This is a genomic window from Rathayibacter sp. AY1B7, from assembly GCF_002932735.1.
Taxonomy (GTDB): domain Bacteria; phylum Actinomycetota; class Actinomycetes; order Actinomycetales; family Microbacteriaceae; genus Rathayibacter.
Map to the genome: position 1 here is coordinate 1 of NZ_PSWK01000008.1, position 111614 is coordinate 111614.

Genomic DNA, 111614 nt, shown 5'->3' on the forward strand with positions numbered 1-111614 from the left:
CGCCCTCCTCGACGCCGCCCCCACCATCACCCCCTGCGCCCGCCACCACGCCGCCCGCGACGTCCACGCCGACGACTGCCCCGGCACCGACGTCTGCCGAGGCTGCTACCCCGCCGCCGCCCGCTACGGCCGCCTCTGCGGCCCCTGCTACTCCCGGATCCGGTACTGGCTCCGCTACGGCCACGAGCTCACCCTCCACGCGTTCACCCTCCGCACCCCCGGCCTGGGCTCCTCCCTCGCCCAGTCCGACCGCGTCGACTCGTCCCGCACCTGGAAGCTCCCCTTCAACGAGCAGGCCGTCGAAGCGACCGACACCTTCTTCGGGCAGCTCGCCGACGTCGTCAAGAACCACGCCCGCGAGCTGCACGTCGCCCCGCCCGCGTTCCTCTTCGACCGGTGGCGCCGCGACGAGGACGTCCCCGGGTTCCCCCGCGACACCGACATCGGCAAGGCCGACGTCCTCCTCTCCGAGCTCATCCGCTTCGAGCTCGGCCACGGCCCGAAGATCGCCGCCCTCGACACGATCGTCGTCTGGTACGACGAGCTCGCCGAGATGATCAGGATCATCCGCGGCCGCTTCCCCGTCGACCCGCCGCCCGTCCGGCCCCGCACCGTCGCCTGCCCAGTCTGCGACGAGCGCCGCCTCGTCATCACCCGCACGGTCGACGACGTCGAGACCATCCGCTGCGACTACTGCCAGTGGACCCCCGCCACCGACGTCGAGACCGACGACGTCCTCACCGAAGGAGCCCTCGCATGAAGGCCATCCTGCTCGCCCTCGCCGCGATCGCCGCCGCGGCCGCTGCCGTCATCGGCTTCCACATCGCCGCCGGCGACCCCGGTATCACCTACACCGAAGGAGCCGACCGTGGCTGACACCGAACCCCTGACCCCGGACGCCGTGCGCGCCCTCATCGCGGAACTGCGGACGGAGGCGGAGTACTGGAGCGGGAGGTACAGCACGCGTCCGCTCCTGGAGCGCGCCGCCACCGCTTTCGAGGCGTCTCTCCCGCGAGAGGACGCCGACCTCGACGCGATCGAGCGCCACGCGCGCGAACTGGAGTACGTCAGTCAGGAGACGTTCACGGCCCTCGAGGTGCTCGCCCTGCTCGCCCGGGTGCGCACCGCGGAAGCCGCGCGCGAGCACTGGGAGCGCGAGAACAACAGCTTGTGGTCCTGGATCTTGGCACTGGGCGCCCTTGCGAAGAAGGGCGGCTTCCAGGACGGCGGGCTCGGCTGGCAGACGTACATCAGCCGAGCGGTCCACGCGGCGGTAGAGGACCGCGCGTCGCGCACCGTAGAGACGGCGGAGGAGTGGGAGTACGCCGCGGAGGCGAACGGGATTCTCGTTCCGATGGGCGAGGACCAGCGCACCTTCCGCGGGGAGACTCTGCGCCGCCGCCGCCCTGCTGGCCCGTGGGAGCCCGTCCCGCCCACCCCCGAGGAGGGCGACCGTGCCTAGACCCATCAACCCGGAGTGCGTCGTCGGGAAGCACCCCGTGTGCAACGGCGACGCATGGGACTACGGCGCCGACGAGCCCACCGACTGCACCTGCACCTGCCATCAGCCGCCGGCGGCCGCCGCCGCATGACCGAGGAGGTGTACTCGGTCCGCGGAGCAGCACGCCGAGTGCGCCGCTCCCGCTGGACCATCCAGAGGTGGATGCGACACGGCATGCCCCACCGCCGCATCAGCGACCAGCACGTCGAGATCGACGAAGCCGAGCTCACCGCATGGCTGCGCCGGTCAATCATCAACCAGAAATCGAGCCGATTTGCCTCGAAGATTTGACAGGCACGGTGTGAGGCCCGCCAGAGTAATGATCACGACGAAACCCACCACCGCACAGCGGCCCGGTGGGTTTCGTCGTTCCCGGGGTCGCACCCTTCCGGCCCCGGCCCGGTACTGACCCTCCGGGTTCGGGCAGCACGGGTCACCAGGGCGGGCGCCGACCAGCCGTCGAGACACGGCACGGCGCCCGCCCCACCGCCTAACGTTTCGAGCCAGCGACCTTCCGCGCGGCGTCGACGACCGCCTCAGAGAACGTCGACTCCCCCTCGTTGATCCGGCTCAGGTGCTGCCCGACAGCGAGGATCGCCAGCACGTTCGCATGCGCGATCCGCTGATCGACTGTCTCGAGCTCATACTCCTTCGGCAGCGCGTCGAAGGCCATGTCCCAGAGGTCCACCGCCGCGCCTACTTTTCGGTCACAGTCGGCGACCCCGGCTGCGGTCCCCCCGCGGTGAGCCGATACGCGTAGGCGGCGTCACGCAGCATCGTCGAACGAACGACGCCCCCGAACTCGTCGCTGTCATCGGCGAGCTGCTTCACCGCCCTGAAGATCGCCTCTCGTGCTTCTCTCTGGACGTTCTCGCTGTCAGCCATATCGGGCCCCTTTCTTCGCGCCGCCGGCGAATCCGGCGATCAGCGACTTTCTACACGGAGCCTCCGACAACACTCGCCGCCACATCAACCACCAGGAGCAGCATGGCCCGCACCCACGGCCGCCGCGCTACCGAGTTCCGCGCCGAGCACAAGGCCCGATGGAAGGCACAGAACGCGGCCTGCGCCATCTGCGGCCAGCAGCACATCGACTACGACGCGCCCGCCAACACCCCCGACGCGCTCGAGCTCGACCACCGCCTCCCCGTCATCACCCACCCACACCTCGAGTTCGACCCCGGCAACGTCCAACCCACAGCCCACCGCTGCAACCGCGGCAAGGGCGACGGACCCGCCATCGCGAGCATCGGCGAGACCTCCGAACCCTGGTGACCACCCGCGTCGACGACGACGAAGGGTAGGGGGGTCGCGATCGCCAGCAACGACGGCCCAGGTCACTCCACCGGCAGAGATCTCCCCCATCGGGAGTGAGCATCGTGCGCACACCCGTTCGCGTTCGCAGAATCGAGGCGCCCTGATGGCTCAGACGCCCGACCAGCGCCGCGAGGCGGCCCGCGAGCGGATGCGGGAGAAGCGCCGACGAGAGCGGGAGCAGCGCGACGCAGAGCGTGCCGCTGTGGCGAACGGATCGAACGCGGCCGCGGCCCACGTGATGCGCGACTCGGTCGACTCCGCGATCGCCGCCGCGAAGTGGCTGAAGGAGTCGGACGCCGCGTCGATCGCGCAGGCGCGGCTCCTCGCTGAGGACGTCGATGTGTCCCTCGCGGAGGGCGACCGGCCGGCCGCGCGCGCCGCTCACCGTGCTCTGTCCCGCGTGCTGTCCGATCTCGGCGCGACCCCGTCCGTGCGGTTGCTGCGCGAGCTGCGCTCCCTGCGTTTCGTCCCCGAATCGACTGGAGGCAGCGATGGCGGCAGCCAGCCAGACGCGGCCGAAGGCCCGAGCAACGTCTCGAAGTTCCAGCGGCCCGAGAAGCGGGCGCGGTAGACGGTACGGCTGCGCGATCCCCCGCCTGTACACGCCGCCTCTGCGGCCGCTGACCGCGGACACGTCCCTCGGCTTCGAGGTCATCGAGTTCGCGGACTGGATCCGTGACCGCCTCGAGGAGCTCGACGCGCACCGCGATCCGAGCGACGACACCGACTATCTCGGTCTGTTCCCGCGGCTGCTCGAGTGGCAGCGGTGGCTCCTGATCCACGCCCTCGAGATTCTCCCCGGCCCGGGCGCCGTGTTCCGGTTCCGGACGGTGCTGCTGCTGGTCGCCCGGCAGAACGGGAAGTCGACGCTGCTGACGTCGCTGATCCTGTGGCGCATGTTCCAGGACGGCGCCCGCATGATCCTCGGGACGAGCGTGTCCCTCGACCACTCCGAGAAGGCGTGGAGCGAAGCCGTCGCGGTAGCCGAGGCCGTCCCCGAGCTCGCGAACGAGATCCAGGATCTCAAGGCGGGGAAGGGCTCGCAGCTGCTCCTCCTCGACGGCGGCGAGCGGTACAAGATCGCCGCCGCGAACCGTCGCGGCGGGCGCGGGTTCTCCGGCGACCTCATCATCTTCGACGAGCTCCGCGAGCACCAGGACTGGAAGGCGTGGTCGGCGACGTCGAAGACGTCCATGGCCCGCAAGCGCGCCCAGGTGTGGGGCGTCTCGAACGCCGGCGATGCCGCGTCGGTGGTGCTGCGACACCTGCGCGACGTCGCTATCGGCGCGATCACCGGCGCAGTCCTCGACTCCCTGCCCGACGATATCGCCGAGGACGTCGACGTCGACTCCATCGGTCTCTTCGAGTGGTCAGCGGGCGACGTCGACGGCGTGCAGCGCGGCATCTGGGACCGCGACGGCTGGGCCGAGGCGAACCCGTCGATGGGGCACACCGAGCTCACCGAGCGCACCATCGCCGCGGCCGCGCTGACGGACCCCGAGTGGGAGTTCCGCACGGAGGTCCTCTGCCAGTTCGTGAACTCGGCCGGAGCCGGACCGTTCCCGAACGGTGCCTGGCAGCGCGCGCTCGAGCAGCGCGTGACCCGCGACCAGACCCGCGCCGCGGCCTACTGCGTCGACGTGTCGCACGACCGGACCTGGGCGTCGATCGCGATCGCGTTCTGGGATGACCAGGGGCGGCGCCGCGTCGAGCTCGCCGCGCGCCGCGCGGGCACCGAGTGGGTCATCCCGTGGCTGCTTCACGCAGACCGGCAGGTCGCCCCCGACCTCGTGACGCTGCAGACTCGCGGCGCGCCCGTGTCCTCGCTCGTCGCGGACTTCGAGCGGGCCGGCATCACGCTCGAGCCCTGGCAGGACGCCGAGCTGTCGCGCGCGTGCGGCCAGTTCTACGACGCGCTGCGTCACACCCTCGACGACGGCGACGACGTCGTCACGCTCACGCACGGCGCGCAGGCGCCGCTCGACATCGCCGCCGCAACCGCCCAGATCAAGGCTCTCGGCGACGGCTGGGCGATCGACCGCAAGAGATCTCCGGAGGACGCCGCGCCGCTCATGGCCGCGATCGGCGCGCTCTGGCTGCTGATGACCAACCCGGCGCCCGTCCGGTCCGCCTACGAGGACTTCGACGTCCTCGTGCTCTGAACCCGAAGGAGGCGACGTGGGACTCCTCGACATTCTCCGCGGCACGCGATCCGACTACCGCGCCGGCGTGCCCGTCGAGTACATCTCGACGACGACCAGCAGCGTGCTCGGCCTGTCGACGGAGGAGCTCTGGGAGACGCAGCCCGCGCTCCGCTCCGTCGTCTCCTTCCGAGCCCGGAACATCGCGCAGCTCGGAATCCACACCTTCCAGCGCCTTGACGACGACGACCGCCGCCGCACCCGCGAGGACCCCGTCGCGCAGCTGCTCAAGCGGCCGAACGCCTCGATGACGAGCTACGAGCTCATCTACGACCTCGTCTCCACCATCGACCTCTACGACACCGCCTACTGGCTGCTGGCCGAGAGCGACACCGCGTCCGGGTGGGAGATCCGCCCGATCCCCGCGGCGTGGGTGGTCGGCAACGAGGGCGGCGACTTCTGGGCGCCCGAGAAGTGGATCGTCGCGCCTCCCGGCAAGGAGGCCTTCAGGATCGACGCCGAGAACGTCCTCCCGTTCGTCGGCTGGAACCCGATCGCGAAGAAGCAAGGGAAGTCGCCCATCGAGGCGCTCAAGTCCACCCTCGCCGAGCAGATCCAGGCGTCCGAGTACCGCCAGCAGGTGTGGGCCCGCGGTGGCCGCGTCGGCACCGTCATCGAACGACCCGCCGGAGAGTGGGGCGAAGCGGCCCGCAAGCGGTTCACCGAGTCCTTCAAGAACGCCTTCTCCGGACGAGGCAGCAAGGCCGGCGGCACGCTGCTCCTCGAGGACGGCATGAAGATGAGCCGCGTCGGCTTTTCCGCCCACGAGGAGGAGTACATCGACGCGGCCAAGCTCGCGATCTCCACCGTCGCGTCGGTCTACCACGTCAACCCGACCATGATCGGGCAGCTCGACAACGCCAACTTCTCGAACGTGCGCGAGTTCCGGCGCATGCTCTACAGCGAAACCCTCGGCCCCCTCATGGCCCAGATCGAGGACCGGCTCAACGCCTTCCTCGTCCCCCGCGTGGCGGCGGCCACCGGTATCTACGTCGAGTTCAACATCGCCGAGAAGCTGCAGGGCTCGTTCGAGGAGCAGGCCGCCGTGCTCTCCGCCTCCGTCGGCCGCCCGTGGATGACCGCCGACGAGGCGCGCTCGCGCAACAACATGCCCGCCCTCGGCGGAGACGCCGCGCAGCTCGTCACCCCGCTCAACGTCCTCGTCGGCGGGCAAGCCTCACCCCGCGACTCGGCACCCAAGTCGGGCCGGAAGGCCCCGCGATCGCGCGTGTCGCTCAAGTCCGACGACCTCGACACCACCAGCTACGTCGAGAAGGCCGCCGAGGTCCTCTCCACGTTCTTCGCTCGGCAGCGCCGCGCCGTCCTCTCCGCCCTCGGCGCGAAGGCGGCCGGCGCCTACTGGGACGGCGCCCGCTGGGACCGCGAGCTCTCCGACGACCTCTACGCCCTCGCGATGACCACGGCCACCGAGCTCGGGCAGGAGCAGTCGAAGCGCCTCGGCTTCACCGAAGGCGACTACGACGAGGACCGCACCCGCGCGTTCCTCCGCGCAGTCGCAGACTCGCGCGCCGGCGCGATCAACTCCACCACCAAGGAGCGGCTCGACGACGCCATCGACGACGACGAAGCGGACCCCGCCGACGTCTTCGCCGAGGCCGAGTCCGCGCGCACCGGATCCGCTGCGACCGCGCTCGTCGCCGGTCTCGCCGGGTTCGCACTCGTCGAAGCCGCGCAGCAGACCACCGGCAGCGCAGCCCAGAAGACGTGGGAGACCGGCGACAACCCTCGCCCCGATCACGCCGCGATGGACGGCGAGACGGTCGGCATCGACGAGCAGTTCTCCAACGGCGCCGACTGGCCCGGCGACCCCGTCCTCGGCGCCGACGGCGTCTCCGGCTGCAACTGCGGCGTCTCGATCATCTACTAGGAGGCTCCCCATGGAGACCAAGACCGTCCCCGTCAACGTCAAGGCGGGCCCCGACGATGGCCTCGCCGAGGGCGAGTTCATCGTCTACCCGTCCACGTTCACCAGGACGCCCGACAGCTACGGCGACATTGTCGCGAAGGGCGCGTTCCTGGACACCATCGCCGAGTGGGAGGCGTCCGGCAACGCCCTCCCCGGCCTCTTCGGTCACCGCCTCGACGACCCCGACTTCTACGTCGCCGAGGCGCTCGAGATGAGCGAGGACGACCACGGCTGGCGCGTCCGCGGGAAGTTCGACCTCGACTCCCCGAAGGGCCCGCAGGTGTACCGCCTCGTCAAGGGCCGCCGTCTCTCGCAGCTGTCCTTCGCGTACGACGTCCTCGACGAGGGGACTGTCGAGCTCGAGGACGGCGCCAAGGCCAACGAGCTCCGGAAGCTCAAGGTCTACGAGTTCTCGTTCGTGCCGATCGGCGCGAACCAGGACACCTCAGTCGTCGCCGTGAAGGCGAACGCGGAAGCGCTCGTCGACGCGGCGAAGGCCGGCAGGACCCTGTCGGCGAAGAACGAGGGCGACATCCGCTCGGCAGTCGATCTGCTGAGCAACGTCCTCGCCACCCTCCCCACCGAAGACACGGAGAAGGCCAGCGGTCAAGCACCGGCCAAGTCCGCCGACGACGAGGAGCCCCACGGGGCCAAGTCGCCGGCCGACGAGGAGCCCAGCGTCAACCCGTCCGCCAAGTCGCGCTCCCGCGCGGCGACCGTGGCACTGCGTGAATCCACCATCCTCCTCAGCGAAAGGAGCGCCTGATGGCGACTCTCATGGAACAGCACGCGGCCGCGCAGAAGGCGGCCCGCGACTTCATCACCGGACTCAAGGCCAAGGGTGACGACGTCACCGACGAGGACCTCGCCGAGGCCGACACCCTCGCGAAGACCGCGGCCGACCTCGCCAAGAAGCTCGACGGCAAGCGCGCCCTCGACGACCTCTCCGCCGGCCTCACCGGCGCCGACGAGGCGCCCGCCCAGAAGCAGGCGAAGTCCCTCGGCGAGCACTTCATCAAGACCGTCGGCGACCAGCTCGCGGGGAAGAAGGGAAGCAAGTTCACCCTCTCCGCCCCCGAGTTCAAGGCCGCCGGAGACGTGCAGACCGTCGGCTCCGTGTTCGGCCCCGCCGTCACCGACGTCGACCGCAACATCGTCACCGGCGTCCGCCGCCGCCTGACCGTCGCGGACCTCCTCGGCAGCGAGACCATCTCCGGCTCGGCGATCACCTACTTCGTCGAGGGCGCGCTCGAGGGCGACTTCACCACCGTCGCCGAGAACGGCCAGAAGCCGCAGCTCCACTTCGCCGACCCGACCGCGGTGACCGAGGCGCTCAAGAAGATCGCCGCGTTCATCAAGGAGTCCGACGAGATCATCGAGGACCTCCCCTGGTACAAGAGCGCGGTCGACGGCCGCCTGCTCTACCACCTGGGGCTCTTCGAGGAGAACCAGCTGCTTTCCGGCAGCGGTGCGGGCACCAACATCCGGGGCCTGCTCAACCGCGTCGGCATCCAGACCGAGGCCGCCGCGAACCGCACCGACAACGCGGACGCCCTGTTCCGCGCTATCACGAAGGTCGTCACTGGCTCCGGGTTCGACGCCGACGGCATCGTCATCAACCCGGCCGACTACCAGACGCTGCGTCTCTCCAAGGACGGCAACGGCCAGTACTTCGGCGGAGGGTTCTTCTCCGGCCAGTACGGCAACGGCGGCATTCAGGAGCAGCCGCCGCTCTGGGGCCTGCGCACCGTCGTCACCCCGGCGATCACCGCGGGCACCGCCCTCGTCGGCGCGTACGCCCAGTCGGCGTCCGTCATCCGCAAGGGCGGCGTGCGCGTCGAGTCGACCAACACCGACGAGGACGACTTCACCAACAACCGCGTCACCATCCGCGCGGAGGAGCGCCTCGCGCTCGCCGCCCGGCAGCCGGCCGGATTCGTGAAGGTCACCTTCTCGAGCGCCGCTCCGGCGTGATCCATCTGACGGGGCCGGGCCTCACCGCCCGGCCCCGTCAGCCACCCCCTCCGAAGGGATGCGCCATGGCGCTCAGAGAGTACGACTACCGCGGCAGCACCTACCAGTTCGACGATGAGGACGTGCCCGCGGGCGCCGTGCTCCGCACCGGCACGAAGGCAGCCGCCCAGCCGCGCAACACCGCCGCGCGCAAGCCGCGCGACAAGCAGGCGCCCGCGCCCAAGACCAAGTAGGAGGCGCCGTGGCCGAGGCATTCGCCGACAAGGAGCAGATGGCCGCCCGGTCGCTGGGCGCCATCACCGCCGACACCCACCCCTACCTCGACGCCGCCCTCGACGCCGCGTCCAGACTGATCCGCGACCACTGCGGCTGGCACATCGCGACGGTCGAGGAGCTGCAAGTCCGCCTCGACGGACCCGGCGGAGACCTCCTCGTCCTCCCCACCCTCCGACTCGTCGACCTCGTCAGCATCGTCGAGCGCGGCACCACCGTCGACATCGCGACCCTCGACGTCTCCGGCCTCGGCCTCATCCGCGGCCGCCGCTGGACCGACCGCTTCGGCGGCATCGTCGCCACCTTCACCCACGGCTACGACGAGGTCCCCGCCACCGTCGCCGACCTCACGCTGCAGATCGCGTCCCGCGCCCTCGGCTCGCCTCTCGGCATCGTCCGCGAGCAGACCCTCTCCGCGTCCGTCACCTGGTCTACGACCGCCGCAGGCGTCGCCGGCGGCATCGTCCTCCTCCCTCACGAGCAGGAGCAGCTCGCGACCTACCGGATCGGCTGGACCCCCTGATGCTTTCCACCTTCGCCCGCATGACGATCACCCGGAAGCGCTACCCGCAGATCGACGACCAGGGCACCAGCGTCCGCGACTACGACGCCACACCCGAGACGATCACGATCGCCGGCTGCTGGCTTGAACCGATCACCTCGACCGAGGTCACCGACGACCGCCTCGCGGTCGCGACCGGCTACCAGGTCGCCGCGCCCGCGGGCGTCGACGTGACCGCCGAAGACCGCATCGAGTATGCCGGCGTCGACTACGAAGTCGAAGGCGAACCCAGCCGCGTCCCCTCGCCCACCGGCGCGCTCGCCCACACCCTGTTCGTGCTGCGGAGGTGGACCCATGGCCAATAGGAACGTTTCCCGCCTCGAGTTCAACTCGAAGGGCATGGCGAAGATCCTGCAGTCCCGCGAGGTCGCCGACTGGGTCGACGCTGCCGGACAGCGCGCCGCCGACGAGCTCGGCGAGGGCTTCGAGCCCAAGCGCCTGTACGGCTTCGACCGCGTCTCGACCATCGTCCGGCCCGTGTCTGCCGAAGCGTTCGACGCCGTCCGCGCCGACTCCACGATCTTCGCGGCCGCGCTCGGGGCGGTGCGTCGTGGCTGAGCTGCTCGCTGAGCCCGAGCTCGCCGCCGCTCTCATCGGCTGGTTGCCCGAGGGCCTCGCGGGCAACGGGCTCGCCGCGACCGTCTCCGGGCGTGTTGAGGACGGGCTGCACGTGCGCGTCGTCGACACCGGCGGCACCGACACCCGCGACCAGGTCCTCATCGGCCAGCAGATCACCCTCGAATGCTTCGGCCCGACGCTCACCGCGACCGCGCGTCTCATGCGCGCCACAACGGCCCTCGTCCGGTCCCTCGTCGGCGAGGACCACCTCCCCGGGATCCTCGTCTACCGCGTCGGCTCGCTCGGCGGAGGCGCGAACAGCGCCGACCCCGTCACCAAGCGCAACCGCTACACGCGCACCCTCGTCGTCGACAGCCGCCTCACCGAGCTCTGACGACCCCCTCGCTCCGTCCCCGCCGGGGGCGGCCCTCGTCGCGCGCGCCGCGGCCATCCCACCACGCCTGAAAGGGGCAGCCATGCCTGTCAGCAACAAGAGCGTCTTCGTCGGTGCGCCCGACCAGAAGGCCACCGGTGCCATCCTCACCGGCCCCGAGATCGAGGAGATGTTCGACTCGATTGACGACTTCTCCGACGCGGAGCTCGAGGACTCCGGCTACGTGAACGAGGACGGCGTCACCATCACGCCCTCCGACTCGACAGAGTCGATCAAGGACTGGTCGCAGGCGGAGATCCGCCGCATCCTCACCGAGTTCACCGGCGAGATCTCCTGGACCCACCTCGAGCTGAACGCCCAGTCCGCGCGGAACTACTTCGGCGACGACAACGTCGAAGTGACGGCCGCGACCACCACAAAGGGCACGCAGATGCGCGCTTCGCTCGGGCGCAACGAGCTCCCGATCAAGGCTCGGTACTTCAAGGTCAAGGACGGCGACCGTCGCGTCCTCGTCGTCGCTCCGCGGTCGCAGATCGTCTCCCGCGGTGAGATCCCGCTCACGGCCACCGGCGCGATCACGCTGCCCGTCACCCTCGCCACCTACCCCGATGCGGCCGGCCAGAACATCTACATCTTCACCGACGACGGCGTCGTCTCCGCCGCCGCGTGACCGAACACCGGGCGGGACGACCAGGGACCCGTCCCGCCCGGTGCCACGCAGGTCCCTTCCGCCACCACGAAAGGCCCCTGATGCTCGAAAAGTTCCACCACACCCTGCCCGACGGCTACGAGATCGTCGCGCCCCGCTTCGAGAACATCCCGATGGGGGCGCTCCGCAAGTCGCGGAAGCTCGCCGCCGTCGACCAGACGTTCACCCTCCTCGAGGGGATCCTCACCGAGGAGCAGCTCGAGCACCTCGACAAGCTCGACCGCCACGAGTTCAACGACTTCATGCGCGCCTGGAAGGGCGATTCGGAGATCGAGCTGGGGGAATCTACGGCCTCTTCGACCTCCTGACCGGAGAGCACGCAGAGGCCATCCGCACCGACCTCGTCCTCGCCGGCTTCCACCTCCACGACATCGGCACCGAGCGGCTCAGCTGGTTCGAGCTGCGCCTACTCATCCGCCGGTGGGAGCAGGTCGCGACGACGTCGACGTCGGAATCCGTGCACGGCGCGCGCTGGAACATCGGCGAGCAGCTGCTCGCGATGATCGCGGACACCCTCGCGCAGGGCAACTGGCAGCGCGCCGGCAAGAAGTCCGCCCCGCGACCCAAGCCGATCCCGCGCCCGTGGGAGAAGAAGCGCACCCAGCAGCTCGGCCGCGACGCGATCCCCGTCGCCGAGTTCGATAGCTGGTGGGACGCGCAGGCGAAGACCCCGCCCGCGCCGCCCGGCCGGGCGCGCGACGCCTACGGCCGCTTCACCAGCCGACCGCCGGCACCGCACCGCGCGCACGACGAGAGGTAGGTCGCCATGCCCGAAGGCAACGAGGTCGTCACCGGCTACATGCGCCTCGTCCCGACGCTTGAGGGCATCCAGGACGAGATCGCGAAGCAGTTCGGGGGAGCCGCCGACGCGGCCTCCCGCGAGGGCGACAAGGCCGGCGGCCTCTTCGGCGGAGGCATGGTCAAAGCGCTCGCCGGCGCCGGCATCGTCGCGGGCGTCGTCGGCGCGTTCAAGGGCCTGTACGAGATCGGGTCGACCTTCGACGAGATCACCGACACCATCCGCGTCGGAACGGGCGCGCAGGGCGAGGCGCTCGAGGGGCTCTCCGAGGTCGCGAAGAACATCGGGACCTCGATCCCGACCGACTTCGAGGCGGCCGGTCAGACCGTCGCCGACCTGAACACCCGACTCGGGCTGTCCGGGGACACCCTTGAGACCGTCGGCAAGCAGTACCTCGAGGCGGGCCGGATCCTCGGCCAGGCCGTGGACGTGCAGGCCACGTCAGCCGCGTTCACCGCGTTCGGCGTCGAGGGTGAGGCCGTCGAGGGCGCGATGGACAGCCTCTTCCAGGTGTCGCAGGCGACCGGCGTCGGCATGAACGAGCTCGCGTCCGGTGTGCAGACCGTCGCGCCCGCGCTGCAGAACCTCGGCTTCGGCTTCGACGAGTCCGTGTCGCTGATGGGCACGCTCGACAAGGCCGGCCTCAACTCGACCGCGATCCTCGGGTCGATGTCGAAGGGCATGATCAACCTCGCGAAGGACGGCGAGGAGCCGCAGGCCGCGTTCCAGCGCGTGACCGGCGAGATCCAGTCCTTCGTCGACGCCGGCGACACGGCCTCCGCGCTGAACCTCGCGTCCGAGGTCTTCGGCACGAAGGGCGCCTCACAGTTCGTGGGGGCGCTGCAGGACGGCGTCCTGAACATGGACGACCTGATGTCGGCCACCGGCGCCACCGGCGACACGATCCTCGGCGTCGGTGAAGAGACGATGGACTTCGCCGAGCGCTGGCAGATCACGCTCAACAAGGCGATGGAGGCGTTCGAGCCGATCGCCACCGCGGTCTTCACCGCTCTCGGCGACGGCCTCACCGCCGCGATGCCGCTGCTCAACGACCTCGGCACCTGGGTCGGCGAGAACACCCAGTCCGTCGGCATCATCGCCGGCGTCATCGGCGGCGCCCTCGTCCTCGCGTTCATCGCGTGGACGGCGTCGATCTGGGCGTCGACGATCGCGCTGCTCGCGAACCCGATCACCTGGATCATCATCGGCATCGTCGCGCTCATCGCCGCGGTCGTGCTGCTCGTCCTCAACTGGGACACCGTCGTCGCCACGATCACCGACATCTGGGGCGGCTTCATCGGCTGGATCACCGACGGCCTCAACGCCTTCGGCGCCTGGTGGTCGGAGATGTGGGGCGGCCTCGGGAACTGGATCGTCGAGATCTGGACCGGCTTCACCACCTGGGTCTCCGAGGTCTTCACCAACTTCCTGACCGGCCTGCAGATCATCGGCGCGATCATCTCCGCCTGGTGGAACGGCCTCTGGACCGGCATCGGCGACTTCGTCGGCGGCGTCTGGAACTGGATCGTCGGCGCGGTCACCGGCTACATCAACCTCGTCCTCACCGTCTTCACCACCGTCGGCGAGCTCATCGGCTCCGTCTGGTCGGGCCTGTGGAACGGGATCATCTCGTTCTTCACCGGAGCGTGGGACACGATCGCCGGAATCCTCGGCACCATCGGCGACACCTTCGGGACCGTCTTCACCACCATCGGCGACGTCATCCGGGGCGCGTTCGAGGGCGTCGTGTCCTTCGTCACCGACCTCATCAACAACATCATCCGCCCGATCAACGACCTCATCGACGGCGTCAACGGCATCACCGGCGTCGTCGGCGACGCGATCGGCATCTCCCTCTCGATCCCGAACATCCCGATGCTCGCGAAGGGCGGCTCGATCACCGGCGCCGGCTCGGTCATCGTCGGCGAGCGAGGTCCCGAGCTGCTCACCCTGCCGCGGGGGGCGACGGTCGACCCGGACATCGGGAACGCGAACCGAGGCGGGCCGCAGGTGACGCAGAACATCTACGGCGGCGACGGAACCTCGGCCGGCGAGATCGCGCGCGTCGCGAACGACCAGCTGAACTACGAACTGCGAGGAGCTCGCTGATGCTCGTGACCGTCAACGGGCTCGCCATCCACCACAGCGGCCGCGGCCTCACCAAGGGCTTCTTCCTCGAGCCAGGAGGATTCACCGGCTGGGACGGAGGCGTCGACATCCGATTCACATCCGTCGAGCGGGACGGGCAGCACGGCGAGTACGACCTCCCCTCCTACCTCGGCGCCCGGGTCACGTCCTTCTCCGGCTACGCGGTCTCGTCCACCCCCGGCGAGACCGCGCAGCTGGGCGAGTACCTCACCGGCATCGTCTCCTCGGGCGCGTCCAAGATCGTCTCCGTCGAACGCGACCAAGTCACGCAGTGGGCGCGCGGCAAGCTCGCGACTGCGCTGCCCCGGTTCGACATCGACGGGAGCGACCCGCGACTCGCGCGCTGGCAGATCCAGCTCCGCTACCCCGACCCCCGCAAATACGGCGAGGAGCGCCCCTTCGAGCAGGAGGCCGCGTTCCACTTCGGCAACTTCCCGGCGATCCCTCGCTTCGAGGTCGAGGGTGACGCGCCCAACGGCTACACGATCAACGGCCCGGAGGGTCGCACCATCACCGTGACGCGCCCGTGCGTGGTCGGCGAGGTGCATTCGATCGACCTGCGCGACACGACCCTCCGGGTGAACGGCGAGGTCGTGTACGGCGGCATCTCCCGCCCCGGCCAGTGGACCATCTCGAACGGCGATCAGGTGCAGCACACGCTCTCCGGCGCCGGCGGCGCGACCCTGCGGACCTACCTCACCGACACCTACGTCTAGGGGGCGCCCATGGTCTGGACTCACAGCATCCACGAGGGCCACAACGGGAACCTCCTGCAGGCGAACGTCCGACCGATCGCCTCGTCCGGCGACCGCGTGCTGAACGGCGTCGGCCAGGGCACCCACACCTTCCAGCTGCAGCGCGACGACGGGCTCAACTGGACGGGCCTGCTCGGTCCGCTCTGGAACCGCATCATCGTCGCCGCGTGGGACGGCGTCGCGAAGTACGCCGGGTACATCCACTCCCTGGAACCGTGGGACCGAGCCAAGCAGCAGGCGACCGTCCGCAGCGTCTGCGTGCGCGACTTCCTCTCCAACCGTTTCCTCTACCCCGTGAACCCCCAGGACTATCCCAACGGGACCCGCTCCGTCACGGCCCGAAGCCACGCGGCGACCCTGCGGAAGATCCTCCTCGAGGCGACGCAGGGGCGCGGCGGGGAGTGGAACCTGCCCATCGTGCTGCCCGACGACGGCCCGGGCACGATCGACCGCACCTGGTGGTTCTACGAGCTCTGGACCGCCGAGCGCGCCTTCACCGAGATCCAGAACCTCAACGATGGCCCCGACGTCGACTTCGAGCCCCGCTACCGCGCCGACGGCGGCATCGAATGGGTCGTCCGCACCGGCAGTCCGCGCCTCGAGTCCGGCGACTTCGAGTTCAACCTCGACGCGCCCGAGCAGCCCCTCAGCGGCGTCCGCTATCGGCTCAACGGCCAGGACCTCCGCACCGGCAGCATCGGCCTCGGCAAGGGGTCCGAGGCGAGCATGCGAGTCGGCTTCGCGTACGGCTACTCGGGCTCGGCCGCGATGATCCGCGACCGCGCCGACTCCTACAAGGACATCGACGACCAGGCCGACCTCGACAACCACGCGATCTCCGACCTCGTCACCAACCGTGAACCGATCGAGCAGTGGGCCTACACGATGCGCGCCGAGGCGACCACGCCCGGCGGCCGGAGCCTCGCCCAGCTGCGCCTCGGCGACCGTATCTCCCTGCACGTCCAGGACGACCTGTACATCCCCGACAGCCCTCCAGGCGGCCACCAGCACCAGGTCATCGCCTACCGCTGGGACCTCTCCGGGAACGTCCCCCTGACCGTCCAGCGGAGGTAGCCGTGAAGCTCAACGACATCGACCGCGGCGAGCTCGCACGCCTCTGGGACGCGATCCACGCCCTGCAATCGCAGGCGCCGATCGGCTTCTCCTCCGTCTCCCGGGGCGCGCTCGAGATCACCTCGCCCGAGGGCCTCATCGTCGGCAAGGCTGACGGTGAAGACGCCGGCCAGGGCTCGCAGAAGGTCTACGGCATGCTCGACGTCGTCGGCCGCGTGCACGTCAAGGGCGGCGGCCGCTTCGTCGCATCGCAGTCCGGGGACAAGGCCCAATCGATGCAGCTGTTCTACGAGAACGGCATCGGATACGTCACCAGCTTCGGCGTCCCGCTCGAGATCCGCGCCTGGTCGAACACCATCCGGCTCAACGAGAACGGCCTCGCCATCGAGGGCGGCGGCGCGACGATCACCATGAGCGGCGACGGCGTCCAGATCACCGGCCCCGACGGCGCCGACGGGGCGTGGATCGAGCTCAAGGACGGCGCGATCTTCCTCCGCAATTTGCCGAACAGCTGATGCCCTACAACCCTTGGGCCAGCTACCGGGTCACCGGCACCTGGGCCGACCACGGCTCCTACTCCGCGGGCGGCATCGACTACCCCCTCGGCTACGGCACGCCGCTGCGCGCGCCCGCGGCCGGCACCCTGCGCACCTCCGGCGGCAGCGGCGAGTACGCCGCCGGGTCCGTCGGCTCCGCCGGCCGCCGCTCGATCCTCATCCTCGACCAGCCCCTCAACCGCATCCTCCCCGCCGCCGGCTATCCGCCCGAGGCCGCCGGCCCGATGGTCGCGATCGTCGTGCAGCACCAGTCGAGGTTCGCGGCCGCGCAGCACTACGACGAGGGCGCCGTCATCGGCTGGTCCGGCGCCTCCGCCAACGGCGCGGACTACGGCGGCGACGTCCACCTTCACGTCCACGGCCTCGACGGCGCCGGCCGCCGCGTCGACTTCACCAAGTTCATCACCGCCGGCGGCGCCGACCCCACGGACCCCGGCGACCCCGGCTCCGGCGACCCGGGCGACCCCGGGACCGGCAGCGGCAACCTTACTGTCGGCGCCGACGGCCGCCTCACCCGCGTCGCGTCCGGCGGCGGCAACCTCACCGTCGCACCCGACGGCCGCCTCTTCCGCGCGAGCTCGCCGACCGGCAACCTCACCGTCGCCTCCGACGGCCGCCTCTTCATCGCCAACGACCACTAGGAGCACGCCGTGACCTTCATGCTCACCGCCCGGCCCTCGCCGGGCTCGATCAACACCGGCTTCGGGCCGCGCAAGGGCGACCTTCCGACGAAGACGTCGCCCGCCATCCACTACGGCCAGGACTACGGCTGGGGCAACGGCGACACGATCTACGCCGCGGCCGACGGCGTCGTCGTCGAGGTCGCGATGGCCGGCGCCTACGGCCGCCGCACCCGCATCCGCCACGAGGACGGCTACGAGACCTGGTACTGCCACCAGTCGCAGGCGCTCGTGAAGGTCGGCGACGTCGTCAAGGCGGGCCAGGCGATCGGCGTGCAGGGCGCGACCGGCAACGTCACCGCGAAGCACCTGCACTTCGAGACCCGCGACCCGCAGGGCGTCGCCCGCGACCCGGAGATCTTCTTCAAGCGCTACACCGACACCCTCCAGGAGGAGAACATGACCGACCTCGGCAAGATCCAGGAAGCCCTCAACGTCCTCGGCGCCACCGGCGAGGACCTGCAGCACGTCGACGCGAACGGCGTGCAGCTCACCACCGACGACCTGCTCTCGCGGGTCTACATCATGCAGGTCGCCGGCGTGCGCCTGCTGGCGGACATCAACACCCGCCTCACCAACGTCGACAACCGCCAGAACGCGATCGCCGCCGTCACCGACGGCTACACCGCCCCGGCAGAGGCGCCGGTGACGCCCTCCCCGGAGCGCTGATCCCCGCGATGGACCGCTACCCCATCCCAGACGAGAAGCGCCGCCGCCTCGAGGCGCTGATCAGGGTCATCGACATGGTCATCTACCTCGCGATCGTCGCCGGCGGCGTCTACGCGCTGTTCTTCACCCCGACGACCGTGCAGGTCGAGCTCGCGGGCTGGGACTGGCTGATCGGCGTCTGGTCGCTGCTGCTGCTCGTCGGCGGGCTCCTCGGTTTCGTGGGCCGCCTGTCCCGCTACTGGGTCCTCGAGGTGCCCGCGACGCCGGCGGCCGTCTTCGGGATCCTGATCTACCTCGTGATCCTCGGCCGCACCGCGTTCGACTCGATCACGGCCGCCGTCGCGACGACCCTCGTCTTCGTCGCGATGGCCGTGCTCATCCGGCGGTACGTCGAGCTGCAGATCTTCGCGTCCGATCCGTCGCATAAGGACTTCCAGTCGCGCGTCGCCGAGGCAATGCGGAGGCGAACCCAGGACGTCGCGCCGCGTACCGAGTAGAGGGGGAGCGCAGCAGTGCCCGCAATCGAGAACGTGAACATCGTGGCCCTGATCGTCGCCGTCCTCGGCGCCGGCGGCATCGGGGTCTTCTTCCGCGAGCTCGTGTCCATCATCACCCTCATCAAGACCGGCGTCTCCGCGAAGGAGTCGAAGCGGAAGAACGACCTCGTCGCGCAGCGCGACCGCGAGTATCAGCGCGCCGAAGCCGAGGCACGCAACCGCCGCCGCATGGAAGAGCACGCGACCGTCATGCGCCGCGAGCTCATCCTCCGCGGCGTCGAACCCGACGACATCGAGCGCTGGCCGCGCCTCGAGACCGTCCTCCCCGGCAGTGGGATCTCCGCGCCGGCTCCGACCACCCCGACCAAGGAGTAACACCGTGCTCGACCGCTACCTCGCCGCCCTCCTCCCCGCCGCGATCCTCCTCTTCGGAGGCCTGCAGACGGCCCTCTCCGACGAGCGGATCGACGGCACCGAGGCCGGGCAGCTGCTCGCCCTCTTCGCCGGCCTCGCGATCACCTACGCCGTCCCCCTCGCGAAGGGCGCCTGGGCCGGCCTCTTCAAGACCGGCTTCGCGATCCTCGCCGCGATCGCGACCCTGATCGTCCCCCTGATCACCGGCTTCACCTGGCAGTCGCTCGTCATCGTCGTCCTCGCCGCGCTCTCCGCACTCGCGACCGAGATCGGCGTCAACGCCCGCCAGGACTCCACCCGGCAGGGACGCCACGAAGCGACCACCGCCCCCGTCGTGATCACCACCACCGACGCCGGCCTCGAGTCCGCCCTCGCCGCCGTCGACAAGCGCGCCCGCAAGGAGCGCGACACCCTCGGCGCTCGCCGCTGAGGCAGCGACACCCCACCACCACCTCAGCCCCAGCCCAAACAGGCGGGGGCTTCTGCATGTCTCCACACCCATCCCGGCGGCTGACCCTGACGCGCGCCGACACCTGACAGGAGCCCGCCGTGGTCACCACCATCCCCGCCATGCCCGCGAAGGGCTCCACCGACAGCACCGCGATCTACCAGTACACGAGCGCCGTCGACAGCGCGGTGCGCGAGCTGGCGGCCGCGGGTGTCCCGTCGGCTCTCGTCGGCTACCTGCGCGCCGATGACCCGCAGTGGAACCTCACCCCGTACAGCTCGTCGAACCCGGTCACGAACGACTTCACGGCGCTGATCAACGCGGCGCACACGCAGCGCAAGCGGATCGTCATCGACCACCGCTACCTCGTGGGCGACTCGAGCCTGAAGTCGAACTGGAACGACAAGCACCTCAACCTCGCCGGGTGCGGGGAGCTCATCGGTCAGGGGTCGACGATCGTCCGGCAGGAGGTCTCCCCGTCGCCGGAGGTGTCGCTGACGTCGTTCAAGCGCATGGTCGTGGGCGCGTCCGACGAGAAGCACACCGTCTCCTTCGCGGCCGTCGCGATGAACCAGCTCGCGAAGTTCAAGGCCGACATGGTGTGGCAGATCGTCGCCAAGCCGGCCCGCTCGTCCACCTCCGACTACACGTCCGGCTTCTACACGTGGAGTCTCCCGGGCACCGTCGTCAACAACCTGCTTTCGACAAAGAACGATGCCTACCCGACCGGCGACCCCGCCACCGGGAAGGTCGTCATGGCCGATGCGCTCGAGGTGCTCGGCGTGTCCTTCTTGGTCAGCGGCGCAGCGTCGGACCTCGCAGAGGACAACAGCCTCAAGGGCGCCACGTCGGGTGCGACGATGAAGATCGAGTCCTGTCAGCCGGACTACAACGGGTCCGCGAACAAGCGCATCATCACCCGCCAGGTGTTCGGCACGTTCCAGAAGGACGAGAACCTCCTCCGCGGGTCGACGGTCGTCGGGAAGGTCGCTGCGGACGGCGTCGTCGTCTTCAAGACCGCGACCCGCTACGACTGGGACAAGGTCACCGCCACGCGTGTCCTCCGTAAGCTCGGCGGGTCCATCAACGGCTACACCGCCTCCACCGGGTACCCCGTCGGCGACTACTTCTCCAACCTCGACTCCCGCATCGACGGGATCTCGTTCACGACCGTCAACGACCCCGACTCCACGGGGCAGGTCCGCGCCGCCGCAGTGTCGGTGTCCGGTGCGGTCCACCACCGGTACAGCAACATCGTCTTCAAGCGCGGCTACCGCAACGGCTTCCGGCTCGCGTCGCCCTACGGCGGCATGATCTCCGGCTGCCAGGTGCAGTCGCTCCCCAACGATGCGATCCAGTCCGAGGGCGCCTACGGATACGGCGTCGAGTACGAGGGCACCGCGAAGAACTGCCTGCTCATCGGATGCCAGTTCGCGAACCTCCGGCACGGGATCACGACCAACCCGTCCGCGAACTCGCAGTTCCTCAGCGACGTCTCCGACACCCTGCGCCACGGCATCCAGGAGTTCCTCTTTATCAAGGACTGCCAGTCGTTCGACACCTACGCGCAGGGATTCGACACTCACCACGGCGCGAGCGACGTGTTCTTCATCGGGTGCGTCGTCAACGGTGTCGTCGCGGGCGGGCAGAAGGACTCCGGCAAGACGGGCATGGGAACCCGATCCGAGAGCACCACCTACATCGACTGCCACGTCTTCGGCGCGACCAACGGCTTCAACGACCCCACCGCGGGCACCACTGCCGCCTCCGGGAACCCGAAGCCGAGCGGCACGACCTGGCCCCTCACGCCCACGCATTCGCGGACCCTCTACGTGAACTGCAGCGCCAACGGCTACGAGCAGTCCGGCTTCCGTCAGGGGCTCGCCGCCGAGTCGATCCACCACTCGGTCATGTACGTCGGCTGCTCCGCGGACGACGGCGGGCAGACCGCCTACGACACCATCGGCTGGGAGCTGACCGGCGTGGACACGTACATCATCGACCCGCGCCCGGGCCGCAACAAGCTCGCGATGTTCAGCATCGAGCCGGGCGGCTACTACGGCCCCACCCCGTCCAGCCCCGTGAAGCACACGATCGCTTTCGTGGGCGACATCTTCGCGGACTTCTCCCGGAACACCTCGACGACCACGGACCTGATCCGCGTCAAGGGTCACACCACGGCCGGCGTCACGCGTCTGGCGATCGCAGTTGATGCGGCCGTCATGCAGAAGGCGGGCGCGGGAACGATGCCCGCGGCGATGGTCAACGTCGTCGGCGGGCACGTGACCATCGCGTCCGCTGCGGGCGCGCAGGTCGTGAACCTCAACGGCACGGACCAGATCCCCACCGTCAAGAAGACGTCGGGGACGGTCGTGGCGGCCAGCCTCCCGACGTCGAAGTGGAGCTGATCCGATGGGCTTCGGTGACGGGCCGTTCGGGGATGGCCCCTTCGGCGGGGCTGTAGTCCCACCGCCCACCCCGCCGCTTGCGCCCGGCTCGGTCGCAGTGGCCGAGTTCTGGTCGACGGGTGCCCTCCTCACATGGGGCGGCCCGACTTCGCTCGGCTACCGGGTGCGGCTGAACGGCGACGTCATCGCGGCGGCCGTGGAGGAGCCGGGCGCGGAGCTGCTCGAGCTCACCCCGGCGACCGCGTACACGGTGGCCGTGTCCTCCAACCGGTTCGACGGCGCCGAGACGTTCTCGGCCCCCGTCTCCTTCACGACTCCCGCAGCGGGCGAGACGCCTCCTGTCGAGGAACCGGAAGAGCCGGAAGAACCGGAAGAGCCGGAAGAGCCGGAGGTGCCCGGTGAGCCGGAGACTCCCGTCGACCCGGCCCTTCCCACGAAGCCGGTCATCGGTACGCCCACCGTCGACGGCAGCACGGTCCTCTTCACGTGGACGGCGACGGCCGGCGCCTCACCGATCGCCTCCTACGACGTGTACGTGGACGGCGCGACCGAACCGGTCACGTCGCTCACCCCGTCGTACTCCGCGCTCAACGTGCCCCCGTCGTCTTCGATCAGCGTCCAGGTCGTCGCGGTCGACACGGACGATCGGCGCTCCCCGAAGTCCGCCCTCGTCGTCGCTTCCACCGATGCCGCACCCGAACCGGAGACACCGCCCGGAGCGCCCGGCCGCCCCGTCATCGGCACACCCACCGTGCGCGGCGAGTCGATCACGTTCACGTGGACCGCAAGCGCCGCCGACAACCCGATCAGCTACTACGAGGTCTACCAGACCGGCAGGGCGACGATCGCTGTCACCGCCCCGAAGTGGACAGCGACCGGGCTCGGCGACGACACCACTGTCACGATTCGAGTCGCCGCGTTCGACACGCTGGGTCTGCGATCGCCGGTGTCCGCCTCGAAGTCTGCAACCACCCCACCGGAGGACGTCATGGCACTCGCGCCCGTATACGGCACCATCACCGACTGCGGACTCCGATCCCTCGCGGGTCGACGGTTGCGGCTGCGGTTCACGCTCTCCGGGCCTGCCGCCGAAGACGAGCGCATCCTCGTCACCGAACCCGTCGAGGTGACGCCCGACCAGTACGGCCAGTTCCGCGTCGACCTGTGGGAGACGACGTTCCTCGCCCCCGCGTCTTGGTACGAGGTCACCGCCATCTGGCTGGTCGCAGGACAAGCGCCCGCCTACCAGCGGCTCCGCGCGAAGCTGCGTGTCCCTCGAGGTGGCGGACCGATCGGGGAGCTGCTCGTCCAGCCCGCACCTCCCGGCGTCGTCTCCTGGGGATTCGGGCCGCCCGACCGCGACTACGTCGCCTACTTCGACATCTCCGGCGACCTGCCTCGTCTCTGGCTTCTCGGGAAGGAAACCGCATGACCGCCATGACCCCCCTCGGTGATATGCAAGCCGTCAGCGACGGAACCGCTGCGGCGCTGATCCGCAAGGACGGCACCGAGACGCAGCAGGCGGTCGACGAACGCATCGCACCCGTCGCGGCCGCCGCGATCGCGTCCGACGAGACCGTCCGTGCGGCGGCGACGACGGCTGTGGGCGTGGAAGTCGAGGCGCGGAACCTGCTGTCCGCCGACGACGAGCGGCTGCCGGAGGCGGTGATCTCCGATTGGGTGTACGTCGAGACCGACGAGGCCGGGTACATCTCCCGCGGAGTCGACCAGTCCGGCGCGACCTGGATCAAGCTGCACCCGGAGGTGAAGTTCCCGGCCTTCGCGACGATGAAGCCCGGCTCGGACTTCGCGCACGCGCTCATCGACCCCGAGAACCGCGTGTCCGAGCTCGCGGTCGGCTTCGACGGCCGCTTCATCCCGCAGTCGAAGGCGCGCTTCGGGACGGCCGCGCAGGTCGACGTCCGCGACGTGCTGCCCGTCGGTGTGCCGTTCCCGAACGACGGCGTCGCCGACGCGACCGCAGTGATGAAGACGGCGCTGCTCAAGGCCCGCGACCTCGCAGCGTTCGTCGGCCCCGTGCAGGTGAACGTCCCGCCCGGCCGCTACCGGATCACGGGCCGGCTGCCGCTCTACTCGAAGGTCGGCATCCGCGGATACTCGCGCGGTGAGACCGTCTTCCTCCCCGAGGGCGGCCAGGCGTTCATCTACCAGGCGTACACGGGCAGCACCACCAGCCCGGACCAGTTCCTCGACGACGTCCGCTTCAACGACTTCACCGTCGACGGCGCCGCGCAGACGCAGGAGATCGACGCGGCCACCGGCCTCGGCATGGGGTACACGACCCGGGTGAAGGGCTTCTACGCGACGTTCCTGCGCCGCGCCGTGTGGGAGAACGTGACCGTGCGGAACACGTGGTCCACGGGCTTCGGAGTGGACCACCTGCAGGACTCGTACTTCGTCAACTGTCGAGCGTTCAATTGCGGCCGTGGCGTCGCCGCGTCCGGGATCACCGACAAGCACACCGTCTCGGGCGCGTCCGGTTTCGGCTACGGCACGGGCGGCTTCGCGTGGGAGTCCGTCACCTACCTCAACTGCACGGCGAACGACAACGCCCTCTTCGGCTTCTTCCTCGAGAAGCAGACCAGCGCCGTCATCCCGTCGCCGAACTGGCCGATCGGCCTGCGCATCATCGGCTGCTGGGCGTCCGGGAACTGGGGCGGCTTTCGCGACTGCGGCACCGGCGGCGCGATCATCGCCAACAGCCACTTCGTCGGCAACGAGGTCGGCATGTGGTGGGAGAAGACGGTCCTCATCACCGCCGCCGGCCGCAACGGCACCGTATCCGGCTGCCAGGTCCTCAACAACACCGCCGAGGGCATCCGCGTGGACACCGCCTCCAACGGCCCGTACCGCATCACCGGGAACCGCATCGCGGGGAACAAGGGCGCCGGGGTGCGCTTCTCGCCCGACTGCGGCGTCATCGACGCGTGGACCGTCGACGCGAACGTGATCGAGGACAACGGCTCGTCCGGAGTGCTCGTGCAGTCCGTGGACCAGGCGCGCCGCCTGCTCATCGCCCGGAACGTGATCCGCGACAACGGTCGCGAGGTGACCGCCGAGCACCGCGACGGCATCACGTTCGCCTCCACCGCGGCCGCGTCCCTGCTGACCGTGCGCGACAACGAGGTGTACGGCCTCCACGCCGCCATGCAGCAGAACGGCGTCCGCCTCTCCGGCACGAACACCGACGCGGGAACCGTCATCAAGGGCAACGACCTCCGCGGCAACGCGGTCGCCGCGCTCGCCAACACGAGGACCGCGACCGCGGGCTTCATCACCGACAACCTGGGAGTTACAGCCTGATGCCCACCGGATACCGGCAGACCCTGCCCGTCGCGTTCACCGACCTCACCCTCCCGAAGTTCGTCCCCAAGGTCGAAGTCGTCGACAGCTTCAACCGTCCCGACTCGACCACCACGCTCGGAGCGACCGAGCAGGGCGAGAAGACGTGGGAGACCATGATCGCCACCGGCACCGGACCGGTCACGTGGGGGATCAGCTCGAGTTCGGCGCTGTCCCGGTCGAGCAGCACCGGGAACGCGATGATCGACGCCGGCACCGCCTACGGTGTCGCCTCTGTCACGATCGCCGCGATCGCCGCGACCGGTGACGCGTACGGCGGACTCGTGGCACTGGCCTCACCCACCACGCAGACCCAGTACGTGCTCCTCCTGGACAAGACCACGACCGGCTCCACCCCTGCGAACGTCTACAAGGTGAACCGGCGCGTCGATGGGGCGTACGTCAACCTGTGGACCTCAACCACGGCACCGACCGCGGGAGATGTCCTCTCGGTCGACAGCTCAGCGACCGCGCTCGTGTTCAAGATCAACGGCGTCACCGTGCACTCCGTCCCCAACCCGTCGGGCAGCACCAACACCCGCTTCGGATTCATCGGCCGCAGCGACCGCATCGTCCGCTTCGACAACTTCCGCTTCCTGCCCTACTGAGCCTCGCGGCTTCCGGTCTGCCCCCCCTCGCCCTCCTCTCGGAGCGGCGAGGGGGGCTTTCGTCGTGCAGCAGCGGGGGCCGTCGCGGGCGGCCGCGGGTGACGCGTCCGGCGACGGCGCTCGGTAGGCTCGCCGCACCGAACCGACACAGGGGGATCTCATGGCAGACATCAGCTTCAAGGGCAGCAACGGCGCGATGACGTTCGACGGCCGCAGCATCAGCATCACGCGGAAGGGCCTCGGCGCGGCCGTCTTCTCCGGCGCCCGCGGCACCGAGAAGCAGCTGCCGATCGCCGTCGTCTCCTCGATCCAGTACAAGAAGGGCGGACTCACCGTCGGCTACATCCAGCTCACGGTGCCGGGTGACGCGCAGAAGAAGTTCGCAGGGAAGACGCAGACCATCCAGCAGGACGAGAACGCGGTGACTTTCTACTCGAAGCAGAACGACGAGGCGAAGCAGTTCGCCGAGGCCGTGAACGAGGCCATCCACGCCGCCCACCAGGGGACCGCGGCGCCCGCTGCTCCGGACCTCGCCGATCAGCTGCAGAAGCTCGCGGGCCTGCGCGACGCCGGCGTCCTCACCGAGGACGAGTTCGCGGCGAAGAAGGCCGAGCTGCTTGCGCGCATGTAGCAGCGTCGGCAGTCGCTCGCGCCGTCTGAGCTGCGTGCCACCCCGACCGCGGATCGCGCCTCGTCCTCCGACAGCCATGACCGGGGGCCATCCTCGAGGGATGAGCGAAGCAGAGCACCATCTCGTCCTGGTCACTCGGCTGTGGGCCGAGGGCCCGTCCGTGGTCGGGATCTACAGCACGCGCGAGGACGCGGAGTCGTCGGTCACGGAGGCAGCCTCAGAAGGAGCCTCCCCCGATCGATACCACTGCGAGACGTGGCGAGGCGGGCGACGGATCACCTGACGGTGCCGCGCAGAGTGTCGGTGGTCGACCGCAGGCTAGATCGGTGACCCGCTTCGATCCGAACCACCCCGAACGCCCTGACGAGGACGGCGACCCGTTCGTCCGGGCCTGGCGGAACGCGGGCGAGGAGGCGCCGTGGCTGCTCGCCTGGCGCGACGGCCAGGTCATGGTGAACCCGGACACCGGCCGTTACCTCTACAGCCACGAGGTGCCCGGCCAGCACGGCGACCTGAAGCGGGGCCGCGGCGGACGTCGCCCGTGACTGACGCCGAGCTCCTCGACTTCGTCCGCGCCCAGCCCGGCGGCGCCGCCGGCGACGTCGCGATCCGCTCCCGCTTCGGCAGCCCCGCGCGCTTCTACCAGCGCCTCGGCCGGCTCCTCGACGACGAGGCCGCGCTGCGCCACGACCCCGAGCTCGTCTACCGCCTGCGCCGATCCGCGACGAGCGGGCCCGCGCCCGCGCGCAGAGGCGTTTGCGATGAGTAAACGATGGTTCGCCGCCCTCTACCTCTGCTGATGGTCGCCCGATCCCCGGGAACAGTGCCCCCGGCAGGAATCGAACCTGCGACCAAGAGATTAGAAGGCTCCTGCTCTATCCGCTGAGCTACGGGGGCGGACTGCGACCACGATACCGAAGCGCAGAGGCCGCGCCCGCCGGGGCCTAGGCGCCCCGGACGAGTCCCAGCACTCCCACGACCAGGGAGACCACGGCGAGGGCGAGCGACACGCCGATGAGCACCGTGTGCACGCGGAGGAAGGTCGTCGCGCGGCCGTCCGCGTCGCGCGCCCGCGGGTCCTTGCGGACGCGGCGGAGGAAGGGCGGCCAGACGATCGCGTTCCACACGGCGTTGACGATCAGGAGGCAGCAGGCGAGCGTGATCACGAGGGTCCAGTGTAGGAGGAGCGGGACGGCCGGACCGGGTGTCGGCGGCCGCCGATAGACTGCCCCGCATGAGTAGCGCCCCCGACCGTCTTGTCTGGATCGACTGCGAGATGACGGGGCTCGACCTCTCCGTCGACGAGCTCGTCGAGATCGCCGTCGTCGTCACCGACTTCGAGCTGAACCCGCTCGACGAGGGGCTCTCCCTCGTCATCCGGCCCGACGCGACCGCGCTCGAGAACATGGGCGACTTCGTCCGGTCGATGCACGAGACCTCCGGGCTGCTGGTCGAGATCCCCTCCGGCGTCAGCGTCGCGGAGGCCGAGTACGAGGTGCTGGAGTACGTGCTGAAGCACGTCCCGGCGGAGCAGCAGGCCCCCCTCGCCGGCAACTCGATCGGCACCGACCGCGCCTTCCTCGCGAAGTTCATGCCGCGCCTCGACGGCCACCTGCACTACCGCAACGTCGATGTCAGCACGATCAAGGAGCTGGCACGGCGCTGGTTCCCGCGCATCTACTTCAACGCGCCCAAGAAGCACGGCGGACACCGCGCTCTCGCCGACATCCTCGAGAGCATCCGAGAGCTGCAGTACTACCGCCGTGCCGTGTTCGTGGAGCAGCCGGGGCCGAGCACCGCCGAGGTGCAGGCCGTGTCGGCCGCCGTCGTGGACGAGTTCGCCTCGCGGATGTAGTACTCTCGTACAGTTGCTTCGGCGGGTCACCCCGCCGGAACACGCTCCTGGTGGGTATAGCTCAGTTGGCAGAGCGCCTGGTTGTGGTCTAGGAGGTCGCGGGTTCGAGCCCCGTTACTCACCCCAGTGGCTGTGCATGCAGCGGAAGAGGCCCGGAGTTCCGACTCCGGGCCTCTTCGCACATCCGGCGACCGGCAGCGATCGCCGACGCAGAGAGGTCCCGGATGCTCGAGCTGGACGAGGACGCCTTCGAAGCCCTGGTGATCTCCGAGCTCGACGCGCTCCCGGACGACATGGTCGACGGGCTCGACAACGTCGTCTTCGTCGTGGAGGACCGGCCCGAGGACGGGACCCTGGATCTGCTCGGCTACTACGACGGCGTCGCCCTGACCGAGCGCGAGCGCTACGGCTTCGGCGAGATGCCCGACCGCATCGTGCTGTTCCGCGAGCCGCACCTCGCCGCGTGCGACGATCTGGACGCGCTGCGCGACGAGATCCACGTCACCCTCGTCCACGAGATCGCGCACTTCTACGGCATCGACGACGACCGGCTGCACGAGCTCGGCTGGGCCTGATCGCCGCCGAGGGAGAGCCCCCCACCGGCATCCGCGCGTCGCCGCGCTCGGAGGGGACCCCTCAGCCGCGCTCCGCTCCCCCGCCGCCCGTGTCCAGCACGAGGTCGGCGTTCTCCCGGGGCCGCTCCCGAGCGCAGTAGGAGCGGAAGTCGCGGTCCCAGGCGTCCCAGTGCGGAGCGAAGAGCTCGCCGTCGCGCTCGAGCGCGCGCACGCGCCGCACCTCGTCGTCGGCCTCGAGCCAGACCACCAGATCGGCGTGGCGGCGCGCGGCGGCGCCGGCCGATCCGCAGCCCTCGAGCACGAGAAGCGTCTCGCGGACGACGCGGCGCCCGGCCGTCGTCCCCGCGGCCCAGTTCCAGGGCCGCCAGTGCGCCGCGAGGCCGAGGCCGTGGGGGCGGACGAGCGTCCCGGCCGTCTCCCGCGACGCCCGGTCCAGGCCCGTCCAGCCGGGGTAGAGGTCGTCCATCCGCACGAGCGCGACCGACGATGCCGCCGGCGCGAGACGGAGCTGCTCGACCAGCGCGCGCGCGAACGTCGACTTGCCGGAGCCGCTCGGTCCGTCCAGCAGCACCGTCCGACGACGCCGCGCGATCACGGAGCGGGCGAGGTCGCCCGCCGTGTGATCCGTCAGCGGCAGGATCCGCTCAGCCATGCAGGACGAAGCTCCAGGAGCCGGTGACGACGGCGGCGGTCACGGCGACGGCAGCGATCAGCACTCCGCCCGCGAGCAGCAGGAGGTCGCCGGCTCCGAGGCGCGACTGCCGCGCCCAGGTGCGCGGGACGCCGGAGCCGAAGCCCTTCGCCTCCATCGCCGTCGCGAGCCTGCTCCCCCGCCGGATGGCCAGCACGAGCAGCGAGAACGTGCGGGCCGCGAGGCTGCGGAGCGCCTCGACGGGCCCGCGGCCGTCGGCGACCCCACGGGCCCGGCGGGCCATCGACAGGGTGCGCCAGTCGTCGACGAGCAGACCGACGAGCCGCATGCCGGCGAGAGCGCCGAGCACGAAGCGCGAGGGCAGGCGCAGGATCTGCGCGAGGCCGTCCGCCAGGTCCGTCGGGTCGGTGGTGGCGATGAGGACCACGCTCGGCAGTCCGATCGCCAGGACGCGCAGCGCGATGGCCAGCCCGAGGGCGACGGATCCCTCCGTGACCGAGACGATGAGGAACTCCGCGAAGACGGCGCCGCTGTCGCGACCGTAGAGAACAGTCGAGAGGCCGGCGAGCGGAGCCGCGATCCAGACGGGAGCCGTCCGCCGCACGAGCTCGCCCGCCCGGAGCCCCGCGAAGGGCAGAACCAGCAGCTCGAGCGCCAGCGCCGTCGCCGCGGAGACCGCATCGACCGTGAGGAGGAGCGCGAACGCGATGACCAGGCTGGCGAGGAGCTTGGCCACCGGGTTGGCCCGGGCGATCCGGCTGCGCGCGGGAACGGAGTCGAGGAGCGTCATCCCGACACCACCTCGCGGGCGCCGAGGGTGACGACCGAGTCGGCGAGGGCGGCGACCAGCGCCTCGTCGTGGGTGACGGCGAGCACCGCCGTGCCCGCGTCGCGCTGCTCGGCGAGGAGGTCGACGAGCACCTCCCAGGTCAGGCGGTCCTGCCCGAACGTCGGCTCGTCGAGGACGAGCACGGACGGCGACCGGGTGAGGGCGGACGCGACGGCCAGGCGCCGCTTCTCGCCTCCGGAGAGGGTGAACGGATTGGCGTCGGCGAGGTGCGCGAGGCCGAGGCGCTCCAGGAGCTCCTCCGCCCGATGCCGCTCCGTCTCGTCGCGGGCGCCCAGCGCGAGCTCGGCGCGCACGCGAGCGGTGAGGAACTGGTGCTCCGGCTCCTGGAACACCATCGCGATCCGTCCGGCGAGCTGAGCCGAGGTCCAGCGGATCGGCTCCGGGCCCGCACCGGCGCGGAGCGACTCGGAGGCGGTCACCCGCCCCGCGACCGGCGGCAGGAGACCGGCCAGCGTGAGCGCGAGGGTCGACTTCCCCGCGCCGTTGGGTCCCAGCACGGCCGTGGCCCGCGCGGAGTCGACGGCGAGCTCGAGCCCCGAGGCCACGATGGTCGAGCGGCGGCGCCCGAGGACGGGCCGGCCGATGGCGAGGTCGTGCGCGCTCAGGGCGGCGGGCGAGGGCAGCACGCTCGCCCCGCGCCGGGCGGGGGTGTCACCGGGCAGCCAGACGCCGGAGGCGCGGAGCACGTCGTGCGTTCGATCGAGGACCTCGACTGGAGCGCCGTCGGCGACGACCGCGCCGTCCCGCCCGAGCACCACGACCCGGTCGACGAGGCCGACCCACACGTCGACCCGGTGCTCGACGACGATCAGCGTCGCCCCCGTGCGGGCGGCCGTGCGCTCCACCGCCGCCCGCACCTCGCGTACACCGTCCGGATCGAGGTTGGCGGTGGGCTCGTCGAGGAGCAGGAGCCGCGGACGCATGGCGAGCACACCCGCCAGGGCGAGCCTCTGCTTCTGCCCGCCCGAGAGCGCCGAGGTGGAGTGGTCCAACGGCACGTCGAGCCCGACGTCGCCGAGTGCCTCCCGCACCCGCGCGGGGATCTCCTCGCGCGGCACGCCGAGGTTCTCGCAGGCGAACGCGACGTCGTCGCCGACCCGCGCCAGGACCGCCTGAGTGTCCGGATCCTGCAGCACGAGCCCAGCGACACCGCGCCGGGTGAGCGGCGCGGCTCCGTCGATCTCGAGCTCGCCCGCCGCGGAGCCGTCCTCCTCCCCGCCGAGGACGCCGGCCAGGGCGTGCAGCAGCGTGCTCTTTCCCGCGCCGGAGGGGCCGAGGAGCAGCACGCGCTCCCCCGGCTCCAGCGCGAGATCGAGGCCGGAGAGGGCGTCGCGGGAGCGTCCCGCGTGCCGCCAGCTCCAGCCCCGCGCCCGGACGTAAGCGCCGCTCATCGAGCGCCCGCGCCGGCTCCCTCGACCGTCCGGCCCTCGCGCCCGGAGGCGAAGCGGTCCAGCGCTCCCGAGGCCGCGAGCCCCCGCACCGCGAACCAGGACAGCAGCCCGGCCAGGAGCGCGCCCGAGACGATCGAGGAGGCGACGTAGACGGTCTTGAAGAGCGCGTCGTTGACGGCGTAGTACGACAGCAGGTCGTTGATCGCGAGGGCCAGCCCGGCACCGGCACCGGCCAGCATCGCGACGAGCGGACGGCCGCTGCGGTAGAGGAAGAGCGCCAGGACGATCTCCGCGCCGAGTCCCTGCACGAGTCCGGAGATCAGCACGGTGAAGCCCCACTGGGTGCCGATCAGAGCCGACACGGCCGCGGCGACCAGCTCGGTGTAGAGCGCGGCTCCGGGCTTGCGGATGATCAGGCCGCCGAGGACGCCGGCGAAGAGCCAGCCGCCGCCGAGGAGCCCGCCGAGCCCGGGCAGGAACTCGAAGGCGAGGCCGAGGACGTTCGTCGCCAGGCCCCAGGCCCAGAAGACGATCCCGCTCGCGACGGCGACGACGCTCGCCACCACGATGTCGACGACCCGCCAGCGCAGATCGCGCCGGGCCGGGGCGGAGGAGGTGAGGTTCTGCGCGTTCGTGTTCTGCGCGTTCGTGTTCTGCGCGTTCGTGTTCTGCGCGTTCGTGTTCTGCACTGACGTGCCCTTTCGTGGAAGCGAATGGAGGGCACGGGTTGGTAAGAGGAGATCGAAACGTTCCTTCGCTGGCATGACCCAGATCAGGTTCGACGGTCGAAGGCTGCTGCCTTCCTCTCAGCCCGGTGCACCGGACTCCCGTGTTCGTCGGCAATCATAGACGTCATGTCGTGGTCGGTGGTCGTCGTCCTGGCCGTGTTGCTGATCGTTCTGCTGCAGGCTCTGCTCTGGCAGCGCCGTGCGCGGATCCGCCGCGAGCTGCTCAGCTACGGCACGCGGGTGCCCGCGCGCGTCGTCGGGCCGGATCCGGCACGCGGCGATCGCGATTCGGCACGGGATCTGGGCAGGCTCCTGGTCGTCTACCGGACCGCCGAGGGTGTGGAGAAGCGCGCGCAGAAGTACCCGCTGAAGCGGGGGGACGCGTGGATGGCCGGTGAGCCCGCCGCGGTGATCTACGACCCCCGCCGGCCGGACGACGCCGAGCGTCTGATCGTCGGCTTCGGCCGGACGAAGAAGAAGTGGTACCCCGCGCGCCAGCAGCGCGCCAGCTGACGCGGGGCCGCTCCGGCTACTTCTTGAGGGCGCGGATGATGCGCGCGAGGGCCTTGCCGGTCACCCACACGAAGGGGATGCCGACGGCGAGGACCGAGATCACGTTCGGCTGGAACCGCAGGCCGAGGTCGTCCTTGATGTACGCGCCGATCGGGATGACCGTGGCGCCGCCGCCGCCGCCTCCGCCGCCGCCCTCCTGGCCGTCCTCGGAGCCGCTGCCTCCGCCGAAGCCGAACCAGCGGAGGGCGACGGGGACGAGCGAGACGCCGTCGACGGTGACGGGCTCGCCGTAGATCGTCGCGGTACCCGCGGTGGTGACGGTGTCGGCCAGGGAGACTGCGATGTTGGGCATGGTGCGACGGTACTCCGCGGCTCTCCGCGGCGACAAGCGGCCCGCCGGGGCGCACAGGACTCGTCCATGGACCTCCGGGGACCTGCTGCCATGATCGACGGATGTCCGCCCGCACCCGCCGCCGCCGCCCCGTGCGCTCGGCCGCGGTGGCGGTCGCGAGCCTCGTGCTCGCCGCCTTCCTCGCCTTCCACCGCGCGCTGCCCGATCCGATCGGCTGGCTGTCGGTCCTCGAGGTCGGGATCCCGTGGACGGGGCTCCTCGTGCTGCTCCTCATCGCGGCCGCGGCGGCCCTCCGGTCGCGCCGGACGGCGGCCGCGGTCACCGTGCTGGCGATGGTCTACGGCGTGCTGGTGCTGCCGGTCGCGCTTCCGGCGCCGGCCGTGCGCTCCGGCTCGTTCACCGTCGTCAGCCAGAACATCGAGACGAGCAGCGACGCCGGTGGGCTGGCCGCCTCGCTCGCCGCCCGCGGCCCCGACGTGATCGCGCTGCAGGAGCTCGACGGAGACGCCGTGGACGCGGTCGACGCCGAGCTGGCCGACGAGTACCCGTACTCGTCCGTCTCGAGCACCGTCGGCGTCTGGAGCCGGACCGAGCTGACCGACGAGGAGCCGCTCGACCTCGGTCTCGGCTGGGAGCGCGCGCTCGCCGTCGACGTCGACACGCCGGTCGGCAGCGCGCGCCTGTTCGTGGTGCACCTGGCCTCGTTCCGGCCGGGCGACCACGAGGAGCGGGACACCATGCTCTCGAACCTCGCCACCGCTCTTCGAGACGACGCGTCGGAGCGGACACTGGTCATCGGCGACTTCAACACGCCGACGGACGACCACCTGTTCGCTCCGGTGCTGGCGGAGGCGGGTCTCGTCCGCACGGGTGGAGTCGGCTTCCCGGCGACCTGGCCGTCCCTGCTGCCGCTCGTCTCGCTCGACCACGCGCTCGCCGACGGTGTCACCGCCGCGACCGTCGCGGTCCTGCCGCCGAACGGCTCCGACCACCGCCCGATCAGTCTGACGATCGGTTCCGCGTAGCGAGCGTGTCGCTGAGGTCGATCCCCTTGGCCGACTCGGGAGCCGACCGGGACAGGAGCGAGGCGGGACGCACGGCCCCGGAGCCGAAGCGGGCGGCCACGCCGTCGACCGCGAGCTCCGCGTCGCGCCAGTCGTCGGAGTCGCTCCACAGGGAGAACGCGACGTCGTCGCCCTCGACCAGCTGCTCGCCGCGCACGCCGATCAGCCGCACGGGCCGCCGCATCGGGTTGGCCGCCTCGAGCAGCGCGGAGGAGGCCTCGTAGAGGACGCGGGCCACGTCCGTCGCCTCGACGAGCGTGCGGGAGCGGGTGAGGGTGCTGAAGTCGCCGAAGCGGACCTTCACCGCGACGGTGCGGCAGCGCACTCCCGAGCGGCGCATCCGCACGGCGACCTTGTCGCAGAGCCGCAGCAGCTCACGACGGACGAGCTCGGGGTCGGCCACGTCGTCGGCGAACGTGATCTCGTGTCCGGCGCTCTTCTCGATTTGGCGGGTGTCGACCGGCCGCGGATCCACCCCGTTCGCCAGGGCGTGCAGGCGCCTCCCGGTCGCCTCTCCGAGGGCGGACACCAGCGACGGCAGCGGGGTGGTCGCGACGTCGGCGACGGTGCGCAGACCGCGGCGCACAAGCGCCTCCTCCGTGCTCGCGCCGACTCCCCACAGCGCGCTCACGGGCAGCGGATCGAGGAACTCGCGGACGCCGTCGGCGGGGACGACCAGCAGACCGTCGGGCTTGGAGCGGCCGGAGGCGAGCTTGGCGACGAACTTGGTGCTGGCGATCCCGACCGAGCAGGTCAGCCCGAGCTCGGCGTGCACCCGGCGGCGGATCTCGGTGCCGATCGCGAACGGCGAGCCCGAGATGCGGCGGGCACCCGCGACGTCGAGGAACGCCTCGTCGATGCTCAGACGCTCGACCAGCGGCGTGAAGGAGTCGAAGATCGCCATGACGCGGCGAGAGGCCTCGCGGTAGCGCTCCATGTGCGGCTCGAGGACCACGGCCTGCGGGCAGCGGCGGAGGGCGACCGCCATGGGCATCGCCGAGTTGACGCCGTAGCGGCGCGCCTCGTACGTCGCCGCTGTGACGACGGAGCGCGCTCCGTGGTGGCCCACGATGACCGGCCTCCCGCGCAGATCCGGCCGGTCGAGCAGCTCGACGGAGGCGAAGAACGCGTCCATGTCGATGTGCATGATGCTCGCGCGCGGGTCGTCGAAGGGCTCGGTCGTGACCTGCCGCCCCGTGCCGTCCTGCTTGCTCACGCAGTGCCGTCCTGCTCGCTCACGCCGTGCCGTCCTGCTCGCTCACGCCGTGCCGTCCTGCTTGCTCACGCGGTGCCGTCCTGCTCGCTCACGCCGTGCCGTCCTGCCTGCTCACGCCGCTCCGTCCTGCTCGACCACACCTCCGGAAATGATCGCACCCACCACCGACATCGGCTTCCCGGCCGCTGCGCCCGGGCCGGCCGGGAATGAGCGCCGACCACTCGCGGTTGACCCGAGCACCACGACGCTCCGGAGAGACCATGACGCACGAGCAGCCCGACTCCCCCACCGCCACCGAGACCGGCCCCGGCGCCGAGATGAGCCGCTGGCTCGATCTGCAGGACCGCGCCCACCGCGCCTTCGAGCTCCGGCTGAGCGCCGTCGAGGACTGGTCTGCCCCCACGCCCGACACCGAGTGGGACACGCGCGCTCTGGTGCTGCACGTCGTCCGCGAGCAGCAGCGCGCGCACACGCTCCTCTCGGGCGGCGACGAGTCGGCGCTGCGCCTCGAGTCGGTCGCCACCGATCTGAGGAGCGAGTGGCGCCGCGTGACCGACCGCCTGCGCGTCGCTGTCCGCACCGTCGACCCGGCGGCGACCGTGCAGCTGGGGCGCGACACCGTCAGCGCCGTCGAGCTGCTGCAGGAGCAGACGGCAGATGTGACCGTCCACGCCTGGGACCTCGCCCGCGCGACCGGCAGCGACGAGCGGCTGGACGAGGAGCTCGTCGCAGCGGTCTGGGAGCTCTTCGCACCCCAGGAGGAGACCCTGCGCGCGAGCGGCCTCTACGCCGCGCCCGTGCCGGTCGACGACGCCGCCTCCCTCCAGAGCCGCCTGCTCGCCATCACCGGACGCGACGACCGCCTCGCCGCCTGACGGCCCGGCGCCCGGACGCCGTCAAGGCCTGGGGGCGTCCAGGGACGCCGCGGCAGGATGGAGGGGACCACGAACACGGGGCGACCCGCCCCGACGAGGAGAGGAACGTCCATGACACGCATCGCCGTCATCGGAGCCCACGGCAAGGTGGGGCAGCAGATCCTGCACCTGCTCTACGACGCCGGCCACGAGTCGGTCGGAGTGATCCGCAACCCTGATCACGCCGAGGACATCGTCCGGCTGGGCGGCGAGCCGCTCGTGCACGACCTCGAGGACACGACGCCCGAGGCCTTCGCCGAGGCGCTGGGCCACGTCGACGGCATGGTCTTCACCGCCGGAGCCGGACCCGACTCGGGCCCGGAGCGCAAGCGCACCGTCGACCTGGGGGCGTCCGTCCTCAGCCAGAAGGCCGCCGCGATCGTCGGGGTCCAGCACTTCGTGCAGGTCAGCGCGATCGGTGTGGACGAGCCGCTCCCCGAGGACACGGAGGAGGGCTGGAAGGCCTACGTCGAGGCCAAGCGCGACGCCGACGCGGCACTGCGCGACTCGGGCCTCGACTACACGATCCTCCGCCCGGGCGGGCTGACGGACGACGAGGGCACCGGCACGATCACGCTCGGCACCTCCGTCGAGAAGGGGAGCATCCCCCGAGCGGACGTCGCCGCCACGGTGATCGCCGCCCTGGCGCAGCCGACCTCCATCGCGAAGACGTGGGAGATCGTCTCCGGTCCCACCCCGATCGAGGACGCGGTGGCTCAGGGAGCCTGAGCCCCGGCACCTCCTCCTAGAGTGGGGCGGGTGAGCACCCACCCGCCCCGCCCCTGGATCCGCAGCTACGCGCCCGGCGTGCCGACGGAGCTCGAGCTCCCGACCGGCTCGCTCGTCGACATCGTCACCGAGTCGGCCGAGCGCTATCCCCACCAGGTCGCGCTCGAGTTCTTCGGCCGTTCGACCAGCTACTCCCAGCTCGCCGACGAGGTGGAGCGGGCCGCCGAGGGCCTCCGCCGCCTGGGCGTCCGCGCGGGCGATCCTGTCGCCCTCGTCCTCCCGAACTGCCCGCAGCACGTCGTCGCCTTCTACGCCGTCCTCCGGCTCGGCGCCGTGGTGGTCGAGCACAACCCGCTCTACACCCCGCGCGAGCTGCGCCACCAGTTCGAGGACCACGGTGCTCGTGTCGCGATCGCCTGGAACCGCGTCGTGCCGACGGTGCAGGACCTCCCGGCCGACCTCGGCGTCGAGACCGTCGTCGCCGTCGACCTCACCCGCGCGATGCCCGCCTCGATGCGCGCAGCCCTCCGCCTGCCGCTGAAGAAGGCCCGGGAGTCGCGCGCCGCGCTGACCGGGCCGGTCCGCGGCGCGATCGAGTGGGAGACGCTGCTGCGCCGGCGGATCGACCCGGCGCACCCGCGCCCGGTCGCGGAGGACCTCGCGGTCATCCAGTACACGAGCGGCACGACCGGCACGCCCAAGGGCGCCGAGCTGACCCACGCGAACCTGACGGCGAACGCCGCCCAGTCGCGCGCCTGGGTGCCGACGGTCCGCCGCGGCGACTGCGTGGTCTACGCGGTGCTCCCCATGTTCCACGCCTACGGGCTGACGCTCTGCCTCACCTTCGCGATGAGCATGGGCGCGCGCCTGGTGCTGTTCCCGAAGTTCGACCCGGAGCTGGTGCTGAAGGTCGTCAAGAAGCACCCCGCCACCTTCCTCCCGGCCGTTCCGCCGATCGCGGAGCGCCTGGCGCGCAGCGCGCAGCAGCGGGGCGTCTCCCTCCGCGGCATCGAGATCGCCATCTCCGGCGCGATGCCGCTCGACCCGGCGCTAGTCGAGACGTTCGAGGCGCTGACCGGAGGCACGCTCGTCGAGGGCTACGGCCTCTCGGAGACCTCTCCGGTCCTGATGGCCAACCCGGTCGGTCCGACGCGACGCGCCGGGACGGTCGGGCTCCCGCTTCCCGGCACCGACGTGCGGATCGTCGATCCCGAGGATCCCGACACGGAGGTGGCGACCGGCGAGCAGGGCGAGCTGGTCGTGCGCGGTCCGCAGGTGTTCCGGGGCTACCACCGCAAGCCCGACGAGACGGCGGCGACCTTCACCGGTGACGGCTGGTTCCGCACCGGCGACATCGCGACGATCGACGAGGACGGTTTCGTGCGCATCGTCGACCGGATCAAGGAGCTCGTGATCACGGGCGGCTTCAACGTCTCGCCGTCCGAGGTGGAGGAGGTGCTGCTCCGCCTGCCCGAGATCAAGGAGGTGGCGGTGGTCGGCCTGCCCGATCCGCGCAGCGGCGAGTCCGTGGCGGCGGCGGTCGTCCTGGAGCCGGGCGCGCAGCTCGACGTCGCAGCCGCCCGCAAGGCCGTCCGGGAGGCGCTGACCCCCTACAAGGTGCCCAAGCGGATCACCGTCGTCGACGAGCTGCCGCGGAGCATGATCGGCAAGGTCCTCCGCCGCCAGGTGAAGGCGATGCTGACCGACGAGGACTAGCCCGGAACGAGCGAGGGCCCCCGACCACTGTCCGTGATCGGGGGCCCTCTGCAACGAGGCTAGAAGCCGAAGTCGCCGCCTCCGAAGTCGCCGCCCCCGCCGAAGTCGCCTCCGCCACCGAAGTCGCCTCCGCCACCGAAGTCGCCGCCGCCGGAGTCGCCCCAGCCGCCGCCGTCTCCGGCGTCCGCACCGGAGGCGTCCGCACCTCCCGCATCCGCTCCGCCGTCGGCCGAGGCTTCTCCCCCGCCGTCACCACCGGCGTAGTCGCCTCCCGCATCGGGGAGGAACGCTCCCGCGATGGCCGAGCCGATCGCGAACCCGGCGATCGTGCCGAGCATCGAGGAGGCGAGGACGCCGCCGAAGCCCATGCCTCCGCCGCCGGAGAAGCGCCGCTCCATGAATCCGGGCTGGCGCAGCTCGCTCCGCGTGGCGGACTGGGCGAGCGTGCGGGGGTCGTCGTCCTTCGGCGCGTCGCCGACGGGGGCCCCCTCGCTGAGCTCTCGGAAGGCCTGCTGGCGCTGCTCCGGGGTCAGCTGCTCGAAGGCCTCGCGGTGCACCTGCTCGATCGCCTCGGGCGGCGCGGTGCGGAGGAGGTAGCGGTAGCGCTCGATGGCACGCTCATCGTCGGTGCGCGGAGACGTCGCCGGAGGGGAGCCGTACTCGGGCCTGCGGTCCGCGGCCTGCGGCGGCGCGTACGTCGAGCGGCGTGCGCTCTCGGGCTGCTCGTCGCGGCCCAGCAGTCGGTCCAGGAATCCCATGATCTCCTCCTCGGCGCCCGACGGACGCACACCGCCACCGTAGGCCTCTCACCGCTCCGGGTGCTGAGCGTTCTCTCAGAGGCTGCTCGGAGCGGAGGCCTCGGTCACTTCTGCTTCGGGATGACCACCCACATCACGAGGTAGGCGATGATCTGCGGCCCCGGGAGGAGGCACGAGAGCACGAACAGGAGACGCACCACGAAGGGGCTCCAGCCGAATCGGCGGGCGAGACCGGCGCAGACGCCGGCGATGATCCTGCCCCGACGGGGGCGCACGAGAGTAGCCATGACTCCACTCTGGCGCAGGGCGCCTGAGCGGGGCATCCGGGAAACCCCCTAGGTCTGCGAGGGAGTCCCGTCGAGCTCCTCGGGCCGGAACGCTCCGACCGAGCGGGCGAAGGCGGCGGCGCGCTCGGCGTCGGCCTCCGGCCAGACCACGTGGAAGCGCTCGAAGACCACGTCGCCGATGCCGCCCGGTGAGATGCGGGCGAAGTAGCGGCGGTGGCCGTCGAGCCAGGAGGCGCGCGTGCGGTCCCCCTCGCCCTCGGCCCAGGCGAACGCGTCGTCGACGGAGTCGAGCGGACCGGTCCGAACCTCGTCCGTCACGAGGACGACACGCGCCGCTCCCGCGCCGTCGCAGACGATCCAGTGGTCACCCGCGACGGGCGCCCCCTCCTCGGCGAGGGACGCCGTGGCCGTCTTCACTCCGCGCCGCACGAGGCCCAGCAGCTCGTCCGCCATCGCCGTGCTGTCGCCGAACGCCTCGACCGGCGGGAGCGCCTCGTCGACTCCCGGATGCGCGGAGCGGTACTCCGCCCAGAGGAGCGCCGCCGAGGCGGCGTCGGTGTCGGGGAGGGAGGTGCGCTCCGGCGCGGCGGGCACGAGCGCCACGATGTTCGCCCCGGCCAGGGAGGCGGGATCGTCGGGGTGGTTGTCGGGCGTGGTGACCGTGTCGAAGGGCCAGTGCTGCTGGAGCCAGCGGCGCGCGTAGGCGTCGAGCTCCTCCTCGAGCCGCGAGCCCCGGACGGCGGGGACGACCCACCAGGAGGCCTCGGCGGAGTCGCCGCCGCCGGGCCGGACGCTCAGAGCGCCCAGCGCCTCGGTGCGGTCCGGGCCGACGAGCAGGAACGCGTGCGCTCTGCCCGCACGCGACTCCTCCTCGAGGCGCAGGAGACCGCGTACGTCGTCGCCGAGGGACGCCGACGGCAGGGCGGCCGGATCGTCCCCGCGGAGGAGAGCCGCGAGCCACGGTCGCTGCTCGCCGATCACCGCGTGCAGAAGGTCCGCATCGCTCGAGACGAGGGGACGCAGGAGGGCGCCCGCCGGCAGCTCGAGCCGCGCGGGAAGGGGCGCGTCGCCGGTTCCACCGCTCATGACCGCACCTCCCCGCGCACCGGCTCAGCCGGCCGCGCGCTCCAGCACGAGCTCGCGGACGCGGGCGGCGTCGGCCTGCCCCTTCATGGCCTTCATCACGGCACCGATCACGGCACCGGCGGCCTGAACCTTGCCGTCGCGGATCTTCGCGAGCACGTCGGGCTGCGAGGCCAGTGCCGCATCGATCGCCTCGATGAGCGCTCCGTCGTCCGAGACGACCGCGAGTCCCCGGGCGTCGACGACCTCCTGCGGGGTGCCCTCTCCGGCGATGACGCCCTGGAGGACCTCGCGGGCGAGGCGGTCGGTCAGCGTGCCGCTCTCGATCAGACCGGCGAGCTCGGCGACCTGCGCCGGAGTGACCAGGGAGGCCGGGTCCTCGCCCGCCGCGTTCGCGAGGCGCGCGATCTCCCCGGTCCACCACTTGCGGGCCGCCTGCGGAGCGGCTCCCGCGGAGACGGTCTCGGTGATCTCGACCAGCAGGCCGCTGTTGGCGACGTCCTGGAACTCGAGGTCGGTGAAGCCCCACTCCTGCTTGAGGCGGCGGCGGCGGTCGGCGGGCTTCTCGGGGAGCGCGGCGCGCAGCTCCTCGATCATCTCGGGGCTCGGCACCACCGGGAGCAGGTCGGGCTCCGGGAAGTAGCGGTAGTCGTCGGCGTCGCTCTTGGGCCGTCCCGCGGAGGTGCGGCCGGTGTCCTCGTGCCAGTGGCGCGTCTCCTGCGTGATCGTGCCGCCCGCGGCGAGGATCGCCGCCTGGCGCTGGATCTCGTAGCGGACGGCGCGCTCGACCGAGCGGAGCGAGTTGACGTTCTTGGTCTCGGTGCGGGTTCCGAGCTTCTCCTGGCCGATCGGGCGGAGCGAGACGTTCGCGTCGCAGCGCAGGTTGCCGCGCTCCATCTTGGCGTCCGAGATGCCGAGCGCCAGCACGATGTCGCGGATCGTCGCGACGTAGGCCTTCGCGTACTCGGGCGCGCTCTTCCCCGCGCCGTAGATGGGCTTCGTGACGATCTCGACGAGCGGGACCCCCGCTCGGTTGTAGTCCACGAGCGAGTACTCGGCGCCCTGGATGCGGCCGGTGGCGCCGCCGACGTGCGTGAGCTTGCCGGCGTCCTCCTCCATGTGCGCGCGCTCGATCGGGATCTGCACGAGCGAGCCGTCGGCCAGCTCGATCTCGACCGAGCCCTCGAAGGCGATCGGCTCGTCGAACTGCGAGATCTGGTAGTTCTTCGCCAGGTCCGGGTAGAAGTAGTTCTTGCGCGCGAAGCGGCTGGACGGGGCGATCGAGCAGCCCAGGGCGAGGCCGAGGCTGATCGAGTAGCGGACGGCCTGCTCGTTCACGACCGGCAGCGAGCCCGGGAGGCCGAGGTCGACCGGGGTCACGTTCGTGTTGGGCTCGGACCCGAACTCGTTCGGCGCGTCCGAGAACATCTTGGTCTTCGTGTTGAGCTCGACGTGCACCTCGAAGCCGAGCACCGGCTCGAAGGTCTCGAAGACCTCGTCGTAGTCCATCAGCTCGGGAGCGGACGTGTGCGCGGAGGCCATCAGACGGCACCTTCCTCGGTCGCGGAGAGCACGGAGTGGGTCAGGTCGGGGGCCTGCGCGAGGAGCGGGCGGCCCCACTTCTCCTCGAGCAGCGCCTCGAGCGCGGCGCCCACGGTGTAGAGGCGCACGTCCTCCCGGGCGGGAGCGAGGAACTGGATGCCGACGGGCAGCCCGTCCTCGTCGGCGAGGCCGGCGGGGACGGAGATGCCGGGGATGCCGGCCAGGTTCGCCGGGATGGTCGCGACGTCGCCGCGGTACATCGCCAGCGGATCGTCGAGCTTCTCGCCGAGGCGGTAGGCGGTCGTCGGCGCCGTCGGCGAGGCGATCACGTCGACGTCCGCGAAGGCCGCGTCGAAGTCCCGCTGCACCAGGGTCCGGACCTTCTGCGCGCTGCCGTAGTAGGCGTCGTAGTAGCCGGCCGAGAGGGCGTAGGTGCCGAGGATGATCCGGCGCTTGACCTCGGGGCCGAAGCCCTGCTCGCGGGTCGCGGACATGACCTGCTCGACCGTGCCGCCGCCCTCCGGCGTGACCCGGAGGCCGAACCGGACCGAGTCGAACTTGGCGAGGTTGCTGGAGGCCTCCGCGGGGAGGATCAGGTAGTAGGCGGCGACCGCGTGCTCGACGCTCGGGAGGCTCACCTCGACGACCTCGGCTCCGGCGCCCTGAAGGATCTCGAGCGCCTCGTGGAAGCGCGCCAGCACGCCGGGCTGGAAGCCCTCGCCGCCGTCGAGCTCCTTGACCACGCCGATCCGGAGGCCCGTCACGTCGGCGCGGCGCACCGCGTCGGCGAAGGAGGGCCAGGAGTCGCGCAGCGACGTCGAGTCGCGCGGGTCGTGGCCCGCGATGACGTCGTGCAGCAGCGCGGAGTCGAGGACCGTCCGGGAGACGGGGCCGATCTGGTCGAGGCTCGAGGCGAGCGCGATCGCTCCGTAGCGGGACACGCCGCCGTAGGTCGGCTTCACGCCGACGGTGCCGGTCACGTGCGCGGGCTGACGGATCGATCCCCCGGTGTCGGAGCCGAGGGCCAGGGGCGCCTCGTAGCTCGCGACGGCCGCGGCGGACCCGCCGCCGGAGCCGCCGGGGATGCGGTCGAGGTCCCACGGGTTGTGGGTGGGGCCGTAGGCGCTGCGCTCGGTGGTCGAGCCCATCGCGAACTCGTCCATGTTGGTCTTGCCGATCGGGACCAGCCCGGCCTCGCGGACCTTGCGCATGACGGTCGCGTCGTAGGGCGGGCGCCAGCCCTCGAGGATGCGGGAGCCGCTCGTGGTCGGCATGTCGTTCGTGACGATGACGTCCTTGACCGCGAGAGGCACTCCAGCGAGGGGGTGCAGCGACTCGCCGTCGGCCCGCCGGCGGTCGATCGCCTCGGCGGACGCGACCGCGCCCTCGCGCGCGACGTGGAGGAAGGCGTGGACCGCTCCGTCGACCGCGTCGATGCGCTCGAGGTGGGCGCGGGTGGCCTCGACCGAGGAGACCGAGCCGTCGGCCAGCTTCTCGGAGAGGGCGGACGCGCTGAGGCGGACGAGCTCGTCGCCGTGCGCGCTCACTGCTCCTCCCCCAGGATCGCGGAGACCTGGAAGCGGCTGCCGTCGTGCTCGGGCGCGCCGGAGAGCGCCTGCTCGAGCGTGAGGGTCTCGCCGACCACGTCGGGTCGGAAGACGTTCTCGAGCGGGATCGGGTGGCTGGTCGCCGGCACGTCGGGCGTGGCGACGGCCTGGACCGCGCGCACGGAGTCGACGATCTGGCCGAGCTCCCTGGTGAGGCTCCCGATCTCGTCGGAAGTGAGGTCGATCCTGGCCAGCTGGGCCAGATGGGCGACCGTGTCGGCCGTGATCTCGGACATGCGTCTCCGTCTGGTGGTTCGGGGGGATTTCCGGCCGCCAGTCTACTCGGCGCGCCCGCACCGCCTCCGCCCGTGCCGCCCGCCCGTCAGGAGCCGCCGAAGAGGCTGGCGCCGTGCTTCAGGAGTGCGTTGTACGCGCCCTCGTAGGTGGTCGGCAGGTCCTCGCCGGGCTCGCCGTACCGGGCCAGCAGCAGGCCCATCAGGCCGACGGCGGGCGGGCTCAGCGGCTTGTCGCGGTTCACGTGCGCCGGATGCGCGGGCGCCGCCTCGGGGTTCGGGGGCAGGTACTGCGGCACCGTGGTCGGCCAGTCGCCGATCTGCCGCGGCTCGTCGAGGGTCAGCACCCCGAAGAGGTCGGGGGCGGAGGCGTCGCGAGCGGTCAGCGGCTCGAGGCCGTGCAGGGCGCTGAGGGTCCGGATCACGGCGCCGTGGTGCAGCTCGTCGTGCACGATCGTGCCGGCCCTCGTGTACGCCGAGACGGCGATCGCCGGCACGCGGCAGCCGAGCCGGTCGAAGGCGAAGCCCATCTCGCCCTCGCGGCCGTCGCCCGGCGGAGTCGCCGACGGCGGGGGGACGTGGTCGTAGAGGCCGCCGTGCTCGTCGAAGGTCGCCAGCAGCAGCGTGTTCACCGCGTTCGAGCCGGTCGTGCTCGCGCTCTCCCGGATCGCCGAGTACACGTGGTGCAGCAGCAGCTCGCCGGCGCGGACGTCGGACAGCGCGCTGTCGTAGACGGGCGTGCCGTCGACCTCGTCCTCGTGCAGGACCCCGGTCGGCGGGTGCATGTCGTTGTGGTCGAAGACGAGCCGCGGCTCGAGGAAGGCGTAGTCGGGCAGCTCGCCGTTCTCCACGTCGGCGTAGAACCGGTCCATCGTCGAGAAGTGGGTCTTCCAGTACTTCTCGAGCACCGGCGCGTGCAGGAACCCGGTGTACGAGACCACCTGCAGCGCGTCGAAGTAGACGCGCCAGGTCCTCCCCGCCTCCTCGAGGCGGTTGAACACCGTCGGCGCGTCGGCCAGGTCGTCCGCGAGCCACTTCTCGTAGCCGCCGCCCTGCTTGTTGGTGACGAAGCCGTGCGAGGTCGACGCGTGCAGGAAGGACCGGTTGCAGAAGGTCTGGGAGGGGACGGCGCAGAACCACTGGTCGAAGACGGCGAACTCGCGGGCGAGGGTGGAGAAGACGGGCAGCATCTCCGGCGAGAAGCCGCCCATGATCGTCCGCACCTCCTCCGCCGTGGGCTCCTGCCCCTTCTTCATCACCCTCAGGTGCTGGACGTAGTCCTCGAGGAAGCCGCTCATCGTCGGGGCAGAGGCGTCGGCGGGCGCGTTGAAGGGCGCGGTCATGGCGCCGACGGTGCGGCCGGCGTTCTCGGGCGGATCCACCGTGCCGAAGAGCTGAGTGTTGACGTGCGGGTACTCCTCGCCCGGGTCCGGGTCGGGCTGGCGCATCACGGAGTCGGTGGCGCCCTCGTAGACGTGCGTGCCGACGGTCAGTCCCCCGGCGCTGGTGTTGGTCCGCTCCTCGGGGAGGAGGCCCTCGAAGCTCTCGCCCGCGGGCAGGTCGTCCGGTCCGTAGAGGCGGCCGAGGACGTTGTCGAAGGAGCGGTTCTCGAACATGATCACGACGACGTGGTCGAATCCCGGCTCCGTGCGGGCGGGCAGTCGCGGCTCCTCCTCGCGGCGGGGGCCGGAGGCGACGGCCGCGCCGATCGCGCCGCCGGCGAGGGCTCCGGCTCCGACTCCGGCGGCGGCGGTGCCGGCCAGGAAGCGGCGGCGCGAGCGGGAGCGGGGAGCTCCGTCGTCGTGCTCCGAGGGAGTCCGCTCGCTGGTCATCTCCGCCGCCTCTCCTGCGCCGCCTGCGCCTGCTCGGAGTGTAGCGACGCGCCCGGGACGGCGGCTCGGACGCGGGCGAGCAGTCCGGCCTCCGGCTCGGGGTCGACGTGCGCGCGGCGGGCCGCGTCGCGGAGGCGCCGCCCGATCGGCGCGGGCGGCGCGAACGCCGGCGCCGTGCGGGGCCAGCGCGCGAGGGGGCGGTCGGGACCGCTGAGGAGTGCGGCCAGCTCTCGGACCTGCGGATCGACGAGGGCCCGGCGCCCGCCCGCCCGGGCGCGGACGAGCTGCGCGGGAGTCTCCGGACCGAGCGGCACGCCGATCCGTGCACCCGAGGGGACGGCCGAGGCGATCACGAGCGCCGGCACCGTGCCGGGCCGCTCCGCGCTCCCCCGCGCGGTGACGAGGAGCAGCATCCGCCGCCCCGCCCGCTCCCCGTCGCGGACGGCGTCGAACACGACGTGCAGCAGCTGCTCCGCGAGGCGCGCATCGGCGGATCGATCGGTGCCGGCGGCTGCGGCGTCGGCGAAGTCGGCCGGATCGACGAGGGACCGCGGCTCGACCAGGACGAGCGGAGGCAGGGTGCCGGCTGCGGCCTCGGCGGCCAGCGCGTCGATGGGAAGGAGGCGCCCGCCGCGGGAGCCGGCGGCGCCCGGGTCGCGGTGGGGCCACTCCGGATCGGCGAGGAGCGTGGTCGAGACGCCCTGCCGCTCGTCGACCGCGAGAGCCCAGCCGGTGCCGGTCTCCCGGGCCGCGCGCAGGGCCGCCGGCAGCGGATCGCGGCCGTCGGCGCGCCAGTGGTCGGCCCGGGCGAAGGCCGTGGCGAGGAGCGCGTGCACCGGCAGCATCTCGGGGGCGAAGCGCGCGCCCGGAGGATCGTCCGGGCCGGGCGCGGTCATCACGGCGTCCGTGCCGCCGGTGAACACCGGGCCGTCCGTGTCGTCGAGCGCGCCGAGGACCTGGTCGCGGCTGCGGCCGGCGAAGGAGAGCACGACCACGTGGTCGATCCGCCCGAGCACCTCGGCGGTCCGACGCTCGGCGGTGGTGGGCCGAGCCGCGGCGTCGAGCGCGAGCGACGCTGCCTCGGCGAGGGAGCGGCGCAGGAACGCACGCCGCTCCCCGCCGCCCGCGTCAGGCATCGGGCCCGGTCGGCTCCTCCGTGCTCGGGGCGGCCGCGTCCGGGACGGCGTCGGTCTCCGGCACGGCGTCATCCTCCGGCGAGGCGTCGGAGCGCGATGCGCCGGCGACGTCCCCGTCCGGGCCGGCGGCGGCCTCCTCCGGAGCGTCGGCGGACGCCTCCTCCGGCAGCGCGATCGCGTCCGGTCCCTCCGTCACCAGGAGGTGGAACTCGGCCGCGGTGATGATCCGGAGCCCCAGGGCCTCGGCCTTGCCGAGCTTGCTGCCGGCGCCGGGACCGGCGGCGACGTAGTCGGTCTTCTTGGAGACGCTCGAGCCGGCCTTGCCGCCGGCCGCGAGGATGGCCTCCTGCGCCCCCTCGCGGGAGTACCCCTCCAGGCTGCCGGTCGCCACGACCGTGAGACCCGCGAGCACCCCGCCGGCGGCGTCCGCGGCACCGGGACCGGGGTGGCCGGGCGTGGCGAAGCGCACTCCGGCCGCAGCCCAGCGGTCGACGATCTCGACGTGCCAGTCGACCTCGAACCAGGCGATCAGGGCGTCGGCGATGATCCCGCCCACCCCGTCGACCGCGGCGAGCTCGTCGCGGCTCGCCCCGCGGATCGCGTCGAGCGAGCCGAAGTAGCCCGCCAGCGCGCGCGCCGCGACCGGGCCGACGTGCCGGATGCTGAGCGAGACCAGCAGGCGCCACAGCTCCTTGGTCTTCGCCCGCTCGATGTTCTCGATCAGCCGCAGGGCGTTGGTGGAGGGCACGGAGGCGGTGTCCCCCGCGAAGGCTCCCGCCTCCGGGTCGAAGGCGCCGTCCTTGGCGAGCTGCCGCTTGCGCTTGAAGGGCGTGACGACCTTCGGATCGCCCTTCGCGTCGAGCTTCTGCAGACCCGTCTCGGAGTCGCGGACGACGACCTCGATCGGGAAGAGATCGGCCACCGTGAGCTCGAACAGGCCGGCCTCGGTCCGCAGCGGCGGCTCGGCGGGCACCAGGGGCTGGGTCAGGGCGGCGGCGCTGACCTCGCCGAGCGCCTCGATGTCGAGCGCGCCGCGGCTGCCGATGTGCTCGACGCGCCCGCGGACCTGCGCGGGGCAGGACTCCGCGTTGGGGCAGCGCAGGTCGACGTCGCCCTCCTTGGCCGGAGCGAGCGTGGTGCCGCACTCGGGGCACTGCGTCGGCATCACGAACTCGCGCTCGAAGCCGTCGCGGAGCTCCACCACCGGGCCGAGCACCTCGGGGATGACGTCCCCGGCCTTCCGCAGCACGACCGTGTCGCCGATGAGCACGCCCTTGGCCTTGACCACGTCGGCGTTGTGCAGCGTGGCCTGGCGCACCTCGGACCCCGCGACCTTCACCTTGGTCATCTGGGCGAAGGGCGTCGCGCGGCCGGTGCGCCCGACGCTCACGACGATGTCGAGAAGCTTCGTGTGCACCTCCTCGGGCGGGTACTTGTAGGCGATCGCCCAGCGCGGCGCCCGGCTGGTGGCGCCGAGCTCGTCGTGCAGCTCGAGCTCGTCCACCTTCACGACCACGCCGTCGATCTCGTGCTCGACCGAGTGCCGCTCGCGGCCGTAGCGCTCGACGAAGGCGAGCACCTCCTCCACCGAGGCCGAGACGCGGTTGTGGCCGCTCACCGGCAGTCCCCAGGAGGAGAGGAGCCCGTAGACCTCGGACTGGGTCGCGACCGGCGGGTCCGGCCAGGCGCCGATGCCGTGCACGTAGAGCGCGAGGGAGCCGACGCGCGCCTCGCCGGCGCGCAGGTCGAGACCCGACTTCTTGTCGAGCTGCTGGCGGAGGCCGCCGCTCGCCGCGTTCCGCGGGTTGGCGAAGGTCGGGAAGCGCCGCAGCGCGCTCGTGCGCGCCTTCTCCTCCTCGAAGACGCCTCGGGTGGCGGCCGGGCGGGTCGACCAGCGGGTCCGCGCCTCCTCGACCGCCTCGTCGCGCAGCGTCTCCTGGAGGGCGTTCAGCTCGGCGAAGGCGGCCACGGGGATGAAGACCTCGCCGCGGACCTCGACGAGTGCCGGGTGGCCCTCGCCGGAGAGGCGCTCGGGGATGCCCGCGACGCGGAGGGCGTTGACGGTGACGTCCTCGCCGGTGCGGCCGTCACCGCGGGTCGCCGCCGTGACGAGGCGGCCGTCCTCGTAGTGGAGGGAGATCGCGAGCCCGTCGATCTTGAGCTCCGTGAGCCAGGCGACGGGGCGGTCGGCCGAGGCCACCGTCTTCTCGCACCACTCGCGCAGCTCCTCGGCCGAGAACACGTTGTCGAGGGAGAGCATCCGCTCGGCGTGGTCGATCGGGGCGAGGCCCGCTCCGACGATCCCGCCGACGGTCCGCGTCGGCGAGTCCTCGGCGGCGAGCTCGGGGTGCTCGGCCTCGAGCGCGGCGAGCTCGCGCACCAGGGCGTCGTACTCGGCGTCGGACAGCGGCGAGGAGTCGGCCGCGTAGTAGTCGTCGCTCGCCGACCGGATCCGCGCCCGCAGCTCCTCGACGCGGGCGGCGGGCTCGACGGCGCTCATCGGAGCACCGCGGCGTCGGCAGCGACCGTGCGGTCGATCGTGCACTGGCCCAGCACGCGGGTGCCGAGGTAGACGACGGCCGTCTGGCCGGGGGCGACGCCGTCGAGCGGCGAGTCCGGAGTGATCACGAGCTCCACCCTGCCATCGACCTGCGACACCACCGCGGAGGCGGGGACCGGGTCGGCGTGCGCGCGGATCTGGACGTCGCAGCGGAAGGGCGCGTCCGCGTCCTCGGGAGCGGCGCCCGCCCAGGTGAACCGCTCGCCGGCGATCTCGCCGATGCGCAGAGCCTCGCGCGGACCGACCACGACCTCGTTGCTCACCGGCCGCACCTCCAGGACGAAGCGGGGCCGTCCGTCGGGCGCGGGGACGCCGAGGTGCAGGCCCCGGCGCTGGCCCACCGTGTACCCGTGGGCGCCCTCGTGGGAGCCGACCACCGCGCCGTCCCGATCGACGACCGCTCCGGTCTCGGGGGCGACGCGCTCGGCGAGCCAGCCGCGGGTGTCGCCGTCGGGGATGAAGCAGATGTCGTAGCTGTCGGGCTTGCTCGCGACGCTGAGGCCCCGCTCCGCCGCCTCCGCGCGCACGATCGCCTTGGACGGCGTGGAGCCGAGCGGGAACATCGAGTGCCGCAGCTGCTGCTCCGTCAGCACGCCGAGGACGTAGGACTGGTCCTTCGCCTCGTCGCTCGCGCGATGGAGCTCCGGGGAGCCGTCGGCGGCGGTGCGGAGGGAGGCGTAGTGGCCGGTGCAGACCGCGTCGAAGCCGAGGTCGAGAGCCTTCTCGAGCAGGGCGGCGAACTTGATCCGCTCGTTGCAGCGCATGCAGGGGTTCGGGGTGCGGCCCGCCGAGTACTCGGCGACGAAGTCGTCGACGACGTCCAGCTTGAACCGCTCGGAGAAGTCCCACACGTAGTACGGGATGCCGAGGACGTTCGCGGCGCGCTGCGCGTCCATCGAGTCCTCGATCGTGCAGCACCCCCGGCTGCCGGTGCGCAGCGTGCCGGGCATCCTGCTCAGGGCGAGGTGCACGCCCACCACGTCGTGCCCCGCCTCCACCGCGCGGGCCGCGGCCACGGCCGAGTCCACTCCACCGCTCATCGCCGCCAGAACCTTCACCGTGCGAGTCTACGTTTCCCGCGGGCGCGGCCGGCAGGGGTTCATGCGGGCAGCACCGCGCGGTTCGAGAGTCCGGCTCGGGCGGCGCGGGCGTAGGCGCTGGGCAGCGCGGCCAGGAGGGCGTCGACGTCCGCGTCGGTCGAGGTGTGGCCGAGCGTCATCCGGAGCACCCCGCGGGCCTCGTCCTCGCTCCGGCCGAGCGCGAGGACCACGTGCGAGGGCTCCGGGATCCCCGCCGTGCAGGCGGACCCGGTCGAGACGGAGACGCCCGCGGTGTCGAGGAGGAAGAGGAGGGAGTCGCCCTGCGCACCGGGGAAGGCGAGGTGCGCGTTGTTGGCGACCCGGCGTCCGGAGTCGAGGGCGGGCCCGGTCAGGGTCGCCCCCGGCACGGCGGCGAGGACGCCCGCGACGAGCCGGTCGCGCAGGGCGGCCAGGCGCTGCGCCTCCGCCGACAGCTCGGCGTCCGCCTCGACCGCGGCGGCGGCGAAGGCCGCGGCGCCGGGCACGTCCTGGGTGCCGGAGCGGACGCCCCGCTGCTGTCCGCCTCCGTGCAGCACCGGGACCACGCGGGCGTCGCGGGCGAGCACGAGCGCACCGGTCGCGATCGGCCCGCCGACCTTGTGACCCGAGACGCTGACGGCGGCCAGTCCCGCGCCGCGCCCGGAGCCGGAGGCGCGGCGGATCTCGGCGATCCGCAGCGGCACGTGTCCGAGGGCGGCGACCGCGTCGACGTGGAGGGGGACGCCGGCGCGGGCGCACGCGGCCGCCAGCTCGGCGATCGGGTTGATCGTCCCGATCTCGTTGTTGACCCAGAGCACCGTGACCAGGGCGACCGATCCGGGGTCCTCCTCCAGCGCCGCGGCGAGCGCCTCCGGCTGCAGGGTGCCCTCGTCGTCGAGCGGCAGCCACTCGAGGACGGCGCCCTCGTGCTCGGCGAGCCAGGCGGCCGAGTCGAGCGTCGCGTGGTGCTCCCCCTCGGCGACCAGGACCCGGACGCGGGCCGGGTCCTCGCTCCGGCGCTGCCAGTAGAGGCCCTTGATCCCGAGGTTGACCGCCTCGGTGCCGCCGGCGGTGAGGATCACCTCGATCGGCTCGCAGCCGAGCACCCCGGCGAGCGCCGACCGGGCGTCCTCCAGCCGGCGGCGCGCCTCCTGGCCGGAGCCGTGGACGGAGGAGGGGTTGCCGCCGTGGGCGGACGCCTCCGCGAACGCGGCGAGCGCCGAGGCGCGCAGCGGGGTGGTCGCGGCGTGGTCGAGGTAGATCACAGCAGCCCTTCGTCCCGCGTCGGGGGCACGGAGGGAGCCGGTGCCCGTCACTACTGTAAGTCGCATGACTTCTCACGATCCCCTGGCCCGGCTCGGCGTGACCGTGGACGATCAGGGCGGTGAGCTGCGGGTCTGGTCCGAGAGCGCGAGCGCCGTCGATCTGCTGCTGTACGACGAGAAGGACCCGACCTGGGTGACCCGCACGGTCCCGCTGGCGCGCGACGACGCCGCGGTCTGGTCCGCGCGCTCCGATCTGCTGGCCCCCGGCCGCCGCTACGCCCTGCGCGTCGACGGGCCGACGGGCCCCCGGCACCGCTTCGACCCCCGCCGTGCCCTGCTGGAGCCGTACTCCCGCGGCCTGCACCGGGTGGCGGAGAACGAGTGGCGCTCGGTCGTCGTGGACGACGCGTTCGACTGGGGCTCCTCCTCCCGGCCCGGCACCCCGATGGACCGCACCGTGATCTACGAGGCGCACGTGAAGGGGCTGACCCGGCTGAACCCGGCGCTCCCCGTGGAGCTGCGCGGCACCTACGCCGGCCTGGCGCACGAGTCGACGGTCTCGGCGCTGCTCGGGCTGGGCGTGACGGCGGTCGAGCTGCTGCCCGTGCACGCGTTCGTGTCGGAGCAGCGCCTGCTGCGGCAGGGGCTGACCAACTACTGGGGCTACAACACGCTGAACTTCTTCGCCCCGCACGCCGCGTACGCCTCCTCCACCGCGCAGCGCGGCGGACCGACCGCGGTGCTCCGCGAGTTCAAGGGGATGGTGAAGCTCCTGCACGAGGCCGGCCTCGAGGTGATCCTGGACGTGGTCTACAACCACACCGCCGAGGAGGGGCCGGGCGGGCCGATGTCGAGCCTGCGCGGGATCGACGACGCAGGCTGGTACCGCCAGACGCCCGAGGGCCACTACGTGGACGTCACCGGCTGCGGGAACACGATCGACTTCGGCCGGCCCGCGGCGCAGCGCCTCGCGCTGGACTCGATGCGCTACTGGTCGGGCGAGGTCGGGATCGACGGCTTCCGGCTCGACCTGGCCGCGACCCTCGGCCGGGACGAGATCGCGCACTTCCGGAGCGACCACCCGCTGCTGCGGGCCGCGGTCGAGGATCCGGCGCTGGCCGGCGTGAAGATGATCGCCGAGCCCTGGGACGTCGGCATGGGCGGCTGGCAGACCGGGAACTTCCCGGCCGGGTGGTCGGAGTGGAACGATCGCTACCGCGACCGCGCCCGCAACTTCTGGCTCTCGGACATCGACTACGCCCGCCGCGCCGGCACGGCCCCCGTCGGCATCGGCGGCTTCGCGACCCGGCTCTCGGGCTCGTCCAACACGTTCTCGGCGGAGCGGGGACCCCTCGCTTCGGTCAACTTCGTCACCGCGCACGACGGCTTCACGCTGGCGGACCTCGTCTCGTACAACGTCAAGCACAACATCGGCAACGGCGAGTCGAACCGCGACGGAGCCGACACCAACCGCTCCTTCAACCACGGCTTCGAGGGCCCCACCACCGACGAGCGGATCACGCTGGCGCGGCGCAAGGCGATGCGGAACCTCCTCGGCACCCTGCTGCTGTCGGCCGGCGTGCCGATGATCACGGCGGGCGACGAGACCGGGCGCAGCCAGCGCGGCAACAACAACGCCTACTGCCAGGACTCGGACCTGACCTGGGTGCGCTGGGAGGGCCTGGCCGACTGGCAGCTCGCGCTCCGCGCGCACACGCGCACCCTGCTGCGCCTGCGGCGTGAGCACCCGGCGCTGCGTCCCTCCCGCTACGGCAGCGGCGACGCGAGCGAGCCGGGCGCCACGACCATGACGTGGTTCGACGCCCACGGGCGCGGGATGAGCGAGCACGACTGGACCTCCGCCGCCAACCGGACGCTGCAGTACCTCGCGGCCTCGACGCCGGTCGAGGGCGAGCCGGACCGTGTCCTGCTGGTGGTGCACGGCGTCGAGCAGGACACCACGGTCGTGCTCGCCGACGGCGAGGGGGTCACCGGCTACACGCGCCTGTGGAACAGCGAGGAGCCGGAGCCGCTGGAGCACGGCGAATCGTTCGAGCCGGGGCAGGTCATCCGCGTGGCCGGCACCTCGATGCAGCTCTTCGCCGCGCACGGGCCGGCGGCCGAGCAGGACGCCTGATGGCGAGGAGCGGGCCGGGGACCCCGGCGACCGTCGCGCTGACGGCGGCGGGCGTCCCCTTCACTCCCCGCCAGTACCGGCACGACCCGGCCACGACGCGCTACGGGCTCGAGGCGGCCGAGGCGCTCGGCGTCGAGCCGGAGCGCGTGTTCAAGACCCTGATGGTCGACGTGGACGGCGAGCTCGTGGTGGGCGTCGTGCCCGTCACCGGCTCGCTCGGGCTGAAGGAGCTCGCGGCCGCGGTCGGAGGCAGGCGGGCGGCGATGGCCGACCCCGTGCTGGCCCAGCGCCGGACCGGCTACGTGCTCGGCGGCATCTCGCCGCTCGGGCAGAGGACGCGGCACCGCACCGTGATCGACGAGACCGTCGAGCTCCACGACACGGTGCTCGTCTCGGGCGGGCGCCGGGGCTTCGACATCGAGCTCGCCCCCGCCGACCTCGTCGCCGCGACGGCCGCCCTCCTCGCCGACATCGCGCGCTGACCCCTGCTCCCCCGCCGTCCTCCTCCGGGCGCCGTCCTCCTCCCGCGAGACCCCGCCCCGGTCCGCGAGACGCCGAGGAAGGCGCACCGGAGCGGCATCTCGCGGAGAGGGACCGGGCGGGGTCAGCCGGCGGCGGCGGCCAGGCCCAGCTCGGCGGAGCGGGCCAGGAGGGGGTGCCGCGGCACGACGCGGACGGTGTAGCCGAAGGAGCCGCTGCGGTCGAGGGTGACCACTCCGGCGTAGGGCACGCGCCCGACCGCGTCGGCCGGCACCACGGCACCCGACTCCTCGACCACCTCGAGCTCGTGGTGGCGGACCTCGGTGAGCGAGCCGTCAGCGGACGTCGTCCCGTAGACGACCTCGACCGAGACGTCCGCCGGCGAGAGCTCGCCCAGGCGCACGCCCGCGCGCACGGCGAGCCGGTCCCCGCGCTGGGGCACCGCGTCGATCCCGCCGGACTCGACGGACGCGACCGCGACCCCGGGCCAGCCGGCGCGGACCCGCCGCTTCCAGGTCGCCAGCTCCTTGGCCGGCTCGAAGTGGTCGGCGGCGACGGCGCGCCCGGCCTCGGCGGCCGGCGAGTAGAGCGCCTCGACGTACTGGCGCACCATCCGCTCGGCGGAGAGCTCGGGCGAGAGGGTCGCGAGGGTGTGCCGGATCGACCGCACCCACCGCCGGGGCACGCCGTCGTGATCGCGCTCGTAGTAGCGCGGCACGACCTCGGTCTCGAGCAGCTCGTAGAGCGCCTCGGCCTCGAGCGTGTCGCGGGCCTCCGGGTCGAGCGCGCGGTCGGAGGAGGGGATCGCCCAGCCGTTCTCGCCGTCGAAGTACTCGTTCCACCAGCCGTCGAGGATCGAGAGGTTGAGCGAGCCGTTGAGCGCCGCCTTCATCCCGGAGGTGCCGCACGCCTCGAGCGGGCGCAGCGGGTTGTTGAGCCAGACGTCGGTGCCCGGGTAGAGCAGCTGCGCCATCGCGATGTCGTAGTCCGGCAGGAAGACGATCCTGCGGCGCACGTCCGGCTCCTGCGCGAAGCGGACGAGCCGCTGGATCAGGCGCTTCCCCTCCTCGTCGGCCGGGTGGGACTTGCCCGCGATGACGATCTGGATCGGGTGCTGCGGGTGGGTGAGCAGCGCCCGCAGACGCTCGGGGTCGTGGAGCATCAGGGTCAGCCGCTTGTAGGTCGGCACCCGCCGCGCGAAGCCGATGGTGAGCACGTCCGGGTCCAGCAGCTCGTCGAGCCAGGCCGGCGGGAGGCCGCCCGGGTTCTGCTCGCGCCAGGAGCGGGCGGCCCGGCGGCGGGCGTCCCGCACCAGCTGCTCCCGCATCGCCCGGCGCGCGGCCCACAGCTCGGTGTCGCCGAGCGCACCCGAGGCCCAGTCGGCCCGCGTCGTGTCGTCGGTGCCGAGCCGCTCCTCCGCGAGCCGCCGGAGGATCGGATCGGTCCAGGTGGCCGCGTGGACGCCGTTCGTCACCGAGCCGATCGGCACCTCCGCCGTCTCGAAGCCGGGCCAGAGGCTCGAGAACATCGAGCGGCTGACCTCGCCGTGCAGCGTCGAGACGCCGTTGGAGCGCTGCGCGAGCCGCAGGCCCATGTACGCCATGTTGAACGCCGTCCCGGAGTCCCCCGGCTCGGCGCCCAGCGCGAGCACGTCCTCGACCTGCACGCCCGGGAGCAGCTCCGTGGAGAAGTACTCCTCGATCATCCCGCGGTCGAAGCGGTCGATGCCCGCCGGCACCGGAGTGTGCGTGGTGAAGACCGTGCTCGCCCGCACCACCTGGAGAGCCTGGTCGAAGTCCAGGCCCGCGCCGATCAGGCCGGAGATGCGCTCGAGCCCCTGGAAGCCGGCGTGCCCCTCGTTGGTGTGGAACACCTCCGGGAGGACGCCGCCCGAGACCTCGGCCCAGAGCTCGAGCGCGCGGACCCCGCCGATGCCCAGCAGCAGCTCCTGCAGCAGGCGGTGCTCGCCCCCGCCGCCGTAGAGGCGGTCGGTGACGGAGCGGAGCGAGTCCTCGTTCTCGGGGATGTCGGTGTCGAGCAGGAGGAGGGTCACCCGGCCGACCTCCGCGCGCCAGACCCGGGCGTAGAGCGCGCGTCCCTCGGGGAGCGCCAGCACGATGCGGGCGGGCGAGCCGTCGGCGAGACGGACGACGCGCAGCGGCAGCCCGTCGGGATCGAGCGAGGGGTAGGACTCGAGCTGCCAGCCGTCGGCGGAGAGCTTCTGCGAGAAGTAGCCCGACCGGTAGAAGAGGCCCACGCCGGTGAGCGGCACGCCCAGGTCCGAGGAGGCCTTCAGGTGGTCGCCCGCGAGGATGCCGAGTCCGCCGGAGTACTGGGGCAGCGCCGCCGCGATGCCGAACTCCGGCGAGAAGTAGGCGATCGAGCGCGGGGCGGACTCCGGCAGCGACTGGTACCACCGCGGCTCGGTGCGGTAGCGCTCCAGCTCGTCGCGGAGGCGCCACGCCTCGTCGACGAAGCCCTGGTCCCCCGCCAGCTCGGCGAGGCGCTCGGGGCTCACTGCTCCGAGCAGAGCGGTGGGGTCCGCTCCCCCGCGCCGCCACAGCTCCGGATCGACCCGCTCGAACAAGCGCCGGGCGGGCTCGTGCCAGGCCCAGCGGAGATTGCCCGCCAGATCGCCCAGAGCCGAGAGCTCGGGCGGGAGGACGGAGCGGACGATGAAGCGGCGGATCGCCTTCACGGCACCCCTCGACTCTCTGCGGACCCCGGAGCGCCCGGTCGCGGAGCACCGGGGCGGTCGCGCTCGGTCACCCTAGCGGACCCCGACCACCGCGGATCGGCGGGATGCGGACCCGCCGCGACCCTCCGGCACGCGCTCCCCGGGTCCGTTTGCACAGGCCCGAGCGCGGGCGCAACCGTCGTGTGCGAGCCGCCGCCGGTCGCTACTGTCGTGACGTGGCTCAGATACCTTTCGGCAAGGCTCAGAACGGCAAGGACGCACGGCGAGCGGGTCGCGGACGCGCACCCCAGGAGGCGTCGGCGCCTCCCGAGACGGCCGCTCCGGCGCCCGCCGCCGCCCCCGAGGCGACTCCTGCTCCCCCCGCGGCCGACAGTGCTCCGGCCGCCCCGGTGACCGCGGACGCACCCGACGCGTCGCCGGCGCCCGCGAAGACCGGGAGCGGCTACCGCGTCCGCGCCGAGCGCCTGCCGATCATCGACCCGCAGCCGCGGCTCGAGGACGACCGCTGGCCCGCGAAGGCGTTCGTCGGCGAGGTCGTCCCCTTCGCCGCCACGGCCTTCCGCGAGGGGCACGACCTCATCGGCGTCGACCTCCTGCTGAGCTCGCCGTCCGGGGCCGAGTCGGAGCACCGCATGTCGCTCCTCGCGACCGGCACCGACCGCTACGGGCGCCTCGTGGCCCTCGACGAGGAGGGCGACTGGAGCTACCGCATCCGCGCCTACGCCGACGACTGGGCGACCTGGCTCCACACGGCCGAGGTCAAGATCCCGGCCGGCCTGGACATCGACGTCACCTTCGCCATCGGCGAGGGCCTGCTGCGCAGCGGCGCCGACGACTCCTCGCGGCCCGAGGGCGAGCGCAGCCTGCTCTCCGACACCGCCGCCCGCGTCGGTGACACCACACTGAGCGCCGAGGAGCGCCTCGCCGCGGCGACCGATCCCGCCGTCCACGGCGCGCTCGACGCCCGCCCGGTGATGAGCCTCACGAGCGTCTCGGAGCCGCGCACCGTCCACGTCGAGCGCACCCGCGCCGGCGTCGGCGCCTGGTACGAGTTCTTCCCCCGCTCCGAGGGCGCCGTGCGCCACGAGGACGGGACCGTGACCAGCGGATCCTTCCGCACCGCGATCGACCGCCTCCCCGCCGTGGCGGCGATGGGCTTCGACGTGCTCTACCTGCCGCCGATCCACCCCATCGGCCGCTCCTTCCGCAAGGGCCCGAACAACACGCTCGACGCCGGCGAGAACGACCCCGGCTCGCCGTGGGCGATCGGCTCGGCCGAGGGCGGCCACGACGCGATCCACCCGGACCTCGGCACCGAGGACGACTTCCGCGCCTTCCACGCCGCGGTCGAGGCCGCGGGCCTCGAGCTCGCCCTCGACTTCGCCCTGCAGGCCTCGCCCGACCATCCCTGGGTCACCAGCCACCCCGAGTGGTTCACGACGCTCCCCGACGGCTCGATCGCCTACGCCGAGAACCCGCCGAAGAAGTACCAGGACATCTACCCGATCAACTTCGACAACGACCCCGAGGGCATCCGTCAGGAGTCGCTGCGGGTCCTGCGGCACTGGATCGACCTGGGCGTGCGCATCTTCCGCGTCGACAACCCCCACACGAAGCCGCTCGACTTCTGGGAGTGGATCATCCATGAGGTCAACGCCGAGCACCCCGAGGTCGTCTTCCTCGCGGAGGCGTTCACCCGCCCCGCGATCATGCGCGCACTCGGCAAGGTCGGCTTCCAGCAGTCGTACTCGTACTTCACCTGGCGCAACACCAAGGAGGAGCTCGGCGAGTTCTTCACGAGCATCTCCCACGAGACGGCCGACTACATGCGGCCGAACCTCTTCGTGAACACTCCGGACATCCTCACCGAGTACCTCCAGTACGGCGGCCGCTCGGCGTACAAGGTGCGGGCGGCCCTGGCCGCGACCGCGTCGCCGCTGTGGGGGGTCTACGCCGGCTACGAACTGGTCGAGAACGTCGCTCGCCCCGGCGCCGAGGAGAACATCGACAACGAGAAGTACGAGTACAAGACGCGCGACTGGGCCGGCGCCGAGGAGTCGGGCCGCTCGCTGGCGCCGTACATCACGCGCCTCAACGAGATCCGGCGCTCGCACCCCGCGCTCGGGCAGCTGCGGAACCTGCACGTGCACGGCAGCGACGACGACGCGATCCTCGTCTACTCCAAGCACCTGCAGGCCGCGTTCACGGGCACCGGGACCGACGACACGATCATCGTCGTCGTCAACACCGACCCGCACTCGGCCCGCGAGACCACGGTCCACCTCGACCTGCCCGCGATCGGGCTCGACTGGAGCGCGACCTTCGAGGTCGAGGACCTGATCACCGGCGCCGTCTGGACCTGGGGCAGCGACGACTACGTGCGGCTCGACTCGTTCGTCGAGCCCGTGCACATCCTGAGCGTGAAGGCGGACGAGCGATGAGCGGAACCACCCCCGAGGGCACGAGCCCGGCCGAGGAGGCGGGCCTCGGCGCGCACGCCGAGACGGTCCCCACGACGGGCACCAGCTCGGCGACCACCTCCGGCCACGGCGCGCACGTCGCCGACGCGGCGCCCGACGCTCGACAGCACCCCGGAGCGGACGGCGAGAACGCGCGCAGCTACGCGGTCGAGACGGTCCCGGAGGCGCCTCAGCCGGTCGCGGGCGACGACGCCGTGACCGTCGAGCGCGACGCCGACGACGCGGAGTCCGCTCCGGTCGGCAGCGGGGCCGAGGGCGACCTGCCCGACGACACGGACGCCGCCGATTCCGTCGCAGCGGACAGCGCCGCTCCCGTCGAGACGACCGCCGGCCCCGCCGAGACGACCGCGGACCCCGCCTCCGCTTCGGACCCCGTCGACGGCGCCGCGGCGATCGCGCTGCCCGACATCCCCGAGTGGGTGCTGCAGCAGCTCGCCACCGGCAGCAACGCGCTCCCCCACGACGTCCTGGGCCAGCACCTCGTCGCGGCCCCCGGCGTCTCCGACCCGGTGACGGTCGTCCGCGTGCGCCGCCCGCTCGCCGAGAAGGTCGCCGTGGTGCTCGCCACCGGCGCCCGCGTCGAGCTCAGCCACCTCAGCGACGGGATCTGGCAGGGCTTCCACGTCCTCGGTCCGCAGGCTTACACCGTCGAGGCCCGCTACGGCGGCGGTGGCGAATGGACCGCGGAGGACCCCTACCGCTTCTCGAAGACGGTCGGCGACTTCGACCTCTACCTCATCGGCGAGGGCCGCCACGAGCGCCTCTGGGAGGCGCTCGGTGCCCGCCACCGCGAGCACGAAGGGGTCTGGGGCACGAGCTTCGCCGTCTGGGCCCCGCACGCCCAGGCCGCTCGGGTCGTCGGCGACTTCAACGACTGGAACGGCGAGGGCCACTCCCTCCGCAACCTCGGGACGACCGGGGTCTGGGAGATCTTCGTCCCGGGCGTCGAGCCCGGAGCCTCCTACAAGTTCGACCTGCTCTCGCGTGACGGCCACTGGGTCCGCAAGGCCGACCCGATGGCCCGCGCCACGGAGGTGCCGCCCGCGACCGCCTCGAAGGTCCCCGTCTCGCACCACCAGTGGGGCGACTCCGGCTGGATGGAGAAGCGAGCCTCGGTCGATCCGCACACGCAGCCGCTCAGCGTCTACGAGATGCACCTCGGCTCCTGGCGTCCGGGACTGGGCTACCGCGACCTCGCGGACCCGCTGATCGAGTACGTCACCGAGCTCGGCTTCACGCACGTGGAGTTCATGCCGCTCGCCGAGCACCCGTTCGGCGGCTCCTGGGGCTACCAGGTCACCGGCTACTACGCCGCCTCGAGCCGCTTCGGCACGGCCGACGACCTCAAGTACCTGATCGACCGTCTGCACCAGGCCGGCATCGGCGTCATCGTCGACTGGGTGCCCGGGCACTTCCCCAAGGACGACTTCGCCCTCGCCCGCTTCGACGGCGAGCCGCTCTACGAGCACCCGGACTGGCGCCGCGGCGAGCAGATGGACTGGGGCACCTACGTCTTCGACTTCGGGCACACCCAGGTGCGCAACTTCCTCGTCGCGAACGCCCTGTTCTGGCTCGAGGAGTTCCACGTCGACGCCCTGCGGGTGGACGCCGTCGCCTCGATGCTCTACCTCGACTACTCCCGCAAGGAGGGCGAGTGGCTGCCGAACCAGTACGGCGGACGCGAGCACCTCGAGGCGATCAGCTTCCTCCAGGAGGTCAACGCCACGGCCTACAAGCTGCACCCCGGCATCATGATGATCGCCGAGGAGTCGACGAGCTGGCCCGGCGTCACCCAGCCCACCAGCTCCGGCGGCCTCGGCTTCGGGCTCAAGTGGAACATGGGCTGGATGCACGACTCGCTCGACTACATGGCGAACGATCCGCTGTGGCGCCAGTACCACCTGGGCGAGATCACCTTCTCGTTCGTCTACGCCTTCAGCGAGAAGTTCGTCCTGCCGATCAGCCACGACGAGGTCGTGCACGGCAAGGGCTCGCTGATCCAGAAGATGCCGGGCGACCACTGGCAGCAGCTCGCGAACGTGCGCGCCTACCTCGCCTTCATGTGGGCCCACCCCGGCAAGCAGCTGCTCTTCATGGGCCAGGAGTTCGGCCAGTACTCCGAGTGGAGCGAGGAGCGGGGCCTGGACTGGTGGATCCTCGATCAGCCGAGCCACCGCGGTCTCTGGAGCCTCGTCGGTCAGCTGAACCGCGTGTACCGCGACTCGCCGTCGCTCTGGGAGCTCGACCACGAGCAGTCGGGCTTCGAGTGGATCGACGGCGGCGCGGCGGCGGCCAACGTCGTCTCGTTCCTGCGCAAGGACAGCGAGGGTCGCCCGATCGCCGTCATCGCCAACTTCTCGGGTTCGCCCGTGCACGGCTACCGCGTGAGCCTGCCCACGGCCGGCCGCTGGGAGGAGCTCGTCAACACGGACGCCGAGATCTACGGCGGCAGCGGAGTCGGGAACTTCGGAGCGGTCGAGGCTCGCGAGGAGCCGTGGGCCGGCCGCCCGGCTTCCGCCGAGCTGGTCCTGCCCCCGCTGGCCGTGCTCTACCTGCGACCCGCCGACTGATCGGTCCCCGCACGGAAGAGGCCGCCCGCCGCGACGATCGTCGCGAGCGGGCGGCCTCTCGGCGTTCCGGCCGGCGTCAGTAGAGCAGGCCGGTGAGCCGGGCCCGAGCCTTGTTGACGCGCGGGTCGGTCTGACCGACGATCTCGAAGAGCTCCAGGAGACGAGCCCGGACGGCGGCCTTCCCCTCGGCGTCGAGGCGCGGGAACATCGAGAGCAGCCGGTCGAAGGCGTCCTCGACGTGGCCGCCCGAGACGTCCAGGTCGGCGACGGCGAGCTGCGCGTCGAGGTTCGACGGCTCGGCCGCGGCGGTCGAGCGGATGTCGTCGAGCGTGCGGCCCTGGAGGCGGGCCAGCAGCCGCACCTGAGCGAGACCGGCGACCGCGAGGTCGTCGCGCGGGTTCTGCGCGATGGCGGTCTCGTACTCGGTGATCGCCGCGGCGTAGTCGCCCCGGTCGATCGCGTCGTAGGCCTCCTGGTGGTGCGGCGGCAGCGGCTCGGGCTCGGGCTCCGCGCCCTCGGCGGGAGCGGCTCTCTCCACCGGCACCGTGCCCGTCACACCGTTCTGAGCGGCGAGCTGGAGGACCTGCTCGAGCAGGTCGCGCAGCTGCTCATCGGCGACGAGGCCGCTGAACAGGGGCACCGGGCGGCCGCCGATGATCGCGGCGACCGTCGGCACGGACTGCACCTGGAACGCCTGCGCCAGCTGCGGGCTCGACTCCACATCGACCCCGACGAGCACGAACGCGCCGGCGTACGAGACGACGACCTTCTCGAGCAGCGCGGTCATGCTCTGGCTCTGGTCCGACCAGGAGCCGCGCAGGTCGACGATCACCGGCACGCGCGAGGAGAGCTGGACCACCTGGTCGAACTCGGCGTCGCCGGCGGTCAGCAGCAGCGGATTCGCGCCGGGCGCGCCTCCGGGAGCGGCGGGCGCGGCCGGGGCGCCGGCGGAGGCGGCGGGCGGGGTGCGGCGGTTCACCAGCGACGAGAGGTCGACGGCGCCGCGGAGGTTTCCGGGCAGGGGCGGGACGGTGCTCACGGCAGCTGCACCACCGAGACGAGTCCCTGGCTCCATCCGAGCATCACGATCTTCTCCTCCGATCCGACGGGCGGTACGTAGAACAGCAGTTGATATCCGTAGGTGGTCTCGATGCCGGTCGTCGACTTGTCCGTGCCCAGCAGGGTCTGCGAGGCGCCGGAGGTCGAGACGGTCGAGCCCTCGGCAGTGGGGCGGACGGTCGACGTCTCGGCGATGCTCGCCGCGACGAGGGCCCCTGAGTCGTTCGTCGCGAGCGCGATCGTCGGCGACGTGCCGGCGGCGTTCGAGAACTCGATCGAGGCGGTGTCCGGCAGCGCCTCGCGGTCGGCGTTCTTCTTGTCGACGCCGACCTGGCCCCGGAGGGTGTCGCCGTCGGCCGCGAAGAGCTCGGCGTACTGGCTCGAGTCGCCGTTGGCGAGCACGTCGGCGTACGCGGAGCCGACGGTCTGCGGGGCGAGCTTCATCAGGCGCGAGTCCGGCGCCACGATCGACGTGCCGACGGTGACGGGCGCGACGTCGGGGATGCGCGCGTTGGCCTCGAGCGAGATGGCGTAGTCGACCTTGTAGTCGACGCGCGGGCTCGCCTGGCTCATCATCAGCGCGATCGGGGCCTGGGTGGTGTCCGTCGAGTTCTGCACGACGGCGGTGACCAAACGCGGCCACGACTCCGTGTCCTGCGGGAGCACCAGGCTCACCGGGGAGGCCGGGATCGTCTGCGGGGGGTCGATCGTCCCGCCCTTGGCGACGACGTCGTAGTTGGTGGTGCGCTCGGTGAGCGCCTCGCCCTGGAAGCGCTCGGCCAGGATCCCTGCGTCCCGGGCGGCGTCGGCGCGCGACGCGACATCGGCGACCTCGGCGACGACGGCCTCCGCCTGCTGCGTGGTGACCACGGGGGTCGGCTCGGCCGAGACCGGCTCTGCCCCCGCGGTCGCCGTGGCGGACGCGGTCGGCGCCTCGCTCGCGCCCGCGGCGAGATCAGGCCAGTAGTCGGAGCTGCAGCCGGAGAGCAGGACGGTCGTCCCGAGGACGACGGGCAGCACCAGGGCGGCCCGGCGGCGCGAGGGCGCCGGCGACGCCGTGGAGGCCTGGATCCCGGCACGCGGCCGGGGGCGGCGGGCGCCGCGGGGGATCCGGCCCTGCGGTCCCTTCCGGCGCGGGCCGTGCTGGCGGCGCAGGTGGACGAAGGCCCAGATGTAGAGGACGAGGCCGAGGAGGAGGAACACGGCTCCTCCGAGCAGCAGCGGGCCGGCGAGGGGCGTCGCGGTGTCCACGGGCCAGCTGACGCGCACGGAGTCGGCTGCCGGCGCGGTGCCGTCGCTCGCGATGAGGATGGAGACGTCCTCCGGCACGTCGAGCGCCAGGGTCACGCTGCCGCTCCCCTCGAACTCCTCGAGCCAGAGGTCGGAGCCGCGCGGATCGACGACCGCCGCGTCGGGGGTCTCGACGTCGGAGGAGAGCTGGACGCGCTCCCCCGTCTCCTCCGCGGAGGTGAGGGAGTCGTCGGCGCGCTCGTAGCCGATGGCGTCGTAGCTCGAGCCGCCCACCCAGCCCAGCACGTCGGAGGTCCGGGCGTAGGCGACGACGAGGTCGCCGCTGCCCTCGACCGTGATCGTCTGGCGTCCCGGGTTGGCGCCCAGGGTGCTGCCGTCGATCACCGCGTAGGGAGCGGAGGAGTCGAGCGCGGTCTCGGCGGTGAGGGACTCCGGAGGAGCCCAGACCGTCCGCTGACCGATGCCGAGCACGATCATCGCGGCAGCGATGACGGTGGCGATGATGGCGAAGACGAACCGCACGAAAGAACTCCTCCTGCGTTGCCGGATCGGGGTGACGGCCGGGGCCGGCTCGGGGTACGCAGCCGGACCGGGGCGCGACGGCAACAGACAAAGACAGTCCACGATAGCCGATGCCCTCGCTCCGATGCCCGGGAGAAGCCGAGAGTGCGGCCCGAGCGGCGCGCGGTGCGGGTGTCGCCCCGGCCGCGGCCTCCCTGCTGAATACACTTTCCCAGTGCCGCGAGCCCCACCGCGGTCCTGCTCTGAAGGAGACGACGTGGCGAACGACGAGGCCGAATTCACCCAGGTGTTCCGTGGCTACGACCGGGACGAGGTCGACAAGGCCGTCCAGGGCCTGCGCCGCGAGCTCATCCACTCGAACACCCAGGCGGCCGAGAGCGGCCGCGAGGTGAAGCGCCTGTCCTCCCGGATCGAGGGCCTCGAGAAGGAGCTGCAGCAGGTCGGCACTCCCACCTACGCCGGCCTGGGCGCCAAGCTCGAGCACACCCTGCGCGTGGCCGAGGAGCAGTCCGAGCGGATCATCGCCCAGGCCGAGAACGACGCTTCCGCCCTCCGCCGATCCACCCGCGACGACGGCGACCGCATCCTCCAGGAGGCGCGCGACGAGGCCGAGCGCCTGGTGACCGAGGCGCGCCGCCGTGCGGACCGGACCCGCGACGAGTCCGAGGCGCAGGCCGCGGCGACGCTCGGCAAGGCCGCCGACGACCGCGACGTGATGACCCAGGACGCCGTCCGCGAGGCCGCCGCGATCCGCGGCACCGTGGCGACCGAGGCCGCCGAGACCCGCGCCACCGCGAAGCGCGAGGCCGCCGCGATCCGCTCCGAGGCCGAGCGCGAGGCTGCGGAGATGCGCGCCGTCGCCGCCCGCGAGATCGAGGTCGCCCGCGCCGAGGCCGCTCGCCTCGCCCAGGCCAACGAGCTCCTGCGGGCCGAGGTCGCCTCCGAGGTCGACCGGCTCCGGGCGGCCGTCGAGGCCGAGGTCGCCCAGGCTCGCGCGGCGGTCGAGGCCGAGGTGCTCTCGACCCGCGCCGCGCTCGACGCCGAGGTCGCCGCCACCCGCGCCGAGGGCGCCCGCGAGATCGCCGACCAGCGCACCCGGCTCACCCAGGAGCGCGCCGAGGCCGTCGCCGTGCTCGACGCCGAGCTGGCGGGCCTGCGCGCCGCGTCCGCCGACGAGGCCGCTGCGCTCTCGCGCGAGGTCGAGCAGGCCCGGATCGACCTGGTGGTCGAGCTCGCCGCGCGCCGCGAGGAGGCCGACCGCGACGACCTGCTCCGCCACCAGGAGGCCGTCGCGCAGACCCAGCGCTACCTCGACGAGTCGAACCTGCAGCTCGCCGACGCCATCCGACGTGCGAACGACAAGCGCCTCGAGGCGGACGCCCTCCGCAGCGACGCCCTCGACGACACGACGCGACTGCGCCGGAAGGCCCAGGACGACTCCGACGCCCTCCTCGACGACGGGCGCGACCAGGCGCAGAAGCTCGTCGCGGACGCTGAGCGCCGCAGCCGCGAGCTGATGGACACCGCCGAGCGGCGCCTCGACGAGATCCGCACCGAGCGCGACGCGATCGCCGGCTACGTGTCCGGACTGCGCGGGCTCATCGGCCACATCGACGGACTCGCGGACGACAGCGACGGCGACGGCTCCGACTCCGACGGCGACTCGTCCGGCCGCTAGGCGGCCGCCGCGCGGGCGGGCTCAGCCGAGCTCGCCCGCCCACTCCGTCGGCAGCGGGGACGAGGCGGGCGCGACCACCCGCACGATCTCGTCAAGGACGCGCCGGGTCTGCGCCTCGCCGACCCAGAGGTGCTTCCCGCCCTCCACAGCGACGAGGTCCAGCTGCGGCACGCTCGCGAAGCGCTCGGCGGCCGCCTCCGGCCGCAGGTAGTCGTCGAACTCCGGGACGAGCGCCACGAGCGGGCGGCCGTCCTCGCCCCAGGCGGCGACCTCCTCCGCGCTCGTGCGGTGCAGCGGCGGCGAGAGCAGGATCGCTCCCTCGACGGGGTGCTCCCTCCCCCACTTCAGCGCGAGCTCGGTGCCGAAGGACCAGCCGACCAGCCAGGGGTGCGGCAGTCCGCGCTCCGCGACGAGCGCCAGGGCTGCGGCGACGTCGGCGCGCTCCTCGGTGCCGTGTCCGAACGCGCCCTCGCTCGTGCCGCGCGGCGACGCGGTGCCGCGGGTGTTGAAGCGGAGGACCGCCAGGTCGGCGAGCGCGGGCAGGCGGGCGGCGGCCTTCCGCAGGATGTGCGAGTCCATGAAGCCGCCGTGTGTGGGCAGTGGATGCAGGGTGACCAGGGTAGCGACCGGCTCGCGCTCCAGGGGCAGCGCGAGCTCCCCGACAAGGGTCAGCCCGTCGGCCGTGTGCAGCTCGATGTCCTCGCGACGGGCGGGGAGGACGACGCCTCCGCGGATCTCGTGGGTCATCGTGCTCCTCGGATTCTCCAGCAGTGCGTATGCCAGTGGCGGCGGCCGGCCAGGTCGGCCGCGTCGCCGAGCGCGCCGTCGGCCCGCCAGGTGACCAGGTGCGGCTGGCCGATGTCGATGGTGAGCCCGCAGCCCGGGCAGAGGTAGTTCTTCACGGCCCGCGCTGCGGAGACGGGCTGGACGTTCCACTCCCGGCCGGCGTGGGTCTCGGTGCGCCGGAATCCGGCGAGCATCTGCGACAGGTCGCGCTGCTCGTCGTCGTCGTCACGGCGGCCGCCCCGGGGTCTGTTGCTGCGCGGCATCCCCCCAGTCTAGGAGGCCGCCGCCGTGCCCCTTCCGTCAGTGGGAGCTGTCGTCCATCTCGAGCCGGGTCTCCTCGGCGTCGAGCATCAGCTGCGCCCGCCGCAGCGTCCGCGAGGAGTAGACCCCGCGCCCCCGGGCGTCCAGCAGTGCCTCCCGCTCGGCGAGCAGGACCGCTCGGCGCAGCCGCAGGTACTGCGCGTGCGGGCCGAGTGGCGCATCCTCCGCGCGGCCGACCTGTTCCCACGCCACCTGCGAGCGGGTGAGAGTGTCGCGGCGCACGCGCTCGAGGACGCGCTCGCCCGCCTCGCCGTCGGGCAGCTCCGCCACCGCCTCGGGGAGGGCCTGGATGCCCGTGGCCGCGACCTCGTCGAGCAGCGTCGCGAGCTCGCGGCGGTCGGCCTCTCCGTCGGTGCCCTGGATGCCGGTGAGCCGGATCAGCGCGGGGAGCGTCGCACCCTGCAGGAGTAGCGTCACGACGGCGACGGTGAAGGCGATCAGGATCAGCTGGGAGCGGTAGGGAGTCTCGTCCGGCAGCGACTGGGCCGCGGCGAGCGTGACCACGCCGCGCATCCCGGACCAGGACAGGACGACTCCTCCGCGCCAGCCGAACGCCTCGCTCGTGGTCGCGGCCAGATCGGTCTCGCGCCGGAGGTAGAGCCGCTCCGCTCTCACCTGCCGCCGCCGGAAGCGCTCGTCGCTGGTGGCGCTGTTGCGCAGTCGCATGAGGCCCACCGCCAGCCGCCGGTTGATCCGCTCCGCCCGCCGACCGGAGCTGCGCAGCCACAGGAGCAGCGGCCACACGAAGAGGGCCCGCAGCACGATCAGGATGACCACGGTGGCCAGACCCAGCAGCACCGCGGTGCCCACTCCGAACTCGCCCGGGTCCACGACCCCGGAGACGATCGCCTTGATCTCGGCGCCCATGAGCAGGAAGACGCCGTTCTCGAGCAGGAACTGCGCCGTCCGCCAGTTCACCCGCTCGCTGATCCGCGACTGCGGCGAGAGGAAGCGCGCGCTGTTGTGCCCCGTGTAGATCCCGGTGACCACGACGGCGAGCACCCCGGACGCGCCCAGCTCCTCGGCCGGGATGTAGGCCAGGAACGGCACGGCGAAGGACACGGCGGTGTCGAGCACCGGGTCCCGCAGCTTCGAGCGCACGAAGACGGTGAGCACGCCCATCACCAGTCCGAGGACGATCGCCATCAGGACGGAGTAGACGAAGAGGACCCCCACCTCGCCCACGTCGATCGCGTCGGTCGTGACGGAGGCGCCGACCACGGCCGCCGCAGCCGTCGCGGCGCGCAGCAGCACCAGCGCCGACGCGTCGTTCACGAGGCTCTCGCCCTCGAGCACCGTCACCAGGCGGGGCGGGAGTCCGAGCTTCTTGCCGATCGAGGTCGCGGCCACCGCGTCGGTCGGGCTCACGACGGCGCCCAGAGCGATCGCTGCGGGCAGGCTCAGATCGGGGAACACGAGGTAGAGGAAGCCGCCGACCACGAGGGCGGTCACGACGACCAGCAGCACCGAGAGCCCGAAGATCGAGCGCAGGTTCCGCCGGAAGTCGGTGAGGGGCACCTGGATCGCGGCCGAGTACAGCAGCGGCGGCAGCACGCCCGCGAGGATCAGCTCAGGCTCGACCTCGATGTCCGGGACCCCGGGGAGATAGGACGCGCCGATCCCGATGACGACCAGGAGCAGTGGTGCGGCGATCCCGAGGCGGCTCGAGAACCGCGCGACGGTGACGACCGTGATGATCCCGACGACCCCGAGCAGCGCGTAATCCACGGCACCAGGGTAGCGAGAGCCTCAGCCCGCCGGACGCTGTGCCGAGCGGAGGAGAACGATCAGTACCAGCCGACCGACTCGGAGTGGGCCCAGGCGCCGCAGGGCGAGCCGTAGCGGCCGGAGATGTAGCCGAGACCCCAGGTGATCTGGGTGCTCGCGTTGGTCGCCCAATCGGAGCCGGCCGTCGCCATCTTGCTGCCGGGGAGTGCCTGCGGGATGCCGTAGGCACCGCTGGACTTGTTCTCGGCGTAGACGTTCCAGCCGGACTCGCGGTTCCAGAGGAGGACGAGGCAGTCGTACTCGCTGTCGGCCCAGCCGCGCTGCACGATCATGTCGTACGCGATGGCCTTCGCGGATCCGGGATCCGGAGCGGCGGCGCGCTGGACGGGAGCAGCGGTCTCGGCCTCGGCGGAGCCCGACTCCTCCTCGTCGGCGGTCGCGGAAGCGGTCTGAGTCTCGGTCGGAGTGGGCGTCGGGGTCGGAGTGGGCGTCGGCTTCGCCTCGGCGCCGAACGAGTCGCGCTGGACGGTCCGCTCGACGGCGTCCGCGACGACGAGCCGCTGCGCGGAGTCGCCGTTGAAGCGCGCCGGGGCCTGGTAGTAGGGGGAGGCGACCGCGCCGCTGGACGGATCGACGACGTTCACCATGGCGAACGCGATCGAGGCCGTGAAGGCCAGCACCGTCACCGGGATCCGAGCCCAGGAGCGCCGCACCGGGGTCTGGTGCGGGACCGCCGGGCGACCGCTGGTGCGGTTCGCGGGCGTGTGGGCGACGGAGGTCTGAGGATGCTGAGCCACGATTACGAAAGCATAACGGACGATGACCTGATCGGCCAGCAGATCCGGCTCCGGTCAGCGGACCGCCAGCATCACGTCGACGACCGTGTCGAGCAGCAGGTCGACCTGGGCCTCGGCGTACCCGCCGCGCTGCGGGGCGAAGGAGACGGTCCGCACGTCGTCCACGGTCAGCACCGATCCGTCGCGGAAGTAGCCGGAGATCCTGTCGGCGAAGGCGTCGACCTGGCGGATGTTGTAGCCCGTCGTGAGAGCGCCGGCCCGGGTGAACCGCTCGCGGGGAGCGCGGGCCAGCCGGTTCACGATCTCCTGGGCGGTCGACCGCGCGTCCGCGAGCCACGCCTCCTCGCCCCGGGCCGCGATCGCGTACTGGCGCTCCCGCAGGGCGAAGGCGTCCTCGAGGCGCTCGAGCGCCGCATCGACGTGGGGCGCGGAGTAGCCGCCCTTGCGCAGGGTGAACGCGGTGTGGCGCAGGTCGGCGGCGCGGAGGTCCGCCGGTCCCCCGGAGAGCTGCGAGTAGGCCTCGCGCGCCGACGCGAGGAAGGAGTCGACCTCGGCCGTGTCGTAGCCGGGACGGGACTCGCGGGCTCGGGGGAAGGGAGCGGTCATCCCGACATCATGCCAAGCCGCGCGCCGGGAGCGGAATCGGCACGCCCCGGTGAGGCGTGCGCTCAGTGGGCGAAGAGGAAGTACAGCACGTAGGCCGCTGCGGCCGACGGCAGGATCGAGTCCAGCCGGTCGAGGACTCCCCCGTGGCCGGGCAGCCACGAGCTCATGTCCTTGATGCCGATGTCGCGCTTGATCAGCGACTCGGCGAGGTCGCCGAGCGTCGCGGTGAGCAGCACCACGGCCCCGAACACCGCACCGACCCACCAGGGCTGGCCGAGCATCAGCAGGGCGAGCAGGACGCCGACGACGATCCCCGCTACGGCCGCACCGGCGAACCCCTCCCAGGTCTTCTTCGGGCTGATACGCGGTGCCATCGGGTGCTTGCCCCAGGTGAGTCCGCTCACGTAGGCGCCGGTGTCGACGACGATCACGAGCACCAGGAACGCGAACGCCCAGAGCTGGCCGCCGGGCTCGGCGACGAGACGGATCGCGAAGGCGCCGAGGAAGGTCGTGTAGCCCTGGACGAACGCGCCGAGGCCGATGTCGAGGGCGAGGTCCCTCCGGCTGGAGGCGGTGCGCCGGAAGAGCTGCTCCCCCAGCCGCCAGAGGCCGACGAGGACGGATCCGCCGAGGACCGTGGCCCACGCGGCGCCGAGGCCGCCGTAGTAGGCGGCCGGCACGGCGACGACCGCCACGATCCCGGTCGGGATGCGCGGGATGTCGCGACCGGCGTGGCGCAGGGCGTTCGAGAGCTCCAGCGCCGCGAGCAGCACCACCACCCCCGCGAGCACCATGAAGAGCTCCTTGACCAGGAGAAGGCTGACGACCATCGCGCCGCCGCCGAGGAGTCCGATCGCGGTCGCCGACACGAGGTTCCGGCCCGAGCGCGCGGTCAGGCGGTCGTTCGTCGCCTCGAGCTGGGCGCGGGTCGCCTCGAGCTGGCGCTCGACGTCGGCCCGGCCCTGCTGGGCGCGCGCACGCAGTGCGTCGCGGGTGACCATCCGGGATCCCCGGGCACCCGGGACGTGCGGAGACGGTCTCTTCTCGCCGCCCTCGGGTCCTTCGGGGATCTCGGGCACCGCTACACCTCGAGCAGTTCGGATTCCTTGCGCTTGAGCGCCTCGTCGATCGCGTCGACGTGCTGCTTCGTGAGCGCCTCGAGCTCCTTCTCGCCGCGGGCGAGCTCGTCGTCGCCGATATCGCCCTTCAGCGCGTCGAGGTCGTCCTTGCCCTTGCGGCGGATGTTGCGCACCGCGATCTTGGCGTCCTCGGCCTTGGTGCGGACGATCTTGACGAACTCCTTGCGGCGCTCGGCGGTGAGCTCCGGCAGGGTCACGCGGATGATCGTGCCGTCGTTGGTCGGGTTCGCGCCGAGGTTCGGCATGTCCCGGATGGCCTGCTCGATGTCGCGCAGCGAGCCCTTGTCGTAGGGCGTCAAGACGAGCGTGCGGGCCTCCTGGTTCTGCATCGAGGCGAGCTGCGACAGCGGCGTCGGGGTGCCGTAGTAGCTCACCAGCACCTTCTGGAACATGCCGGGGTTCGCGCGTCCGGTCCGGACCGTGGAGAAGTCCTCCTTGGCGACCTCGACGGCCTTGCCCATCTTGGTCTTCGCGTCGGCCAGTACATCCGAGATCACAGGGAGCTCCTTAAGAGAGGGAAGTGGTCAGTCTAGTTCGAGACGAGCGTGCCGAGCTCGGCGCCGCGGATGGCCTTCGCGACGTTGCCCGAGGGCTCCATGCCGAAGACCTGCATCGGCATGCCGTTGTCCATGCAGAGGCTGAACGCGGTGGAGTCGACCACCTTGAGGCCCCGCTGGAGCGCCTCCTGGTAGGTCAGCGCGTCGAGCTTCTTCGCGTCGGGGTTGGTCCGCGGGTCGGCGTCGTACACGCCGTCCACGCCGTTCTTGGCGACGAGGACCACGTCGGCGTGCGTCTCGAGCGCGCGCTGCGCGGCGACCGTGTCGGTCGAGAAGTACGGGAGTCCGGCGCCGGCGCCGAAGATGACGACGCGGCCCTTCTCCATGTGCCGGATCGCCCGGCGGGGGATGTAGGGCTCCGCGACCTGCGTCATCGCGATCGCGGACTGCACCCGCGTCTCGGCGCCCGCCTGCTCGAGGAAGTCCTGGAGGGCGAGGGCGTTCATCACCGTGCCCAGCATGCCCATGTAGTCGGCCCGGCCGCGGTCCATGCCGCGCTGCGAGAGCTCGGCTCCGCGGAAGAAGTTGCCGCCGCCGACGACCACCGAGATCTCCACCTCGGTCGCGGCATCGGCGATCTCGCGCGCCAGCGCGCTGATCACGTCCGGGTTCACGCCGAGCGTGCCGGCTCCGAACGCCTCCCCCGACAGCTTCAGAAGCACCCTGCGGCGCTTGCCCGTCGTCATCGCATCCGTCTCCGTCATGGACGTTTCCTCCCGTAGACCCGTACAAACCTATCCCGCGCGGAGCGGGCCCCGCGACCACGCCCGGGACCGCCCCGGGCAGAGCGAAGGGAGCCCGGGTCGACTGAACGACCCGGACTCCCTCCTGCAGTGCTGTTAGGCGCCGACCTTGAAACGGGCGAAGCCCGACACGGTCAGGCCCGCGTCGCTCAGGACCTTGCTGACGGACAGCTTGTTGTCCTTCGCGTAGTCCTGGTCGAGCAGGGCGACCTGCTTGAAGTACGCGTTCACGCGTCCCTCGATGATCTTCGGCAGGGCGGCCTCGGGCTTGCCCTCGCCGCGCGAGATCTCCTCGACGATGCGGCGCTCGTTGTCGACCTCGGACTGCGGCACGTCCTCGCGCGAGAGGTAGGACGGGTTCGCGAACGAGATGTGCTGGGCGACGGAGCGCGCGGTCTCGGCGTCCTCACCCGCGTAGCCGACGACCACGCCGACCTGCGGGGGCAGGTCCTTGTTCGTCTTGTGGAGGTAGATCGCGAAGTGCTCGCCCGAGACGGAGGCCACGCGGCGCAGCTCCACCTTCTCGCCGAGGATCGCGGCCTCGTCGTTGATGAGGTCGGCGACGGTCTTGCCGTCGGCGGGGGCCGCGAGGGCCTCCTCGACCGTGGTGGAGCCGGCAGCGACCACCGCGGCGAGCACGGCGTCGGCGAGGGCGATGAACTTCGTGCCCTTGGCGACGAAGTCGGTCTCGCAGGCGAGCTCGATCATCGTGGCGACGCCGTCCTTCACGGCGGCGGCGACGAGGCCCTCGCTCGTCGAGCGGTCGGCGCGCTTCGCGTTGCCCTTGGCGCCCTTGAGGCGGAGGATCTCGACCGCCTTGTCCAGGTCGCCGTCGGCCTCGACCAGCGCGTTCTTCGTGTCGACCATGCCGGTACCGAGCTGCTCGCGCAGCGTCTTGACGTCAGCGAGGCTGAAATTTGCCATGTTCTCGGAACTCCTCTTGGTTCGGAAACCCTGTGGCGCCGTCACTCGCGGCGGGCTCACGGGAGGAGCCCAGCACGCCGAGGTGACGGCGGTTCTTACTCGTGGTGAACGTGCACCGACCGAGCGGGGGCCGGACGACCGCGGGTGCGGCGTCCGACCCCCGTCACGGAACGGGGTGTCAGGCGGTGGCGGTCTCGTCGGTCGAGGTCGCGGCGGCGTCGGCCTCGGGGGCCTCCTCCGCGGCGGGGGTCTCGGCCTCGACGACGGCCTCGTCGGCGGTCTCGGCCTCGGCGTCGGCGACCTTCTCGGTCTCCGCGCCGGCCTGCTCGTTCGGCTCCTGCACGTCGGCGGCGGGCGCACCGGTGGAGAGCAGCTCCTGCTCCCACTCGGCCAGCGGCTCGACGGCGGAGACGTTGCCCTCGGCCTCGGGCTTCTGGTGGCGCTGGATGAGGCCCTCGGCCGCGGCGTCGGCGACGATGCGGGTGAGCAGGCTCACCGAGCGGATCGCGTCGTCGTTGCCCGGGATCGGGTACTGGACCTCGTCCGGGTCGCAGTTCGTGTCGAGGATGCCGATGACCGGGATGCCCAGCTTCTTGGCCTCGTCGATCGCGAGGTGCTCCTTCTTGGTGTCGACGACCCAGAGGGCCGACGGCGTCTTCGAGAGGTTGCGGATGCCGCCGAGCGACTTGTGCAGCTTGTCGAGCTCGCGCTTCTTGATGAGGAGCTCCTTCTTGGTGAAGCCGCTCTTCGACGTGTCGTCGAAGTCGAGCTCCTCCAGCTCCTTCATGCGGGCGAGGCGCTTCGAGACCGTCTGGAAGTTGGTCAGGAGGCCGCCGAGCCAGCGCTGGTTCACGTAGGGCTGGCCGACGCGGGTCGCCTGCTCCGAGATCGCGTTCTGCGCCTGCTTCTTGGTGCCGACGAAGAGGATGGTGCCGCCGTGGGCGACCGTCTCCTTGACGAAGTCGTAGGTCTTGTCGATGTAGGCCAGCGACTGCTGGAGGTCGATGATGTAGCTGCCCGAGCGCTCGGTCAGGATGAAGCGCTTCATCTTCGGGTTCCAGCGACGGGTCTGGTGCCCGAAGTGGACGCCGCTGTCGAGCAGCTGGCGCATGGTGACGACTGCCATGAGTCGTTCTCCTTGTCTCGGGGCCCGGGCGCACGACGGCGCCGAACTCCCGTTCGGTTGTCTGCGACGGCCGGTCGGCACGTCGCCCTGGCGCCCGGCGCACTCCCGCCCCGGCCGCGTGAGCGGAGAGGGACCGTGGGGAGCGGAGGCCGAATGGGCGCGCGTAGTCACCCCGACGAGCGAGGTGCTCCGTGGAGTCTAGCACCAGGACGGCCGCCTCCCCCGCTGCTGCGGGAGGGCGGCCGTCGGGGCGCGGGAGGCCGGTGCTACTTGCGCGCCGACTTCATCACGGTGCGGATGTGCAGGGTGTCCATCTCCTCCAGCGAGCGGCCCTTGGTCTCGGGCACGAACATGAAGACGAAGACGAACGAGATCGCCGCGAAGGCGGCGTAGAGGCCGTAGGCCAGGGTGAGCGACACGTCCTGCGAGAGGATCGGGAAGGTCACCGTGATGGCGAAGTTCGCGATCCACTGGGCCGAGGCCGCCAGGCCGAGGGCGGCCGCCCGGATCCGGTTCGGGAAGATCTCGCCGAGGAGGACCCACACCAGCGGGCCCCAGGTCGCACCGAAGAAGACGACGAACGCGTTCGCCGAGACGAGGGCGATCGGCCCCCACGCGCCGGGCAGCGAGACGTCCTCTCCGCTGATCGTCGACTGGCTGAAGGCGATGGCCATCAGCGCGAGCGAGACGGCCATGCCGGCCGAGCCGACCAGCAGCAGCGGCTTCCGGCCGACCTTGTCGACCAGGAAGATCGCCACGAAGGTGACGACGACGTTCACGACCGAGGTGAAGACCGAGATCGCGAAGGAGTTGGACTCGTCGAATCCGACCGCGCTCCAGAGCGAGGTGGAGTAGTAGAAGATCACGTTGATGCCCACGAACTGCTGGAACACCGACAGCAGGATGCCGACCCAGACCACCGGGAGCAGGCCGAGGGCGGGGCCGCGGAGGCTGGAGCGCTTCGCGTTCTCGGAGTCCTCGTCGATCTTCTTCTGGATGTCCGCGAGCGCCTCGTCGACCTCGTCGCGCGGCGTGACCGTCGCGAGCACCGCGCGGGCGTCCTCGGAGCGGCCGCGGGTCGCGAGGTAGCGGGGCGACTCCGGCAGGGTCAGGGCCAGGAGGCCGTAGATGACCGCAGGCACGGCACAGGCGATGAACATCCAGCGCCAGGCGGCGACGCCGAACCAGAAGGGCTCGGAGGCGCCGTCCGCGCCGTTCGCGATGAGGGTGTCCGAGAGCAGGGCGGCGAAGATGCCGAGCGTGATCGCCAGCTGCTGCAGCGACGCGAGGGCTCCGCGGATGGCCTTGGGCGCGATCTCCGAGATGTAGGTCGGAGCGATCACGGAGGCGATGCCGATGCCGAGGCCGCCGACCACGCGCCAGAGCACGAGGTCCCAGACCGCGAACGCCGCGCCGGCGCCGATGGAGGAGATGAAGAAGAGCCCGGCGCCGAGCAGCATGACCTTGATGCGGCCCCAGCGGTCGGCGAGGCGGCCCGCGAGGTACGCGCCGAGCGCGCAGCCGAGCAGCGCGGAGGCGACGGCGAAGCCGATCAGCGCGGCCGAGAGCTGGAACTCGCCCTGCACCGCCTCCACGGCACCGTTCACCACCGACGAGTCGAAGCCGAAGAGGAAGCCGCCGACCGCCGCCGCGATCGCGAGGCCGATCACCTTCCTCTTCAGCTTCGCCGCCGAGGGGTTCGGGATGTCCGCTCTCCCGCTGGTCGTGTCAGATCGTCCGCTGGTCATGGTCGTCTCCGATTCTCGCCGCCGGTGGGGGCGGGGTGCCGCTCCCGAGCCGGATCACCGGCACGTTACTCCTCGCCGCGGCACCGCCGGGACGGGTTGCGCTCTCCCCCGGCCGATGTCCTCCCTCCACAGCCGGGCCCGTCGCGCTCTCCTCCCCTGATCCGCTCGGCCGACCACCGGTCCCGGACCGGCTCCAGGAGGGTGGCCGCATGCTCCGATCCCGACTCCTGCGCCCGGGCGTGTTCGCCCTCGCCGCTCTGCTCGTCGGGGCGCCTCTCGGCGCCTCGCCCGCCGCCACCTCGTCCCCCGGCCGGTCCGACCCGCGGTGGATCTCCCCCGTCGCGGGCTTCTCCGTCGTGGAGCCGTGGGGCGCGCCGGCCCACCGCTACGCCCCCGGGCACCGCGGGATCGACCTCGCGGCAGCGGCCGGGCAGCCCGTGGTCGCCGTCGCGGCGGGCACCGTGTCGTTCTCGGGCAGGGTGGTCGACCGGTCCGTGGTGAGCATCGTGCACGCGGACGGTCTGGTCTCGACGGTCGAGCCGGTCGACGGATCGGTGACGGCCGGGCAGGTCCTCACCGCGGGCCAGCCCGTCGGAGCAGTGGGTGCGGGCGGCCACTGCGACGGGAGGTGCGTGCACCTCGGCGTCCGCGAGGGTGGCGACTACGTCTCGCCGATGCGGTTCTTCGGCGGGATCCCCCGGGCGGTGCTCCTGCCGATGGACGACGTGGCGCAGGGTGTTCAGCGAGTGGCGCGGAAGGGTGCGTCCAGCGACTCGCGCGTCCGGTCAGGCGCGGGGGTGGGCGAGGCGGTAGGCGTCGCGGATCCGCTCGGTCGAGACGTGGGTGTAGATCTGCGTGGTGCCCAGGCTCGCGTGGCCGAGCATCTCCTGGACGGCGCGGAGGTCGGCTCCGCCGTCGAGCAGATGGGTCGCCGCGGTGTGGCGGAGGGTGTGCGGACCGGACGGTCCGGAGCCCTGCCCGCCGTCGAGGAGCCTCGCCACGACGCCGTAGACGGTGCGCGGGGTGAGCCTCGCCCCCCGTCGGCCGAGCAGGAGCGCGCGGCCTCCGTCACCGGTGGCGAGAGCGGGACGGGCGCGGTCGAGGTAGGCGACGAGCGCCTCCTTCGCGGGTACGCCGAACGGCACGACCCGCTGCTTCGCGCCCTTGCCCGTGACGAGCACGGTGAGCCGGCCGAGATCGACGTCGCCCAGGTCGACGGCGACCAGCTCCGAGACGCGGATGCCGGAGGCGTAGAGCAGCTCGACGATCGCGAGGTCCCGCAGCGCCACCGGGTCCTCGGTCGCGCCTCGCGCCGCGACCGTGTCGAGCACCTGTTCCGCCTGCGGGAGCGTCAGGACCCGCGGCAGTGTCCGTCCCGACTTGGGCGTCTTGAGGCGCGCGGCGACGTCGAGGGGAAGCCGCTCGGTCCGCTGCGCCCAGGAGGAGAAGGAGCGGACGGCTGCGGTGCGCCGGGCGAGGGTCGCGCGAGCGATGCCCGACTCCGACTCGCGCCAGAGCCAGTCGCGCAGCAGCTCGAGGTCGAGCTCGGCGGTGAGGAGCCGCCCCTTCTCCTCCGTGTGGGCGATCAGGCGCGCGAGGTCGGAGCGGTAGCCCTTCGCGGTGGCGGGCGAGAGGGACCGCTCGTCGAGGACGTAGCGGAGGAAGTGCTCGACCGAGTCGGCGAGCGTCTCGCCGGTCATGATCCGTCTGGCATCCGCGACCAGAGGTCGATGCGCCCCTGCTCGTCGAGCCCCTCGAGCCGTTCGATCAGGTCGGTGCCGAACCGCGTCGCGATCGGGGCCGGCGCCGTCGGCACGAACGAGGCGGCCACCGTCTCCGGGTGGACGTGGACGAGCGAGAGGCTCTGCGCTCCGTCGATGCCGGCGAGCTCACGCTCGGGCGCTCCGAGATCCATCGTGTAGCTGGTGGCGCCGGCCACGAGCACGGGCACGCCCGCGAAGGTCGCTGCCGTGGGGTAGTGCAGGTGGCCGCCGAGGATCGCGCGGACGTCGGTACCGCGCACCACCTCCTCGAGGCGGTCGATCCCCCGCAGCTCGAGCACGGTCATCGCGCCGAGCGGCGTGGGCAGCGGAGGGTGGTGCAGGGCGAGGATCGTCCCCAGCGGGGCCGGTGCGGCGAGCTCGTCCTTCAGCCAGGCCAGCTGGGCGTCGGTGAGGTCGCCGTGGTGGAAGCCGGGCACCGCGCTGTCGAGCGCGATGAGCCGGAGCCCGCCGAGGTCGACGACCTGGTCCACGGGTCCCGCGCCCGCCGGGTCCTGCTCGAGGAGCACCCGCCGGAAGGCTCCGCGCTCGTCGTGGTTGCCCATCACCCAGACGATCGGGCAGCCGAACCGCTCGCCCACGGGGTCGAGCTGCTCGCGCACGCGCCGGTAGGCGTCCTCCTCGCCGCGGTCCGCGACGTCCCCGGTCACCACGATCGCGTCCAGGCGTCCGCCGCGCTCGGCCAGCCGGCCGACCGCCTGCGCGAGGCGGGCGACCGTGTCGACCTTCCCGTAGAGCGGAGCGCCGTCGGCCAGCAGGTGCGTGTCGCTCAGATGCGCGATGACCCTGTCGGCGGCGCGGAAGTGCCCGAGCTGCGGGCGCTCTCCGCCGTGTCCTGCTGCCGTGGCGTCCATGCCGCTCCCCTCGCCGATGCCCCTTCAGCGTAGGGCGGACCGCCGACAGCGCCGCGGCGGCGGGGCCGCTCACCCGGGTGCCCGCTCCCAGTCCCCGTCCTCGGAACGGCGGACGTGTCCGTCGGCGAGGAGCGCACCCAGCGCCGACAGTGCCGAATCGAGCGATTCCCCGGAGAGCCCGGCGACGGTTGCGGCGTCACAGCCTCCTTCGGATTCGACGACGGCCAGGACTCGCGCCTCAGCCGCGGTCAGCGCTCGGCACGATCCGTCGGCGTCGCCGACAGCGAGCAGTTCGAGCACATCCGCCGGCGAGGTGACGCAGGTCGCCGCGTACTCGCGGAGGAGCCGGTGGCAGCCGGCGGAGGAGGCACTGGTGACCGGGCCCGGGACCGCACCGAGGGGGCGGCCCAGGGCAGCCGCGTGGCCGGCGGTGTTGAGGGATCCGGAGCGGGCGCCGGCCTCGACGACGACGGTGCCCACGGTGGAGGCGGCGATGAGGCGGTTGCGCTGCAGGAATCGCCAGCGGGTGGGCGTGGTGCCCGGCGGGACCTCCGTCGCGACGGCGCAGCCGGGGGTGGCGATGATGCGGTGGAGGAGGTCGGCGTGAGCCGTCGGGTAGAGGCGGTCCGCTCCCCCGGCGAGGAAGGCGACCGTCCGGCCTCCGGAGCCGAGGGCGGCGCGGTGGGCGACCGCGTCGATCCCGAAGGCACCGCCCGAGACGACGGAGACGCCTCGCGCCGCGACGCCCGCGGCGAGCTCGGCGGCGACGTGCTCGCCGTAGCCGGTGGCAGCGCGGGCGCCGACGAGGGCGAGGCGGTGCGTCGGATCGAAGGCGGCGGGATCACCGCGCAGCCAGAGCAGGAGTGGCGCGTGCGGCCCGAGGTCGTCGAGCGATTCGGGCCACACGGGAGCCCCGGGCAGGAGCAGCCGGGCGCCGAGTCGCTCGGCGATCTCGAGCCGGCGGAACAGCAGCCTGCGGTCCAGGCGCGGTCGCCAGCGCGCCAGCCCCGACTGCAGGGCGGCGACCTCGGAGTCGAGGGGCGCGAGTGCCGCGCCTCCTGCGTCGGAGGGAGCGCGATGCGGGGGCGCGAGGATCTCCTCCGCGGACGACGAGGACACGACGTGGGCGAAGGCCTCGGCCGCGCCGACCCTCTCGATGAGGAGGGCGGCGACGGAGTCGCCGGGCTCGGTCAGCGAATTCCAGCCGCATCGGGCTGCAGCGTCGACGAGCGCGCTCCGAGCACAGCCGGACTCGCCCGAAGGCTCGCCGTCGGCAGCCGAGTCCTGATCGGCTGAACCGCTCGGCAGCAGTCGACGAACGGCGTCGAGCTCCGCGGCGTCGAAGAGCGCGTCGGGCCGGATCACGCGGCACCCCCGCGGAGGACGAGCGCGCGCGCGAGGTGGGCGGCACTCGGCCGGTCGGCCGCGTCGAGGTCCGCGAGCGTCCAGGCCAGGCGCAGGACCCGGTCGTAGCCGCGCATGGTCACCAGACCTCGCTCCAGAGCCCGGTCGAGCGTGCGGGACTCGGCACTGGTCGGGCGCACCGCGTCCGAGCGCAGCCAGGCGCCGGAGACCTCCGAGTTGAGCGTCCACGGAGTGGAGGCGAGGCGAGCCGCTGCGAGGGACCGCGCCGCGGCGACACGGGCGCGGGCCTGCGCCGTCGACATTCCGGACGCGTCTCGACGTGCGGCCAGCTGAGCCGCGCTGATGCGGCGGACAGTCAGGCGGATGTCGACGCGGTCGAGCAGCGGTCCGCTGAGCCGCGCGAGATAGCGGCGGCGGACCGAGGGAGCGCAGGTGCAGGTCTCTCCGGGGATGCCGAAGCGGCCGCACGGGCACGGGTTCGCCGCGAGGACGAGCTGCACCCGCGCGGGGAACTCGGCGACGGCGTTCGCGCGGTGGATGCGGATCACGCCGGATTCGAGCGGCTGGCGCAACGCATCGAGGGCGACGGACGAGAACTCGGGGGCCTCGTCGAGGAACAGCACTCCCCGGGTGGCGCGGGCGACCGCGCCGGGCCGGATGCGGCCGCTGCCCCCGCCGACGATCGCTGCGGACGAGGCGGAGTGGTGCGGACTCTCGAACGGCGGTCTGCGCACCAGCGCGCCACCGGTCGGCGCTCCGACGAGCGAGCGCATGCAGGTGGCCTCGAGCGCTGCATCGTCGTCGAGGTCGGGGAGGATGCCCGGCAAGCGCGAGGCGAGCATCGTCTTCCCGGCGCCGGGAGGCCCGAGCAGGAACACGTGGTGCCCGCCCGCCGCCGCGACGACCATCGCCTCGGCCGCCTCCTCGTTCCCCACCACGTCGGAGAGGTCGAGGCGGGCCTCCGGCTCGGACACCGTCTCAGACGGCGGCGCGGCCTCGGGGAGCACCGGCACTTCCCACTCGGCTCCGTGCCAGACGGCGGCCGCCGCCAGCGAGGAGACCGCGATCACCTCGACGCCGTCGACCAGCTCCGCCTCGAGCCGGTCCTCGACGGGGACCATCACGCGGCGCCTGCCCTCGCGGGCGGCCGCGAGCACCGCGGGCAGCACGCCCGGGACGGAGCGCAGCCGGCCGTCCAGGCCGAGCTCCCCGATGTGGACGACCGCGGCGACCGACTCCGCATCGACCTCGCGGAGCGACGCGAGCGCGGCCAGCCCGATGGCGAGATCGAAGGCGGAGCCGTGCTTGGGCATCGCGGCCGGCGAGAGGTTCACGGTGATCTTGTACTCGGCGATGGTGCTGCCGGAGTTGATCGCCGCCGAGCGCACCCGCTCCTTCGCCTGCGCGAGCGCGGCGTCGGGCAGGCCGATGATCACCATGCCAGGGGTGCCGTCGGCCGAGTGCGCCTCCACCCCGACCACGGCTCCCGCGAAGCCGACGAGACCGACCGCCGAGGTCCTTCCCAGGCCCATCAGGCCACCGCCCGCAGGTGCCGGATCTGCGACGGGACTCCCCCGGGCGCGACGATGCCGACCGCGTCGATCCGCAGATGCCGGGAGCGCTCGTGGTGCTCGTCGGCCCAGGCGTAGGCGAGTCGGCGCAGGCGCTGCGCCTTGGCCCGCGTGATGGCCTCGACCGGCAGTCCGAAGCGCGTCGACGAGCGCGTCTTCACCTCCACCACGACCAGTGCCGACCCGTCGCGGGCCACGATGTCGAGCTCGCCCTCGCGGACCCGCCAGTTGCGGTCGAGGATCTCGAATCCGTTGTCTCTCAGGTGCGCCGCCGCGATCTCCTCGCCGCGCCGCCCCAGTTCGTCCTTGTCCATGCGTCCTCCTGCCGGAAGCGTGCAGGAGCAGAGAGGAGCGTCGGACGGCCGGGAGGGGATCCGGGGAGAAGAGGGCCGAGGAGGCGGGTGGGGAGGGACGTCGGGCCGGGGTCTTCGGACGCCGCCGGGGGCGGCTATGCGACCAGCAGGAGGAATCCGCGTTGCCTGAAGACGAGACCCGCGGAGCCGCGGATCCGAGAGAGCTCCGGAGCGGGGTGGGGCTCCGGGCACCGGGTCTCGATGGGTCGTCGGAGGCGGCTACGCGACCAGCAAGGGGTCCGGAGCCTGCCGCGACAGCGCCCTACTCGTCGAGCGCGAGCTCCTTGGGGAGCTCGAACTCCTTGCGGGAGAGCTCCTCGACGTTGACGTCCTTGAAGGTCAGCACGCGCACCGACTTCACGAAGCGGTCGGAGCGGTAGACGTCCCAGACCCACACGTCGCGCATGGTCAGCTCGAAGTAGAAGTCGTGCTCGGTGTCGCGGCGGACCAGGTCGACCTCGTTCGCCAGGTAGAACCGGCGCTCGGTCTCGACGACGTACGAGAACTGCGAGACGACGTCGCGGTACTCCCGGTACAGTGCCAGCTCGACCTCGCGGTCGTAGTCCTCGAATTCGTCCTCATCCATCGTTGGACAATCCTACGCCGAGCCGACGGGCCCGAGCGCCGGGAGCGGCTCCTCGACGCTCTCCCGCGACTTCGACAGCCAGGTCACCCGGTGCAGCGGGGACGGGCCGACCCGCTCGATGCCCGCCCAGTGCGCGGCGCTGCCGTAGCCCTTGTTGCTGTCCCAGGCGTAGTCGGCGAAGTCGTCGTGGTGGCGCACCATCTGACCGTCCCGGCCCACCTTCGCGAGCACGGAGGCGGCGGAGACGGCGGCGCAGTCGCGGTCGGCCTTCACGCGGGTGATGATCGTCAACTCGGCCGCCCACTCACTCAGCGCGGGCGTCAGCCAGTCGTGAGCGCCGTCGAGGAGGACGACGGCGGTGGCGAGGTCGACGCCCTGGTCGGCGAGGCGCTCGATGCCCCTCGATGCGGCGCGGCCGAGGCCGGCGATGATCCCGGTCTCGTCGATCTCGTCCGCCGAGGACTCGCCGATCGCCCAGGCCGAGACCCACTTCGCCACCCCCGGCAGGAGCGCCTCGCGGCGGGCGGGAGCGAGCATCTTGGAGTCGCGGAGCCCCTCGGGGAAGCGCCCGCAGCGGCTGCCGATCGACACGACGCCGACCGAGACCGGACCGGCGATCGCGCCGCGGCCGACCTCGTCGCAGCCGATGACCGTCTCGTAGCCCTGCCGGAAGAGGCGCCGCTCCTGGGTCAGCGTCGGCTCGGCGACGACCACCTAGCCCTGCCCGCTCTGCGCGTCGTCCGAGCCCTCCTCGGAGGCCTCGGTGTCGACTCCGCGGAACACCGACGGGTAGTCGTCGAGCCACGCCCACTGCTGCACGGGCCAGGTGACGAGGATCGCGCGCCCCACGACGTTGTCGATCGGCACGAAGCCGCCGCCCGGCTTGTCGGTGTTGTAGCGGGAGTCGGCGGAGTTGTAGCGGTTGTCGCCCATCACCCAGAGCGAGCCCTCGGGCACGACGACGTCGAAGGGGGTGGCCGAGACGGCCTGCACCCCGTCCGGCAGCTTCACGTAGGGCTCGTCGATCGGGTTGCCGTTGATCTCGACCTGGCCGAGCGGTGTGCAGCAGGTCACGTGGTCGCCCGGCAGGCCGATGACGCGCTTGATGAGGTGGTCGTTGCTGTCGGGAGCGGTGAGGCCGACGAGCGCGAGGGCGGAGTCGACCGCGGCCTGGAACGGCGGCACGGAGGGCTCGGAGCTCGGCGAGAGCCATCCGCCGGGATCGCGGAAGACGACGACGTCGCCCCGCGAGATCGGCACGACTCCGGGCACGAGCTCGTTCACGAGGATCCGGTCGTTCTCGACGAGCGTCTGTTCCATGGAGGAGGAGGGGATGTAGAACGAGCGGATCAGGAAGGTCTTCACGAGGAAGGAGACGAGCACCGCGACCACGAAGATGATCAGCACGTCGCGGAGGAAGAGCAGGACACCCCGGCGCTTGCGCGGGCGCTTCTCGGACGGATCCGCCGAGTGGCGGGCGTGGTCCTCGCCTCCGGGGAGGCGGACCGGGGCCGTGCTGTCTGTCATCGCTCGCCGTCGCCCCTACTGTGCATCACCGGGTGGACTCCCCGGACGGATCGCCCCCGAGAAAGGGAGGAACCCCGGTCCATCATAGGTGGACCGGGATTCCCGAGAAGTCGTGCGGATGCCGCTCAGGCGTCGCGCTTCTCCTTGATCTTGGCCTTCTTGCCGCGCAGGTTGCGCAGGTAGTAGAGCTTCGCGCGACGGACGTCACCGCGGGTGACGACCTCGATGTGGTCGATGACCGGCGAGTGCACGGGGAACGTGCGCTCGACGCCGACCTGGAAGCTCACCTTGCGGACGGTGAAGGTCTCGCGGACGCCCTCGTTGGAGCGGCCGATGACGACGCCCTGGAAGACCTGGATGCGCGAGCGGGAGCCCTCGACGATGTTGACGTGGACCTTGACGGTGTCGCCGGCGCGGAAGTCCGGGACATCGCTGCGGAGGGACGCCGCATCGACGGAATCGAGGATGTGCATGCTGTATCGCTCTCCGTGCCCGCCACAGGTCGAACACCGTTTCGTTGATGGAAGTCGGTCGTGCCCACGTCGTCGCGGCTCCCCTGTGGCAGAGCCTGCGCGAGGCACAAGCGCTCATTCTGCCATGCCGCGCCGATCCGAGTCAAAGCAGGGACGTTAGGAGGGCAGAGTGATGAGGAGGGCAGAGTGATGAGGAGGGCAGAGTCATGAGGAGGGCAGAGTCATGAGGAGGGCAGAGTCGTCAGGAGGGCAGAGCCGTCAGGAGGGCAGGGGCGCCCTGAGGCCAGAGCCGCGCAGAGGGCGGATCCGTCGAGAGGGCCGAGCCGTGGAACAGGGCGGGGCCTCGCAGTGGGACAGCGCCTCGCGGGACGCCCGACCCCTCAGAGGACGATGGTCTGCCCGTCCTGCGGGCGCTCCGGATCGAAGCCCTCGCCGGCGACCGGGCGGTGAGCGCCCTCGGCCTGCACGGACGCCGCCTCCGAGAAGGCGAGGAGAGTGGCCCTCGCGTCGGCGAGGAACCGCCACCCCGAGTGCCAGAAGGCCGCCACTCCGAGGACCACCGAGAGCAGGCCCAGCGCCCAGGCGCCGGGCGGGAAGAAGCCGAAGGCGATCAGGGAGAGGTGCCAGGCGCCGACCACGGCCACGTCGCCCCACGCGGGAGTGCGCGTGGGCCGAACGGTCACCCGGAATGCGACGATCGCGGCCACAGCCGCCAGCGCGACCGCCAGAATGGGGAGGGCGATCACCAGGCCGAGCACGGTCCAGCCGCTCGATCCTCCGAAGACCCCGTAGCCGAGGAGGATCCACAAGGGCAGCACGATCGCCGCCGGGAACTGCCAGGAACCGAATGCCCGTCGCGTGCGCATGCACCGACCGTACCCACCACCGCTGAGCGACGGCTCAGCGGACCCCGAGAGGATCAGGATGATCGAGCTACGCACCCCCGCCGAGATCGAGGAGATGCGTCCCGCCGGCCGCTTCGTCGGCGAGGTACTGAAGGCCACCTCCGCTGCCGCCGCGGTCGGCGTGAACCTGCTGGAGCTCGACCGGCTCGCCCACGACATGATCCGCGCGGCCGGCGCCGAGTCCTGCTACATCGACTACCACCCCTCCTTCGGCGCGAGCCCCTTCGGCAAGGTCATCTGCACCTCCGTCAACGACGCGGTGCTGCACGGCCTGCCCTTCGACTACCGGCTGAAGGACGGCGACCTGCTCACCCTCGACTTCGCCGCCTCCGTGAACGGCTGGGTCGCCGACTCGGCCATCAGCGTCGTGGTCGGGACGCCGCGCGAGGAGGACCTCGCCCTCATCGACACCACCACACGCGCGCTCGAGGCCGGCATCGCCGCCGCGCAGCCCGGGAAGAAGATCGGCGACATCTCCGCGGCCATCGCGGCCGTCGCACACGCCGAGGGCCTGTCCATCAACACCGACTTCGGCGGCCACGGCGTCGGCCGCACGATGCACGGCGATCCGCACATCCCCAACGACGGACGCGCCGGCCGCGGCTACCCGCTCCGCCCGGGCCTCGTCGTCGCGATCGAGCCGTGGTTCCTGCAGACGACCGACGAGATCTACACGGACAAGGACGGCTGGACCCTCCGCAGCCGCGACGGCTCGCGCGGCGCCCACATGGAGCACACGATCGCCATCACCGAGACGGGGAACATCGTCCTCTCCGCGCGGGACTGACTAAAGATGGACAGTACCGCTATCGGATAGCGATACTGTCCACGTGCGAATCTCGGAGCTCAGCCGCAGCAGCGGCGTCAGCCTGCCCACGATCAAGTACTACATCCGGGAGGGGCTGCTGCCGCCGGGCGACGCCGCCGGCCCCCAGCGGGCGGAGTACGGGGACGCCCATGTCGCCCGCCTGACGCTGCTCCGGGCGCTCATCGAGAGCGGCGGCGTCGGCATCGCCGGCGCGAAGCGGATCACGGCCGCGCTCGACGCGGGCGTCGGTCCGACAGCAGCGTTCGAGGTGGCGCAGGACGTGGTCTCCGTGAGCACCGACTCGACCGCGTCCGCCACCGAGGCGTCGACGCGGCGGATCGCCGAGGCCGCGGGCTCCGACCACTGCGGCCACCCTGCCGTCGCGACGGCGGCACGGGCGCTCGACGCGCTCGAGCTCTCCACCGGACCGATGAGCGCCGGCTGGCTCGAGGCCTACGCCCGCGCCGCCGCCCTCGTCGCCTCCGCCGACCTCGACGAACTGCAGGCCCGTGAGAGCGTGAGCGAGCAGGCTGCCGTCGCCGCCGTCGGCACCGCGCTCGGAGACGTGGTGCTGCAGTCGCTCCGGCGCGTCGCCCAGGCGCGCGAGACGCAGAGCCGCTTCGGCTCGACGGAGGTGCCCCGATGAGCGCCGCGACCGAGACGCCCGCGCGCACGGCCTCAGCTGCTCCGCACCGGCCGCTCCTGGTGCTCGCTGGCGCGATGGCGGTCGGCGCCCTCCTCTGCGCGATCGCGCTGGTCGTCGATCCCCGCGAGCTCGGCGGACAGCCGCTCTGGGGCAAGCCGCTGAAGTTCTGCCTCTCGATCGCGCTGTACGCCGTGACGCTCGCCTGGCTGATCGGGCTCGTGCCCCGCCGGCGCCGCCTCGCCCGAGCGCTGGGCACGGTCGCGGCGGTCGGTCTGGCGGTCGAGATGGTCGTGATCGGAGGCGCCGCCCTGGTCGGCGAGCGCAGCCACTTCGACGTCTCCACTCCCCTGCACGCCGCGCTCTGGGCCTCGATGGCCGTCTCGATCATGGTGGTCTGGCTGGCGACGCTGGTCCTCGCCGCCCTCCTAGCGCGGGTGCCGCTCGGCGACCCTGCGCTGACGCTCGCCGTCCGCGCCGGACTCGTGATCGGGCTCGTCGGGATGGCCCTCGCGTTCCTGATGACGGGGCCCTCGCCCGGCCAGATCAGCGACTACCAGGGCGTCGTCGGTGCGCACGCCGTCGGAGTCGCGGACGGCGGACCCAGCCTCCCCCTCCTGGGCTGGAGCACCACGGGGGGCGATCTGCGCATCCCGCACTTCGTCGGGATGCACGCTCTGCAGGGGCTCCCGCTGCTCGCGCTGCTGCTCGGACGGCTGGCAGCCCGGATCCCCGTCCTTCGCCCCGGATCCACCCGGCTGCGGCTCGTCGCCCTGGCCTCGGCGGGCTGGGCGGCCGCGGTGGCCCTCACCTGCTGGCAGGCGCTGCGCGGACAGGCGCTGACCGCACCGGACGCGCTGACCCTCGCCGTCGCTACTGTGGCCGTGATCGCCCTCGCCGGAGGGACGATCCTCACCCTCGCACGAACGGAGGCCCGCGCATGAGCAGGCTGCACCGCGGCTGGACGCCGCTCGGGATCGTCTACCTCGTCCTCGCCCTCGCCGGGCTGATCGGGACCTGGACCTGGAACGTGAGGGCGATGCAGGAGGGCGCGGACGTCCTCGCCGGCCTCGCCGCGGGCGGGCCGTGGGTGTCGTCGTTCTCGACCGACCTGCTGGTCGTCGCGATCGCGGCCGTCGCCTTCATGGTGGTGGAGGGCCGCCGGATCGGGATGCGCCGCGTGTGGATCCTGGTGCTGCTCGCGCCGCTGGTCGCCCTCGCGTTCGCGTTCCCCCTCTTCCTCGCCCTCCGCGACCGGCACCTGGCCCTCGCGGCCCGGTGACCGTGCGGCGCGGGGCTAGGGAAGCAGTTCGGGGCGGACGCGGCGCGTGCGCTCGACGCTCTGCTCGTGGCGCCAGGCGGCGATCGCCCCGTGGTTGCCGCTGAGGAGCACCGGAGGGACGTCGAGGCCGCGCCAGGAGGCCGGCTTGGTGTAGCTCGGGTACTCGAGCAGCCCGTCGGAGTGGCTCTCCTCGACCAGGCTCGCCGGATTGCCGACCACGCCCGGGACCAGGCGTCCGACGGCCTCGATCATCGCCATCACGGCGACCTCTCCTCCGTTGAGGACGTAGTCGCCGAGGCTGATCAGCCGGACCCGCGCGCGCTCGGCGGTGTGGTCCACGACGCGCTGGTCGATGCCCTCGTAGCGGCCGCAGCCGAAGACGAGGGTGGACTCCTCCGCGAGCTCGCGGGCGGTCGCCTGGGTGAACAGCTCGCCCGCGGGCGACGGGAAGATCACGACGGGGTCGTCCGCGCCGTCGAGGATCGTGTCGAGCGCCTCGCCCCACGGCTCCGGTCGCATCACCATGCCGGCGCCGCCGCCGTAGGGCGTGTCGTCGACGGTGCGGTGGCGGTCGTGGGTGAAGTCGCGCAGGTCGTGCACGCCGAGCTCGATCAGCCCGCTCTGCCGCGCACGGCCGAGCAGGCTGATGTCGAGCACGCCGAAGAACTCCGGGAAGATCGTGACGATGTCGATCCTCACGACCGGGGCTCCTCCTCGGAGGCGGCGTCGGAGGCGGCCGAGGTCTCGTCGTCGGCGGGCTCCTCGAGAGCGGCGTCCGCGTCAGCGGACGCGTCCGGCTCGTCGGCGTCCGCAGGCGCGCTCAGCGCCGGGTCCGCCAGGTCGACGCCGCTGAGGTCGACCGTGGCGGGCTCCTCCTCGGGAGCCTCCTCGAACAGGCCGATCGGAGGCGTGACCGTGACGATCCCGGCCGCGGCGTCGACGGAGGGGACGATCGCGTTCACGAACGGCACCATCACCTCGCCGGAGGGGGTGCCGACGATGAGCAGGTCCTGCGCGGGGAAGTGGTCGACGCGGCGGACGGTGCCGACCTCGACGCCGTCGCGGACGACCTTCATGCCGACCAGCTGGTAGTCGTACCAGGAGTCGTCCTCGCCCGGCTGGGTCTGCACCTCCTCGTCGATCCAGAGGATCGCCTTCAGGAGGGTCTCAGCGGCGTTGCGGTCGTCGACGCCTCGGAAGAATGCGACGGGGTGGCTGTTGTACCAGCGCAGCTCGACGAGCTCGAGCTTCTTGCCGTGCCACTCGGAGGTGCGCGGGACCTGCAGCGTGAACGTGGATCCGGGGGTGAAGCGCTTGTCGGGCTCGTCCGTGTAGAGCTCGAGCTTGATGGCGCCCTTGAGCCCGTGTGCCTTGGTGAGTCGGGCGACGCGGAGCTGCGTCGTGCCCGGTCCGGTGACCGACACCTCTACTTGTCGGTGTCGACGACGTCGACGCGCACGCGGCGCCCGTCGGCGAGCGCGGCGACGAGAGTGCGGACGGCCTTGGCGGTGCGACCGGAGCGTCCGATCACGCGGCCGAGGTCCTCGGGGTGCACGCGCACCTCGAGGACCTCTCCGCGCGGGGAGCTCGTGGCCACGACACTGACCTCATCGGGGTTCTCGACGATCCCCTTGACGAGGTGTTCGACGGCGGGAGCGAGCACTGACTACGCCTCGGTGGAGGTCTCGTCGGCGGTGTCCTCGACCGGGGCGGCCTTGGCCGGAGCCTCGGACTTCGGCTTGAGGACGGGCTTCTTCTTCGCGTCGACGACGAACGGAGCCTTGGGCTCCTTCACCTGGACGGTGCTGACGGCGTCGGCGTCGCCCTTGAAGCGGCCCCAGTCGCCGGTCAGCTTGAGGATCGCGGCGACCTGCTCGGTCGGCTGCGCGCCGACTCCGAGCCAGTACTGCGCGCGCTCCGAGTCGACCTGGATGAACGAGGGCTGCTCGGTCGGGTGGTACTTGCCGATCTCCTCGATCACGCGGCCGTCGCGCTTGGTGCGCGAGTCGGCGACGACGATGCGGTAGTAGGGCGCCCGGATCTTGCCGAGGCGCTTCAGACGAATCTTGACAGCCACAATTCTCCTGTGTGGTCGTTGACCGGTGTCCGGTCGATGATGGATGAACTGAGCCGTGAGCGTGGGGGCACACCCGGCGGAAGCTCGAGGGGGTTTCGTCGGCGGTGAGTAGAGGGTCGACCGCCTCGGACCCGACGGATCATTCTGCCAGAAAAACCGCCCCGGTGCGGGCCCGGCACGCCGCCGACCAGCGGCACCCTCGCGGGAGCGGGCCGCGCGGGACCCGGAAGGCCTCCGCCGGGGCTCGGCGTCCGCCCCGGCCGCAGGTGGCAGGATGGCGAGGCGCGTCCCGATCGGCGGACGCCCGGATCCGATGAGGACCACGCCATGGAGATCAGCTTCGCCGCATCAGACCGCTCCACGCTCGGGATCGAGTGGGAGGTCGCGATCGTCGACCGGCAGACGGGCGATCTCGCCAACGTCGCCGATGTGGTGCTGGAGGCGCTCCGCAGCGACGACGGCGCCCCGCACCCGCACATCACCGGCGAGCTCCTGCGCAACACGGTCGAGCTGGTCTCCGGCGTGCACACCTCCGTCCGCGACGCGGTCGCCGACCTGCAGGATCAGCTGCGGCAGGTGCGCGAGATCACCGACCCCATGGGACTCGACCTCGTGTGCTCGGGCACGCACCCGTTCGCGCAGTGGTTCGACCAGGCCATCACGGACAAGGAGCGGTACCACCGCCTCATCGACCGGACCCAGTGGTGGGGCCGGAACATGATGATCTGGGGCATCCACGTGCACGTCGGCGTCGAGCACCGCGACAAGGTGCTGCCGATCCTCAACTCCCTGCTCGACTACTACCCGCACCTGCAGGCGCTCTCGGCGTCGAGCCCGTTCTGGGGCGGAGTCGACACGGGCTACGCCTCGAACCGCGCGCTGATGTTCCAGCAGCTGCCGACGGCGGGCCTGCCTCCGCAGTTCGGTGCCTGGGTGAACTACGAGGAGTACGTCGACGACATGATGCGCACCGGCGTCATCGACGACCACACGGAGGTCCGCTGGGACATCCGCCCCTCGCCGCAGTGGGGCACCCTCGAGATGCGCGCGTGCGACGGCCTCTCCTCCGCGGAGGAGATCGGAGCGGTCGCCGCGCTGATCCAGTGCCTCGTCGAGCACCTCTCGTCGCGGCTGGACGCGGGCGAGGACCTTCCGACGATGCAGCCCTGGTACGTGCGCGAGAACAAGTGGCGCGCGGCCCGCTACGGACTCGACGCCGAGATCATCCTCGACGCCGCCGGAGCGGAGCGGCTAGTCACCGACGACATCCGCGACCTGCTCGTCACCCTCGCGCCGGTCGCCGAGCGTCTCGACTGCGTGAAGGAGCTCGGCGACGTCGAGCTGATCCTGGTCGCGGGAGCGAGCTATCAGCGCCAGCTGCGGACGGCCGCGGCGAACGACGGCGACCTGAAGGCGGTGGTCCGGGCGCTCGCGGGCGAGCTGCGAGACGGGCTCCGGGATCCCCGCTCATGACGCGTCCCGTCCTCCTCGCCGCAGCCGCGATCGGCGCACTGGCCCTCGGTCTCGCCGGCTGCTCGTCCTCGACGACGACCGGCCCGGCGACCGCGTCCCCCGCCGGCACCGCCACTCCCCTCCCGACCGTCACCGCCGATCCGCTGCCGCTCTCGATCGGCGGCTCTCTTCCCGTCGGCTCCAGGGTGACGATCGTCGGCGACAGCATCGTGCGCGGTCTGACGGTCGACCCGGAGCAGGCCTGGCCCGCTCTCGTCGGCGACGACCTCGGCTGGGAGGTCACGAACCTGGGCTGCGACGGCGGCGGGTTCATCGAGCCGGGTGACTGCGGCGTCGCGATCGGCGACCGCGCGGAGGAGATCGCCGACACCCGGCCCGATGCGATCGTGCTGATCGCCAGCAGCAACGACCTGGGCTGGGATCCGGAGGACGTGGACGCCGCGATCGGGCCGGCGGTGGATGCGATCGTGTCCGCCTCGCCCTCGGCCCGGCTCATCGCGCTCGACTCGGTCTGGGGCCCCGACCCGCGCCCCTCCGATCTCGACGAGTACGACGCGGCGCTGGTCGAGGCCGTGACGGCCGCCGGCGGCGGTGCGCTCGAGTACCCGGACCCCCTCCGCGAGGACGGGCTGCTCGGCGAGGACGGCGTGCATCCCACCGTCGAGGGCCAGCGCGCCCTGGCTGACGCGTTCGAGGTGGCGGCCGAGAAGTCCGGCCTCGCCCGGGCGGTGCCGACGGGACAGAAGGCGACGGACGCGCCGGCGGCCTGACTCCGACGCGGGGCGCCGTCGTGACGGCGCCCCGCCGGGTCAGCGCGCGGTGCTGTTCCGGCCGTCGCGCCAGCCGAGCAGGTCGCGCACGGGCGCGAGGTCGATTTCCGGACCGGTGATGCCGAGCGTGAACAGGCGGGCGCCCAGGTCGTACTGCTGGTCGAGCACGTCGAAGGAGGCGTCGCCGACACCGCCGCGCACGCTCGCGCCGGTCGAGATCTCGATCGCGGCCGGGTCGCGGTCGACGCGGCCGCACCACTCCGAGAGCACACCGAGCTTGCGCTCGAGCGTCGGGACGTCCGAGAAGCTGTGCCAGATGTCGGCGTGCTCGGCGACGATCCGCAGCGTCTTCTTCTCGCCGCCGCCGCCGATCATCACCGGAATGTCGCGGGTGGGCGCCGGGTTGAGCATCGACCACCGGCTGCGGATGCGCGGCATCGCCTCGGAGAGCTCGTCGAGGCGGGAGCCGGGAGTGCCGAACTCGTAGCCGTACTCCTCGTAGTCGCGCTCGAACCAGCCCGAGCCGATACCGAAGATCAGACGGCCCTCGGCGCCCTTGGCGCTGATGTGGTCGACCGTGCGCGCCATGTCGGCGAGGAGGTCGGGGTTCCGGTAGCTGTTGCAGGTGACCAGCGGGCCGAACTCGATGCGGCTGGTCTGCTCGGCCCAGGCCGCGAGCATGCTCCAGCCCTCGAAGTGCAGGCCGTTCGGCTCTCCCGAGAGCGGGAAGAAGTGGTCCCAGTTGAAGGCGATGTCGACGCCGAGGTCCTCGAGCTCGGCGAGCGTGTCGCGGATGACCTCGTAGGGGACGTGCTGCGGTGCGATCTGGACGCCGATGCGGACGGGGCGCGCGTGTGCGGTTGTCATGCCCTCACGCTAGCGAGCGGTGCGCCTCCCGGGGATCCCCGCTGCGGCCCCCGGAGGGACGGCGCGCTACTCCCCTGCCGGGTCCGGCGACGCCGAGGGCGCCTCGTCGCTCGTGGAGCGGGCGAGCTTGACGACGGTGGCCCCCTCCTCGTCGAACAGGCGGAGCCGTCCGCCGTCGATCGAGGCCATCGCCGCCTCCGAGAAGATCATCGGCAGCGCGACGCCGTCGCAGGCGATCAGCGTGCTCGGCCCGGCCGAGACAGTGAGGGCGCCCTCCTGGTCGATCGACCACTCGCCCTGCGCGCCGTTGCAGCCGTCGGAGCCCGTCCAGGTCCCGTCCTCCGCGATCAGGAGGAAAGGAACGTCGGGCGCGTCGTAGGAGACGCCCGTCACCCAGCGGCCGACCAGGTCCTCCGGGGAGGGCGCCGTCATCGCGTCGACCCCGGAGCCCTCGGCGCAGCCGGTGAGCCCGAGCACGGCCGCGAGGACGAGGATCCCGCCCGCGCGTCCGGCCGCGACCCGCCTCATCGCCCGAGGAGCTTCTGCAGCTGCTCGAGCTCCTCCGGCGTGGGCTGGGCGCCCTTGCCGGCGCCGCCGCCCAGGCCGAAGCCGGAGCCGCCCGCATCGCCCGGGCGGGGCCCGGAGGTGATCGCCGCGTTCTCGGCCGCGCGCTTCGCGGGGTTGCCGGACTTGCTGCTCTTCTTCTTCTGCGGCTTCGGGCGGCCCTGGTAGCCGGCGCCGGGCACCGGGCCCATCCCGGGGACCGAGGGCATGCCGCCCTTGGCGACCGTCTTCATCATCTTGGCGGCCTGCTCGAAGCGCTGGACGAGCTGGTTGACGTCCGTGACCGTCATGCCGGAGCCGCGGGCGATGCGCAGGCGCCGCGAGCCGTTGAGCAGCTTCGGGTTGACCCGCTCCGCCTTCGTCATCGACTGGATGATCGCCTCGGTGCGCACGATCTCGCGCTCGTCGAACTGGTCGAGCTGCTCTCGCATGCCCTTCGCGCCGGGCAGCATGCCGATCATCTTCTTGATCGAGCCCATGTTGCGCAGCTGCTGCATCTGGCCGAGGAAGTCGTCGAGGGTGAACGTGTCCCCCATGATCTTCTCGGCGATCTTCCGCGCCTCGTCCTCGTCGAACGCGGACTGGGCCTGCTCGATGAGCGTCAGCACGTCGCCGAGGTCGAGGATGCGGCTCGCCATGCGGTCGGGGTGGAACTGCTCGAAGTCGTCGAGCGACTCGCCCGTGGAGGCGAAGAGGATCGGGCGGCCGGTGAGCGAGGCGACCGAGAGCGCCGCGCCTCCGCGGGCGTCGCCGTCGAGCTTGGAGAGGACGACGCCGGTGAAGTCGACGCCCTCCTGGAAGGCCTTGGCGGTCGCGACCGCGTCCTGGCCGATCATCGCGTCGATGACGAACAGGACCTCGTCGGGGTTCGTGACGCGGCGGATGTCGGCGGCCTGCTTCATCATGTCGGCGTCGACGCCGAGGCGTCCGGCCGTGTCGATGATGACCGTGTCGTACTGCTTGTCGGTCGCGAAGCGGATCGCGTTCTGGGCGACCTTGACCGGGTTGCCGACGCCGTTGCCCGGCTCCGGCGCGTAGACCGCGACTCCGGCCTGCTCGCCGACGACCTGCAGCTGCTGAACGGCGTTGGGGCGCTGGAGGTCGGCCGCGACGAGCAGCGGGGTGTGGCCGTCCTTGCCGAGGTACTTGCCGAGCTTGCCCGCGAGGGTCGTCTTGCCCGCGCCCTGGAGGCCGGCGAGCATGATGACGGTCGGCGGGCGCTTGGCGAACTCGAGCCGGCGCGACTGTCCGCCGAGGATCGCGACGAGCTCCTCGTTGACGATCTGGACGACCTGCTGGGCCGGATTGAGCGCCTTGTTGACCTCGTCGCCGAGGGCGCGCTCGCGCACCTTGCCGGTGAACTCCTTCACGACCTCCAGCGCCACGTCGGCGTCGAGGAGGGCCCGCCGGATCTCGCGGACGGTGCCGTCGACGTCCGACGCGGAGAGCTTGCCCTTCGTGCGGAGGTTCTTGAAGGTCTCGACGAGTCGATCGGAGAGGGTGCCGAAAGTAGCCATGATGCCCGGAATTCTACCGGAGGCCCGGAGGGTCGGCGGGCGGGGCCGCCGATCCGCTCACGATAGGCGCGATCACCACGGAGCGGATTAACTGGTCCGGGTCCAAGAACAGGGCTAGGGTGGCCCGGTGATCGAGACACTGGTGGCGGGCGACTCCGCGGACCCCCTGGACTACTCCGACGGCTGGGAGCTGCAGCGCCGCCTGCACGCCGAGGTGGTGGCGGGCTCGAGGCCGGACACCCTCGTGCTCTGCGAGCACTCCTCCGTCTACACCGCCGGCAAGCGCACCGAGGCGCACGAGCGCCCGGACGACGGCTCGCCCGTGGTCGACGTCGACCGCGGAGGGCGGATCACCTGGCACGGCCCGGGCCAGCTCGTCGGCTACCCGATCGTGCGGCTCGGCGAGCCCGTCGACGTGGTCGCCTACGTCCGCTCGCTGGAGGGCGTGCTGATCGCCGCTCTCGACGACCTGGGCGTGCAGGGGCGGCGCGTCGACGGGCGCTCGGGAGTGTGGATCCCGAGGGACGGCGGCGCCGACAAGATCGCCGCGATCGGCATCCGCGTCGCCTCGGGCGTGACGATGCACGGCTTCGCCCTCAACGTCTCGAACAGCCTCGAGCCCTACGCCCGCATCGTCGCCTGCGGCATCGCCGACGCCGGGGTGACCACGCTCGAGCGCGAGCGCGGCGAGGCTCCGCCCATGGAGGCGGTGCGGGCGCGGGTGGCGGCGCGCTTCTCGGAGGCGGCCCCCGCCTTCTCCGCCCGCATCGAGGAGGTCGCCGCGTGAGCGCCGAGGCCGGCGGCCGCAAGCTCCTGCGGCTGGAGATCCGCAACGCCGAGACGCCGATCGAGCGCAAGCCCGAGTGGATCCGCACGAAGGCCTCGATGGGCCCGGAGTACCGGCAGCTGCAGTCGCTGGTGAAGAGCGAGGAGCTGCACACCGTCTGCCAGGAGGCGGGCTGCCCCAACATCTTCGAGTGCTGGGAGGACCGAGAGGCGACCTTCCTCATCGGGGGCGCCCAGTGCACCCGCCGCTGCGACTTCTGCCAGATCGACACCGGGAAGCCCGCGGACTACGACGCCGACGAGCCCCGGCGCGTCGGCGAGTCCGTGGCGCGGATGAACCTCCGCTACGCGACCGTCACCGGAGTCGCCCGCGACGACCTGCCGGACGAGGGCTCCTGGCTCTACGCCGAGACCATCCGCCAGATCCACGCCCAGGCTCCGGGCACGGGGGTCGAGATCCTGGTCCCGGACTTCACCGGCCGCGCCGAGCACCTGCAGAGGGTGTTCGACGCGGAGCCGGAGGTGTTCGCCCACAACGTCGAGACGGTGCCGCGGATCTTCAAGCGCATCCGGCCGGCCTTCCGCTACGAGCGCTCGCTCGACGTGCTCACTCAGGGCCGGGAGGCGGGGCTGATCACGAAGTCGAACCTCATCCTCGGCATGGGCGAGGAGCGGGAGGAGATCTCGCAGGCGCTGCAGGACCTCCACGACGCCGGCACCGACATCGTGACCATCACGCAGTACCTCCGCCCGACGCCGCGGCATCTGCCGGTGGACCGCTGGGTGCACCCGGAGGAGTTCGTGGCGATCAAGGAGGAGGCCGAGGACATCGGCTTCCTCGGCGTCCTCGCGGGGCCCCTGGTCCGCTCCTCCTACCGGGCCGGCCGGCTCTGGGCGCGCTCGATGGAGTCGAAGGGGCTGCCGGTCCCGGAGCACCTGCGCCACCTCGCAGACGCGGCGCTGGGCTTCTCGCAGGCCGTGTAGCCCGCCACCGGGACGGCGCCGGCGCGTCGTCCCGGGCGGGGCCGCTCAGCTGACGAGCTGCTGGGCGAAGACGTGGGGGGTGAAGCCGGTGAGGTCGCCGATGCCCTCGCCCTGGCCGACGAGCTTGATCGGGATGCCGGTGCGCTCCTGGACCGCGAGGACGAAGCCGCCCTTCGCGGAGCCGTCGAGCTTGGTGATGACCAGGCCGGTGACGCCCGCGTGCTCGATGAACGCCTCGGCCTGGCTCAGCCCGTTCTGACCGGTCGTCGCGTCGAGCACGAGCAGGATCTCGGAGATCGGGGCCTGCTTCTCGATGACGCGCTTGATCTTCGTGAGCTCGTCCATCAGCCCGCCCTTGGTGTGCAGGCGGCCGGCCGTGTCGATGATGACCATCTCGACGCCGGTGTCCTTCGCGAACTGCACGGTCTGGAAGGCGACGGACGCCGGATCCTGGCGCTCCTGCTGCGGGCGGACGATCTGGGCGTCGGCGCGCTGCGCCCAGGTGGCGAGCTGGTCGACCGCCGCGGCGCGGAAAGTGTCGGCCGCGCCGACCACGACGCTCCGGCCGTAGTTGCGGAGGAACTTGGCGAACTTGCCGATGGTCGTGGTCTTGCCGACGCCGTTCACGCCGACCACGAGGATCACGGCGGGGCGCTCGCTGAGCTTGAGGGTCGTGTCGTACTTCGACAGACGCTCCTCGAGGGACTCGCGGAGCATCCGCTGCAGGTCGCGCGGGTCGGTGGTGGAGTAGCGGGCGACCTTGGCGCGGAGGTCGTCGACGATCTCCTCGGTGATGTCGGGGCCGAAGTCGGCGGTGATCAGCGCCGTCTCGAGGTCGTCCCAGGTCTGGTCGTCGATCGTGCGCTTCTCGAACAGGCCGCGCAGTGCGCGGCCGAGCGACCAGGAGGTGCGTTCTGCCATGGGTCCAGGCTACCGGCGGGCGCGCCTCCGAGCGGTCGGGGAGGCGGGTTCAGGCCGGGGGCGCGGCGACGCGCTGGCCGACGACGGCCGAGACGCCGTCCTGCCGCATCGAGACGCCGTAGAGGGCGTCCGCGATCTCCATGGTCCGCTTCTGGTGGGTGATGACGATCAGCTGGCTCGAGGTGCGCAGGTCCTCGAAGATGCTGAGCAGTCGGCCGAGATTCGCGTCATCGAGGGCGGCCTCCACCTCGTCCATGATGTAGAAGGGGCTCGGCCGCGACTTGAAGATGGCGACCATGAACGCCACGGCCGCGAGCGAGCGCTCCCCTCCGGAGAGGAGCGACAGCCGCTCGATCTTCTTGCCGGCCGGCCGCACCGCGACCTCGATGCCGGTGGTGAGCAGGTTCTCCGGGTCGGTCAGGCGGATGCTGCCGGTGCCGCCGGGGAAGAGGACGGGGAACACGTCCGCGAACGCCGCCTGCGTGTCGTCGAACGCGGAGGCGAACACGGTCTGCATCGTCTCGTCGAGCTCCTCGATGATGGTGAGCAGGTCGCGCCGGGTCCCGGTGAGGTCGGCCAGCTGCTCGGTCAGGAACGCGTGCCGCTGCTCCAGCGCGGCGAACTCCTCCAGCGCGAGCGGATTGACGCGGCCCAGCTGCCCGAGCTGCTTCTCGGCCTTCTCGAGGCGGCGGCGCTGCTCCTCGCGGAGGTAGGGCCGCGGCTCCTGCTCCACGTCCGTCTCGTCGGGGACGCCGACTCCGGGACCGTACTCCTCCACCAGCACATCCTCGGTGAGCCCGAGCTCGGACGCGGCGCGCTCGAGCAGACCGGTGAGCTGCAGCCTCTTCTCGTAGATCTGCAGCTCGAGGCCGTGGACGCTCTCGGTGACGGACTGGAGCCGGTCGCGCACGCTCCCCTCCTCGCGGCGGAGCCCCTGCAGCTCGGCGTTCTGCTGCGAGCGCGCCGCCTCGGCCGCGACGAGCTCGGCCCGGGCCTGCTGGACGGAGCGGTCGACGGAGGCGAGGACGGCGGGGAGCGCGGCGGTCACCTCGGCCGCCGCGTCGCGCTGGCGACGGCGGATCACGGCGCGGCGCGCGGCCTCGTCGGCGGCGGCGCGGTCGGCGGCCAGCTGGCGGGCCAGCGCCTCCCCGCGGGACTGCTCCGCCCGCACCCGCTCCTTGGCGGTCTCGACGCCGAGCCGCGCCTCGATCTCGCGCTCGCGTGCGGTGTCGACGTCGCGCTGCAGACCGTCGCGCGCGCTCGCGTCGAGCACCGGCCGGGGCCTGGCGCGCGCGGCGTCGAGCGCCGACCTCGCCTCCTGGGCCGCGCGCTCGGCGTCGCCGACCCGGTCCGAGGCGACGGCCAGCGCCCTCGAGCCCCGGCCGTGCTCGGCGGTGGCCGCCTCGAGCTGGGCGCGCACGCCGCCGAGCCGCTCGGTGTGGGCGGCACGGGCGGCGTCGTGCTCGCGGAGGGCCGAGAGCGCGCTCGCGGCCTGCTCCTTCGCGCCGCGGAGCGCTCCGGTCTGCTCGGCGAGTTCGAAGCGGAGCCGGTCGATCCCGCCCTCGACCTCCTCCAGCCGGGCGGCGGCGGAGTCGCGCTCGGAGACGAGCTCGATCCGGCTGCGCTGCCCGCCGGAGCCGGCGCTCTGCACGGCGTCGGAGACGGTCGCGCCGTCGCGGGTGACCAGGACGGTGCCCGGATCGATGCGCTCCCTCAGGCGCCGCGCCGCGGCGAGGTCCTCGACCACGAGCACGCGCTCGAGGAGCGAGAGGACCCCGGCCGGCGCCGAGACGAGGTCGCCCGCGCGTTCCGCCCCCTCGGGAACGGTGAGAGCGACGTACGGCCGGGCGGCGTCGGCGACCAGCAGCTCGACGCGTCCGAGGTCGCGCTCCAGCGCGGCGTCCAGAGCCGCGTCGGCCCGGGTGGTCGACTCGACCAGCACGGCGTCGGCGACCGCGCCGAGGGCGGCGGCGATCGCGGCCTCGGAGCCCGGCCGCACCTGGATCCGCTCGGCGACCCGGCCGCGCACCCCCTCGATCCGGGCGGCGATCAGCTCGGCCGAGCCGTCCGAGACGTCGAGGGCCAGCGACAGGGCACCCGTGCGGGCGGCCAGCGCCTCGCGCTCGCGCTCCAGGGCGTGCAGCTCCTCGCGCAGCCGCTCGATTCCGGCCTCGGCGGCCGAGACCGCGGACTGGGCGAGCTCGTAGCCCTCGTCGAGGCCGCCGTCGGGGCCACGGCCCGCGTCGTCCAGCTCGGCCTCCAGAGCGTCGAGCGCCCGCCGCGCCGCCTCCTTCCGCCGGTCGGCCGCGTCGAGGGTGTTCTGCGCGCGCAGGACCTCGCCCCGGATGGACGCGAGACGGGAGGCGGCGGTGTCGGCCTGCCCCGAGAGGGTGGAGAGCTCGAGGTCGTAGCGCGAGACGAGGGCCGCCTGCGCGGCGATCTCCTCGTCGACCGCGTCGAGGGCGGAGCGGGCGGCGACGGTCGTGCGCTGCGCCTGGACCCACGCCGTCTCCGCGTCGAGGACGGCCTGCCGCAGGCGCTCCAACTCGACCCGCGCCTCCTCCACCTGCGCCGGCGTCACGCGCGGCTGGATCTGCGGCTGCTCGGACTCGAGCTCGAGCATCGCGAGCCGCTGCCCGGCGAGGGCCGAGAGGTTGCGCAGCCGCTCCTGCACCGACTCCAGCTCGAACGAGGTGCGCCGGGCGTCGTCGACCGCGTCGCCGACCACCTCCGCCTCGATCCGCGCTCGCCGGAGCGTCGCCTGCTCGAGCCGCTGCTGCAGGACCACCCGCTCGCTGTGCCGCTCGCTCTCGGTGCGGGCGAAGCCGTCCAGAGCGGTCCGGAGCTCGACCACGTCGTCGGCGAGCAGGCGCGCCCGGGCGTCGCGCACCACGGCGGCGATCGTCTGAGCCTGCCGTGCGACCTCGGCCTGGCGCCCGAGGGGCTTGAGCTGGCGCCGGATCTCGCCCGCGAGGTCGGAGAGGCGGGTCAGGTTCGCCTGCATCGCCTCGAGCTTGCGGAGCGTCTTCTCCTTGCGGCGTCGGTGCTTGAGGATCCCGGCGGCCTCCTCGATGAACCCGCGCCGCTCCTCGGGGGTCGCGTGCAGCACGGCGTCGAGCTGTCCCTGCCCCACGATGACGTGCATCTCGCGCCCGAGACCGGAGTCGCTCAGCAGCTCCTGCACGTCGAGCAGCCGGCAGCCGCGTCCGTTGATCGCGTACTCGCTGCCGCCGTTGCGGAAGAGGGTCCGGGTGATCGTCACCTCGGTGTACTCGATCGGCAGGGCGCCGTCCGAGTTGTCGATGGTGAGCGCGACCTCGGCGCGGCCGAGGGGTCCGCGGGTGGAGGTGCCCGCGAAGATGACGTCCTCCATCTTGCCGCCGCGGAGCGTCTTCGCCCCCTGCTCCCCCATCACCCAGGCGAGCGCGTCGACGACGTTGCTCTTGCCCGAGCCGTTGGGGCCGACGACGCAGGTGACCCCCGGCTCGAAGGCGAACGTGGTCGGCTGAGCGAAGGACTTGAAGCCCTTGAGGGTCAGGCTCTTCAGGTACACCCGGCCGCCTCGCTCCCGTCCACAACGCCTCCACGGTAGCCGACGGCCGCGGCCGGGCCGGGAGGCGGAGCCCCGACCGGCCGACGGACCGCCGCGATCCCGCACCGGAACAGGCGCAGGAGGCCGCCGCGGGCGCCGGGACGTGCACACTGGGGTGGTGAACCGCACCTCCGACCCGGCGCTCCGGATCCGCGAGCTCGCGATCCCCGAGGCCGTGGGCGCCGACGGCTGGAGCGACTTCCTCGCCCTGACCGCGATCGGCGATGCGGTGGGGACCGCCCCGGACTGCCGGGCCGTCTACACCTGGAACGCCGAGGAGAACCGACCGATGCTCGCCGTGAACGAGGCCGTCGGCTTCACCCCCGTCGCCCACGAGGGCCAGTGGAGGAAGGAGCTCTCATGACCCCGCTCGTCGAGCCCGGACCGCCGCTGACCGCCGCCGAGCGCGAGCGGTTCGCCCGGCAGATCCGCCTGGCGCCCCTCGGGGAGCTCGGACAGCGGCGCCTCCGGAACGCGCGCGTGCTGATCCTCGGCGCGGGCGGCATCGGCTCGCCGGTGATCACGGCGCTCGCCGCGGCCGGGATCGGGCGGCTCGGCATCGTGGACGGCGACGTCGTCGAGCTCTCGAACCTGGCGCGGCAGACGGCGCACGACGACTCCTCGGTGGGCCGGTCGAAGGCGGAGTCGGCGGCGGCGACCGCGCGGCGGCTCTCCCCCGGCATCGACGCCCGGGCCTTCCCGGTGTCGCTGACCTCGGCCAACGTCGACGCCCTGGTGGCGGGCTGGGACGTCGTGGTCGACGGCTTCGACACCTTCGGCGCGCGCTACCTCGCCTCGGACGCGACGACGCGCGCCGGGATCCCGCACGTGTGGGGGTCGGCGCTCGGCTTCGACGGGCAGCTCTCGACCTTCTGGGCCGGCGCTCCGGGCGGAGGGGTGACCCTGCGCGCGCTGCACCCCGAGGCCGAGGACGCGGGCGACAGCTGCTCGACGGTGGGCGTGCTGGGCGCGCTCTGCGCGCTGATCGGCTCGGCCATGGCGGCCGAGGTCGTGAAGCTCGTGACCGGGGCGGGCGAGCCGCTGTTCGGTCGCGTCCTCGTGCACGACGCCCTCGACTCCTCCTGGGCCGAGCTCCCTCTCGAGCGGCGGGTGCCGCCGGTCCCGGAGCGGCGGGCCGCGGCGGGCTCGATCACGGCGGCCGAGCTGCGGGAGCGGCTGGCCTGGCCGACGCCCCCGACCGTCGTCGACCTCCGCGAGGACGACGAGGACCGGTCCGTCGCGGTGCCCGGTGCCGTGCGGATGCCGATGTCGCGCTTCGACCCCGTCGCTCTGCCGGCCGGTCCGCTCGTGCTGCACTGCGCCTCCGGGGTCCGATCGCGTCTCGCGGCGGAGCGCGCGGCGGCGGCGGGCGTGGCGTCCGACTCGCTCGACGGCGGGATGGCGTCGTGGCGGGAGCGGTGACCCGTGCCGCGGCCGCGTGCGCCGCGGAACGGGTGGGGTGAGGCGCACCCAGCGCCCTGCCGATCGGCGACCCGGGATGTTCGGTGCTCGCAGCGGAGAGGATCCGTCCTTCTCCGCGGATCAGGGCGGAGCAGTGTCCGAAGCTGATCGGCGGTGGCGTGCTCGCGGCCACCGTTCCGAGGAGAGCACCCATGCCGACGCCTTCACCGCACTCCGCGCGGCAGGCGGCGCTGCTCGATCCTCCCGACCCGCTCGACCCCGGCGCGGAGGCGTGATGCCCGAGGTCTGGAGTCCCGCCGAGAGGCGGCTGCGTCGGCTCGGCTGGATTCCGCGGCGCCCCCTGCCGCGAGGTGCCGTCTGCGACGCGATCGTCTCGCCGCGCCTCAGCCTCAGCCGCGCCTGGCTGCAGACCGGGGAGTTCGAGGTCCTCCCCCATCCCGGAAGGCTCCGCGTGCTCTTCAGCCTCGACGGGACCGGCCGCCTCTCCGCCCGGGGCCGCGACCACCGGCTCCCGGCCGGCAGCGCTCTCGTGACCCGCGCCTCGACGGTGCAGTACGCGGCGGCGCTCAGTCCGTGGGCGCGCTTCGAGTGGCAGCTGCGCCCCTCGGTGCTCCGCGCGAGCGAGTTCGCCTCGCTCACGGACCGGGTCCTCGCCCTCCCCGAGGCCTACTGGCGCGCACTCACCGGTGCGGCGAACACTGTCCTCACTTTCGGCGTCGAGCCCTCGGACGCGGCCTTCGAGCACTTCGAGATCGCGAGCGAGCACCTCCTGGCCTCGGCCTTCTCGGCGCTGCTGCCCTCCTCCGACCGGGAGGACCGGTCCCCCGCCGCCGTGTACGCGAACGGCACGCGCCTGATCGAGCGGCACTACCGCGACCGCTCCTTCACGGTGGAGACGCTCGCGGAGAGTCTCGGCGTGTCGGTCAGCCACCTGCACCGGGCGTTCTCGGCCGCCGGCACCACCCCTCGTCAGCGGATCGAGCGCGCGCGGGCCTTCGAGGCGCAGCGCCTCCTCGACGAGCTCGGCCCGCGGGCGGCGACGGACCTGGACCGCGTGGCGCGGTCGGCCGGCTTCAGCTCGCGGATCCACATGCAGCGGACCCTCCGCCGGATCGACGACGCGGGCTGACGTGCGCCGCCGCGTCCCCCGCGCCGGACGGGCTCCCGGCGAGGAGGCGCCCTGAGTGGCTCCCCCGGTCCGGCGGCGCGACGGAACGTCCACGGTCGGGCATGGAACCTCGTCGCGGCCCGTTCCGCGTCGACCGGAGGCCGGACGTTCGGCAGGATCGGCGCGTCCACCACCCCTCGCACGAAAGAAAGAAAAGGAACACCATGACGGACACCAACGCCCTGGACCCGACGGCAGCGCACTCGCGCTCCCTCCCACCGCGGATCGACTCGACCCGCGGGGGGCCCGCCCGGCGGACGATCATGTCGGGTGCGGCCTGGTCCGTCCCCGTCGTCGCCGCGGCGGTCGCGACCCCCGCGGCCGCCGCGTCCACCGGCCTCACCCTCGCCTTCGACGCCCCGGCGTACTCCTTCCCCGCCTGCACCACGAGAACGGTCTCCGTCCTCGCCACGACCAACGGCGCTCCCGCTGCGGGCGACACGGTCACCATCACTCTCCCCGCCGGCCTGACCAGCGGCGGCGCGCAGACCGTCAGGGCGACGACCGGCGCGGACGGACGCGTGAGCATCCCGGTCACGGCCGGGAACGTGGCGCAGAACGGCATCACCCTCTCCGCCGTCTCCGGCGCCGCGGGCGCGACGGCGACCGCGAGCACCACCGCGACCACGGGGACCGCCGTCCGGTACGTCACCGACGGCGGACGGACGACGACGGAGTCGAACGGCAACGTGCCCTCGGGAGCCAAGACCGTCGGACCCCGGTACTACCTGACGGAGTCGGGCGAGCTCTATCACGGCGGGGGGCGGATCGCGCGCGGCGTCACCAGCGTCCAGGGCTTCCGCGACGAGCAGAACCGCGACGTCGCCGACTTCGTCGTCGACGGCGTCTTCTACCGCTTCGTGACCGGAGAGGCCGCGCCGAAGGCCATCGGGAGCGGCGTGCCGGCCGGATCGACGGTCCATGCGCCCGCCTTCTACGTCACACCGAACGGCGAGCTGCGGCGCGCCGGCGGAGCCCTCGTGACCACCGGAGTGACGAGCGCGGACTCCTTCCGCGACCAGAGCAACAACGACGTCATCGACGTGATCGTCGGCTCGGAGCTCGTCCGCTACATCTCCTCCACGAAGAACCAGGTCTACGCCAGGAACGTTCCGGCAGGATCGACGGCCTTGGCGCCCTCGTACCACCTGACGCCGGACGGGCGCCTCTTCAACAGCAGCATCCTGGTCGCCACCGGGGTGACCAGTGCCGACGCCTACCGCGATCGACAGAACCGTGACGTCGTGGACGTGATCCAGAACGGCGCTCTCGTCCGGTACGGCGCGTTCGCGGACAGGACGCAGCCGCAGATCCGCGTCGCCTCCGGCGTGCCCTCCGACGCCACCATCTTCGCGCCGGACGCCTACGTGACCCGGGACGGCAGGGCCTTCGTCAGCGGCGTGCTGGTCGCCACCGGAGTCTCCTCGGCGTTCGGATTCCTCGACGTGCAGAACCGCAACGTGCTCGACACGATGACCAACGTCCTGTGCCCGTGACGCACGGGATCGGCCGCTGATCCGATCCTGCCCCGCCGCACGCGGGTCCGAGGGAGGCGTCCCACGGGTCCCTGTGCGGCGGGACAGGACCAGTCCGTCCTCGGGATGCAGCGTCCTCCAGAAGCGCGGACGCACCTGCCGCGAACCGCGCGGAGCGGACGCACCGGTCCGGTCGAGGACGGCTCGTCACGGAGGGCTCTTCGGGGTCAGCCGCCGGCGAACGGCGGCAGGACGTCGACCGCGGCATCGGGACGCAGCGGCGTGGCCCTGTCCGCGGTCGACACGCCGTCGACCAGGTAAGTGCACCGTGCGAGCACGTCGGCGGCCGAGGGCGCGGAGGCGACGAGTCTCTCCTCGAGAGCGCCCAGGTCGGGCACCTCGTCGAGCTCGTCGGAACCACGGCCGAGGGCGGCCTTGGCCGCCGCGAAGTAGCGGACCCGCATGCTCATCCGCCGATCGCGCTCATCGTGCGCTCGGGCTGCACGAAGCCCGCCCGGTTCATCTCGTGTCCCGCGGGCTTGGCCCACATCGCCCCGCGCCAGAGCTGGGCGACCTCGTGGTCGTCCGCGCCCGCGCGCATCGGGCCGAGCAGGTCCGTCTCCTCGTTCGAGAAGAGGCAGCTGCGGACACCTCCCTCGGCGGTGAGCCGGGTGCGGCGGCAGTCGTCGCAGAAGTTCTCGGTGACGGACGCGATGATCCCCACCTGGCCGAGCACCTCGGACCCCCCGGCCTCGCGGACGTCGAAGAGCTCGGCGGGGGCGCCGTCGCGGGGGGCCGCGTGCGGGCTGAGCGAGAAGCGCTCCGAGAGCAGCGCCCGGATGTCCGCGGCGGTGATCATGGTCGCGCGGTCCCAGCCGTGGTCGGCGTCGAGCGCCATCTGCTCGATGAAGCGGAGCTGGTGGCCTCCCGCGAGGGCCCAGGCGAGCAGCTCCGGGGCCTCGTGGTCGTTGATCCCGGGCAGGAGCACCGCGTTGATCTTGGTCTGGTCCAGGCCGGCGGGACCGAGCGCGTCGATGCCCGCGAGCACGCGGTCGAGGAACGGGCGACGGGTGACCTTCGCGAAGGTCTCGGCGCAGATCGAGTCGAGCGAGACGTTGACGCGGTTCAGGCCGGCGTCGGCGAGCGCCGCCGCCCGACCCGACAGGCCAATCGCGTTCGTGGTGAGCGAGATCTCGGGGCGCGGGTCGAGGGAGGCGACGTCGCGGATGATGTCGACGAGGTCCTTGCGCAGGAGCGGCTCGCCGCCGGTGAAGCGGATCTGGCGGACGCCGAACTGCTCCACGGCGATGCGCGCGAGGCGGAGGATCTCCTCACGGCTCAGCAGGGACGCGGGCGGCTGGAACGGCAGGCCCTCCGCCGGCATGCAGTAGGTGCAGCGCAGATTGCACTTGTCCGTCAGCGAGATCCGCAGATCGTCCGCGACGCGCCCGTAGGTGTCCAGGAGGAGCGGGGTGGCGGGGCGGTCGGCCGGGAGGACCGCGCTGCGCTGTCGGGGCCGGAAGCCCGGGATCCCCAGTGCTGTGCTCATCCGCTCACACTACGCCGCGGAACCGGGCGCGACCCGGCAAGATGGACTCGGTCCCGCCGCCGGTCGGGCTCCGCCGCTCGCGAGAGGACACGATGACCTCGATCGACCTGCACGCCGCCCGGGTGCGGGCGCTGCTCGCGCCGCTGGCCCCGCGGGGCGCCCGCGAGACGCTGAGCTTGGAGCCGGCCGCCGTCGCCGCCGATCCGGGCGCGTACGACCGGCGGGTCCTCGCCCGCTCCGTCGACTCCCCGCTCGACCTGCCGCGCTTCGACAACTCGCAGATGGACGGCTTCGCGGTGCGGGCGGCCGACCTCGACGCGGCGGCGCCGGAGCATCCCGTCGCCCTGCCCGTCTCGGCGCCGATCCCCGCGGGTGACCGGGCGCCGCGGCACGAGCCCGGCACGGCGACACCGATCATGACCGGCTCGCCGCTGCCGGAGGGGGCCGACGCCGTCGTCCCGGTCGAGCGCGTCGATCCTCCGCGCTTCCCCGCGGCGGGCAGCGTCGCCTTCGCGCACCCGGTGGTGCCGGCGACCTTCGTCCGAGCCCGGGGCAGCGACGCCCGCCGCGGCGAGCTCGCCCTCCCGGCCGGCACGGTCCTCCGCGCGGCCCACTACGGACTCCTCGCCTCCCTCGGGCTGACCGAGGCGGAGGTGCTGCCGCGACTCCGGGTGCTCGTCGTCCCCACCGGCAACGAGATCCGTCCCGCAGGCGCCGTCCTCGAGGAGGCGCAGATCCACGACGCGAACGGCGCCCTGCTGGCCGAGGCCGTCCGCGAGGCGGGCGCGCTGCCCGTCGTCGCCGCCTGCACGAGCGACCGGGCCGAGGACCTCCTGGCGCTGCTCGAGGAGCACGCGGGCGCGGCCGACCTGGTGATCACGGTCGGCGGTGTCAGCGCGGGCGCCTACGAGGTCGTCCGCGACGCGCTCGCCCCGGCGGGCTCGGAGTTCGGCCACGTCGAGATGCAGCCGGGCGGCCCGCAGGGCCTCGGTCTCGTGCGCGTGGCCGAGGGGCTGCACCTGCCGGTCGTCTCGCTTCCCGGGAACCCGGTGAGCGCCCTGGTCTCGTTCGAGGTGTTCCTCCGGCCCATGCTGCGCTCGCTCGCGGGACGGACGCCCGCCGAGCGGCCGCGGCTCCGTGCGCGCCTCGGCACGGCGCTCGATTCGCCCGCGCACCTGCACCAGATCCGCCGCGGAGTCCTCGACGACGAGGGCCTCGTGCACCCGGTGGGCGGGCCCGGCTCGCATCTGCTGGCGTCCTACGCCCGCTCCACCGTGCTCATCCACGTCCCCGTCGGGACGGACCACGCAGCGACCGGCGACACGGTCGAGATCTGGAGGATCGATGACTGAGAGCGATCGGCTCACCCATGTGCGCGGCGACGGAGCCGTGCACATGGTCGATGTGAGCGCGAAGGAGGTCACGGCGCGCACCGCCGTCGCCGAGGGCTACGTCGAGACCTCACCCGAGGTGGTGCGGCTCCTCGAGCAGGGCGAGCTGCCCAAGGGCGAAGCGCTCGGCGTGGCGCGGATCGCCGGGATCCTCGGCGCGAAGGCGACCTCTACCCTCATCCCGCTCTGCCACCCGCTGGCGCTGGACGGCGTCGACGTGGACCTCGAGCCGCAGGACGGCCGCGTCCGGATCGAGGCGCGCGTGCGCACGACCGGGCGCACCGGCGTCGAGATGGAGGCGCTGACCGCGGTCAGCGTGGCCGCCCTCACGGTCTACGACATGATCAAGGCGGTCGATCGCGGTGCCGCGATCACCGGCATCCGTGTGCTCGCGAAGGCGGGCGGGAGGAGCGGCTCGTGGACGAGCGGAGGAACCCCGTGACGCGGCGGGCGGTGGCGGTCGTCGCCTCCACCCGTGCCGCCTCCGGCGTGTACGAGGACCGGACGGGACCGGCGCTGGAGGCCTGGTTCACCACCCGCGGCTGGGAGTCCCGGGTGGTCGTCGTGGCCGACGGCGACGCGGTGGGCGAGGCGATCGCCGACGCGATCGGCAGCGGAGTCGACGTGGTCGTGACCACCGGCGGGACGGGCGTCGCCCCGAGCGACGTCACCCCGGAGCAGACCGCCCCACTCCTGGAGCGGCCCCTGCCCGGCCTCGCCGAGGCGGTGCGCGCCAAGGGCGCCGCCCACGTCCCGACCGCCGTGCTCAGCCGCGGGCTCGCCGGCGTCAGCGGCCGCACCGTCGTGGTGAACCTCCCCGGCTCCCCCGGCGGCGTCCGCGACGGGATCGACGTGCTCGACCCGGTGATCGGGCACCTCCTCGATCAGCTCGGAGGCGGCGACCATGCCCGCTGAGCCGGTCGCCCTCGCCCGGCTCGCGGCCGAGGCCATCACCGTCGACGAGTGCGAGCAGGCGGTCGACTCCCCGACGCACGGCGCCGTCGTGACCTTCGCGGGCGTCGTCCGCGACCACGACGAGGGCCGCGGCGTGCTCCGGCTGTCCTACGAGGCGCACCCGGACGCCCCCGCCGCACTCCTCGCCTCCGCCCGCCGCATCGCCGAGCGCTGGCCCGACGTCCGGATCGCCGCCGTGCACCGGGTCGGCGACCTCGTGGTC

At 72.3% G+C, this 111614-nt stretch carries 117 protein-coding genes, 2 tRNA genes, 1 pseudogene and 1 riboswitch (1 of these 121 running past the window's edge); of the genes and pseudogenes, 64 read left to right on the forward strand and 56 right to left on the reverse strand.

Features of this window, described 5'->3' with window-relative positions; translation table 11 throughout:
• The 3 genes from C5C95_RS17385 to C5C95_RS17390 form a co-directional block, all read left to right on the forward strand.
• On the forward strand, nt 1–760 hold a 760-nt coding region (locus C5C95_RS17385), incomplete at its 5' end, for a hypothetical protein (protein ID WP_181125591.1).
• 108 nt (nt 761–868) lie between these two features.
• The gene (locus tag C5C95_RS06130) at nt 869–1462 is read left to right on the forward strand and encodes a hypothetical protein (protein WP_104324038.1); all 594 of its coding nucleotides are present in this window, start codon (nt 869–871) and stop codon (nt 1460–1462) included.
• Entirely contained in the window at nt 1455–1592 is a 138-nt protein-coding gene (locus C5C95_RS17390) for a hypothetical protein (RefSeq protein WP_181125593.1), read from the forward strand. Before C5C95_RS06130 ends, C5C95_RS17390 begins: the two co-directional genes overlap by 8 nt.
• 399 nt (nt 1593–1991) lie before the next feature.
• Here C5C95_RS17390 and C5C95_RS06135 read toward each other — a convergent pair whose 3' ends face one another.
• A complete protein-coding gene (locus C5C95_RS06135) occupies nt 1992–2189 on the reverse strand; it encodes a hypothetical protein (RefSeq protein WP_104324039.1) in 198 nt (65 codons plus the stop codon).
• Nucleotides 2190–2197: 8 nt separating this feature from the next.
• Nucleotides 2198–2386, reverse strand: a complete 189-nt coding sequence (locus C5C95_RS06140) for a hypothetical protein (RefSeq protein ID WP_104324040.1) — start codon at nt 2384–2386, stop codon at nt 2198–2200.
• A 102-nt stretch (nt 2387–2488) separates the two neighbouring features.
• Here C5C95_RS06140 and C5C95_RS06145 point away from each other — a divergent pair, with 102 nt between their 5' ends.
• The 31 genes from C5C95_RS06145 to C5C95_RS06285 all read left to right on the forward strand — a co-directional run bounded on the left by C5C95_RS06145 (nt 2489) and on the right by C5C95_RS06285 (nt 27236).
• The gene (locus tag C5C95_RS06145) at nt 2489–2776 is read left to right on the forward strand and encodes an HNH endonuclease (RefSeq protein ID WP_104324041.1); all 288 of its coding nucleotides are present in this window, start codon (nt 2489–2491) and stop codon (nt 2774–2776) included.
• 145 nt (nt 2777–2921) lie between these two features.
• Nucleotides 2922–3389, forward strand: a complete 468-nt coding sequence (locus C5C95_RS06150) for a hypothetical protein (RefSeq protein ID WP_104324042.1) — start codon at nt 2922–2924, stop codon at nt 3387–3389.
• Nucleotides 3310–4980: a terminase gene (locus C5C95_RS06155; RefSeq protein WP_104324043.1), complete on the forward strand. Its 1671-nt coding sequence runs from the start codon at nt 3310–3312 to the stop codon at nt 4978–4980. The genes C5C95_RS06150 and C5C95_RS06155 overlap by 80 nt, the downstream gene beginning before the upstream one ends.
• A gap of 16 nt (nt 4981–4996) precedes the next feature.
• Entirely contained in the window at nt 4997–6907 is a 1911-nt protein-coding gene (locus C5C95_RS06160; protein WP_104324044.1) for a phage portal protein, read from the forward strand.
• 10 nt (nt 6908–6917) lie between these two features.
• Nucleotides 6918–7712 (forward strand): HK97 family phage prohead protease, encoded by a 795-nt coding sequence (locus tag C5C95_RS06165; protein WP_104324045.1) that lies wholly within the window; start codon nt 6918–6920, stop codon nt 7710–7712.
• Nucleotides 7712–8920: a phage major capsid protein gene (locus C5C95_RS06170; RefSeq protein WP_104324046.1), complete on the forward strand. Its 1209-nt coding sequence runs from the start codon at nt 7712–7714 to the stop codon at nt 8918–8920. Before C5C95_RS06165 ends, C5C95_RS06170 begins: the two co-directional genes overlap by 1 nt.
• Nucleotides 8921–8985: 65 nt before the next feature.
• The gene (locus tag C5C95_RS17395; RefSeq protein ID WP_181125595.1) at nt 8986–9153 is read left to right on the forward strand and encodes a hypothetical protein; all 168 of its coding nucleotides are present in this window, start codon (nt 8986–8988) and stop codon (nt 9151–9153) included.
• 8 nt (nt 9154–9161) lie between these two features.
• Nucleotides 9162–9716 carry a hypothetical protein gene (locus C5C95_RS06175; RefSeq protein WP_104324047.1) on the forward strand — a complete coding sequence of 185 codons (555 nt, stop codon included), beginning with the start codon at nt 9162–9164 and terminating at the stop codon, nt 9714–9716.
• Entirely contained in the window at nt 9716–10060 is a 345-nt protein-coding gene (locus tag C5C95_RS06180; protein ID WP_104324048.1) for a hypothetical protein, read from the forward strand. Before C5C95_RS06175 ends, C5C95_RS06180 begins: the two co-directional genes overlap by 1 nt.
• Entirely contained in the window at nt 10050–10313 is a 264-nt protein-coding gene (locus tag C5C95_RS06185) for a hypothetical protein (protein ID WP_146087060.1), read from the forward strand. Before C5C95_RS06180 ends, C5C95_RS06185 begins: the two co-directional genes overlap by 11 nt.
• Entirely contained in the window at nt 10306–10707 is a 402-nt protein-coding gene (locus tag C5C95_RS06190; protein ID WP_104324050.1) for a hypothetical protein, read from the forward strand. Before C5C95_RS06185 ends, C5C95_RS06190 begins: the two co-directional genes overlap by 8 nt.
• An 82-nt stretch (nt 10708–10789) precedes the next feature.
• On the forward strand, nt 10790–11377 hold the full coding sequence (locus C5C95_RS06195; protein ID WP_104324051.1) for a hypothetical protein: 588 nt from the start codon (nt 10790–10792) through the stop codon (nt 11375–11377).
• Nucleotides 11378–11457: 80 nt separating this feature from the next.
• Complete coding sequence (locus tag C5C95_RS06200; RefSeq protein ID WP_104324052.1) at nt 11458–11724, forward strand: hypothetical protein; 267 nt, start codon at nt 11458–11460, stop codon at nt 11722–11724.
• A 149-nt stretch (nt 11725–11873) separates the two neighbouring features.
• Nucleotides 11874–12176 carry a hypothetical protein gene (locus C5C95_RS06205; RefSeq protein ID WP_104324053.1) on the forward strand — a complete coding sequence of 101 codons (303 nt, stop codon included), beginning with the start codon at nt 11874–11876 and terminating at the stop codon, nt 12174–12176.
• 6 nt (nt 12177–12182) lie between these two features.
• On the forward strand, nt 12183–14324 hold the full coding sequence (locus tag C5C95_RS06210) for a phage tail tape measure protein (RefSeq protein WP_104324054.1): 2142 nt from the start codon (nt 12183–12185) through the stop codon (nt 14322–14324).
• Complete coding sequence (locus C5C95_RS06215) at nt 14324–15079, forward strand: hypothetical protein (RefSeq protein ID WP_104324055.1); 756 nt, start codon at nt 14324–14326, stop codon at nt 15077–15079. Before C5C95_RS06210 ends, C5C95_RS06215 begins: the two co-directional genes overlap by 1 nt.
• 9 nt (nt 15080–15088) lie before the next feature.
• Complete coding sequence (locus tag C5C95_RS06220; protein WP_104324056.1) at nt 15089–16192, forward strand: hypothetical protein; 1104 nt, start codon at nt 15089–15091, stop codon at nt 16190–16192.
• Nucleotides 16193–16194: 2 nt separating this feature from the next.
• The gene (locus tag C5C95_RS06225; protein ID WP_104324057.1) at nt 16195–16707 is read left to right on the forward strand and encodes a hypothetical protein; all 513 of its coding nucleotides are present in this window, start codon (nt 16195–16197) and stop codon (nt 16705–16707) included.
• Complete coding sequence (locus C5C95_RS06230) at nt 16707–17390, forward strand: hypothetical protein (RefSeq protein WP_104324058.1); 684 nt, start codon at nt 16707–16709, stop codon at nt 17388–17390. The genes C5C95_RS06225 and C5C95_RS06230 overlap by 1 nt, the downstream gene beginning before the upstream one ends.
• An 18-nt stretch (nt 17391–17408) precedes the next feature.
• Nucleotides 17409–18098, forward strand: coding sequence for a M23 family metallopeptidase (locus tag C5C95_RS06235; protein ID WP_104324101.1), 690 nt, complete (start codon nt 17409–17411; stop codon nt 18096–18098).
• An 8-nt stretch (nt 18099–18106) separates the two neighbouring features.
• Complete coding sequence (locus C5C95_RS06240; protein ID WP_104324059.1) at nt 18107–18595, forward strand: hypothetical protein; 489 nt, start codon at nt 18107–18109, stop codon at nt 18593–18595.
• A 15-nt stretch (nt 18596–18610) separates the two neighbouring features.
• On the forward strand, nt 18611–18970 hold the full coding sequence (locus C5C95_RS06245; RefSeq protein ID WP_104324060.1) for a hypothetical protein: 360 nt from the start codon (nt 18611–18613) through the stop codon (nt 18968–18970).
• Nucleotides 18971–18974: 4 nt separating this feature from the next.
• Nucleotides 18975–19439 (forward strand): hypothetical protein, encoded by a 465-nt coding sequence (locus C5C95_RS06250; RefSeq protein ID WP_104324061.1) that lies wholly within the window; start codon nt 18975–18977, stop codon nt 19437–19439.
• Between the two features lie 119 nt (nt 19440–19558).
• Nucleotides 19559–21865 carry a hypothetical protein gene (locus C5C95_RS06255; protein ID WP_104324062.1) on the forward strand — a complete coding sequence of 769 codons (2307 nt, stop codon included), beginning with the start codon at nt 19559–19561 and terminating at the stop codon, nt 21863–21865.
• Between the two features lie 97 nt (nt 21866–21962).
• Nucleotides 21963–23297, forward strand: coding sequence for a fibronectin type III domain-containing protein (locus C5C95_RS06260; RefSeq protein ID WP_104324063.1), 1335 nt, complete (start codon nt 21963–21965; stop codon nt 23295–23297).
• Complete coding sequence (locus C5C95_RS06265) at nt 23294–25189, forward strand: right-handed parallel beta-helix repeat-containing protein (RefSeq protein WP_104324064.1); 1896 nt, start codon at nt 23294–23296, stop codon at nt 25187–25189. Before C5C95_RS06260 ends, C5C95_RS06265 begins: the two co-directional genes overlap by 4 nt.
• Nucleotides 25189–25836, forward strand: coding sequence for a hypothetical protein (locus C5C95_RS06270; RefSeq protein ID WP_104324065.1), 648 nt, complete (start codon nt 25189–25191; stop codon nt 25834–25836). Before C5C95_RS06265 ends, C5C95_RS06270 begins: the two co-directional genes overlap by 1 nt.
• 160 nt (nt 25837–25996) lie before the next feature.
• On the forward strand, nt 25997–26467 hold the full coding sequence (locus C5C95_RS17800) for a DUF4429 domain-containing protein (RefSeq protein WP_104324066.1): 471 nt from the start codon (nt 25997–25999) through the stop codon (nt 26465–26467).
• A 100-nt stretch (nt 26468–26567) separates the two neighbouring features.
• Complete coding sequence (locus C5C95_RS17110; RefSeq protein ID WP_146087061.1) at nt 26568–26750, forward strand: hypothetical protein; 183 nt, start codon at nt 26568–26570, stop codon at nt 26748–26750.
• Nucleotides 26751–26793: 43 nt separating this feature from the next.
• Nucleotides 26794–27012, forward strand: coding sequence for a hypothetical protein (locus tag C5C95_RS06280; RefSeq protein ID WP_104324067.1), 219 nt, complete (start codon nt 26794–26796; stop codon nt 27010–27012).
• Nucleotides 27009–27236 carry a DUF3263 domain-containing protein gene (locus tag C5C95_RS06285; RefSeq protein ID WP_104324068.1) on the forward strand — a complete coding sequence of 76 codons (228 nt, stop codon included), beginning with the start codon at nt 27009–27011 and terminating at the stop codon, nt 27234–27236. Before C5C95_RS06280 ends, C5C95_RS06285 begins: the two co-directional genes overlap by 4 nt.
• A gap of 55 nt (nt 27237–27291) precedes the next feature.
• Here C5C95_RS06285 and C5C95_RS06290 read toward each other — a convergent pair.
• Nucleotides 27292–27364: transfer RNA gene (locus C5C95_RS06290), tRNA-Arg, on the reverse strand.
• Between the two features lie 47 nt (nt 27365–27411).
• A complete protein-coding gene (locus tag C5C95_RS06295) occupies nt 27412–27633 on the reverse strand; it encodes an SCO4848 family membrane protein (protein WP_104223717.1) in 222 nt (73 codons plus the stop codon).
• A gap of 68 nt (nt 27634–27701) precedes the next feature.
• Here C5C95_RS06295 and orn point away from each other — a divergent pair, with 68 nt between their 5' ends.
• The 3 genes from orn (at nt 27702) to C5C95_RS06310 (ending at nt 28897) form a co-directional block, all read left to right on the forward strand.
• The gene (gene orn, locus C5C95_RS06300; RefSeq protein ID WP_104223718.1) at nt 27702–28322 is read left to right on the forward strand and encodes an oligoribonuclease; all 621 of its coding nucleotides are present in this window, start codon (nt 27702–27704) and stop codon (nt 28320–28322) included.
• 50 nt (nt 28323–28372) lie between these two features.
• Nucleotides 28373–28448 (forward strand) — tRNA-His (locus C5C95_RS06305).
• A gap of 98 nt (nt 28449–28546) precedes the next feature.
• Nucleotides 28547–28897 carry a metallopeptidase family protein gene (locus C5C95_RS06310; protein WP_104223719.1) on the forward strand — a complete coding sequence of 117 codons (351 nt, stop codon included), beginning with the start codon at nt 28547–28549 and terminating at the stop codon, nt 28895–28897.
• Nucleotides 28898–28958: 61 nt separating this feature from the next.
• Here the strand turns inward: C5C95_RS06310 and C5C95_RS06315 are convergent, their stop codons facing one another.
• The 4 genes from C5C95_RS06315 to C5C95_RS06330 are packed head-to-tail and all read right to left on the reverse strand — an operon-like array spanning nt 28959 to nt 32479.
• A complete protein-coding gene (locus tag C5C95_RS06315; RefSeq protein ID WP_219814744.1) occupies nt 28959–29549 on the reverse strand; it encodes an AAA family ATPase in 591 nt (196 codons plus the stop codon).
• Nucleotides 29542–30339 (reverse strand): energy-coupling factor transporter transmembrane protein EcfT, encoded by a 798-nt coding sequence (locus tag C5C95_RS06320; protein ID WP_104232521.1) that lies wholly within the window; start codon nt 30337–30339, stop codon nt 29542–29544. The genes C5C95_RS06315 and C5C95_RS06320 overlap by 8 nt, the downstream gene beginning before the upstream one ends.
• Nucleotides 30336–31790 carry an ABC transporter ATP-binding protein gene (locus C5C95_RS06325; RefSeq protein WP_104232520.1) on the reverse strand — a complete coding sequence of 485 codons (1455 nt, stop codon included), beginning with the start codon at nt 31788–31790 and terminating at the stop codon, nt 30336–30338. The genes C5C95_RS06320 and C5C95_RS06325 overlap by 4 nt, the downstream gene beginning before the upstream one ends.
• A complete protein-coding gene (locus tag C5C95_RS06330; protein WP_374953318.1) occupies nt 31787–32479 on the reverse strand; it encodes an ECF transporter S component in 693 nt (230 codons plus the stop codon). The genes C5C95_RS06325 and C5C95_RS06330 overlap by 4 nt, the downstream gene beginning before the upstream one ends.
• 43 nt (nt 32480–32522) lie before the next feature.
• A riboswitch (TPP riboswitch) is annotated at nt 32523–32630 on the reverse strand.
• A 14-nt stretch (nt 32631–32644) separates the two neighbouring features.
• Here C5C95_RS06330 and C5C95_RS06335 point away from each other — a divergent pair.
• Nucleotides 32645–33031: a DUF3592 domain-containing protein gene (locus C5C95_RS06335; RefSeq protein WP_104223723.1), complete on the forward strand. Its 387-nt coding sequence runs from the start codon at nt 32645–32647 to the stop codon at nt 33029–33031.
• A gap of 16 nt (nt 33032–33047) precedes the next feature.
• Here C5C95_RS06335 and C5C95_RS06340 read toward each other — a convergent pair whose 3' ends face one another.
• Nucleotides 33048–33383, reverse strand: coding sequence for a hypothetical protein (locus C5C95_RS06340; protein ID WP_104324069.1), 336 nt, complete (start codon nt 33381–33383; stop codon nt 33048–33050).
• A gap of 101 nt (nt 33384–33484) precedes the next feature.
• On the opposite strand from C5C95_RS06340, the gene C5C95_RS06345 reads away from it, so the two are divergent.
• A complete protein-coding gene (locus tag C5C95_RS06345; RefSeq protein WP_104226744.1) occupies nt 33485–34408 on the forward strand; it encodes an endonuclease/exonuclease/phosphatase family protein in 924 nt (307 codons plus the stop codon).
• Here C5C95_RS06345 and dinB read toward each other — a convergent pair.
• A complete protein-coding gene (gene dinB, locus C5C95_RS06350) occupies nt 34383–35663 on the reverse strand; it encodes a DNA polymerase IV (RefSeq protein WP_104223726.1) in 1281 nt (426 codons plus the stop codon). The two genes, C5C95_RS06345 and dinB, sit on opposite strands and share 26 nt — an antisense overlap.
• A gap of 260 nt (nt 35664–35923) precedes the next feature.
• On the opposite strand from dinB, the gene C5C95_RS06355 reads away from it, so the two are divergent.
• From C5C95_RS06355 to C5C95_RS06365, 3 genes are all read left to right on the forward strand, one after another.
• Complete coding sequence (locus C5C95_RS06355) at nt 35924–36538, forward strand: TIGR03086 family metal-binding protein (protein ID WP_258059445.1); 615 nt, start codon at nt 35924–35926, stop codon at nt 36536–36538.
• A 111-nt stretch (nt 36539–36649) separates the two neighbouring features.
• Complete coding sequence (locus C5C95_RS06360) at nt 36650–37306, forward strand: SDR family oxidoreductase (protein WP_104223727.1); 657 nt, start codon at nt 36650–36652, stop codon at nt 37304–37306.
• A 30-nt stretch (nt 37307–37336) separates the two neighbouring features.
• Nucleotides 37337–39022, forward strand: coding sequence for a long-chain-fatty-acid--CoA ligase (locus C5C95_RS06365; protein ID WP_104324070.1), 1686 nt, complete (start codon nt 37337–37339; stop codon nt 39020–39022).
• A 59-nt stretch (nt 39023–39081) separates the two neighbouring features.
• Here C5C95_RS06365 and C5C95_RS06370 read toward each other — a convergent pair whose 3' ends face one another.
• The 11 genes from C5C95_RS06370 to C5C95_RS06420 all read right to left on the reverse strand — a co-directional run bounded on the left by C5C95_RS06370 (nt 39082) and on the right by C5C95_RS06420 (nt 52449).
• A complete protein-coding gene (locus tag C5C95_RS06370) occupies nt 39082–39780 on the reverse strand; it encodes a hypothetical protein (protein WP_104324103.1) in 699 nt (232 codons plus the stop codon).
• A 104-nt stretch (nt 39781–39884) separates the two neighbouring features.
• Nucleotides 39885–40067, reverse strand: coding sequence for a PspC domain-containing protein (locus C5C95_RS06375; protein ID WP_104223873.1), 183 nt, complete (start codon nt 40065–40067; stop codon nt 39885–39887).
• 48 nt (nt 40068–40115) lie between these two features.
• Nucleotides 40116–41153 carry an ASCH domain-containing protein gene (locus tag C5C95_RS06380; RefSeq protein WP_104324071.1) on the reverse strand — a complete coding sequence of 346 codons (1038 nt, stop codon included), beginning with the start codon at nt 41151–41153 and terminating at the stop codon, nt 40116–40118.
• Between the two features lie 24 nt (nt 41154–41177).
• On the reverse strand, nt 41178–42692 hold the full coding sequence (gene gatB / locus C5C95_RS06385) for an Asp-tRNA(Asn)/Glu-tRNA(Gln) amidotransferase subunit GatB (protein WP_104283580.1): 1515 nt from the start codon (nt 42690–42692) through the stop codon (nt 41178–41180).
• The gene (gene gatA / locus C5C95_RS06390) at nt 42692–44239 is read right to left on the reverse strand and encodes an Asp-tRNA(Asn)/Glu-tRNA(Gln) amidotransferase subunit GatA (protein ID WP_104247609.1); all 1548 of its coding nucleotides are present in this window, start codon (nt 44237–44239) and stop codon (nt 42692–42694) included. Before gatA ends, gatB begins: the two co-directional genes overlap by 1 nt.
• Nucleotides 44236–44535 carry an Asp-tRNA(Asn)/Glu-tRNA(Gln) amidotransferase subunit GatC gene (gene gatC / locus C5C95_RS06395; RefSeq protein ID WP_104223877.1) on the reverse strand — a complete coding sequence of 100 codons (300 nt, stop codon included), beginning with the start codon at nt 44533–44535 and terminating at the stop codon, nt 44236–44238. The genes gatA and gatC overlap by 4 nt, the downstream gene beginning before the upstream one ends.
• Before the next feature lie 86 nt (nt 44536–44621).
• A complete protein-coding gene (locus C5C95_RS06400; protein ID WP_104324072.1) occupies nt 44622–46364 on the reverse strand; it encodes an alkaline phosphatase family protein in 1743 nt (580 codons plus the stop codon).
• A complete protein-coding gene (locus C5C95_RS06405) occupies nt 46361–47500 on the reverse strand; it encodes a hypothetical protein (RefSeq protein ID WP_104324073.1) in 1140 nt (379 codons plus the stop codon). Before C5C95_RS06405 ends, C5C95_RS06400 begins: the two co-directional genes overlap by 4 nt.
• Complete coding sequence (gene ligA, locus C5C95_RS06410) at nt 47493–50000, reverse strand: NAD-dependent DNA ligase LigA (protein WP_146087062.1); 2508 nt, start codon at nt 49998–50000, stop codon at nt 47493–47495. The genes C5C95_RS06405 and ligA overlap by 8 nt, the downstream gene beginning before the upstream one ends.
• The gene (gene mnmA / locus C5C95_RS06415) at nt 49997–51118 is read right to left on the reverse strand and encodes a tRNA 2-thiouridine(34) synthase MnmA (protein ID WP_181065620.1); all 1122 of its coding nucleotides are present in this window, start codon (nt 51116–51118) and stop codon (nt 49997–49999) included. Before mnmA ends, ligA begins: the two co-directional genes overlap by 4 nt.
• A gap of 41 nt (nt 51119–51159) precedes the next feature.
• Entirely contained in the window at nt 51160–52449 is a 1290-nt protein-coding gene (locus C5C95_RS06420; protein WP_104324075.1) for a cysteine desulfurase family protein, read from the reverse strand.
• Between C5C95_RS06420 and glgX the strand changes: the two genes are divergently transcribed.
• Both glgX and ybaK read left to right on the forward strand, forming a co-directional pair.
• Nucleotides 52448–54520 (forward strand): glycogen debranching protein GlgX, encoded by a 2073-nt coding sequence (gene glgX, locus C5C95_RS06425; protein ID WP_104324076.1) that lies wholly within the window; start codon nt 52448–52450, stop codon nt 54518–54520. The two genes, C5C95_RS06420 and glgX, sit on opposite strands and share 2 nt — an antisense overlap.
• Nucleotides 54520–55002 (forward strand): Cys-tRNA(Pro) deacylase, encoded by a 483-nt coding sequence (gene ybaK, locus C5C95_RS06430; RefSeq protein ID WP_104226855.1) that lies wholly within the window; start codon nt 54520–54522, stop codon nt 55000–55002. The genes glgX and ybaK overlap by 1 nt, the downstream gene beginning before the upstream one ends.
• Nucleotides 55003–55124: 122 nt before the next feature.
• On the opposite strand, the gene glgP is transcribed toward ybaK, so the two are convergent.
• Nucleotides 55125–57698 carry an alpha-glucan family phosphorylase gene (gene glgP / locus C5C95_RS06435; protein ID WP_104226856.1) on the reverse strand — a complete coding sequence of 858 codons (2574 nt, stop codon included), beginning with the start codon at nt 57696–57698 and terminating at the stop codon, nt 55125–55127.
• A gap of 470 nt (nt 57699–58168) precedes the next feature.
• Between glgP and C5C95_RS06440 the strand changes: the two genes are divergently transcribed.
• The gene (locus C5C95_RS06440; RefSeq protein WP_258072635.1) at nt 58169–60139 is read left to right on the forward strand and encodes an alpha-1,4-glucan--maltose-1-phosphate maltosyltransferase; all 1971 of its coding nucleotides are present in this window, start codon (nt 58169–58171) and stop codon (nt 60137–60139) included.
• On the forward strand, nt 60136–62748 hold the full coding sequence (gene glgB / locus C5C95_RS06445; protein ID WP_104324078.1) for a 1,4-alpha-glucan branching protein GlgB: 2613 nt from the start codon (nt 60136–60138) through the stop codon (nt 62746–62748). Before C5C95_RS06440 ends, glgB begins: the two co-directional genes overlap by 4 nt.
• Before the next feature lie 76 nt (nt 62749–62824).
• Here the strand turns inward: glgB and C5C95_RS06450 are convergent, their stop codons facing one another.
• Together C5C95_RS06450 and C5C95_RS06455 are read right to left on the reverse strand one after the other, a co-directional pair.
• Nucleotides 62825–63787, reverse strand: coding sequence for a tetratricopeptide repeat protein (locus tag C5C95_RS06450; protein WP_104324079.1), 963 nt, complete (start codon nt 63785–63787; stop codon nt 62825–62827).
• Nucleotides 63784–65580 (reverse strand): hypothetical protein, encoded by a 1797-nt coding sequence (locus C5C95_RS06455; protein ID WP_104324080.1) that lies wholly within the window; start codon nt 65578–65580, stop codon nt 63784–63786. Before C5C95_RS06455 ends, C5C95_RS06450 begins: the two co-directional genes overlap by 4 nt.
• Before the next feature lie 256 nt (nt 65581–65836).
• Here C5C95_RS06455 and C5C95_RS06460 point away from each other — a divergent pair, with 256 nt between their 5' ends.
• On the forward strand, nt 65837–67258 hold the full coding sequence (locus C5C95_RS06460) for a DivIVA domain-containing protein (protein ID WP_104324081.1): 1422 nt from the start codon (nt 65837–65839) through the stop codon (nt 67256–67258).
• A gap of 21 nt (nt 67259–67279) precedes the next feature.
• Here the strand turns inward: C5C95_RS06460 and C5C95_RS06465 are convergent, their stop codons facing one another.
• The 11 genes from C5C95_RS06465 to C5C95_RS06515 form a co-directional block, all read right to left on the reverse strand.
• A complete protein-coding gene (locus C5C95_RS06465) occupies nt 67280–68005 on the reverse strand; it encodes an alpha/beta hydrolase (protein ID WP_104226862.1) in 726 nt (241 codons plus the stop codon).
• Complete coding sequence (locus C5C95_RS06470) at nt 68002–68307, reverse strand: hypothetical protein (protein WP_181065621.1); 306 nt, start codon at nt 68305–68307, stop codon at nt 68002–68004. The genes C5C95_RS06465 and C5C95_RS06470 overlap by 4 nt, the downstream gene beginning before the upstream one ends.
• 37 nt (nt 68308–68344) lie before the next feature.
• Entirely contained in the window at nt 68345–70093 is a 1749-nt protein-coding gene (locus tag C5C95_RS06475) for a sodium:proton antiporter (RefSeq protein ID WP_104226863.1), read from the reverse strand.
• A 59-nt stretch (nt 70094–70152) separates the two neighbouring features.
• Nucleotides 70153–70890: a lytic transglycosylase domain-containing protein gene (locus C5C95_RS06480; protein WP_258061290.1), complete on the reverse strand. Its 738-nt coding sequence runs from the start codon at nt 70888–70890 to the stop codon at nt 70153–70155.
• 54 nt (nt 70891–70944) lie between these two features.
• Entirely contained in the window at nt 70945–71496 is a 552-nt protein-coding gene (locus C5C95_RS06485) for a DivIVA domain-containing protein (RefSeq protein WP_104226865.1), read from the reverse strand.
• A 62-nt stretch (nt 71497–71558) separates the two neighbouring features.
• On the reverse strand, nt 71559–72497 hold the full coding sequence (locus C5C95_RS06490; protein WP_104232500.1) for a phosphatidate cytidylyltransferase: 939 nt from the start codon (nt 72495–72497) through the stop codon (nt 71559–71561).
• 80 nt (nt 72498–72577) lie between these two features.
• Nucleotides 72578–73132, reverse strand: a complete 555-nt coding sequence (frr, locus tag C5C95_RS06495) for a ribosome recycling factor (protein ID WP_104232499.1) — start codon at nt 73130–73132, stop codon at nt 72578–72580.
• Nucleotides 73133–73164: 32 nt separating this feature from the next.
• Nucleotides 73165–73878, reverse strand: coding sequence for a UMP kinase (gene pyrH / locus C5C95_RS06500; protein ID WP_374952923.1), 714 nt, complete (start codon nt 73876–73878; stop codon nt 73165–73167).
• 153 nt (nt 73879–74031) lie between these two features.
• Nucleotides 74032–74859 carry a translation elongation factor Ts gene (gene tsf / locus C5C95_RS06505; protein WP_104324082.1) on the reverse strand — a complete coding sequence of 276 codons (828 nt, stop codon included), beginning with the start codon at nt 74857–74859 and terminating at the stop codon, nt 74032–74034.
• Nucleotides 74860–75037: 178 nt separating this feature from the next.
• Complete coding sequence (gene rpsB, locus C5C95_RS06510; protein ID WP_104223896.1) at nt 75038–75985, reverse strand: 30S ribosomal protein S2; 948 nt, start codon at nt 75983–75985, stop codon at nt 75038–75040.
• 266 nt (nt 75986–76251) lie between these two features.
• A complete protein-coding gene (locus C5C95_RS06515) occupies nt 76252–77733 on the reverse strand; it encodes a sugar porter family MFS transporter (protein WP_104223897.1) in 1482 nt (493 codons plus the stop codon).
• Between the two features lie 209 nt (nt 77734–77942).
• On the opposite strand from C5C95_RS06515, the pseudogene C5C95_RS06520 reads away from it, so the two are divergent.
• Nucleotides 77943–78395 (forward strand): annotated as a pseudogene (locus C5C95_RS06520) (murein hydrolase activator EnvC family protein); the annotation flags it as partial.
• A gap of 123 nt (nt 78396–78518) precedes the next feature.
• Here the strand turns inward: C5C95_RS06520 and C5C95_RS06525 are convergent.
• The 10 genes from C5C95_RS06525 to C5C95_RS06570 form a co-directional block, all read right to left on the reverse strand.
• Complete coding sequence (locus C5C95_RS06525; protein ID WP_104262837.1) at nt 78519–79433, reverse strand: tyrosine recombinase XerC; 915 nt, start codon at nt 79431–79433, stop codon at nt 78519–78521.
• Entirely contained in the window at nt 79430–80368 is a 939-nt protein-coding gene (locus tag C5C95_RS06530) for a phosphodiesterase (RefSeq protein ID WP_104324083.1), read from the reverse strand. The genes C5C95_RS06525 and C5C95_RS06530 overlap by 4 nt, the downstream gene beginning before the upstream one ends.
• Before the next feature lie 69 nt (nt 80369–80437).
• A complete protein-coding gene (dprA, locus tag C5C95_RS06535; protein ID WP_258072633.1) occupies nt 80438–81733 on the reverse strand; it encodes a DNA-processing protein DprA in 1296 nt (431 codons plus the stop codon).
• The gene (locus tag C5C95_RS06540; RefSeq protein WP_104324084.1) at nt 81730–83265 is read right to left on the reverse strand and encodes a YifB family Mg chelatase-like AAA ATPase; all 1536 of its coding nucleotides are present in this window, start codon (nt 83263–83265) and stop codon (nt 81730–81732) included. Before C5C95_RS06540 ends, dprA begins: the two co-directional genes overlap by 4 nt.
• Nucleotides 83265–83618 (reverse strand): YraN family protein, encoded by a 354-nt coding sequence (locus C5C95_RS06545; RefSeq protein ID WP_104223901.1) that lies wholly within the window; start codon nt 83616–83618, stop codon nt 83265–83267. Before C5C95_RS06545 ends, C5C95_RS06540 begins: the two co-directional genes overlap by 1 nt.
• A gap of 301 nt (nt 83619–83919) precedes the next feature.
• Nucleotides 83920–84243: a DUF2469 domain-containing protein gene (locus C5C95_RS06550; protein WP_055792576.1), complete on the reverse strand. Its 324-nt coding sequence runs from the start codon at nt 84241–84243 to the stop codon at nt 83920–83922.
• 12 nt (nt 84244–84255) lie between these two features.
• A complete protein-coding gene (locus tag C5C95_RS06555) occupies nt 84256–84957 on the reverse strand; it encodes a ribonuclease HII (protein WP_104324085.1) in 702 nt (233 codons plus the stop codon).
• Entirely contained in the window at nt 84958–85770 is an 813-nt protein-coding gene (lepB, locus tag C5C95_RS06560) for a signal peptidase I (protein WP_104250528.1), read from the reverse strand.
• Nucleotides 85771–85895: 125 nt separating this feature from the next.
• The gene (gene rplS / locus C5C95_RS06565) at nt 85896–86243 is read right to left on the reverse strand and encodes a 50S ribosomal protein L19 (RefSeq protein WP_104223904.1); all 348 of its coding nucleotides are present in this window, start codon (nt 86241–86243) and stop codon (nt 85896–85898) included.
• 380 nt (nt 86244–86623) lie between these two features.
• Nucleotides 86624–87109 (reverse strand): hypothetical protein, encoded by a 486-nt coding sequence (locus C5C95_RS06570; protein WP_104247628.1) that lies wholly within the window; start codon nt 87107–87109, stop codon nt 86624–86626.
• Nucleotides 87110–87167: 58 nt separating this feature from the next.
• Here C5C95_RS06570 and map point away from each other — a divergent pair, with 58 nt between their 5' ends.
• Genes map through C5C95_RS06590 form a run of 4 tightly spaced genes read left to right on the forward strand, consistent with a single transcriptional unit; the run spans nt 87168 to nt 89881 of the window.
• Nucleotides 87168–87935, forward strand: a complete 768-nt coding sequence (map, locus tag C5C95_RS06575; protein WP_104267274.1) for a type I methionyl aminopeptidase — start codon at nt 87168–87170, stop codon at nt 87933–87935.
• A 43-nt stretch (nt 87936–87978) separates the two neighbouring features.
• The gene (locus C5C95_RS06580; RefSeq protein ID WP_104262841.1) at nt 87979–88602 is read left to right on the forward strand and encodes a MerR family transcriptional regulator; all 624 of its coding nucleotides are present in this window, start codon (nt 87979–87981) and stop codon (nt 88600–88602) included.
• The gene (locus C5C95_RS06585; RefSeq protein WP_104267275.1) at nt 88599–89543 is read left to right on the forward strand and encodes a hypothetical protein; all 945 of its coding nucleotides are present in this window, start codon (nt 88599–88601) and stop codon (nt 89541–89543) included. The genes C5C95_RS06580 and C5C95_RS06585 overlap by 4 nt, the downstream gene beginning before the upstream one ends.
• Nucleotides 89540–89881 carry a DUF2834 domain-containing protein gene (locus C5C95_RS06590; protein WP_104250523.1) on the forward strand — a complete coding sequence of 114 codons (342 nt, stop codon included), beginning with the start codon at nt 89540–89542 and terminating at the stop codon, nt 89879–89881. The genes C5C95_RS06585 and C5C95_RS06590 overlap by 4 nt, the downstream gene beginning before the upstream one ends.
• 15 nt (nt 89882–89896) lie before the next feature.
• On the opposite strand, the gene trmD is transcribed toward C5C95_RS06590, so the two are convergent.
• The 4 genes from trmD to rpsP are packed head-to-tail and all read right to left on the reverse strand — an operon-like array spanning nt 89897 to nt 91958.
• Nucleotides 89897–90580 carry a tRNA (guanosine(37)-N1)-methyltransferase TrmD gene (trmD, locus tag C5C95_RS06595; protein WP_104226875.1) on the reverse strand — a complete coding sequence of 228 codons (684 nt, stop codon included), beginning with the start codon at nt 90578–90580 and terminating at the stop codon, nt 89897–89899.
• A complete protein-coding gene (gene rimM, locus C5C95_RS06600) occupies nt 90577–91305 on the reverse strand; it encodes a ribosome maturation factor RimM (RefSeq protein WP_104324086.1) in 729 nt (242 codons plus the stop codon). Before rimM ends, trmD begins: the two co-directional genes overlap by 4 nt.
• A gap of 2 nt (nt 91306–91307) precedes the next feature.
• Nucleotides 91308–91544, reverse strand: coding sequence for an RNA-binding protein (locus C5C95_RS06605; protein WP_068210678.1), 237 nt, complete (start codon nt 91542–91544; stop codon nt 91308–91310).
• 3 nt (nt 91545–91547) lie between these two features.
• Nucleotides 91548–91958 (reverse strand): 30S ribosomal protein S16, encoded by a 411-nt coding sequence (rpsP, locus tag C5C95_RS06610; RefSeq protein WP_104223912.1) that lies wholly within the window; start codon nt 91956–91958, stop codon nt 91548–91550.
• A gap of 327 nt (nt 91959–92285) precedes the next feature.
• Between rpsP and C5C95_RS06615 the strand changes: the two genes are divergently transcribed.
• Nucleotides 92286–93431 carry a glutamate--cysteine ligase gene (locus C5C95_RS06615; protein WP_104324087.1) on the forward strand — a complete coding sequence of 382 codons (1146 nt, stop codon included), beginning with the start codon at nt 92286–92288 and terminating at the stop codon, nt 93429–93431.
• The gene (locus tag C5C95_RS06620) at nt 93428–94201 is read left to right on the forward strand and encodes an SGNH/GDSL hydrolase family protein (protein ID WP_104324088.1); all 774 of its coding nucleotides are present in this window, start codon (nt 93428–93430) and stop codon (nt 94199–94201) included. Before C5C95_RS06615 ends, C5C95_RS06620 begins: the two co-directional genes overlap by 4 nt.
• Before the next feature lie 39 nt (nt 94202–94240).
• Here C5C95_RS06620 and C5C95_RS06625 read toward each other — a convergent pair whose 3' ends face one another.
• The 3 genes from C5C95_RS06625 to ffh all read right to left on the reverse strand — a co-directional run bounded on the left by C5C95_RS06625 (nt 94241) and on the right by ffh (nt 97149).
• Nucleotides 94241–95068 carry an LLM class F420-dependent oxidoreductase gene (locus tag C5C95_RS06625; RefSeq protein ID WP_104324089.1) on the reverse strand — a complete coding sequence of 276 codons (828 nt, stop codon included), beginning with the start codon at nt 95066–95068 and terminating at the stop codon, nt 94241–94243.
• A gap of 66 nt (nt 95069–95134) precedes the next feature.
• Nucleotides 95135–95596: an META domain-containing protein gene (locus C5C95_RS06630; protein WP_104226881.1), complete on the reverse strand. Its 462-nt coding sequence runs from the start codon at nt 95594–95596 to the stop codon at nt 95135–95137.
• Complete coding sequence (gene ffh, locus C5C95_RS06635; RefSeq protein ID WP_104226882.1) at nt 95593–97149, reverse strand: signal recognition particle protein; 1557 nt, start codon at nt 97147–97149, stop codon at nt 95593–95595. Before ffh ends, C5C95_RS06630 begins: the two co-directional genes overlap by 4 nt.
• 127 nt (nt 97150–97276) lie before the next feature.
• On the opposite strand from ffh, the gene lipB reads away from it, so the two are divergent.
• A complete protein-coding gene (lipB, locus tag C5C95_RS06640; protein ID WP_104226883.1) occupies nt 97277–97936 on the forward strand; it encodes a lipoyl(octanoyl) transferase LipB in 660 nt (219 codons plus the stop codon).
• Complete coding sequence (gene lipA / locus C5C95_RS06645) at nt 97933–98919, forward strand: lipoyl synthase (protein ID WP_104292199.1); 987 nt, start codon at nt 97933–97935, stop codon at nt 98917–98919. Before lipB ends, lipA begins: the two co-directional genes overlap by 4 nt.
• A gap of 45 nt (nt 98920–98964) precedes the next feature.
• On the opposite strand, the gene ftsY is transcribed toward lipA, so the two are convergent.
• Both ftsY and smc read right to left on the reverse strand, forming a co-directional pair.
• Entirely contained in the window at nt 98965–99840 is an 876-nt protein-coding gene (gene ftsY / locus C5C95_RS06650) for a signal recognition particle-docking protein FtsY (protein ID WP_104223920.1), read from the reverse strand.
• A 49-nt stretch (nt 99841–99889) separates the two neighbouring features.
• Entirely contained in the window at nt 99890–103393 is a 3504-nt protein-coding gene (gene smc, locus C5C95_RS06655; RefSeq protein WP_104324090.1) for a chromosome segregation protein SMC, read from the reverse strand.
• 157 nt (nt 103394–103550) lie between these two features.
• Here smc and C5C95_RS17950 point away from each other — a divergent pair, with 157 nt between their 5' ends.
• The 4 genes from C5C95_RS17950 to C5C95_RS06675 all read left to right on the forward strand — a co-directional run bounded on the left by C5C95_RS17950 (nt 103551) and on the right by C5C95_RS06675 (nt 107518).
• Entirely contained in the window at nt 103551–103796 is a 246-nt protein-coding gene (locus tag C5C95_RS17950; RefSeq protein ID WP_181028756.1) for a hypothetical protein, read from the forward strand.
• Nucleotides 103793–104854, forward strand: a complete 1062-nt coding sequence (locus C5C95_RS06665) for a ThiF family adenylyltransferase (RefSeq protein WP_104309820.1) — start codon at nt 103793–103795, stop codon at nt 104852–104854. Before C5C95_RS17950 ends, C5C95_RS06665 begins: the two co-directional genes overlap by 4 nt.
• Before the next feature lie 274 nt (nt 104855–105128).
• Complete coding sequence (locus C5C95_RS06670; protein ID WP_104226887.1) at nt 105129–105983, forward strand: AraC family transcriptional regulator; 855 nt, start codon at nt 105129–105131, stop codon at nt 105981–105983.
• A gap of 203 nt (nt 105984–106186) precedes the next feature.
• A complete protein-coding gene (locus C5C95_RS06675; protein ID WP_104324091.1) occupies nt 106187–107518 on the forward strand; it encodes a hypothetical protein in 1332 nt (443 codons plus the stop codon).
• 206 nt (nt 107519–107724) lie between these two features.
• On the opposite strand, the gene C5C95_RS06680 is transcribed toward C5C95_RS06675, so the two are convergent.
• The gene (locus C5C95_RS06680; protein WP_104223924.1) at nt 107725–107967 is read right to left on the reverse strand and encodes a MoaD/ThiS family protein; all 243 of its coding nucleotides are present in this window, start codon (nt 107965–107967) and stop codon (nt 107725–107727) included.
• Nucleotides 107964–109046, reverse strand: a complete 1083-nt coding sequence (gene moaA, locus C5C95_RS06685; protein WP_104226889.1) for a GTP 3',8-cyclase MoaA — start codon at nt 109044–109046, stop codon at nt 107964–107966. The genes C5C95_RS06680 and moaA overlap by 4 nt, the downstream gene beginning before the upstream one ends.
• A gap of 92 nt (nt 109047–109138) precedes the next feature.
• On the opposite strand from moaA, the gene glp reads away from it, so the two are divergent.
• The 4 genes in view from glp to C5C95_RS06705 are tightly spaced (each overlapping or abutting the next) and all read left to right on the forward strand, a layout consistent with a single transcriptional unit that may run on beyond the window.
• The gene (glp, locus tag C5C95_RS06690; protein WP_104324106.1) at nt 109139–110398 is read left to right on the forward strand and encodes a gephyrin-like molybdotransferase Glp; all 1260 of its coding nucleotides are present in this window, start codon (nt 109139–109141) and stop codon (nt 110396–110398) included.
• Nucleotides 110391–110879, forward strand: a complete 489-nt coding sequence (gene moaC / locus C5C95_RS06695) for a cyclic pyranopterin monophosphate synthase MoaC (protein WP_104232482.1) — start codon at nt 110391–110393, stop codon at nt 110877–110879. Before glp ends, moaC begins: the two co-directional genes overlap by 8 nt.
• A complete protein-coding gene (locus C5C95_RS06700; RefSeq protein ID WP_244229433.1) occupies nt 110855–111352 on the forward strand; it encodes a molybdenum cofactor biosynthesis protein B in 498 nt (165 codons plus the stop codon). The genes moaC and C5C95_RS06700 overlap by 25 nt, the downstream gene beginning before the upstream one ends.
• A protein-coding gene (locus C5C95_RS06705) for a molybdenum cofactor biosynthesis protein MoaE (protein WP_104226891.1) crosses the window boundary here: on the forward strand, nt 111342–111614 show its 5' portion. It continues 159 nt past the right edge of the window; 273 of the gene's 432 nt are visible here — the first part of the coding sequence; the start codon lies at nt 111342–111344; its stop codon lies off the right edge, out of view. The genes C5C95_RS06700 and C5C95_RS06705 overlap by 11 nt, the downstream gene beginning before the upstream one ends.

Bases quoted from the DNA above. Each gene is read 5' to 3' on its own strand.
- C5C95_RS06140 (WP_104324040.1), bottom strand. From the start codon at position 2,386: ATGGCTGACAGCGAGAACGTCCAGAGAGAAGCACGAGAGGCGATCTTC.
- C5C95_RS06145 (WP_104324041.1), top strand. From the start codon at position 2,489: ATGGCCCGCACCCACGGCCGCCGCGCTACCGAGTTCCGCGCCGAGCAC.
- C5C95_RS06150 (WP_104324042.1), top strand. From the start codon at position 2,922: ATGGCTCAGACGCCCGACCAGCGCCGCGAGGCGGCCCGCGAGCGGATG.
- C5C95_RS06155 (WP_104324043.1), top strand. From the start codon at position 3,310: ATGGCGGCAGCCAGCCAGACGCGGCCGAAGGCCCGAGCAACGTCTCGA.
- C5C95_RS06165 (WP_104324045.1), top strand. From the start codon at position 6,918: ATGGAGACCAAGACCGTCCCCGTCAACGTCAAGGCGGGCCCCGACGAT.
- C5C95_RS06170 (WP_104324046.1), top strand. From the start codon at position 7,712: ATGGCGACTCTCATGGAACAGCACGCGGCCGCGCAGAAGGCGGCCCGC.
- C5C95_RS17395 (WP_181125595.1), top strand. From the start codon at position 8,986: ATGGCGCTCAGAGAGTACGACTACCGCGGCAGCACCTACCAGTTCGAC.
- C5C95_RS06180 (WP_104324048.1), top strand. From the start codon at position 9,716: ATGCTTTCCACCTTCGCCCGCATGACGATCACCCGGAAGCGCTACCCG.
- C5C95_RS06185 (WP_146087060.1), top strand. From the start codon at position 10,050: ATGGCCAATAGGAACGTTTCCCGCCTCGAGTTCAACTCGAAGGGCATG.
- C5C95_RS06195 (WP_104324051.1), top strand. From the start codon at position 10,790: ATGCCTGTCAGCAACAAGAGCGTCTTCGTCGGTGCGCCCGACCAGAAG.
- C5C95_RS06200 (WP_104324052.1), top strand. From the start codon at position 11,458: ATGCTCGAAAAGTTCCACCACACCCTGCCCGACGGCTACGAGATCGTC.
- C5C95_RS06210 (WP_104324054.1), top strand. From the start codon at position 12,183: ATGCCCGAAGGCAACGAGGTCGTCACCGGCTACATGCGCCTCGTCCCG.
- C5C95_RS06215 (WP_104324055.1), top strand. From the start codon at position 14,324: ATGCTCGTGACCGTCAACGGGCTCGCCATCCACCACAGCGGCCGCGGC.
- C5C95_RS06220 (WP_104324056.1), top strand. From the start codon at position 15,089: ATGGTCTGGACTCACAGCATCCACGAGGGCCACAACGGGAACCTCCTG.
- C5C95_RS06230 (WP_104324058.1), top strand. From the start codon at position 16,707: ATGCCCTACAACCCTTGGGCCAGCTACCGGGTCACCGGCACCTGGGCC.
- C5C95_RS06235 (WP_104324101.1), top strand. From the start codon at position 17,409: ATGCTCACCGCCCGGCCCTCGCCGGGCTCGATCAACACCGGCTTCGGG.
- C5C95_RS06240 (WP_104324059.1), top strand. From the start codon at position 18,107: ATGGACCGCTACCCCATCCCAGACGAGAAGCGCCGCCGCCTCGAGGCG.
- C5C95_RS06265 (WP_104324064.1), top strand. From the start codon at position 23,294: ATGACCGCCATGACCCCCCTCGGTGATATGCAAGCCGTCAGCGACGGA.
- C5C95_RS06270 (WP_104324065.1), top strand. From the start codon at position 25,189: ATGCCCACCGGATACCGGCAGACCCTGCCCGTCGCGTTCACCGACCTC.
- C5C95_RS17800 (WP_104324066.1), top strand. From the start codon at position 25,997: ATGGCAGACATCAGCTTCAAGGGCAGCAACGGCGCGATGACGTTCGAC.
- C5C95_RS17110 (WP_146087061.1), top strand. From the start codon at position 26,568: ATGAGCGAAGCAGAGCACCATCTCGTCCTGGTCACTCGGCTGTGGGCC.
- orn (WP_104223718.1), top strand. From the start codon at position 27,702: ATGAGTAGCGCCCCCGACCGTCTTGTCTGGATCGACTGCGAGATGACG.
- C5C95_RS06310 (WP_104223719.1), top strand. From the start codon at position 28,547: ATGCTCGAGCTGGACGAGGACGCCTTCGAAGCCCTGGTGATCTCCGAG.
- C5C95_RS06315 (WP_219814744.1), bottom strand. From the start codon at position 29,549: ATGGCTGAGCGGATCCTGCCGCTGACGGATCACACGGCGGGCGACCTC.
- C5C95_RS06320 (WP_104232521.1), bottom strand. From the start codon at position 30,339: ATGACGCTCCTCGACTCCGTTCCCGCGCGCAGCCGGATCGCCCGGGCC.
- C5C95_RS06325 (WP_104232520.1), bottom strand. From the start codon at position 31,790: ATGAGCGGCGCTTACGTCCGGGCGCGGGGCTGGAGCTGGCGGCACGCG.
- C5C95_RS06335 (WP_104223723.1), top strand. From the start codon at position 32,645: ATGTCGTGGTCGGTGGTCGTCGTCCTGGCCGTGTTGCTGATCGTTCTG.
- C5C95_RS06340 (WP_104324069.1), bottom strand. From the start codon at position 33,383: ATGCCCAACATCGCAGTCTCCCTGGCCGACACCGTCACCACCGCGGGT.
- C5C95_RS06345 (WP_104226744.1), top strand. From the start codon at position 33,485: ATGTCCGCCCGCACCCGCCGCCGCCGCCCCGTGCGCTCGGCCGCGGTG.
- C5C95_RS06355 (WP_258059445.1), top strand. From the start codon at position 35,924: ATGACGCACGAGCAGCCCGACTCCCCCACCGCCACCGAGACCGGCCCC.
- C5C95_RS06360 (WP_104223727.1), top strand. From the start codon at position 36,650: ATGACACGCATCGCCGTCATCGGAGCCCACGGCAAGGTGGGGCAGCAG.
- C5C95_RS06370 (WP_104324103.1), bottom strand. From the start codon at position 39,780: ATGGGATTCCTGGACCGACTGCTGGGCCGCGACGAGCAGCCCGAGAGC.
- C5C95_RS06375 (WP_104223873.1), bottom strand. From the start codon at position 40,067: ATGGCTACTCTCGTGCGCCCCCGTCGGGGCAGGATCATCGCCGGCGTC.
- C5C95_RS06380 (WP_104324071.1), bottom strand. From the start codon at position 41,153: ATGAGCGGTGGAACCGGCGACGCGCCCCTTCCCGCGCGGCTCGAGCTG.
- gatB (WP_104283580.1), bottom strand. From the start codon at position 42,692: ATGGCCTCCGCGCACACGTCCGCTCCCGAGCTGATGGACTACGACGAG.
- gatC (WP_104223877.1), bottom strand. From the start codon at position 44,535: ATGTCCGAGATCACGGCCGACACGGTCGCCCATCTGGCCCAGCTGGCC.
- C5C95_RS06400 (WP_104324072.1), bottom strand. From the start codon at position 46,364: ATGACCAGCGAGCGGACTCCCTCGGAGCACGACGACGGAGCTCCCCGC.
- C5C95_RS06405 (WP_104324073.1), bottom strand. From the start codon at position 47,500: ATGCCTGACGCGGGCGGCGGGGAGCGGCGTGCGTTCCTGCGCCGCTCC.
- ligA (WP_146087062.1), bottom strand. From the start codon at position 50,000: ATGAGCGCCGTCGAGCCCGCCGCCCGCGTCGAGGAGCTGCGGGCGCGG.
- glgX (WP_104324076.1), top strand. From the start codon at position 52,448: ATGACTTCTCACGATCCCCTGGCCCGGCTCGGCGTGACCGTGGACGAT.
- C5C95_RS06420 (WP_104324075.1), bottom strand. From the start codon at position 52,449: ATGCGACTTACAGTAGTGACGGGCACCGGCTCCCTCCGTGCCCCCGAC.
- ybaK (WP_104226855.1), top strand. From the start codon at position 54,520: ATGGCGAGGAGCGGGCCGGGGACCCCGGCGACCGTCGCGCTGACGGCG.
- glgB (WP_104324078.1), top strand. From the start codon at position 60,136: ATGAGCGGAACCACCCCCGAGGGCACGAGCCCGGCCGAGGAGGCGGGC.
- C5C95_RS06465 (WP_104226862.1), bottom strand. From the start codon at position 68,005: ATGACCCACGAGATCCGCGGAGGCGTCGTCCTCCCCGCCCGTCGCGAG.
- C5C95_RS06470 (WP_181065621.1), bottom strand. From the start codon at position 68,307: ATGCCGCGCAGCAACAGACCCCGGGGCGGCCGCCGTGACGACGACGAC.
- C5C95_RS06485 (WP_104226865.1), bottom strand. From the start codon at position 71,496: ATGACCGCTCCCTTCCCCCGAGCCCGCGAGTCCCGTCCCGGCTACGAC.
- C5C95_RS06490 (WP_104232500.1), bottom strand. From the start codon at position 72,497: ATGGTCACCCGCGACGCACTGCGTGCGCGCGCCCAGCAGGGCCGGGCC.
- pyrH (WP_374952923.1), bottom strand. From the start codon at position 73,878: ATGACGACGGGCAAGCGCCGCAGGGTGCTTCTGAAGCTGTCGGGGGAG.
- tsf (WP_104324082.1), bottom strand. From the start codon at position 74,859: ATGGCAAATTTCAGCCTCGCTGACGTCAAGACGCTGCGCGAGCAGCTC.
- rpsB (WP_104223896.1), bottom strand. From the start codon at position 75,985: ATGGCAGTCGTCACCATGCGCCAGCTGCTCGACAGCGGCGTCCACTTC.
- C5C95_RS06515 (WP_104223897.1), bottom strand. From the start codon at position 77,733: ATGACCAGCGGACGATCTGACACGACCAGCGGGAGAGCGGACATCCCG.
- C5C95_RS06525 (WP_104262837.1), bottom strand. From the start codon at position 79,433: ATGACCGGCGAGACGCTCGCCGACTCGGTCGAGCACTTCCTCCGCTAC.
- C5C95_RS06530 (WP_104324083.1), bottom strand. From the start codon at position 80,368: ATGGACGCCACGGCAGCAGGACACGGCGGAGAGCGCCCGCAGCTCGGG.
- C5C95_RS06540 (WP_104324084.1), bottom strand. From the start codon at position 83,265: ATGGGCCTGGGAAGGACCTCGGCGGTCGGTCTCGTCGGCTTCGCGGGA.
- C5C95_RS06545 (WP_104223901.1), bottom strand. From the start codon at position 83,618: ATGGACAAGGACGAACTGGGGCGGCGCGGCGAGGAGATCGCGGCGGCG.
- C5C95_RS06550 (WP_055792576.1), bottom strand. From the start codon at position 84,243: ATGGATGAGGACGAATTCGAGGACTACGACCGCGAGGTCGAGCTGGCA.
- lepB (WP_104250528.1), bottom strand. From the start codon at position 85,770: ATGACAGACAGCACGGCCCCGGTCCGCCTCCCCGGAGGCGAGGACCAC.
- rplS (WP_104223904.1), bottom strand. From the start codon at position 86,243: ATGCACATCCTCGATTCCGTCGATGCGGCGTCCCTCCGCAGCGATGTC.
- C5C95_RS06570 (WP_104247628.1), bottom strand. From the start codon at position 87,109: ATGCGCACGCGACGGGCATTCGGTTCCTGGCAGTTCCCGGCGGCGATC.
- map (WP_104267274.1), top strand. From the start codon at position 87,168: ATGATCGAGCTACGCACCCCCGCCGAGATCGAGGAGATGCGTCCCGCC.
- C5C95_RS06585 (WP_104267275.1), top strand. From the start codon at position 88,599: ATGAGCGCCGCGACCGAGACGCCCGCGCGCACGGCCTCAGCTGCTCCG.
- C5C95_RS06590 (WP_104250523.1), top strand. From the start codon at position 89,540: ATGAGCAGGCTGCACCGCGGCTGGACGCCGCTCGGGATCGTCTACCTC.
- C5C95_RS06615 (WP_104324087.1), top strand. From the start codon at position 92,286: ATGGAGATCAGCTTCGCCGCATCAGACCGCTCCACGCTCGGGATCGAG.
- C5C95_RS06620 (WP_104324088.1), top strand. From the start codon at position 93,428: ATGACGCGTCCCGTCCTCCTCGCCGCAGCCGCGATCGGCGCACTGGCC.
- C5C95_RS06625 (WP_104324089.1), bottom strand. From the start codon at position 95,068: ATGACAACCGCACACGCGCGCCCCGTCCGCATCGGCGTCCAGATCGCA.
- C5C95_RS06630 (WP_104226881.1), bottom strand. From the start codon at position 95,596: ATGAGGCGGGTCGCGGCCGGACGCGCGGGCGGGATCCTCGTCCTCGCG.
- ffh (WP_104226882.1), bottom strand. From the start codon at position 97,149: ATGGCTACTTTCGGCACCCTCTCCGATCGACTCGTCGAGACCTTCAAG.
- ftsY (WP_104223920.1), bottom strand. From the start codon at position 99,840: ATGGCAGAACGCACCTCCTGGTCGCTCGGCCGCGCACTGCGCGGCCTG.
- C5C95_RS06665 (WP_104309820.1), top strand. From the start codon at position 103,793: ATGACCCCGCTCGTCGAGCCCGGACCGCCGCTGACCGCCGCCGAGCGC.
- C5C95_RS06670 (WP_104226887.1), top strand. From the start codon at position 105,129: ATGCCCGAGGTCTGGAGTCCCGCCGAGAGGCGGCTGCGTCGGCTCGGC.
- C5C95_RS06675 (WP_104324091.1), top strand. From the start codon at position 106,187: ATGACGGACACCAACGCCCTGGACCCGACGGCAGCGCACTCGCGCTCC.
- C5C95_RS06680 (WP_104223924.1), bottom strand. From the start codon at position 107,967: ATGAGCATGCGGGTCCGCTACTTCGCGGCGGCCAAGGCCGCCCTCGGC.
- moaA (WP_104226889.1), bottom strand. From the start codon at position 109,046: ATGAGCACAGCACTGGGGATCCCGGGCTTCCGGCCCCGACAGCGCAGC.
- glp (WP_104324106.1), top strand. From the start codon at position 109,139: ATGACCTCGATCGACCTGCACGCCGCCCGGGTGCGGGCGCTGCTCGCG.
- moaC (WP_104232482.1), top strand. From the start codon at position 110,391: ATGACTGAGAGCGATCGGCTCACCCATGTGCGCGGCGACGGAGCCGTG.